This is a genomic window from Allobosea sp. 2RAB26 (assembly GCF_052115465.1).
In the GTDB taxonomy this organism is placed as follows: Bacteria; Pseudomonadota; Alphaproteobacteria; order Rhizobiales; family Beijerinckiaceae; genus Allobosea.
In genome coordinates this window covers 1-113,230 of record NZ_JBFRGS010000004.1, presented here as the reverse complement: position 1 = coordinate 113,230, position 113,230 = coordinate 1, and the positions used below count along the sequence as shown (strand labels likewise).

106 protein-coding genes and 2 other RNA genes (1 of these 108 cut by a window edge) are annotated in these 113,230 nt (G+C 65.4%); 71 read left to right on the top strand and 37 right to left on the bottom strand.

Annotated elements, in window-relative coordinates; all coding sequences use genetic code 11:
* Positions 1-531 carry the 5' portion of a glutathione transferase GstA gene (gstA, locus tag AB4118_RS08545; RefSeq protein ID WP_069879800.1) on the bottom strand. It extends 78 nt beyond the left edge of the window, so 531 of the gene's 609 nt are visible here — the first part of the coding sequence; it begins with the start codon at positions 529-531; the stop codon falls past the left edge of the window.
* Between the two features lie 122 nt (positions 532-653).
* Between gstA and AB4118_RS08540 the strand changes: the two genes are divergently transcribed.
* Positions 654-1,019 (top strand): winged helix-turn-helix transcriptional regulator, encoded by a 366-nt coding sequence (locus AB4118_RS08540; RefSeq protein ID WP_069879801.1) that lies wholly within the window; start codon positions 654-656, stop codon positions 1,017-1,019.
* A 6-nt stretch (positions 1,020-1,025) separates the two neighbouring features.
* Here the strand turns inward: AB4118_RS08540 and AB4118_RS08535 are convergent, their stop codons facing one another.
* The 6 genes from AB4118_RS08535 to AB4118_RS08510 form a co-directional block, all read right to left on the bottom strand.
* Positions 1,026-1,997, bottom strand: coding sequence for a diguanylate cyclase domain-containing protein (locus AB4118_RS08535; RefSeq protein WP_441489331.1), 972 nt, complete (start codon positions 1,995-1,997; stop codon positions 1,026-1,028).
* A gap of 119 nt (positions 1,998-2,116) precedes the next feature.
* Positions 2,117-3,349, bottom strand: coding sequence for an ABC transporter permease (locus AB4118_RS08530; RefSeq protein ID WP_441489330.1), 1,233 nt, complete (start codon positions 3,347-3,349; stop codon positions 2,117-2,119).
* Positions 3,346-4,095: an ABC transporter ATP-binding protein gene (locus tag AB4118_RS08525; RefSeq protein ID WP_441489329.1), complete on the bottom strand. Its 750-nt coding sequence runs from the start codon at positions 4,093-4,095 to the stop codon at positions 3,346-3,348. Before AB4118_RS08525 ends, AB4118_RS08530 begins: the two co-directional genes overlap by 4 nt.
* Positions 4,096-4,105: 10 nt before the next feature.
* The gene (locus AB4118_RS08520) at positions 4,106-5,770 is read right to left on the bottom strand and encodes an efflux RND transporter periplasmic adaptor subunit (protein WP_441489328.1); all 1,665 of its coding nucleotides are present in this window, start codon (positions 5,768-5,770) and stop codon (positions 4,106-4,108) included.
* 126 nt (positions 5,771-5,896) lie between these two features.
* Complete coding sequence (locus tag AB4118_RS08515; protein ID WP_441489327.1) at positions 5,897-6,682, bottom strand: N-acetylmuramoyl-L-alanine amidase; 786 nt, start codon at positions 6,680-6,682, stop codon at positions 5,897-5,899.
* A complete protein-coding gene (locus tag AB4118_RS08510) occupies positions 6,679-7,428 on the bottom strand; it encodes a TerB family tellurite resistance protein (RefSeq protein WP_441489326.1) in 750 nt (249 codons plus the stop codon). Before AB4118_RS08510 ends, AB4118_RS08515 begins: the two co-directional genes overlap by 4 nt.
* Before the next feature lie 464 nt (positions 7,429-7,892).
* Here AB4118_RS08510 and AB4118_RS08505 point away from each other — a divergent pair, with 464 nt between their 5' ends.
* Positions 7,893-8,519, top strand: a complete 627-nt coding sequence (locus tag AB4118_RS08505) for a lytic transglycosylase domain-containing protein (protein ID WP_441489325.1) — start codon at positions 7,893-7,895, stop codon at positions 8,517-8,519.
* A gap of 59 nt (positions 8,520-8,578) precedes the next feature.
* Positions 8,579-8,970: RNase P RNA component class A (rnpB, locus tag AB4118_RS08500), an RNA gene on the top strand.
* Positions 8,971-9,016: 46 nt separating this feature from the next.
* Here rnpB and AB4118_RS08495 read toward each other — a convergent pair.
* Together AB4118_RS08495 and AB4118_RS08490 are read right to left on the bottom strand one after the other, a co-directional pair.
* A complete protein-coding gene (locus AB4118_RS08495) occupies positions 9,017-9,970 on the bottom strand; it encodes an MBL fold metallo-hydrolase (protein ID WP_441489324.1) in 954 nt (317 codons plus the stop codon).
* Between the two features lie 129 nt (positions 9,971-10,099).
* Positions 10,100-10,525: an organic hydroperoxide resistance protein gene (locus AB4118_RS08490; RefSeq protein ID WP_113513797.1), complete on the bottom strand. Its 426-nt coding sequence runs from the start codon at positions 10,523-10,525 to the stop codon at positions 10,100-10,102.
* A gap of 172 nt (positions 10,526-10,697) precedes the next feature.
* Between AB4118_RS08490 and AB4118_RS08485 the strand changes: the two genes are divergently transcribed.
* The 21 genes from AB4118_RS08485 (at position 10,698) to AB4118_RS08385 (ending at position 37,155) form a co-directional block, all read left to right on the top strand.
* Entirely contained in the window at positions 10,698-11,162 is a 465-nt protein-coding gene (locus AB4118_RS08485; protein WP_441489323.1) for a MarR family winged helix-turn-helix transcriptional regulator, read from the top strand.
* 353 nt (positions 11,163-11,515) lie between these two features.
* Positions 11,516-11,995 carry a division/cell wall cluster transcriptional repressor MraZ gene (locus AB4118_RS08480; RefSeq protein ID WP_441489322.1) on the top strand — a complete coding sequence of 160 codons (480 nt, stop codon included), beginning with the start codon at positions 11,516-11,518 and terminating at the stop codon, positions 11,993-11,995.
* The gene (rsmH, locus tag AB4118_RS08475) at positions 11,992-13,032 is read left to right on the top strand and encodes a 16S rRNA (cytosine(1402)-N(4))-methyltransferase RsmH (RefSeq protein ID WP_441489321.1); all 1,041 of its coding nucleotides are present in this window, start codon (positions 11,992-11,994) and stop codon (positions 13,030-13,032) included. Before AB4118_RS08480 ends, rsmH begins: the two co-directional genes overlap by 4 nt.
* 2 nt (positions 13,033-13,034) lie before the next feature.
* Positions 13,035-13,424, top strand: coding sequence for a cell division protein FtsL (gene ftsL, locus AB4118_RS08470; protein WP_441489320.1), 390 nt, complete (start codon positions 13,035-13,037; stop codon positions 13,422-13,424).
* Positions 13,421-15,202 (top strand): peptidoglycan D,D-transpeptidase FtsI family protein, encoded by a 1,782-nt coding sequence (locus AB4118_RS08465; protein WP_441489319.1) that lies wholly within the window; start codon positions 13,421-13,423, stop codon positions 15,200-15,202. Before ftsL ends, AB4118_RS08465 begins: the two co-directional genes overlap by 4 nt.
* A gap of 25 nt (positions 15,203-15,227) precedes the next feature.
* A complete protein-coding gene (locus tag AB4118_RS08460) occupies positions 15,228-16,685 on the top strand; it encodes a UDP-N-acetylmuramoyl-L-alanyl-D-glutamate--2,6-diaminopimelate ligase (protein WP_441489318.1) in 1,458 nt (485 codons plus the stop codon).
* Positions 16,682-18,109, top strand: a complete 1,428-nt coding sequence (locus AB4118_RS08455; protein WP_441489317.1) for a UDP-N-acetylmuramoylalanyl-D-glutamyl-2,6-diaminopimelate--D-alanyl-D-alanine ligase — start codon at positions 16,682-16,684, stop codon at positions 18,107-18,109. The genes AB4118_RS08460 and AB4118_RS08455 overlap by 4 nt, the downstream gene beginning before the upstream one ends.
* 19 nt (positions 18,110-18,128) lie before the next feature.
* A complete protein-coding gene (gene mraY, locus AB4118_RS08450; RefSeq protein WP_069879816.1) occupies positions 18,129-19,211 on the top strand; it encodes a phospho-N-acetylmuramoyl-pentapeptide-transferase in 1,083 nt (360 codons plus the stop codon).
* A gap of 2 nt (positions 19,212-19,213) precedes the next feature.
* Entirely contained in the window at positions 19,214-20,635 is a 1,422-nt protein-coding gene (murD, locus tag AB4118_RS08445) for a UDP-N-acetylmuramoyl-L-alanine--D-glutamate ligase (RefSeq protein ID WP_441489316.1), read from the top strand.
* A 109-nt stretch (positions 20,636-20,744) separates the two neighbouring features.
* Positions 20,745-21,878, top strand: a complete 1,134-nt coding sequence (locus AB4118_RS08440; RefSeq protein WP_441489315.1) for an FtsW/RodA/SpoVE family cell cycle protein — start codon at positions 20,745-20,747, stop codon at positions 21,876-21,878.
* Between the two features lie 5 nt (positions 21,879-21,883).
* Entirely contained in the window at positions 21,884-22,984 is a 1,101-nt protein-coding gene (murG, locus tag AB4118_RS08435; RefSeq protein WP_441489314.1) for an undecaprenyldiphospho-muramoylpentapeptide beta-N-acetylglucosaminyltransferase, read from the top strand.
* A 71-nt stretch (positions 22,985-23,055) separates the two neighbouring features.
* Positions 23,056-24,468, top strand: a complete 1,413-nt coding sequence (gene murC, locus AB4118_RS08430) for a UDP-N-acetylmuramate--L-alanine ligase (protein ID WP_441489313.1) — start codon at positions 23,056-23,058, stop codon at positions 24,466-24,468.
* Positions 24,465-25,391, top strand: a complete 927-nt coding sequence (murB, locus tag AB4118_RS08425) for a UDP-N-acetylmuramate dehydrogenase (RefSeq protein ID WP_441489312.1) — start codon at positions 24,465-24,467, stop codon at positions 25,389-25,391. The genes murC and murB overlap by 4 nt, the downstream gene beginning before the upstream one ends.
* A 452-nt stretch (positions 25,392-25,843) precedes the next feature.
* Complete coding sequence (locus AB4118_RS08420) at positions 25,844-26,758, top strand: D-alanine--D-alanine ligase (RefSeq protein ID WP_069879822.1); 915 nt, start codon at positions 25,844-25,846, stop codon at positions 26,756-26,758.
* Positions 26,725-27,687: a cell division protein FtsQ/DivIB gene (locus AB4118_RS08415; protein ID WP_441489311.1), complete on the top strand. Its 963-nt coding sequence runs from the start codon at positions 26,725-26,727 to the stop codon at positions 27,685-27,687. The genes AB4118_RS08420 and AB4118_RS08415 overlap by 34 nt, the downstream gene beginning before the upstream one ends.
* 29 nt (positions 27,688-27,716) lie before the next feature.
* A complete protein-coding gene (ftsA, locus tag AB4118_RS08410; RefSeq protein ID WP_069879824.1) occupies positions 27,717-29,009 on the top strand; it encodes a cell division protein FtsA in 1,293 nt (430 codons plus the stop codon).
* A gap of 105 nt (positions 29,010-29,114) precedes the next feature.
* The gene (gene ftsZ, locus AB4118_RS08405; RefSeq protein ID WP_441489310.1) at positions 29,115-30,815 is read left to right on the top strand and encodes a cell division protein FtsZ; all 1,701 of its coding nucleotides are present in this window, start codon (positions 29,115-29,117) and stop codon (positions 30,813-30,815) included.
* Between the two features lie 310 nt (positions 30,816-31,125).
* Positions 31,126-32,070, top strand: a complete 945-nt coding sequence (gene lpxC, locus AB4118_RS08400) for a UDP-3-O-acyl-N-acetylglucosamine deacetylase (protein ID WP_441489309.1) — start codon at positions 31,126-31,128, stop codon at positions 32,068-32,070.
* A gap of 214 nt (positions 32,071-32,284) precedes the next feature.
* Positions 32,285-33,148 (top strand): outer membrane protein assembly factor BamD, encoded by an 864-nt coding sequence (locus AB4118_RS08395; protein WP_441489308.1) that lies wholly within the window; start codon positions 32,285-32,287, stop codon positions 33,146-33,148.
* Between the two features lie 66 nt (positions 33,149-33,214).
* Positions 33,215-34,915 (top strand): DNA repair protein RecN, encoded by a 1,701-nt coding sequence (recN, locus tag AB4118_RS08390; RefSeq protein ID WP_441489307.1) that lies wholly within the window; start codon positions 33,215-33,217, stop codon positions 34,913-34,915.
* Positions 34,916-35,070: 155 nt separating this feature from the next.
* On the top strand, positions 35,071-37,155 hold the full coding sequence (locus AB4118_RS08385) for a DEAD/DEAH box helicase (protein ID WP_441489306.1): 2,085 nt from the start codon (positions 35,071-35,073) through the stop codon (positions 37,153-37,155).
* Positions 37,156-37,823: 668 nt separating this feature from the next.
* Here AB4118_RS08385 and AB4118_RS08380 read toward each other — a convergent pair.
* Both AB4118_RS08380 and AB4118_RS08375 read right to left on the bottom strand, forming a co-directional pair.
* Positions 37,824-38,129 carry a hypothetical protein gene (locus AB4118_RS08380; protein WP_441489305.1) on the bottom strand — a complete coding sequence of 102 codons (306 nt, stop codon included), beginning with the start codon at positions 38,127-38,129 and terminating at the stop codon, positions 37,824-37,826.
* A gap of 149 nt (positions 38,130-38,278) precedes the next feature.
* A complete protein-coding gene (locus AB4118_RS08375; protein WP_441489646.1) occupies positions 38,279-39,079 on the bottom strand; it encodes a DUF2189 domain-containing protein in 801 nt (266 codons plus the stop codon).
* Positions 39,080-39,306: 227 nt separating this feature from the next.
* Here AB4118_RS08375 and ligA point away from each other — a divergent pair, with 227 nt between their 5' ends.
* A complete protein-coding gene (ligA, locus tag AB4118_RS08370) occupies positions 39,307-41,454 on the top strand; it encodes an NAD-dependent DNA ligase LigA (RefSeq protein ID WP_441489304.1) in 2,148 nt (715 codons plus the stop codon).
* Positions 41,455-41,533: 79 nt separating this feature from the next.
* Here the strand turns inward: ligA and AB4118_RS08365 are convergent, their stop codons facing one another.
* Positions 41,534-41,797 (bottom strand): hypothetical protein, encoded by a 264-nt coding sequence (locus AB4118_RS08365; RefSeq protein WP_441489303.1) that lies wholly within the window; start codon positions 41,795-41,797, stop codon positions 41,534-41,536.
* Between the two features lie 186 nt (positions 41,798-41,983).
* Complete coding sequence (locus AB4118_RS08360; protein WP_441489302.1) at positions 41,984-42,973, bottom strand: AraC family transcriptional regulator; 990 nt, start codon at positions 42,971-42,973, stop codon at positions 41,984-41,986.
* 97 nt (positions 42,974-43,070) lie between these two features.
* Between AB4118_RS08360 and AB4118_RS08355 the strand changes: the two genes are divergently transcribed.
* The 4 genes from AB4118_RS08355 (at position 43,071) to AB4118_RS08340 (ending at position 46,278) form a co-directional block, all read left to right on the top strand.
* A complete protein-coding gene (locus AB4118_RS08355; protein WP_441489301.1) occupies positions 43,071-44,312 on the top strand; it encodes an MFS transporter in 1,242 nt (413 codons plus the stop codon).
* A gap of 83 nt (positions 44,313-44,395) precedes the next feature.
* Complete coding sequence (locus tag AB4118_RS08350; protein WP_441489300.1) at positions 44,396-45,259, top strand: AraC family ligand binding domain-containing protein; 864 nt, start codon at positions 44,396-44,398, stop codon at positions 45,257-45,259.
* 12 nt (positions 45,260-45,271) lie between these two features.
* On the top strand, positions 45,272-45,982 hold the full coding sequence (locus AB4118_RS08345) for an AzlC family ABC transporter permease (protein ID WP_441489299.1): 711 nt from the start codon (positions 45,272-45,274) through the stop codon (positions 45,980-45,982).
* On the top strand, positions 45,979-46,278 hold the full coding sequence (locus tag AB4118_RS08340) for an AzlD family protein (RefSeq protein WP_441489298.1): 300 nt from the start codon (positions 45,979-45,981) through the stop codon (positions 46,276-46,278). The genes AB4118_RS08345 and AB4118_RS08340 overlap by 4 nt, the downstream gene beginning before the upstream one ends.
* Positions 46,279-46,353: 75 nt before the next feature.
* Here AB4118_RS08340 and AB4118_RS08335 read toward each other — a convergent pair whose 3' ends face one another.
* Positions 46,354-48,198: an aminopeptidase P family protein gene (locus tag AB4118_RS08335; protein WP_441489297.1), complete on the bottom strand. Its 1,845-nt coding sequence runs from the start codon at positions 48,196-48,198 to the stop codon at positions 46,354-46,356.
* A gap of 304 nt (positions 48,199-48,502) precedes the next feature.
* On the opposite strand from AB4118_RS08335, the gene AB4118_RS08330 reads away from it, so the two are divergent.
* Positions 48,503-48,733: a hypothetical protein gene (locus AB4118_RS08330; RefSeq protein WP_441489296.1), complete on the top strand. Its 231-nt coding sequence runs from the start codon at positions 48,503-48,505 to the stop codon at positions 48,731-48,733.
* A gap of 53 nt (positions 48,734-48,786) precedes the next feature.
* Positions 48,787-48,915, top strand: coding sequence for a hypothetical protein (locus AB4118_RS08325; RefSeq protein WP_441476779.1), 129 nt, complete (start codon positions 48,787-48,789; stop codon positions 48,913-48,915).
* A gap of 41 nt (positions 48,916-48,956) precedes the next feature.
* Here AB4118_RS08325 and AB4118_RS08320 read toward each other — a convergent pair whose 3' ends face one another.
* The 3 genes from AB4118_RS08320 to AB4118_RS08310 all read right to left on the bottom strand — a co-directional run bounded on the left by AB4118_RS08320 (position 48,957) and on the right by AB4118_RS08310 (position 52,880).
* The gene (locus AB4118_RS08320; protein WP_441489295.1) at positions 48,957-49,904 is read right to left on the bottom strand and encodes a 50S ribosomal protein L11 methyltransferase; all 948 of its coding nucleotides are present in this window, start codon (positions 49,902-49,904) and stop codon (positions 48,957-48,959) included.
* A 31-nt stretch (positions 49,905-49,935) separates the two neighbouring features.
* Positions 49,936-50,382 carry a GNAT family N-acetyltransferase gene (locus AB4118_RS08315; RefSeq protein WP_441489294.1) on the bottom strand — a complete coding sequence of 149 codons (447 nt, stop codon included), beginning with the start codon at positions 50,380-50,382 and terminating at the stop codon, positions 49,936-49,938.
* A gap of 122 nt (positions 50,383-50,504) precedes the next feature.
* Positions 50,505-52,880, bottom strand: coding sequence for an ATP-dependent helicase (locus AB4118_RS08310; protein WP_441489293.1), 2,376 nt, complete (start codon positions 52,878-52,880; stop codon positions 50,505-50,507).
* Positions 52,881-52,998: 118 nt separating this feature from the next.
* Between AB4118_RS08310 and AB4118_RS08305 the strand changes: the two genes are divergently transcribed.
* The gene (locus tag AB4118_RS08305; RefSeq protein WP_441489292.1) at positions 52,999-54,654 is read left to right on the top strand and encodes an acyl-CoA dehydrogenase family protein; all 1,656 of its coding nucleotides are present in this window, start codon (positions 52,999-53,001) and stop codon (positions 54,652-54,654) included.
* Between the two features lie 56 nt (positions 54,655-54,710).
* On the opposite strand, the gene msrB is transcribed toward AB4118_RS08305, so the two are convergent.
* A complete protein-coding gene (msrB, locus tag AB4118_RS08300; RefSeq protein WP_441489291.1) occupies positions 54,711-55,151 on the bottom strand; it encodes a peptide-methionine (R)-S-oxide reductase MsrB in 441 nt (146 codons plus the stop codon).
* Between the two features lie 161 nt (positions 55,152-55,312).
* On the opposite strand from msrB, the gene AB4118_RS08295 reads away from it, so the two are divergent.
* Genes AB4118_RS08295 through AB4118_RS08285 form a run of 3 tightly spaced genes read left to right on the top strand, consistent with a single transcriptional unit; the run spans position 55,313 to position 58,075 of the window.
* Entirely contained in the window at positions 55,313-56,563 is a 1,251-nt protein-coding gene (locus AB4118_RS08295; protein ID WP_441489290.1) for a BtaA family protein, read from the top strand.
* A complete protein-coding gene (locus tag AB4118_RS08290) occupies positions 56,560-57,228 on the top strand; it encodes a class I SAM-dependent methyltransferase (RefSeq protein ID WP_441489289.1) in 669 nt (222 codons plus the stop codon). The genes AB4118_RS08295 and AB4118_RS08290 overlap by 4 nt, the downstream gene beginning before the upstream one ends.
* A 46-nt stretch (positions 57,229-57,274) precedes the next feature.
* Positions 57,275-58,075, top strand: a complete 801-nt coding sequence (locus AB4118_RS08285) for a potassium channel family protein (protein WP_441489288.1) — start codon at positions 57,275-57,277, stop codon at positions 58,073-58,075.
* Here the strand turns inward: AB4118_RS08285 and AB4118_RS08280 are convergent, their stop codons facing one another.
* Both AB4118_RS08280 and AB4118_RS08275 read right to left on the bottom strand, forming a co-directional pair.
* Positions 58,076-58,357 (bottom strand): DUF427 domain-containing protein, encoded by a 282-nt coding sequence (locus tag AB4118_RS08280; RefSeq protein WP_441489287.1) that lies wholly within the window; start codon positions 58,355-58,357, stop codon positions 58,076-58,078.
* Between the two features lie 92 nt (positions 58,358-58,449).
* Positions 58,450-59,010 (bottom strand): thioesterase family protein, encoded by a 561-nt coding sequence (locus tag AB4118_RS08275; RefSeq protein WP_441489286.1) that lies wholly within the window; start codon positions 59,008-59,010, stop codon positions 58,450-58,452.
* A 249-nt stretch (positions 59,011-59,259) separates the two neighbouring features.
* Here AB4118_RS08275 and AB4118_RS08270 point away from each other — a divergent pair, with 249 nt between their 5' ends.
* On the top strand, positions 59,260-60,693 hold the full coding sequence (locus AB4118_RS08270) for an FAD-binding oxidoreductase (protein WP_441489285.1): 1,434 nt from the start codon (positions 59,260-59,262) through the stop codon (positions 60,691-60,693).
* A gap of 106 nt (positions 60,694-60,799) precedes the next feature.
* The gene (locus AB4118_RS08265) at positions 60,800-64,396 is read left to right on the top strand and encodes an AsmA family protein (RefSeq protein WP_441489284.1); all 3,597 of its coding nucleotides are present in this window, start codon (positions 60,800-60,802) and stop codon (positions 64,394-64,396) included.
* A 117-nt stretch (positions 64,397-64,513) separates the two neighbouring features.
* On the opposite strand, the gene AB4118_RS08260 is transcribed toward AB4118_RS08265, so the two are convergent.
* The 6 genes from AB4118_RS08260 to AB4118_RS08235 form a co-directional block, all read right to left on the bottom strand.
* On the bottom strand, positions 64,514-64,738 hold the full coding sequence (locus tag AB4118_RS08260; RefSeq protein WP_441489283.1) for a ribbon-helix-helix domain-containing protein: 225 nt from the start codon (positions 64,736-64,738) through the stop codon (positions 64,514-64,516).
* Positions 64,735-64,941 (bottom strand): DUF4169 family protein, encoded by a 207-nt coding sequence (locus AB4118_RS08255; protein ID WP_441489282.1) that lies wholly within the window; start codon positions 64,939-64,941, stop codon positions 64,735-64,737. Before AB4118_RS08255 ends, AB4118_RS08260 begins: the two co-directional genes overlap by 4 nt.
* 15 nt (positions 64,942-64,956) lie before the next feature.
* Positions 64,957-66,351, bottom strand: coding sequence for a class II fumarate hydratase (gene fumC / locus AB4118_RS08250; protein ID WP_441489281.1), 1,395 nt, complete (start codon positions 66,349-66,351; stop codon positions 64,957-64,959).
* A gap of 9 nt (positions 66,352-66,360) precedes the next feature.
* Positions 66,361-66,975 carry an SspB family protein gene (locus AB4118_RS08245; protein WP_441489280.1) on the bottom strand — a complete coding sequence of 205 codons (615 nt, stop codon included), beginning with the start codon at positions 66,973-66,975 and terminating at the stop codon, positions 66,361-66,363.
* A gap of 62 nt (positions 66,976-67,037) precedes the next feature.
* Positions 67,038-67,400: a transfer-messenger RNA gene (ssrA, locus tag AB4118_RS08240) on the bottom strand.
* Between the two features lie 36 nt (positions 67,401-67,436).
* Positions 67,437-67,742, bottom strand: coding sequence for a PepSY domain-containing protein (locus AB4118_RS08235; RefSeq protein ID WP_441489279.1), 306 nt, complete (start codon positions 67,740-67,742; stop codon positions 67,437-67,439).
* 411 nt (positions 67,743-68,153) lie between these two features.
* On the opposite strand from AB4118_RS08235, the gene thyA reads away from it, so the two are divergent.
* Positions 68,154-69,053, top strand: a complete 900-nt coding sequence (thyA, locus tag AB4118_RS08230; RefSeq protein WP_441489645.1) for a thymidylate synthase — start codon at positions 68,154-68,156, stop codon at positions 69,051-69,053.
* A gap of 308 nt (positions 69,054-69,361) precedes the next feature.
* On the opposite strand, the gene AB4118_RS08225 is transcribed toward thyA, so the two are convergent.
* From AB4118_RS08225 to AB4118_RS08210, 4 genes are all read right to left on the bottom strand, one after another.
* Positions 69,362-70,819 carry an aldehyde dehydrogenase family protein gene (locus tag AB4118_RS08225; protein WP_441489278.1) on the bottom strand — a complete coding sequence of 486 codons (1,458 nt, stop codon included), beginning with the start codon at positions 70,817-70,819 and terminating at the stop codon, positions 69,362-69,364.
* Positions 70,820-70,867: 48 nt separating this feature from the next.
* Complete coding sequence (mdlC, locus tag AB4118_RS08220; protein WP_441489277.1) at positions 70,868-72,505, bottom strand: benzoylformate decarboxylase; 1,638 nt, start codon at positions 72,503-72,505, stop codon at positions 70,868-70,870.
* A gap of 81 nt (positions 72,506-72,586) precedes the next feature.
* Positions 72,587-73,891: an MFS transporter gene (locus tag AB4118_RS08215; RefSeq protein WP_441489276.1), complete on the bottom strand. Its 1,305-nt coding sequence runs from the start codon at positions 73,889-73,891 to the stop codon at positions 72,587-72,589.
* Positions 73,892-74,144: 253 nt separating this feature from the next.
* The gene (locus AB4118_RS08210) at positions 74,145-75,038 is read right to left on the bottom strand and encodes a LysR family transcriptional regulator (protein WP_441489275.1); all 894 of its coding nucleotides are present in this window, start codon (positions 75,036-75,038) and stop codon (positions 74,145-74,147) included.
* Positions 75,039-75,179: 141 nt separating this feature from the next.
* Here AB4118_RS08210 and AB4118_RS08205 point away from each other — a divergent pair, with 141 nt between their 5' ends.
* Genes AB4118_RS08205 through AB4118_RS08185 form a run of 5 tightly spaced genes read left to right on the top strand, consistent with a single transcriptional unit; the run spans position 75,180 to position 80,550 of the window.
* On the top strand, positions 75,180-76,022 hold the full coding sequence (locus tag AB4118_RS08205) for a VOC family protein (RefSeq protein WP_441489274.1): 843 nt from the start codon (positions 75,180-75,182) through the stop codon (positions 76,020-76,022).
* Between the two features lie 10 nt (positions 76,023-76,032).
* Positions 76,033-76,899 carry a fumarylacetoacetate hydrolase family protein gene (locus tag AB4118_RS08200; RefSeq protein ID WP_441489273.1) on the top strand — a complete coding sequence of 289 codons (867 nt, stop codon included), beginning with the start codon at positions 76,033-76,035 and terminating at the stop codon, positions 76,897-76,899.
* Positions 76,896-77,684, top strand: a complete 789-nt coding sequence (locus tag AB4118_RS08195) for an IclR family transcriptional regulator (protein ID WP_441489272.1) — start codon at positions 76,896-76,898, stop codon at positions 77,682-77,684. Before AB4118_RS08200 ends, AB4118_RS08195 begins: the two co-directional genes overlap by 4 nt.
* The gene (locus tag AB4118_RS08190; RefSeq protein ID WP_441489271.1) at positions 77,681-79,324 is read left to right on the top strand and encodes a bifunctional 3-(3-hydroxy-phenyl)propionate/3-hydroxycinnamic acid hydroxylase; all 1,644 of its coding nucleotides are present in this window, start codon (positions 77,681-77,683) and stop codon (positions 79,322-79,324) included. The genes AB4118_RS08195 and AB4118_RS08190 overlap by 4 nt, the downstream gene beginning before the upstream one ends.
* 29 nt (positions 79,325-79,353) lie before the next feature.
* A complete protein-coding gene (locus AB4118_RS08185; protein ID WP_441489270.1) occupies positions 79,354-80,550 on the top strand; it encodes an aminotransferase-like domain-containing protein in 1,197 nt (398 codons plus the stop codon).
* Between the two features lie 239 nt (positions 80,551-80,789).
* Here AB4118_RS08185 and AB4118_RS08180 read toward each other — a convergent pair whose 3' ends face one another.
* Positions 80,790-81,434 carry a TetR/AcrR family transcriptional regulator gene (locus AB4118_RS08180; protein WP_441489269.1) on the bottom strand — a complete coding sequence of 215 codons (645 nt, stop codon included), beginning with the start codon at positions 81,432-81,434 and terminating at the stop codon, positions 80,790-80,792.
* A 101-nt stretch (positions 81,435-81,535) separates the two neighbouring features.
* Between AB4118_RS08180 and AB4118_RS08175 the strand changes: the two genes are divergently transcribed.
* The 10 genes from AB4118_RS08175 (at position 81,536) to AB4118_RS08130 (ending at position 89,755) form a co-directional block, all read left to right on the top strand.
* A complete protein-coding gene (locus AB4118_RS08175; RefSeq protein WP_441489268.1) occupies positions 81,536-82,987 on the top strand; it encodes an MFS transporter in 1,452 nt (483 codons plus the stop codon).
* A 313-nt stretch (positions 82,988-83,300) separates the two neighbouring features.
* Positions 83,301-83,522 carry a thymidylate synthase gene (locus tag AB4118_RS08170; RefSeq protein ID WP_441489267.1) on the top strand — a complete coding sequence of 74 codons (222 nt, stop codon included), beginning with the start codon at positions 83,301-83,303 and terminating at the stop codon, positions 83,520-83,522.
* Positions 83,519-84,175, top strand: a complete 657-nt coding sequence (locus AB4118_RS08165; RefSeq protein ID WP_441489266.1) for a CPBP family intramembrane glutamic endopeptidase — start codon at positions 83,519-83,521, stop codon at positions 84,173-84,175. The genes AB4118_RS08170 and AB4118_RS08165 overlap by 4 nt, the downstream gene beginning before the upstream one ends.
* Positions 84,172-84,654, top strand: a complete 483-nt coding sequence (locus AB4118_RS08160) for a GNAT family N-acetyltransferase (protein WP_441489265.1) — start codon at positions 84,172-84,174, stop codon at positions 84,652-84,654. Before AB4118_RS08165 ends, AB4118_RS08160 begins: the two co-directional genes overlap by 4 nt.
* Positions 84,651-85,175 (top strand): dihydrofolate reductase, encoded by a 525-nt coding sequence (locus AB4118_RS08155; RefSeq protein ID WP_441489264.1) that lies wholly within the window; start codon positions 84,651-84,653, stop codon positions 85,173-85,175. The genes AB4118_RS08160 and AB4118_RS08155 overlap by 4 nt, the downstream gene beginning before the upstream one ends.
* Positions 85,176-85,325: 150 nt before the next feature.
* Positions 85,326-86,492, top strand: a complete 1,167-nt coding sequence (gene hflK, locus AB4118_RS08150; RefSeq protein WP_441489263.1) for an FtsH protease activity modulator HflK — start codon at positions 85,326-85,328, stop codon at positions 86,490-86,492.
* Positions 86,489-87,406, top strand: a complete 918-nt coding sequence (gene hflC, locus AB4118_RS08145; protein WP_441489262.1) for a protease modulator HflC — start codon at positions 86,489-86,491, stop codon at positions 87,404-87,406. The genes hflK and hflC overlap by 4 nt, the downstream gene beginning before the upstream one ends.
* A gap of 19 nt (positions 87,407-87,425) precedes the next feature.
* On the top strand, positions 87,426-87,617 hold the full coding sequence (locus tag AB4118_RS08140; protein ID WP_043237452.1) for a DUF2065 domain-containing protein: 192 nt from the start codon (positions 87,426-87,428) through the stop codon (positions 87,615-87,617).
* Between the two features lie 125 nt (positions 87,618-87,742).
* Positions 87,743-89,266, top strand: a complete 1,524-nt coding sequence (locus tag AB4118_RS08135; RefSeq protein ID WP_441489261.1) for a Do family serine endopeptidase — start codon at positions 87,743-87,745, stop codon at positions 89,264-89,266.
* A 153-nt stretch (positions 89,267-89,419) separates the two neighbouring features.
* Positions 89,420-89,755 carry a DHCW motif cupin fold protein gene (locus AB4118_RS08130; RefSeq protein WP_441489260.1) on the top strand — a complete coding sequence of 112 codons (336 nt, stop codon included), beginning with the start codon at positions 89,420-89,422 and terminating at the stop codon, positions 89,753-89,755.
* A gap of 141 nt (positions 89,756-89,896) precedes the next feature.
* Here AB4118_RS08130 and serB read toward each other — a convergent pair whose 3' ends face one another.
* Positions 89,897-90,784: a phosphoserine phosphatase SerB gene (serB, locus tag AB4118_RS08125; RefSeq protein WP_441489259.1), complete on the bottom strand. Its 888-nt coding sequence runs from the start codon at positions 90,782-90,784 to the stop codon at positions 89,897-89,899.
* A gap of 18 nt (positions 90,785-90,802) precedes the next feature.
* Between serB and miaA the strand changes: the two genes are divergently transcribed.
* Entirely contained in the window at positions 90,803-91,723 is a 921-nt protein-coding gene (gene miaA, locus AB4118_RS08120; protein WP_441489258.1) for a tRNA (adenosine(37)-N6)-dimethylallyltransferase MiaA, read from the top strand.
* 2 nt (positions 91,724-91,725) lie between these two features.
* Here miaA and AB4118_RS08115 read toward each other — a convergent pair whose 3' ends face one another.
* Positions 91,726-93,186: a GGDEF domain-containing protein gene (locus tag AB4118_RS08115; protein ID WP_441489257.1), complete on the bottom strand. Its 1,461-nt coding sequence runs from the start codon at positions 93,184-93,186 to the stop codon at positions 91,726-91,728.
* Between the two features lie 318 nt (positions 93,187-93,504).
* Here AB4118_RS08115 and AB4118_RS08110 point away from each other — a divergent pair, with 318 nt between their 5' ends.
* From AB4118_RS08110 to AB4118_RS08090, 5 genes are read left to right on the top strand one after another with little or no spacing between them, the layout of a single operon-like run.
* On the top strand, positions 93,505-95,265 hold the full coding sequence (locus tag AB4118_RS08110; RefSeq protein ID WP_441489256.1) for an acetolactate synthase 3 large subunit: 1,761 nt from the start codon (positions 93,505-93,507) through the stop codon (positions 95,263-95,265).
* A 30-nt stretch (positions 95,266-95,295) separates the two neighbouring features.
* On the top strand, positions 95,296-96,003 hold the full coding sequence (locus tag AB4118_RS08105; protein WP_441489255.1) for an aspartate/glutamate racemase family protein: 708 nt from the start codon (positions 95,296-95,298) through the stop codon (positions 96,001-96,003).
* A complete protein-coding gene (locus AB4118_RS08100) occupies positions 96,000-96,689 on the top strand; it encodes a glutathione S-transferase family protein (RefSeq protein WP_441489254.1) in 690 nt (229 codons plus the stop codon). The genes AB4118_RS08105 and AB4118_RS08100 overlap by 4 nt, the downstream gene beginning before the upstream one ends.
* Before the next feature lie 34 nt (positions 96,690-96,723).
* Positions 96,724-97,266, top strand: a complete 543-nt coding sequence (ilvN, locus tag AB4118_RS08095; RefSeq protein WP_069879874.1) for an acetolactate synthase small subunit — start codon at positions 96,724-96,726, stop codon at positions 97,264-97,266.
* Positions 97,267-97,275: 9 nt separating this feature from the next.
* Positions 97,276-97,497 carry a hypothetical protein gene (locus AB4118_RS08090; RefSeq protein WP_441489253.1) on the top strand — a complete coding sequence of 74 codons (222 nt, stop codon included), beginning with the start codon at positions 97,276-97,278 and terminating at the stop codon, positions 97,495-97,497.
* A gap of 15 nt (positions 97,498-97,512) precedes the next feature.
* On the opposite strand, the gene AB4118_RS08085 is transcribed toward AB4118_RS08090, so the two are convergent.
* Complete coding sequence (locus AB4118_RS08085) at positions 97,513-98,058, bottom strand: DUF924 family protein (RefSeq protein WP_441489252.1); 546 nt, start codon at positions 98,056-98,058, stop codon at positions 97,513-97,515.
* Between the two features lie 199 nt (positions 98,059-98,257).
* Between AB4118_RS08085 and AB4118_RS08080 the strand changes: the two genes are divergently transcribed.
* Entirely contained in the window at positions 98,258-98,914 is a 657-nt protein-coding gene (locus AB4118_RS08080) for a TetR/AcrR family transcriptional regulator C-terminal domain-containing protein (RefSeq protein ID WP_441489251.1), read from the top strand.
* 21 nt (positions 98,915-98,935) lie between these two features.
* On the top strand, positions 98,936-99,955 hold the full coding sequence (gene ilvC / locus AB4118_RS08075) for a ketol-acid reductoisomerase (RefSeq protein WP_043237478.1): 1,020 nt from the start codon (positions 98,936-98,938) through the stop codon (positions 99,953-99,955).
* A gap of 416 nt (positions 99,956-100,371) precedes the next feature.
* Here the strand turns inward: ilvC and AB4118_RS08070 are convergent, their stop codons facing one another.
* Both AB4118_RS08070 and AB4118_RS08065 read right to left on the bottom strand, forming a co-directional pair.
* Positions 100,372-100,746 carry a ComEA family DNA-binding protein gene (locus AB4118_RS08070; protein WP_441489250.1) on the bottom strand — a complete coding sequence of 125 codons (375 nt, stop codon included), beginning with the start codon at positions 100,744-100,746 and terminating at the stop codon, positions 100,372-100,374.
* Between the two features lie 211 nt (positions 100,747-100,957).
* The gene (locus AB4118_RS08065) at positions 100,958-101,482 is read right to left on the bottom strand and encodes a DedA family protein (RefSeq protein ID WP_441489249.1); all 525 of its coding nucleotides are present in this window, start codon (positions 101,480-101,482) and stop codon (positions 100,958-100,960) included.
* Between the two features lie 198 nt (positions 101,483-101,680).
* Between AB4118_RS08065 and AB4118_RS08060 the strand changes: the two genes are divergently transcribed.
* Positions 101,681-102,565: an ABC transporter ATP-binding protein gene (locus tag AB4118_RS08060; protein WP_441489248.1), complete on the top strand. Its 885-nt coding sequence runs from the start codon at positions 101,681-101,683 to the stop codon at positions 102,563-102,565.
* The gene (locus AB4118_RS08055; protein WP_441489247.1) at positions 102,562-103,353 is read left to right on the top strand and encodes an ABC transporter permease; all 792 of its coding nucleotides are present in this window, start codon (positions 102,562-102,564) and stop codon (positions 103,351-103,353) included. Before AB4118_RS08060 ends, AB4118_RS08055 begins: the two co-directional genes overlap by 4 nt.
* Before the next feature lie 116 nt (positions 103,354-103,469).
* Here AB4118_RS08055 and AB4118_RS08050 read toward each other — a convergent pair whose 3' ends face one another.
* Positions 103,470-104,387, bottom strand: a complete 918-nt coding sequence (locus AB4118_RS08050) for a LysR family transcriptional regulator (protein ID WP_441489246.1) — start codon at positions 104,385-104,387, stop codon at positions 103,470-103,472.
* A gap of 93 nt (positions 104,388-104,480) precedes the next feature.
* On the opposite strand from AB4118_RS08050, the gene AB4118_RS08045 reads away from it, so the two are divergent.
* The 8 genes from AB4118_RS08045 to AB4118_RS08010 all read left to right on the top strand — a co-directional run bounded on the left by AB4118_RS08045 (position 104,481) and on the right by AB4118_RS08010 (position 112,941).
* A complete protein-coding gene (locus AB4118_RS08045; protein WP_441489245.1) occupies positions 104,481-105,449 on the top strand; it encodes a carbon-nitrogen hydrolase family protein in 969 nt (322 codons plus the stop codon).
* Between the two features lie 166 nt (positions 105,450-105,615).
* Complete coding sequence (locus AB4118_RS08040; RefSeq protein WP_069879884.1) at positions 105,616-106,647, top strand: ABC transporter substrate-binding protein; 1,032 nt, start codon at positions 105,616-105,618, stop codon at positions 106,645-106,647.
* Positions 106,648-106,705: 58 nt separating this feature from the next.
* Positions 106,706-107,113, top strand: coding sequence for a nuclear transport factor 2 family protein (locus AB4118_RS08035; protein WP_441489244.1), 408 nt, complete (start codon positions 106,706-106,708; stop codon positions 107,111-107,113).
* A gap of 101 nt (positions 107,114-107,214) precedes the next feature.
* The gene (gene pdxY, locus AB4118_RS08030; protein ID WP_441489243.1) at positions 107,215-108,063 is read left to right on the top strand and encodes a pyridoxal kinase PdxY; all 849 of its coding nucleotides are present in this window, start codon (positions 107,215-107,217) and stop codon (positions 108,061-108,063) included.
* Positions 108,064-108,080: 17 nt separating this feature from the next.
* Positions 108,081-109,211 (top strand): endonuclease/exonuclease/phosphatase family protein, encoded by a 1,131-nt coding sequence (locus AB4118_RS08025; protein ID WP_441489242.1) that lies wholly within the window; start codon positions 108,081-108,083, stop codon positions 109,209-109,211.
* A complete protein-coding gene (locus AB4118_RS08020; RefSeq protein ID WP_441489241.1) occupies positions 109,208-110,107 on the top strand; it encodes a PhzF family phenazine biosynthesis protein in 900 nt (299 codons plus the stop codon). The genes AB4118_RS08025 and AB4118_RS08020 overlap by 4 nt, the downstream gene beginning before the upstream one ends.
* A 13-nt stretch (positions 110,108-110,120) precedes the next feature.
* Positions 110,121-110,840: an NUDIX hydrolase gene (locus AB4118_RS08015; RefSeq protein WP_441489240.1), complete on the top strand. Its 720-nt coding sequence runs from the start codon at positions 110,121-110,123 to the stop codon at positions 110,838-110,840.
* Between the two features lie 31 nt (positions 110,841-110,871).
* On the top strand, positions 110,872-112,941 hold the full coding sequence (locus AB4118_RS08010) for a M3 family metallopeptidase (protein WP_441489239.1): 2,070 nt from the start codon (positions 110,872-110,874) through the stop codon (positions 112,939-112,941).
* The last annotated feature ends 289 nt before the right edge of the window (positions 112,942-113,230 follow it).

Below are 113,230 nucleotides of genomic sequence, written 5' to 3'. Positions count from 1 at the left end.
CGGCCAGGCATCGAGCGCAACGCCGGTATGGTTCGCCCAGTTCGTGACGACGAAGAGATAGGCGTCGGCGACGCTGAAGGTCTCGCCGAGAAGGTAGGGACGCCCGTCCGAGAGCTTCTGCTCGACGTCGCCGAAGCGGCGGGCGACCTTCTCCTTCGCTTCACGCCTGGCATCGTCGCCAATCGTGGTGCTGAACAGCGGGCCGAAGGCCTTGTGCAACTCGGAAGCGATGAAATTGAGCTCCTCCTGCAGCCGTGCGCGCGCCAGCGTTCCGGCCTTTGGCGCGAGCTCCGCCTCGGGCTTAAGGTCCGCGATATACTGGACGATCGCCGCGCCTTCGGTCAGCACCTCGCCGCTGTCGAGCTGCAACGCCGGTACGTAGCCGCGCGGATTGACCGTTGTGAAATCGGCGCCGGTCTCGGTCGTTCTGGTCTTGGTGTCGACCTTCTCCAGGGTGAATGGCAGGCCGGCTTCGCGCAGCGCGATGTGGGGCGAGAGCGAGCAGGCGCCGGGGGCGTAGTAGAGCTTCATGATGTGCGTCTCCGTGTTGACCGGTGACCACAGGGGTAGGCAGGGCGATAACTTCTGTATACCCAGTAACTTGTCGTTACCGCATTTTCCGGTATCATTCCGGTAACCGGAGACAGCCTCGCATGGCGTTGAAGATACGGAAGAATCGGGCGAAAACTCCGCCGCCGACCTGCGCCGTCGGCACCTGCATGCAGGTTCTGGGCAAAGCCTGGACGCCGAATGTGATCTGGTATCTGAGCGCTGGTCCCCGTCGCTTCGGCGAGCTGCGCCATGACATGCCGCTGATCTCGGCCAAGATGTTGAGCGAGCGCCTGCGCGATCTCGAAAGCCGCGGCATCGTCGAGCGGCGCGTGCTGCCGAGCTCGCCACCATCAGCCGAATATGGGCTGACGGGTCTCGGGTTGGAGCTGATGCCGGCGATCGAGGCGATCGTCGCGGTCGGGCAGCGTCTGAAGGAACGCATGGGGCAGGCGGCTGAAGCCGCCTGAAACGCTTCAGCCGGCGCGAAGCGCTCTCATATCCGCGAGCGCGCCCTGCATCGCATCCGCGCTGGGCTGTCCCTGCAATGGCTCGCCGAAAAGATGCAACCGATTGCGGCCTGAGGCTTTGGCGACATAGAGCGCAGAATCGGCTTCGGCGAAGCTCCGGTCAGGATCATGGTGTCGGCCCGGGAGCAGCATCGTCGCACCGATCGAGGCACTGATCTCGATCAACCGACCGTTCCAGGTGACTGGGCGCGCGAGCGCCGCGAGAGCCTGGTTCAGCCGGTGCAGGATATGGGACGAGCCGGCGGTCGAGCAGATCAGCAGCGCGAATTCGTCCCCGCCGATGCGGGCGATCGTCAACGCGTCGCTCAGCGTGGCCTCCAACCGCAGGGCCACTTGCCGCAAACATTCATCGCCGGCGGCGTGGCCGAGATGGTCATTGATCGGCTTGAACATGTCGAGATCGATGAGGGCGAGTGCGCCCAGGGCGCAGCCATCAGCCGGAATGCGCCGCAGCTCGGCTAGCTGCGCCTCGAACGCCCGGCGGTTGGCGAGGCCGGTGAGCGGGTCGCTATAGGCGAGCTGACGCAAGCCCTGCCACATCTGCTTCTCGCCGGTGATGTCCTGCTTGGCCCCATAGATGCGCCAGGGGCGCCCCTGCTTGTGCGTGATATCGGCACTCAGGCGCATCCAGCGGCTGCTCCCTCCGGCGGTCGTGATCCTGGCATCGAGGACAAAGCCCTTGCCGGTCCGGACCATCGTGGCGCGAAGGCGCTCCATCTCGGTGCGGGAATCGTTCGTGTAGAGTTCGACCGTAGATGGGCGGTGCAGGGTCGAGCCACGCGGCAGGCCGAAGAGATCGTAGACACCGGCTGTCCAGCTGAGTTGTTGGGTGGCGAGTTCGCATTCCCAGGCGCCGATACCGGCCAATAATGTGGCCTGATCGTAGAGGCGTCGGGCTTCGGCGTCTTGCAGCGACATGGGTTTCAGGTCTCGGCTTACGCGCCAAGCAACCAGCTTTGCGCGTTCGGCTGCGATACAATCGACGCTAGGCGATGATGATTAACGGGGTCTTGCAACCGTGGGGATTCGCTTTCGCGCTATTCCCGCCGCAGAGCTTCGATCGGGTCGAGGCGCGCCGCCTGCCGCGCCGGATAGAAACCGAAGAAGACGCCGATCATCCCGGAGACACCGACCGCGATCAGGATCGTCTCGATCGAGATGACCGAGGGCCAATTGGCGATGCGGGCGATGGTGAGAGCCGCACCGACGCCAAGTGCGATGCCGACGGCGCCGCCGATGGTCGCGAGCGTGGTGGCCTCGATCAGGAACTGGGCGAGCACGTCGCGCTGACGCGCACCCACTGCAAGCCGCAAGCCGATCTCGCGGGTCCGCTCGGTCACCGAGACCAGCATGATGTTCATGATGCCGATGCCGCCCACCAGCAGCGAAACGGCGGCGACGGCGGCGAGGAGCCAGGAGAGGGTGGTGGCGGCGGCCGTCGCGGTATTGGCGATCTCGGTCAGGTTGCGGACGATGAAATCGTCGTCCTGATCTTCGGGAAGCCTGTGGCGCTGGCGCAGCAGAGCAGTCGTGTCCGCGATGCCGGGAGCGATTGCGTCTTCGTTGGCAAATTTCACCATGATGGTCTGGACTGAACGATCGCGGGCATAGTTGCGGCCGATGATCCGGCGCCGACCGGTGTCCAGCGGCACAAAGATGACGTCGTCCTGATCCTGTCCGAGGGCCGACTGGCCCTTGGGCGCCATCACGCCGATGACCTTGAACGGCACATTGCGGATGCGGAACATCTGGTCGAGTGGATCCTGCTCGCCGAAGAGGTTCTTGGCGACGGTCTGGCCGATGACGGCGACGATCTCACCGCGCCGCAACTCCTCCGGCTCGAACAGCCGGCCCTCGGCCACGCTCCATTCGCGCGCGGTGAAGAAATCGAGATCGGTCGCCGTGATCTGTGTCGACCAGTTGGTGCCGGCGTAGACGGCCTGGGCCCGCGTGACGATGACGGGCGCTGCAGCAGTAACGTTCTCGACCTCGGCAAGGACGGCGCGGGCATCCTCGTCTGTCAGGGTCGAAGAGGCCCCCGCGCCCAGCCTGACGCCCCCTTGCGTGACATTGCCGGACTGGATGATGGCGAGATTGGCGCCGAGCGACTTGATCTGCCCGGTGACGCGTTCGCGCGCGCCGGAGCCGATCGCGACCATGGCGATGACGGCGGCTACGCCAATGATGATGCCGAGCATCGTCAGGGCCGAGCGCAGCGCGTTGGCGCCGATGGCGGAGAGAGCCGAGCGGATGGCTTCCCAAAGGCTCATGCCGCAACCTCGGCTGTCGGCGGCGCGTGGTCTAGCGCTGCCAGCGCGGCACGTGCGTCGGCGGGCTCCTGTCGCTGATCGGAAAGGATGTGCCCGTCACGGAAGCGAATGACGCGCCGCGCATGGCGCGCGACCTCGGCGTCGTGGGTTACGATGACGACGGTCACGCCTTCGTGGTTCAGGTCCTGGAACAGCGCCAGGATTTCGAGCGCGGTCCGGCTGTCGAGTGCTCCGGTCGGCTCGTCGGCGAGCAGAAGGCGCGGTTCGTTCACCAGGGCGCGAGCGATGGCGACACGCTGCTGCTGGCCGCCGGACAGCTGCATCGGCCGGTGATGAGCACGCTCCGCCAGCCCGACGCGTCCAAGCGCGGCAAGTGCCTTCTCGCGGCGTAGCTTGCGGTCGCGACCGGCATAGACCATGGGGAGTTCGACATTGGCACAGGCGTCGACGCGAGGCAGCAGGTTGAACTGCTGGAAGACGAAGCCGAGCTTGCGATTGCGCAGCTCAGCCAGACCATCGCTCGACAAGGTTTCGACCGCGACACCATCGAGCCGGTAATGGCCGCCGGTCGGTCGATCCAGGCAGCCGATGAGGTTCATGAACGTAGATTTTCCCGAGCCGGAGGGGCCCATCACCGCGACAAGGTCGCCGGCCTCGATCTCAAGCGACACCCGGTCGAGCGCGATCACGCTGCCGGAATCGAGTCTGTAGATCCGGCTGAGTTCATGCACTTCGATCAGGGCCATGAGGCTGCCTTCAGAACAGACGTGGTCCGCGTACCGGTGGGCGGCCGGCGGGTTCAGCTGCGGCAGCGCTCCGCGGGCCGCCGCCGACGAGGACCTGCATGCCTTCCTTGAGGTCGCTGGAGACGATCTCGGTATAGGCGCCGTCGGTCGGGCCGAGCATGAGCTGGATCACTTTGGGCTGGCCTTCGCCATCGAGCACATAGACGCGTCCGGGAACGCCCCTTTGCGAGGACGCGCGGCCTTCCTCCATCATGGCCGCGAACTTGGCGCGGCGTTCCGGATCGAGGGCGGCCGAGATCTTCGTGCGCATTTCGCTGCGAGCGGCGCGGAAGGCGGCGCGACGCTCGTCCTCGGAGAGGCCGGCCATCGCGGCACGACCGGGACCGCGGCGCTCCTCGAGGATGGCGGTGATCGCCTGCTTCTGTTCGGCCGTCGGCTGCAGCTCGGTTTCGAGACGCTCGCGCAGTGCGGTGACGGCGCGGGCACCACCGCGTCCGGCCTGCGGACTTCCCGATGGGGATGCGGCGGCTCCTGCAGGCCCCGCCGCCTGACCGGGCGGGCGGAAGCGCAAGGCTGCGTTGGGAACGCGCAATGCGTTGCTGCGGTCTTCCGTAACCACCTGAATATTGGCCGTCATGCCCGGTAGCAGTGCCATGTCGCGGTTCTCGACGCGCACGACACCGGTATAGGTGACGACGTTCTGGATGGTCTGCGCACCCAGTCGCACCATGTTGACGCGACCTTCGAAAGTGCGGTTCGGATAGGCGTTGACCGTGAAGGAGACGGGCTGGCCAGGCTGGAGGCGGCCCACATCGGCCTCGTCGATATTGGCGTAGATGTCGATCTCACGCAGGTCCTGCGCGATCTGGAACAGGACGGGCGCGGAGAGCGAGGCGGCGACGGTCTGACCGAGATCGACCTGGCGCTGCACCACGACGCCGTCGACCGGCGAGCGGATATCGGTTCGCTCGAGATCGATCAGGATGTCCTTGAGCTTGGCCTCACGACTGGCGATCAGGGCCTCGCCGGACTGAAGCTGTCCCTCCGCCAGCAGGATGTCGGCGTCGAGCCCGTTGAGTTCGGCCTTGGCCGAGGAGATCTGCGCCTCGGTCGAGGCGAGCGTGGCGGTCTGGATCTCGACCTGGGTTCGGGCGTTGTCCAGGTTCTGCTGCGAGCCGGTGTTGCGGTTGAAAAGCTCGTTCTGCCGGTCGAACGTGCGTCTTGCATCGGACAATTGGGCGGCGACGCGATCGCGCTGTGCTTCAAGGTCCTTGACGGTTGAATTGGCCTTGAGACGGCTCGACTTGGCGCGGTCGAGCTGGGCGCGCTTGACGATAAGGTCAGCCTTGCCTTGGGCGAGATCGGCGGCGGCGGCATCGCGCCGCGTCCGGATCTGGTCGCTGTTGAGCCGGGCTACCACCTGGCCGGCCTTCACCTGCGAATTGTAGTCCGCAAGGATCTCGACGATCTGGCCCGACAGCATCGAGCCGACCAGGACGGTGGTCATCGGGGTCAATGTGCCGGTGGCGCGAACGGCTGCGGTGATCTGGCCCCGATCAATCGGCGCCGTACGATAGGCGACGTCACTGGCTGCTCCCCCCGTAGGGCGGATTGCCCAATAGCCTGCTGCTGCGGCGGTCAGACCAAGGCCGGCAGCGATCACCAGTTTGCGCAAGTCGTTGTCCCCGTCATCCGGCGCAGCCGGACACATTTCGCAAGGGCCGGACGATGCCAGAAAGCGAACACGCAGGCGAGTTAACTTACTGCAATGTTGGCGTATGCCCGCGCCCAGCTCCCGGGCTCACGCCATCCGCGCGCCCCGCGTCATCGCCACCAGGTCGCGCAGTGTCGTGATCGTCGATGCATCGGCGACACCGTCGACCTTTTCCTGCCGCCAATGGCGTTGAAAGGCTGCGACGACGGCTTCGAACTTCTCGTCGTAGATGCCGTCGACCGTGACGCCATAGCCGAGCATGGCAAACATCGCCTGCAGCGCCTCGACCGGCTGGCCGCTCTCGCCGCGCGCAAAGAAGCGACCGCTACGGATCGGGGCTGGCTCGGACCAGATGCCGACGCCGCCCTCCGCGAATTGCCGCCATGGGAATTTCTCACCGGGGTCGATCTTCCGGCCCGGTGCGATGTCGGAATGGGCAAGGACGCGCTCGGGTGGAATGCTCCAGCGCTCGCAGATGTCGCGGCTCAGATTGAGTGTGGCAATCACCTGTTCCGACGTGAAATCGGGCATGCCGCCGGGATGGCCGGGATTGGCGATCTCGATGCCGATCGAACAGGAGTTGATATCGGTCTCGCCGGCCCAATGCGAAGCGCCGGCATGCCAGGCGCGGCGGCCTTCGGGGACGAGCTGCAGCACATGGCCGTTCTCGAAGACAAAATAATGCGAGGAAACCTGCGAGACCGGGTTGCAGAGCCATTGCAGCGCTGCGCCTGCGTCGCTCATGCCGGTGTAGTGCAGGATCAGCATGTCGGGGCGTCGGAGGGCACCGAGCGCGTCCTTGCGCTCGCCGTGGTTCGGCGAGGGAAAGATCTTCGCGGCAAAGCGGCTGTCAGGAGTGGCGGCGAGGCTCATGCGGGCTCCGGAAGTCTGGCGGTGCCGAGGCCTCGCTCCGTCTCGATCAGATCCCAGGCAGCATTGATGGCAGCGAGGCGGCGCGTGGCGATTGCGATCGCTTCCTCGGGCAGCCCGCGTGCGATCTCGCGGTCGGGGTGGTTTTCGGCGACGAGGCGGCGGTAATGCTGTTTCAGCTGGGCATCGCTCATCTCCCGGCTGGCGCCGAGCACGAGGTAAGGATCGTCCGGCCGACGCATGTGGCGCGCTTCGATGCGGGCAAAGCCGGCGGCGTTGATCGAGAAGATCTCGGCCACATGGCGCAGATAGGCATGCTCGGCCTCGTGGATCGCGCCATCGGCCGCCGCAATCAGGAAGAGCCCGTCGAGCACGTCTTCCAGCAGCGCCGGCTCATCCTTGAAGCTCTCGGCGATCTGCGTAGCGTAGGCCTCGAAGCCGGCGCTTGTCTGCTTGGCGAGATCGAACAGGCTCTCGATCCGTGCCTCCTGCTCAGGAGGCACGGTCACGATGCGCCGGAAGGCCGCGATCTCGTCGCGGGTGACGACACCGTCGGAGCGGGCCATCTTCGCGGAGAGGGCAACCAGTCCGGTCGTGAAAATCAGCTCGCGCGGCGCGGGGCCGAAGGGCGCTCCCTCGCGATCGACCAGGACGTGGCCGGCAAGCGCACCAACCAGCGCGCCGAGCGGGCCGCCCAGCGCCAGTCCAAGACCGCCGCCACCGAGCGCGCCCCAAAAAGACGAAACCATCGTTCAGGCAACTCCCGATTCAGCCCCGCGCGCAGTTTGCCCGGTCCAGCCGGGGCATCCAAGCCCGGTCCGACGAAAACCACCGCGATGCGCCAGATGAGGCGACCCGGGGCATGGCGGTTGTCGCGCAGACGGGTGCGCCAGCACACGCTCGGGAGCTCTTCCGGCGCCCGCGCGATCCTCCGGGGGGTGAAAAATGAGGATAAATACGGCTTCCGGCCCGGAATACGTCAGCAATGGGGCAATGGTTTGATTCGGCTCGTCCCGGTTGCGAACGCTTTGGCAGCGTGTTCGCGGCATCGGATAATACACGGAGTATACCTCTATCGTAGTAAAGGCATTAATAAAAATCGGCGGCGAGTATAGCTTAGATTCGCGCCGCATGGCGTCAGATTATCAACACATTCTCCGATCAGTTCGGTCTCCCCATCAAACGCCTTTCTGATGGATGGGATCCACAAAAGATGAAATATACCTCCAGCGGTGCAGCTGCCGCGCTCGTGATTTGCCTCGCCTCTTTGCAGTCTGCCAAGGCTGCTACGAATAGCGAGAGCGATGCTCTCGCCTTCATCGTCCGGGACGCGGAAATCAAGCGTGAGGGGTCTGCACAGGAGGCCGGTTCGGCGACGTCGAAGACCACGACCTCCGCCCCGGCGGAACGTGGAAACCGCGCCAAGGCGGGCACCCACCGTCGTGCGGCACTGACCGCTCCGGCTGGAGCCGGTGGGCTCCAAGCGATCGTTGCACGCCATGCCGCCGCCAATGGCGTTCCGTTTGCGCTGGCCGACGCGGTCGTGCGCATCGAGAGCCGCTACAACCCCCGCGCCTCGAATGCCGGCAATCTGGGGCTGATGCAGATCCGCCACCAGACGGCGCGCGGCATGGGCTATACCGGCAGCGCCAGCGGTCTGCTCGATGCCGAGACCAATGCCCGCTACGCGGTGAAATATCTGGCGGAAGCCTACCGCCTGGCTGGCGGCGATACCTGCCGCACGGTGATGAAATACCAGAGCGGCCACATGGCCCAGCGCATGAGCGGGGCCAACCGCACCTATTGCGCCAAGGTCCGCACGATCAGCGCACAGAATTGATGGGCAACGGCCCCCACCTCGCTTGACGCGGGCCGGGGGAGGGCGCACTAGCGCCGCTGCCAGTCGGCCGGACGGCCGCTCCCGTTCGCGGGGGAGGAAAGTCCGGGCTCCACGGAAATACGGTGCCGGATAACGTCCGGCGGGGGCGACCCCAGGGAAAGCGCCACAGAGATCGAACCGCCTCGCGCCTCGGCGCGGGGTAAGGGTGAAAAGGTGCGGTAAGAGCGCACCGCGGACCCGGCAACGGGGACGGCATGGCAAGCCCCACCGGGAGCAAAACCGAATAGGGACGATGCTTCTCCCGCAAGGGGGAGGGGGCCGGTTTCCAGGCCTGGTCGTCCGGGTTGGTTGCTCGAGGCGCGCAGTAATGTGCGTCCCAGAGGAATGGCCGTCACGTCGGTGCAGCAATGCGCCGGCCATCCAGAACCCGGCTTACAGGCCGGCTGGCACCTTCAGCCCCGCGGGGCAAAGAGCGGCTTAAGCCGCTCTTTGCGTCTCTACAGTGCGTAGGTCCACTCGGCCGGCACGAACTTGAAGGCCGCGCCGTCCTTCAGCACCTTGCCGAAGCCGGGGAAGGCGATATGCGAGCCGGTGATCAGGACGCCGTCACTCGCCACCATGTCGAGCACGCGTTTACGCGAGGCCGCTGCCTGCTTGCCATCGAGATCGAACACGAAGGCGATGTCGGGACGTGCCGTCTGAAGCACGGCATTGTGGATGGTATCGCCGACAAGCATGAGTTGCTCGGGACCTGAGCTGATCCGGAGCAGGCTGTGACCAGGCGTATGGCCCGGCACAAGCTCGAGGCTGAGGCCGGGCGCGACCTCGCCGGGCTGCACCTTGCGGGTGCGGCTCGCATAGGGGGCGAGCGCATTGCGGGCCGAGGCGAAGAAGGGCCTGGCTTCGGCCGGCGCCTGGGCGAGCACGCCCTCATCATGCCAGAAGGCATATTCGGTCTCGTTGATGATCACTTCGGCATTGGGGAAGCGTGCGGTCTTCTCTGCCGTCAGCAGGCCCTCGGCATGATCCGGATGGGCATGGGTGAGGATCACCGCATCGACCTGCGCCGGATCGATGCCAGCTGCGCGCAGATTGCCTTCGGCGCGTCCCATCGTCGGGCCGAAGGCCGTGTTGAAGCCGGTTCCGGTGTCGACGAGATAGGTCCGCTCGCGGGTGTTGACGACGAAGGCGTTGACCGAGGTCGGCAGGCTCTCGCCCAGACCCGCATTGGCCAGGATCTGTTTGACCTGGGTGGGATCCGCGCCAAGGAAGGCCTGGGCATTCAACGGAATATAGCCGTCGAGAATGGCAGTGACTTCGATGTCACCGATCTTGCGGCGATAGATGCCTGCGACCTGCGCCGCCGTTTGCGGGGCGCGGGCACGAGCGGGGAGTGCGGGCAGCATGCTGGCTGCAGCCGCGCCGGCGAGGAAGTTACGGCGGTTGAACATGGTCTGTTCCAGAGGCGAGAGGGATCGAGGGCTTCCGGAAACGATGCCTGCGCCCGTCTTGCGCCGGGCTTGATCGTCTCGTGGCCGGGGCGGTGCCCGACCACGGGAGTTCAGATGGGCAGCGCGACCTCAGGCCGCAACCTGGAGATCGACGTCGATATTTCCGCGTGTCGCGTGGGAATACGGGCAGACGATATGGGCCTTCTTGACGAGGTCCTCGACCACGGCCTTGTCGACGCCCGGGACCGAGATGGTCAGTTTCACGGCGATGCCGAAGCCGGTGCCGTCGTCGCGCGGGCCGATGCCGACATCGGCGCTGACGCGCGCCTCCGGTGGGATCTTTACCTGCTCTTTGCCGGCGACGAACTTCAGCGCACCCAGGAAGCAAGCGGAATAGCCCATCGAGAAGAGCTGCTCGGGATTGGTGCCGTCGCCGCCGCCGCCGCCCAGCTCCTTCGGCGTGTTCAGAACCAGCTTGACGTTGCCCGTGTCGGTGGCGGCCTGGCCTTCGCGTCCGCCGGTGGCGGAGCCATGAGCGGTGTAGAGGATCTTCATGGTCGAACTCCTTGGCTTCGGGGAACTTGGGGTTTCGGTGAACTTGCGTGCTGATTTAGATTGTGCACAATTGAATTGTCAACAAGATGATAAGCGCATCACGGATCGGTGATCGGGCTGCGCGAAGCCCGGAGTTTGAAGGGCCCGTTGCTCCATGCCAAACGAAGAGATGATGACGCCGAAGGTTCCCGCCACGCCGCTTCCGAAGGCGGAGGAACAGCTCTGTTTCGCGATCTATTCCGCGGGGCATGCCTTCACCCGCCTCTATCGTGCGGTGCTCGCCGACCTCGGTCTGACCTACCCGCAATATCTCGTCATGCTTGTCCTATGGAATCATGACGGCGTGACGGTGAAGGAGCTCGGGGAGCGATTGATGCTCGATTCCGGCACGCTGACGCCGCTGCTCAAGCGACTGGAGGTCGCTGGTCTGGTCCGTCGCGAGCGCAGCCGCGAGGATGAGCGGCAGGTCCGGCTGAACCTGACCGAAGCAGGGCGGGCGCTCAGCGAGAAGGCTCGGCTCGTGCCTGAGAGGATGGCCTGCGCGATCGGTGGCTCGGCGGAGCGGGTCGCTGCGCTGACCGAAGATCTGCACGCGCTGCGCCAAGCGCTGCTCAAGGCTGCCGGCGGACCCGCGTAAAGCCGGTCCGACATTTTTCATCGAGGTCGCCCGGTGGAGATGCCGCAGGCGGGCGCTTGTGCGTGCCGGATTTCCGAGAAAACGCCCGCGCTTACGGATGCTTAACCTTAACAGGCTGTGATGCGAACCAGGGCCGGCGTCACTGCGTCGGCGAACGCGATTCCATTGACGCCCATATTTGCCCATGCTATCCCAAATCATCCCGTCGAAGCCGGCAGGCAGAACGCAGAACAAGGTCCGTGTGCCGCGCGGATCTTGCGTCTCGATCCTGCTGTGCCTGCTTCGATGGGAGGCCTCGAACCCGCCGCCGAGGCGCTGCTACGCGCCGGTGGGGAGCGAGCCGGGAGGCGGCATTGACGGACCGCTTCGTCTCGAATTTCACCAATCGGCTGGATGCCAAGGGGCGCGTTTCGATCCCCGCGAGCTTTCGCGCCGTCCTGGCGAAGGACGGCTACGAAGGGCTCTACGTCCATCCCTCGCTCGATCTGGAAGCGCTCGATGCCGGCGGACACGCGCTGCGAGCGACGATCGACGACATTCTCTCTCGCTTTTCCCCCTTCTCGGACGAGTGGGAATCTCTCTCGACAGCGCTGAACGGCACCTCGGAGGTGCTGAAGGTCGATCCGGAAGGGCGTATCATGCTCAGCGAGACCCTGAGGGCGCATGCCGGCATCGCCGATGCGGTGACCTTCGTGGGCCACGGCCACAAGTTTCAGCTCTGGGAGCCGGCTCGCTTCCAGGCGCATCTGGAGGCGGCGCGCAGCCGCTTGCGCGACGTCAAGCGCACGCTGGGTTCGCACATGACCATGACACCGGGAGCGACAGGGGTATGACGGGGCACGGCAGCCGGGATCACGGGGCCGCTGGTGGGTCGACCCGACATGTTCCGGTCCTCATGGCGGAAGCCCTCGACGCGCTCGCGATCAGGCCGGGCGGACGCTATCTCGACGGCACCTTCGGCGCCGGCGGTTATTCTCGCGAGCTGCTGGCGCGAGAGCTGAATGTGACCCTGCTCGCGCTTGACCGCGACCCGACGGCAATCACCGGTGGGGCAGGGCTGGTTGCCGAAGCGAACGGGCGGCTGACCTTGTCGCAGGCCTGCTTTGGAGATCTCGCCAAGGAAGCGCGGCTGTTCAAGATGATCCCGCTGGACGGCGTCGTGCTCGATATCGGCGTCTCCTCGATGCAGATCGACGAGGCGGAGCGCGGTTTCTCCTTTCGCTTCGATGGCCCGCTCGACATGCGCATGGGCCGGGATGGGCAGAGCGCCGCCGACCTCGTCAATGAGGCGGAGGAGGGACTGCTCGCCAATATTTTCTATCACTACGGCGAGGAGCGTCGTTCGCGAGGCGTCGCACGCGCGATCGTCGAGGCTCGGCGCAAGGCACCGCTGACGACGACGAAGCAACTGGCTGAACTCGTGGCCAGCATCGTCTGGGCTGAGCCCGGCGGTGCGCATCCGGCGACCCGCGTATTCCAGGCCTTGCGCATCGCGGTCAATGACGAGCTCGGCGAATTGGTGCGGGCCCTGCACGCTGCCGAAGAGGCGCTGGGCGAGGGCGGACGCCTGGCTGTCGTGACCTTTCATTCGCTCGAGGACCGCATCGTCAAGCAGTTCCTGGCGACCCGCTCTGGGCGTGCACCGGCGGCTTCGCGCCATGCGCCGGCCACGACAGCGCCTGTCGCGACCTTCTCGCTGGTGACCAGGGGAGCCGTCGCGCCTTCCGAGGAGGAGATGCGGAGTAATCCGCGGGCTCGTTCCGCCAAGTTGCGTGCAGCGCAGCGCACTGCCGCTCCGGCTCGCGCGCCGGAGCCCGAGCTCACTGCGCTTGCAGGCGTGCCGTCACCGCAGCCTCGCCGGAGATCCTAGGGATGATCAAGCTCCTGCATGTGGTTGCGATCTGCGCTCTGGTCTCCTCGGCGCTCTATGCCTACACGATCAAATACGAGACGACGCTCGAATCCGAGCAGTTGCAAAAGCTCAAGGCCAAGGCGCAGCGCGAGCGCGATGCGATCGCCGTGCTCAAGGCGGAATGGCAGTTCCTGAACCGGCCCGATCGGTTGCAGACACTGAGCGAGCGCCATCTCGACCTCCAGCTATTCTCGGTGACGCAGGTCGTGCGCGCCTCGGATATCCCGAACCGCGGTCCGAAGGTGGATTCCATCGGCCGCAAGCTTGAGGATCTCGGCCTCGGTCTGCCGACCGAAACACCGAGGGATCGCAAGACGAGTGGCGTCACCACGCCGGGAGCCCGCCCATGACCGAGCCGAAGCTCTCTGCTACCGACCACCAGCGTCCGGACGATATCGAGGAGGGGCAGCCGGTGCCGCGCGGGCGGCTGCATTTCCTGCGCGACGTCTTCCGGATGAGCGGCGAGAAGAGCCAGCCGCGCGTCGGTCTCGTGATCCTGGGCTTCTCCGCCCTGTTCCTGGCCATTACCGGCCGTCTGGTGATGCTCGCCACCTTGCCGAACGAGCAGGTCGGACTGCGCCGCGCGACCTCCAACGCGATCTCGGCCGCACGGCCCGATATCGTCGACCGCAACGGAACCGTTCTCGCGACTGACATCAGGACCGTCTCGGTCTTCGCCGAGCCGCGCAAGATCCTCGACAAGGACGAGGCAACCGAGCTGCTGACTGCCGTCCTTCCTGATCTCGATGCAAAGGATCTGCGCGACCGGCTCGGCACCAAGCGCGGCTTCATCTGGGTCAAGCGCGAGATCACGCCGCGCCAGCAAGCCGAGGTTCATCGCCTCGGCATTCCCGGCGTCGGCTTCGTGCCCGAGAACAAGCGCGTCTACCCGAATGGGCCGGCGGCGGCGCATGTGCTCGGCTTTGCCAATGTCGACAATGTCGGCATTGCGGGAATGGAGAAATATATCGACTCGCAGGGGCTGCAGGATCTGAACGGCGCCGGTCTCGCAACCCAGGCGTCGGACCTCAAGCCCGTGGCCCTGTCGATCGACCTGCGCGTGCAGCACCTGCTGCGCGACGAGTTGGTCAAGGGCATGGAGAAGTACCGGGCCATTGCGGCGGCCGGTGCGATCATGGATGTGACGACAGGCGAGATGATCGCCTCGGTGTCCCTGCCCGACTATGACCCGAGCAACCCGGTCGATGCGCAGGAGAAGGACCGTATCAACCGGATCAATGTCGGCGTCTACGAAATGGGCTCGACCTTCAAGGCGCTGACGGTTGCGATGGCGCTGGACTCCGGCAAGGCAAACATCAACTCCACCTATTCGACTGCAGGCGGCATGATGCGCTTCGGCCGCCATGTCATTCGCGAGTACCATGGCACGGGCCGGACACTGACCGTGCCGGAAGTGTTCGTGCATTCGTCGAATATGGGCTCGGTCAAGATGGCGCTGTCCGTCGGCGTGGAAGGCCACAAGGCCTTCCTGCGCAAGATGGCCCAGCTCGATCGCATGCGGACCGAGTTGCCCGAGAGCGCCGAGCCGCTCATCCCGCCGCGCTGGGGCGAGCTCAACACCGCGACCATCGCCTTCGGTCACGGCCTCGCGGTTGCGCCGATCCAGGCCCTGGCTGCTGTCGGGGCGCTGGTCAATGGCGGCAACCTGATCACTCCGACGTTCATCAAGCGCTCGGAGGAGGACGCCAAGCGCCTCGGGGTTCGCGTCATCAAGCTGGAAACCTCGGAGGCGATGCGCTACATCATGCGCATCAATGGCGAGCGTGGCTCAGCCCGCAAGGCGGACGTCCCGGGCTATTTCGTCGGCGGCAAGACCGGCACGGCCGAAAAGGTCATCGGTGGGCGCTACGCCAAGAACCGCAACTTCACGACCTTCATGGCGATCGTGCCGGCAGACAAGCCGCGCTATCTCTTCCTCTCGATCTATGACGAGCCCAAGGGCTATGCCGAGAGCGGGGGCTATTCGACCGCCGCCTGGAATGCCGGTATCACGACCGGCAAGGTCATCGAACGCGCCGCGCCGATCCTCGGCTTGCCGCCGCGTTTCGAACCGCCGGTCGCCCCGTTCCCGCTGATGGCGAAGCTCGGCGCCTGGGGAACGCGCTGAAGCAACGAAACTGACAGGCGAGATCATGGGCAGCAGCGAATTCAGTCTCGGTGAACTTTTCCCCGGGGCATTCGCCGAAGGTGCGTCCCGCCGTGTCGGCGGGGTCGCGATGGACAGTCGCAAGGTCAAGCCGGGGGACGTCTTCGTCGCCTATGCCGGCGCCAGGACAGACGGCGCACGCTTCGTTGCAGATGCCGTTGCGCGCGGTGCTGCCGCCATCGTCACGGATCATGCGCGTCCAGCAGAGCTCGACCCCTCGGTGGCCTTCGCGCGTGTCGTCGACCCGCGCCGGGCTCTGGCGCTTGCGGCTGCGCGGGTGCATCCGCGCCAGCCCGGTACGATCGTGGCGGTAACCGGGACCAGCGGCAAATCCTCGGTTGCCGACTTCACCCGACAGATCTTCTCGGCATTGGGCCATGAAGCAGCCAGCCTCGGCACGATCGGCGTCGTGACGTCGCGGGGCGCTGATTACGGCTCTCTGACTACGCCGGACCCGATTTCGCTGCACGCCTCGCTCGACAAGCTCGCAGGGGAGGGCATCAGTCATCTCGCGATGGAAGCGTCCTCTCACGGGCTCGACCAGCGCCGCCTGGACGGAGTGAGATTGAAGGCTGGCGCCTTCCTCAATCTCGGGCACGACCATCTCGATTATCATCCGAGCGTGGCAGACTATCTCGCAGCCAAGCTCAGGCTCTGGGAGCTTCTGCCCGAGGGAGCGCCGGTCGTGATCAACCGCGACGAGCCTTACGCCGGCGAGGCAGCCCAGGCCGCGCTCGCCAAGGGGCATCCGATCATCGGCATCGGCAAGGCGGGTGAAACGCTGACCCTGCTCGGCGCAGCGCGCGAAGGCTTTTTGCAACGGCTCAGGATTCGGGTGAAGCAGCGCGAGCTCGAGGTCGTGCTGCCCCTGGTCGGCGACTTCATGGCCGGCAATGCGCTGGTCGCCGCAGGCCTGGCCATCGCAACGGGGGAAAACGAAGACGCTTCACTCCAGGCGATCGCGGGGCTGCGTGGCGTGGCCGGACGGCTCGAGCGTGTCGGAGAGATCAATGGTGGTCTCGTCGTCGTCGATTATGCCCATAAGCCGGATGCGCTGGCGGCGGTGCTCGCGACCTTGCGGCCCTATGCGCCCGGCCGGCTGATCTGCGTTTTCGGCTGCGGCGGCGATCGTGATCGCGGCAAGCGTCCGATCATGGGTCGTATCGCGGCCGAGTGCTCCGATATCGCGATCGTCACCGACGACAACCCACGCAGCGAGAGCCCTGCTGCAATCCGCGCCGAGATCCTCGCGGCTGCTCCGGGGCTGCGCGAGATCGGCGACAGGGCCGAGGCCATTCGCACCGCCGTCGGCCTGATCGCTCCCGGGGATCTCCTCGTGGTGGCGGGAAAAGGCCATGAAACCGGCCAGATCATAGGCGATCGGACCCTGCCTTTTTCCGATCACGACGTGGTGCGGACGGCCATCGCGGAGATCGAAGCATGAGCGGCATGCCTTTGTGGTCGGGAGAGCGCCTGATCGGCGCCATGGGAGCCAGGCTGCGCGGCGAGATGCCGGCCGCTGTGACCGGCGCTTCGATCGATACCCGGACGCTGCAGCCCGGCGACGTCTTCTTCGCGATCAAGGGCGGGGAACGCGACGGACATGAGTTCGTCGAGGCCGCCCTGGCAAAGGGGGCGGCGCTTGCCGTCATCGATGAAGCCCATGCCGCGAGCTTTATCGGGGCAGGGCCCTGCGCCGTTGTCTCCGACGTGCTGCACGCGATGGAATTGGCCGGCATGGCTCGCCGGGCCGAACTCACGGCCGCGGTCATCGCGGTGACCGGCTCGGTCGGCAAGACCGGCACCAAGGAGGCGTTGCGACTTGTCCTGTCCCGTCAGGGCGAGACCCATGCTCCGGTCGCCTCCTACAACAATCACTGGGGTGTGCCGCTGACGCTGACCCGCACGCCGGCTTCCGTGCGCTATGGCGTCTATGAGATCGGCATGAGCAATCCGGGCGAGATCCTGCCACTCGCCAGGATGGTTTCGCCGGACGTCGCGATCGTCACGACGGTCCAGCCCGTCCATCTCGCCGCCTTCGAGTCGGTCGAGGGGATTGCGGAGGAGAAGGCTGCGATCTTCACAGGGCTGAAGCCGGGCGGCACTGCTATCGTCAATGCCGACATCGCTCAGGCCGCGCTGCTGAGGCGCCTGGCCGAGGAGAGCCCTGCCGGGCGGATCATCAGCTTCGGCGAGAGTGCCGATGCCGATGTCAGGCTCCTGTCCTGCTCGCTCAAGCCGGATGTCTCGACGGTGGATGCAGTGGTGCTCGGCAAGCCTGTGACCTACCGGCTCGGCAGCCCGGGCAAGCATATCGTGCTGAATTCGCTCGCGGTTCTCGCTGCGGTCGAGGCTGTCGGCGCTGATCTGGCACTGGCGGTGCTCGCACTCGGCGACCTTACGCCGCCTGCCGGTCGTGGCGCACGCCAGATGCTGAGCACGCCATCGGGCCCGTTCACGCTGATCGACGAGAGCTATAACGGCAACCCGGCTTCGGTCCGGGCCGCAATCGAGAACCTGGGTCGCATTCCCGTGACGGGACGAGGCCGCCGCGTCGCGGTGCTGGGCGACATGCGGGAACTCGGCCCGAGCGCTCCGGAGCTGCACGCGGGGCTCGCGGACCCCATCACCGGAAACGCGATCGACCGGGTTTTTGCCTGTGGGCCGCTGATGCGCGGACTTTACGACATATTGCCATCGGGCATGCGCGGTGCTTATGCGGCGCAGTCGAGCGAGCTTGCGCCGCTTGTCCTGGACGCCATCCGGGCCGGGGACGTCGTCACCGTCAAGGGGTCGCTCGGCTCCCATATGGGCTTGGTCGTCAAGGCCATCGCCGCCCGGTTTCCTGCCGTGCCTGCCGACGACTGAGACAAGAGGAACATAGCCGATGCTCGTCTGGCTTGCCGACTTCGCCGGGGCCTTCCCGATTCTGAACGTGTTCCGCTACATCACGTTCCGCGCCGGTGGCGCCACCGCGACGGCGCTGCTTTTCGTCTTTTTCTTCGGGCCTGCTGCGATTTCCTGGTTGCGGATCAAGCAGGGCAAGGGCCAGCCGATCCGCACCGACGGTCCGGAGACGCATCTTGCCAAGCGCGGCACGCCGACCATGGGCGGCCTGATGATCCTGTCGGGACTGTTCGCCGCGGTCCTGCTCTGGGGCAATCTGCGCAACTCCTATGTCTGGATCGTGCTTGCCGTGACCGCTGCCTATGGCGCCATCGGCTTCTATGACGACTATCTCAAGGTCACGAAGCAGTCGCATAAGGGTTTTTCCGGCAAGGCGCGGCTCTCGATCGAGGTCGTGATCGCACTCATCGCCTGCTACTTCATCATGCGGCTCGGTCCGCCGGCGATTTCGTCCGGCTTCGCGATGCCGTTCCTAAAGGAACTGGTCATTCCGCTCGGCCTGCTCTTCCCCTTCGTGACCGCCTTCGTCGTGGTTGGAGCCGGCAATGCGGTGAATCTCACCGACGGCCTCGACGGGCTCGCGATCGTGCCCGTGATGATCGCCGCCGCGACATTCGGCTTCATCTCCTATCTCGCCGGCAACGCGATCTTCGCCAATTACCTGCAGATCCACCATGTGCCGGGCGCCGGCGAACTTGCCGTGATCTGCGGCGCCGTGATCGGCGCCGGCTTGGGCTTCCTCTGGTTCAACGCGCCGCCGGCCCAGATCTTCATGGGTGATACCGGCTCGCTCGGCCTCGGCGGCCTGCTTGGCGTGATCGCGGTTGCGACCAAGCATGAGATCGTGCTGGCGATCGTCGGCGGCCTCTTCGTGGTCGAGGCGCTCTCGGTCATCATCCAGGTCTTCGTCTTCAAGCGCACGGGCAAGCGGGTCTTCCTGATGGCGCCGATCCATCACCACTTCGAGAAACTGGGCTGGACCGAGCCGCAGGTCGTGATCCGCTTCTGGATCATTTCCGTCGTGCTGGCTCTGGTCGGCCTCGCCACGCTGAAGCTGCGCTGATCATGACGCCGGTGACCGTATTTGCTGGCCGCAAGGTCGCGTTGTTCGGCCTTGGCGGCTCGGGGCTGGCGACGGCGCGCGCCTTAATCGCGGGCGGTGCCGAGGTCGCGGCCTGGGACGACAAGACCGAAAGCCGTGACAAGGCGGCGGGCGAGGGCATCGGCATCGTCGATCTCGCAACGGCCGACTGGGCGGATTTCGCGAGCTTCATCCTCTCGCCGGGCGTGCCTCTGACCCATCCGCAGCCGCATTGGACGGTCGGAAAGGCGCAAGGCGCCGGCGTCGAGATCATCGGCGATATCGAACTCTTCTTCCGTGAGCGGGCGACGATCGCCCCCGATGCGCCTGTGATCTGCATCACCGGCACCAACGGCAAGTCGACCACGACCGCACTGATCAGCCATGTGCTGCACCAGGCCGGCCGGGACGTGCAGATGGGCGGCAATATCGGCACTGCGGTTCTCGCCCTCGAGCCGCCCGCCGCGCGGCGTGTCCATGTCATCGAGTGCTCGACCTTCCAGATCGACCTGACTCCGTCGCTGGCGCCAAGCGTCGGAATCCAGATGAACCTGACGCCGGACCATCTCGACCGGCATGGCACGCTGGAGGCCTACGCCGCGATCAAGGAACGCATGGTCGAAGCCGCCGACATTGCCATCGTCGGCGTCGATGACGAGGCCTCCAAGCAGATGGCGCGCCGGCGCSCCGCTTCCGGGGGCCCGCTGGTCAAGATCAGCGGAGAGCAGCCGCTCGACGAGGGCGTCTTCGCCGGCGTCACCGCCAATGCCGGCAAGCTCGATACCCGCATCGTCGAAGTCCGCGACGGCAAGCCGCGCGTGGTCGCCAATCTCGCCGGCATCGGCTCGTTGCGAGGCTCGCACAATGCGCAGAACGCGGCGGCTGCCTTTGCCGCCTGCGTGGCGGTCGGCCTCTCCGCCGAGGAGGTCGCTGCCGGCTTCAAGACCTATCCCGGGCTCGCACACCGCATGGAGGAGATCGGCCGTGTCGGCCGCGTCGTCTTCATCAACGATTCCAAGGCGACCAATGCGGATTCCACCGAGAAGGCGCTGACCTCGTTCCGCGACATCTTCTGGATCCTCGGCGGCAAGGCCAAGGAGGGCGGTATCGAGAGCCTGAGGCGCTACTTCCCGAACATCGCGAGGGCCTATCTGATCGGCGCGGCAACGGATGCCTTCGCCGCGACCTTCGATGACGATGGCCGAGTGGATTATCTCCGCAGCGGCACGCTCGATGATGCGGTCGCCGCGGCCGCCAGCGACGCGGCGACGCATCCGGGGGAGGCCGAGCTTGCCGTTCTGCTCTCGCCGGCCTGCGCGTCCTACGATCAGTACCCGAATTTCGAGGTGCGGGGCGATGCGTTCCGCGCACTCGTGAAGGCACTGCCGGGCTTCAAGGCAGGTTGAAAACGGGCGTTCGCATCAAGTCGGAATCAATCGGTTAACCAATCGTTGCCAATGTGATTCGCTGAAACGGGCGGCTGAATTTCGCCCGTCTGGTTGATGGAGCCAGAGCATGGTCTCACGCGCGGAACCCAGTCTCAGCGGTCGCTGGTGGTGGTCGATCGACCGCATCATCCTGTCGACCCTGGTGACGCTGATGGTCTCCGGTGTCGTGCTGCTGATGGCGGGCGGGCCGCCGGTGGCCGAGCGGCTCGGTCTTTCGACCTTCCACTTCGTCAACCGACAGGTGTTCTACCTGCTGGCTGCCTTTGCCATCTTCCTCGCGGCCTCGTTCCTGACGCCCCGGCAGGTCCGGCGCGCGGCGCTTTTGATTTATGTGGTCGCGCTCGCGATGGTGGTGGCGACGCTGTATTTCGGCGTCGAGGTGAAGGGCGCGCGTCGCTGGCTGACGCTCGGCCCGCTCGGCTCCGTCCAGCCGTCTGAATTCCTGAAGCCTGCATTCGTCGTGCTCGCTGCCTGGGCCTTTTCGGAGGGCATGCGCCGGCCGGACCTGCCGGGTACGCTGATGGCGTTCGCGCTGTTGCCGCTGACGATCACGCCTCTGGTCCTGCAGCCGGATTTCGGCCAGACGGTGCTGGTCAGCCTCGTCTGGGGCGGGCTGTTCTTCGTTGCCGGCCTGCACTGGTTCTGGGTGGCGGGTCTCGGTGGCGCCGGCATGTTCGGCCTGCTCATCGCCTATCAGCTCGTTCCACATGTGCGCGCCCGCATCGAGCGCTTCATGGACAAGGGCTCTGGCGACACCTTCCAGGTCGATACCGCGCTCGAGAGCTTTGCTCAGGGCGGCTGGCTCGGCAAAGGGCCGGGCGAGGGCACCGTGAAGCGCATCCTGCCCGACGCGCATACCGATTTCATCTTCGCCGTGACGGCGGAGGAGTTCGGCATCGTCGTCTGTATCCTGCTGGTGGCACTCTTCGCCTTGATCGTGCTGCGCGCACTCTTCGTGGCCCAGAAGGCAGAGGATCCCTTCATCCGTCTCGCGGTGACGGGGCTGGCGCTGCTGTTCGGCATCCAGGCTGCGATCAACATGATGGTCAACCTGCACATGATGCCGGCCAAGGGCATGACCTTGCCGTTCATTTCCTATGGTGGCTCCTCGCTGCTCTCGCTGGCGCTGGGTACAGGCTTCCTGCTGGCCCTGACCCGCAAACGCCCGCGTGCCGAGGGCTTTGGTGAATTCGGGCGTTGACGGACATGGCACAGCGTCCGCTCGTCGTTCTCGCCGCAGGTGGCACCGGCGGCCACCTCTTTCCCGCCGAGGCGCTGAGCCACGCGCTGCACCGCCATGACGTGCGCGTCGCGCTCGTCACCGACGCGCGCGCGGTCGAGTATGCCGGCGGCTTCCCGGCCGGGTCCGTTCACCCGGTCCCGGCGGCGACGCCGTCCGGTCGCTCGCCGCTCAAGATGGCGGGCGCGGCGCTCGAGCTGATGAAGGGCGTCCTCGTCGCGCGTCGCGTCATCAAGACGCTGCAGCCTGCGGTCGTTGTCGGCTTTGGCGGTTATCCGACAGTTCCGCCGGTGCTCGCCGCCTCATTCGCCGGCGTTAAAACGATGGTGCATGAGCAGAACGCCGTCATCGGCCGCGCCAATCGCTTCCTGTCTGGTCGGGTCGACATCATTGCGACGGGCTTTGCCGAGGTCGGTGGCCTCGATGCCGCTCGCGCCGCAAAATGCAGGCAGGTCGGCAACCCCGTTCGCCCCGCGGTCATTGCCGCCGTCTCTCCCTATGCCGATCCGTCGACAGGGCCGCTGAGGCTGCTCGTTTTCGGGGGCAGCCAGGGTGCCCGGATCATGGCCGATATCGTGCCGCCGGCGATTCAACTGCTGACGCCTGCGGAACGAGGCCGTCTCCACATCGTGCAGCAGGCCCGCGCGGAGGATGGCGAGCGCGTCAGGCGGATCTATTCCGAACTCGGCGTCGCAGCCGAGATCGCGCCCTTCTTCAAGGACCTGCCGACGCGCATGGGTGCAGCGCATCTCGTGATCGGCCGGGCGGGCGCCTCGACCGTCGCCGAGCTCACCGTGATCGGGCGGCCGTCGCTGCTGGTGCCCTTGCCGGGCTCGCTCGATCAGGACCAGGCCGCCAATGCCGCGGTGCTCGAGCGGGCGGGCGGCACCATCCGCATCCTGCAGCCGGAATTCACGCCGCGCCGGCTGGCGGGCGAGCTCTCGGCCCTGATCGCAGACCCGTCGCGCTTGACTGCCATGGCCGACAGCGCCAAGAGCGCGGGAATTCCCGATGCGGCCGACCGGCTTGCCCGCCTGGTTCTGCAGGTCGCAGGGATCACGTTCTGAGGCATGTCTTGACGGAAAGCTGGTTCCCACCTTTTCGCGACATGCCGTAATCCGCAGGAGACACCTGACCCATGAAGCTGCCGCCCAAGCTCGGCTCCATTCATTTCGTCGGCATCGGCGGCATCGGCATGTCCGGTATCGCCGAGGTGCTGCATAATCTCGGCTACAAGGTCCAGGGTTCGGACGCGTCCGACAATGCCAATGTCCGCCGGCTCGCCGACAAGGGCATCAGGACCTTCGTCGGCCATGCCGCCGTGAACATCGAGGGGGCGGAGGTCGTCGTCGTCTCCACGGCGATCAAGCGCGACAATCCCGAACTCACGGCCGCGCGCGAGCAGCGCCTGCCGGTGGTGCGCCGCGCCGAAATGCTGGCCGAACTGATGCGGCTGAAATCCTGCGTCGCCGTCGCCGGCACGCATGGCAAGACGACCACGACCTCGCTGGTTGCGACCCTGCTCGAGAAGGGTGGGCTCGACCCGACGGTGATCAATGGCGGCATCATCAACGCCTATGGCACCAATGCGCGCATGGGCGAGAGCGACTGGATGGTGGTCGAGGCCGACGAGTCGGACGGCACCTTCCTGAAGCTCCCTGCCGACGTGGCGATCGTCACCAATATCGATCCCGAGCATCTCGACCACTTCAAGACCTTCGATGCGATCAAGGAGGCCTTCCGCTCCTTCGTCGAGAACCTGCCCTTCTACGGCTTCGCGGTGATGTGCATCGATCATCCCACGGTGCAGGGCCTCGTCGGGCAGATCGAAGACCGGCGCGTCGTGACCTATGGCGAGAACCCGCAGGCGGATTTCCGGTTGATCGACATCGATCTCTCCGGCGGACAGGCCCGGTTCACGCTGCTGATCCGCGACCGCAAGCGTGGGCGCGACGAGGTCGTGCGCGATCTCGTGATGCCGATGCCCGGTCACCACAATGCGCTCAATGCCACCGCCGCGATCGCGGTCGCCTATGACCTTGGCATTCCGGTCGAGAAGATCCGCGAGGCCCTTGCCGGTTTCGGCGGCGTCAAGCGCCGCTTCACCAAGACCGGCGAGTGGAACGGCGCGCTGATCTTCGACGATTACGGCCACCATCCCGTGGAGATCGCCGCCGTGCTCAAGGCGGCGCGCGCCTCGACCAGGAGCAAGGTCATCGCCGTGGTGCAGCCGCATCGCTATACGCGGCTTTCCAGCCTGTTCGACGATTTTGCGGCCTGCTTCAACGATGCCGATACGGTGATCGTCGCCGACACCTATGCCGCCGGCGAGGCTCCGATTCCCGGTGCCGATCGGGATAGCCTCGTCTCAGGTATCAAGGCGCGCGGCCACCGCCATGCGCTGGCCCTGGAGGCTCCCGAGAAACTCGCGGGCATGGTGGCGGAGTTCGCGGGGCCGGGCGACTATGTCGTGCTGCTGGGCGCCGGCAACATCACGCAATGGGCCTATGCGCTGCCAGGCGAACTCGCCGGGCTGGGTGGCAAGCAGTGAGCTTCCCCGACATCACCCCCGACCTTCGCGCGGCCGCGCCCGAATTGCGCGGCCGTCTCCTGGCCAATCAGGAGATGGCAGGGCTGACCTGGTTCCGTGTCGGTGGCCCGGCGCAGGTGCTGTTCACGCCGGCTGACGAGCAGGACCTGGCCTATCTGTTGTCCAGGCTCCCCGCCGAGATTCCTGTTACGGTCGTCGGGCTCGGCTCGAACCTGATCGTGCGCGACGGTGGCATTCCCGGCGTCGTCGTTCGACCCGGCGGCAAGGCTTTCGGCGAGATCTCGCTCGAAGACGGCAACCGGTTGCGCAGTGGCACGGCGGTGCCCGACGTCAAGGTGGCGCGGGCGGCCGCCGATGCCTCGCTCGAGGGCCTCGCCTTCTATCGCGGCATCCCCGGTTGCATCGGCGGCGCGCTGCGAATGAATGCCGGTGCTCACGGCGGCGAGACCACCGATGTGCTCGTCTCGGCGCGTGGCGTGACCCGCAAGGGCGAGATCGTCACGCTCACCCATGCGGAGATGGGCTTCACTTACCGCAATAGCGCGGCGGCGACGATGGACATCGTCTTCACGTCGGCCCTGTTCCAGGGGCGGCTAGGCGATCAGGCTGCGATCTTTGCGGAGATGGACCGGGTGACGGCGGCTCGCGAGGCCGCTCAGCCGATCAAGGAGCGCACCGGTGGCTCGACGTTCAAGAACCCGCCCGGCGGCAAGGCCTGGCAACTGATCGACGCCGCCGGCTGCCGCGGATTGCGGGTCGGCGGTGCCCAGGTCTCCGAGATGCATTGCAACTTCCTGATCAATGCCGGCGGCGCGACAGCCGCCGATATCGAAGGTCTGGGCGAGGAGGTTCGCCGCCGGGTCAAGCAGACCTCGGGCTTCGACCTGCACTGGGAGATCAAGCGGCTCGGCGTCGCGGCGTAGGCCGGATGCCGAATTGATCAGGCCACCTGGCGCGGTTGCGACACTCGCTCTCAACTGGGCCGGGCTCAGTCCGACGCGTCAGCCGGGAAAGATGCTGTCTACACCGGCGATGACCAACCGCCTGGATCGGCTGGAGCGGCGCGACGGCGTGCGCTCAGGATCCGGCCGACATCTGGGGCGCGCAGGCCGAGGAACTGGTGGCCTCGCTTGTCGCCGCCGAGGCGCGAATGCTGGATGCTCTCACCCCCGAGGAATGCGCATAGCTGCGCCTTCTGCTGAATCGGGTTGCGGTCGGGCGGAGCGCCTGACGCGAGCAGCCTTCGTCCGGGCGGTGCCTCTGCGGGGTATGCCGTTGGAAGCGATACGGCGTTTCGATCGCCTCGTCGTCGCTGCGTTAACGCGTCGTTAACCATGCTCCCCCGAGGGTCTCGGAGAAGCGGAGTAGCGATTCAATGACCAAACACGTCGCAGTCTTGATGGGCGGATGGTCCGTCGAGCGGGAGGTCAGCCTCAATACCGGCGACGGCTGCGCGAGGGCCTTGGAGAGCGTCGGCTACCGCGTGACGCGAATCGATGTGCAGCACGATATTGCCGATGTGCTGGATCGGCTGCGCCCGGACGTCGCCTTCAACGCGCTTCATGGCCGTTTTGGCGAGGACGGCACCATCCAGGGCCTGCTCGAGATTCTGCGCATTCCCTACACCCATTCCGGGGTGCTCGCCTCGGCGCTCGCACTGCGCAAGGACAGGGCGAAGACGGTCGTTGCGGCTGCCGGGGTTCCGGTCGCGCGCGGCGTTACCCTGTCGCGCTTCGAGGCCGCCAAGAAGCACCCCTTGCCGCCGCCCTATGTGCTGAAACCCGTCAATGAGGGGTCCTCGGTCGGGGTCATCATCGTGAAAAAGGGGCGCGAACACCCTCCGCAGGAAGTGGCGCGGGAGGACTGGCCGTGCGGAGACATGTTGCTGGCCGAGAGCTTCGTCGCCGGGCGGGAGCTGACCTGCGCGATCATGGGCGACAAATCCCTCGGTGTGACCGAGATCCGGGCCGCGACAGGTGAGTTCTACGACTACGATGCGAAATACACGAAAGGTGGTTCGATCCACATCTGCCCGGCTCAAATTTTACCAAAAATTTACCAGCAGATCGAAGAGTGTGCGTTAACGGCGCATCAAGCAATCGGGTGCCGGGGCGTCAGCCGTTCTGACTTCCGCTACGACGACGAGACCGACACTCTCGTCTGGCTGGAGGTCAATACGCAGCCCGGGATGACCGAAACCAGCCTGGTGCCCGAGTTGGCTGCCCACGCGGGCCTGAACTTCGGTGAGCTCGTCAAATGGATGGTGGAGGACGCCTCCCTCGATCGATGAAAGCGGCGGCGGTGCCCGCCCGACGTTCATCGATGCCGGCCGCAGGGCCGCAACTTCTGGTCGGCGAGCGTTCGCGTCGCTGGTTCCGGTCGTCGCGGCGCAGTGCGGTGGCCCTCCCGCTGTGGCAGCGCCTGCCGCAGCGGATCGGGACCTGGCTGGCTCTTGGGTTTCTTGGATTGAGTATCGGGACAGGCTTCGTGCAGGGCGGACATGTCGAAACGATGCAGGAGAACTACGGCGAGCCGCGCCATATGCTGGCGCGCCTGGTCGGGCTCGGCGTCGACAGGGTGACGATCTCTGGAATCTCGGAGCTGTCCGAGATCGAGGTCCTGATCGCTGCAGGAATCGATTCGAAGACCTCGGTCGCCTTCTTCGATGCCGACGAGGCGCGCCGTCGCCTCGAGGCGACGCCGCTGATTCGCCAGGCAACGGTTCGCAAGCTCTATCCCAGCGAGATCGCGATCACACTGACGGAGCGTGAACCCTTCGCCCTCTGGCAGGTGAAGGGCGACCTTTTTCTGATCGCAGCCGATGGCACGGTCATCGACAAGATGGATGATGGCCGCTTCGCCCATCTGCCGCTCGTCGTCGGCCCCGACGCCAATACCCGCGCCCGCGAGTATGTCGCGCTGCTCGCCGACGCTGGACCGTTGGCGCCGCGCATCCGTGCGGCCAGCCTGATTGCCGGCCGGCGCTGGAACCTCAAGCTCGACAACGGCATGGATATTCGCCTGCCAGAGATCGCGCCGGGGGAGGCCGTCAAGCGTCTCGCCGGCCTCGAAACGGATTTCAGGCTGCTGGACAAGGACCTGCTCGCCATCGACCTGCGCCAGCCCGACCGGGTGGTGATGCGGTTGACGGAAGAGGGGGCGGCGACCCGCGCCGAGCAGCTCAAGAGCAAGACCAAGAAGAAGGGAGGCGAGGCGTGAACTTCACCTCTCAGGGCCTGACACCACGGATGCGTCCGCTTTCGTCGCGCAAGAGCGCGACCTTGTCGATTCTGGACGTCGGAACGAGCAAGGTGGTCTGCCTGATCGCCGAGCTGAACCCGGCCGAGGCGAACGAGCGGTTGCGCGGGCGCACCCATGTCGCGCGCATCATCGGCATCGGCCATCAGCGTTCGCTCGGCGTGAAGGGCGGCGCCATCATCGATCTCGAAAACGCCGAACGCGCGATCCGGGCCGCTGTCGATGCGGCCGAGCGCATGGCCAAGGTCGAGGTCCAGTCCGTCATCGTCAACCTGACCGGTGGGCGCATCGGCTCGCAGCATTATGCCGCCAGCGTCGACCTGCGTAGCGGCTCGGTCAGCGATTCCGATGTGAAGCGGGTTCTCGCGGTCGCCGCGACGCATGCGATCAAGCCCGGCAAGGCGGTGATGCACGCATTGCCGACCGGATATGCGCTCGACGGCGTGCCGGGCGTGCTTGATCCGCGCGGCCTCGTCGGCGGCAAGCTCTCCGTCGACATGCATGTCGTCGCCAGCGAGGCGGCTGCTGCCCGCAACGTCATGCTGGCGGTCGAGCGTTGCCATCTCGAGGTCGAGGCGGTCGTCGCGTCTCCCTATGCTTCCGGTCTCTCGGTTCTCGTCGACGACGAGGCCGAAATGGGCGTCGTCGTCGTCGACCTGGGCGGCGGCACCACCAGCCTCGGTGTTTTCTCGGGCGGCCATCTGGTCCATGCCGACGCCATTGCGGTCGGTGGCAATCACATCACCATGGACGTGGCGCGTGGGTTGTCGACCCGTGTCTCGGCCGCCGAGCGGCTGAAGACGCTGCACGGATCGGCGATCTCCAGCGCTTCGGACGAACGCGACATGATCTCGGTGCCGCAGGTCGACGATGACGAGCGCGACACCCCGAACCATCTGGCGAAATCGCATCTGATCCGCATCATCAAGCCGCGGGTCGAGGAAATCCTCGAGCTCGTGCGTGACCGGCTCAACGCTGCCGGCTTTTCGGCCCAGGCCGGCCGCCGCGTCGTGCTGACGGGCGGTGCCTGCCAGTTGACCGGTTTGCCGGAGACGGCGCGCCGGCTGCTCGGCGGCCAGGTCCGCACCGGCCGGCCGCTCGGGATCAAGGGCTTGCCGGAGGCTGGCAAGGGACCAGCTTTTGCGACCGCGGTCGGCCTGCTGGTCTACCCGCAGGTCGCTCATGTCGAACATTTCGAGCCTCGCGCGAGCGGCGCTTACTTCGCGACGGGGACGGACGGGTATTTCTCGCGTGTCGGGCGTTGGCTGAAAGACAGTTTCTAAGGGTATCGGGCCGGGCGGCGCGGCGCCGTTCCGACCCAAGAGTAAAATCGTAGCAATCGGGACGGCTCCCGCCAGGCGCCGGACAAGAAATCGAAAGAGGCAACCATGGCGATGAATCTGCAAGCCCCTGACATCCGGGAGCTAAAGCCCCGGATCACCGTGTTCGGTGTCGGCGGAGCCGGCGGCAACGCGGTCAACAACATGATCGAAGCCGGCCTCGATGGGGTCGATTTCGTCGTTGCCAATACCGATGCGCAGGCTCTGGCGCTCTCGCGGGCTTCGCGCATCGTGCAGATGGGCCTGCAGGTCACCGAAGGCCTCGGCGCCGGCTCGCAGCCGGAAGTCGGGCGTGCGGCGGCGGAAGAGGTGATCGACGAGATCCGTGATCACCTTGCCGGCGCGCACATGGTCTTCATCACCGCCGGCATGGGCGGCGGCACCGGCACCGGTGCGGCCCCTGCGATCGCCCGCGTCGCCCGCGACATGGGTATACTGACTGTCGGCGTCGTCACGAAGCCGTTCCAGTTCGAGGGCCATCGCCGCATGCGCATGGCGGAGGCTGGCATCTCGGAGCTGAACGAGGCGGTCGATACGCTGATCGTCATCCCGAACCAGAACCTGTTCCGCGTCGCCAACGAGACCACCGGCTTCGCCGATGCCTTCGGCATGGCCGACCAGGTGCTCTATTCCGGCGTCGCCTGCATCACCGACCTGATGGTCCGCCCCGGCCTGATCAATCTCGACTTCGCCGACGTTCGCGCCGTGATGCGCGGCATGGGCAAGGCGATGATGGGCACCGGCGAGGCGCAGGGCGAGAAGCGTGCGCTGACCGCGGCCCAGGCTGCGATCAACAATCCGCTGCTCGACGATGTCTCGATGAAGGGCGCGCGTGGCCTGCTGATCTCGATCACCGGCGGGCGCGACATGAAGCTCTATGAGGTCGACGAAGCTGCCACCCGCATCCGCGAAGAGGTTGATTCCGAGGCCAATATCATCGTCGGTGCGACATTCGACGAATCGCTCGAGGGCGTCGTGCGCGTCTCCGTCGTGGCCACCGGTATCGACAAGCCGATCAGCACCCAGGCGGAAATGGATGATACCGAAGCCCGTATCGCCCAGGTTGCCGAGCGTCTGAAGGCCGAAGCGCGTCTGCGCAACACCGCAGCCGCACCGCGCGCCGCGGCTCCGGTTCATGCCGAGCCGATGCTGGAGATGCGTGCGCCTGTGAATGTCGAGACCGTGCGCCAGTCGGCTCCGGTGCAGCCGAGCGTTGCGGAAGACATCCGCATCGAACCGGTGCAGCCGCGTCCGGTGATCGCGGCCGCTCCGGTGAGCCAGCCGATGATGCATGAAGAGCCGATGATGCGTCACGAGGACAGCTTCATCGCCCCGGCCCCGGAGCGTGCGGTCGTCCGCCCGACGCGGATGCCGCGGATCGAGGACCTGCCGATGCCGGCGCAGAACCAGATCGCGGCGAGCCGCGGTGCGCAGTCCGTTCCGCAGCCTCCGGCCCAGGCCGACCAGAAGCGCATGTCGCTGATGCAGCGTCTCGCCTCGGTTGGTTTCGGTCGCAAGGATGAGGACGAGGCCCAGCCGCAGGCGCCGGTGCGCCACGCGCCGCCGCCGATGCAGCCTGCCGCTCCGGCGCCGAGCGCTGCCCATGCCGAATACATGCGCCGGCCGGCTGTGCCGGCCTCGCGCCCGGCGCAAGGCCAGCTCGACCAGCTGGGCCGTGCTGCGCCGAATCGCAGCAGCGAAGAGGATCAGCTGGAGATTCCCGCGTTCCTGCGCCGCCAGGCGAACTGAGCGCCACAGCGCCTGCGACAGTTGTAACAGAGCCCGGAGCGAACCCTCGCTCCGGGCTCTGTTTACGTTTGAAAAACCATATACTTCAATGGGATGGTTATTTTTCTCTGATTGAGTTCGCTTGTTACAGAGCGAAAGAAAGCGTGATTTTGTCGGCATCCACCTAAGGCGTATGTTGCGCTTGCCCCAAAGGGGGATGACGGCACCGGCAACCGCCAGGCGCCGCCCAACTGAAGGACCGCAGACGACCGTCAGGCAGCCCGTAGCGTTGTGCAGCCGAGATCGTTAGCGTTCGAGATTGGATACCGGAATGAATTTTGATCGGCAGACCACACTCCGCGCTCCCGTGTCCTTGAAGGGAATCGGTGTTCATTCCGGAGCCCCCGCCGGAATCTGCCTCAAGCCGTCCAACGCGAACTCCGGCATCGTCTTCCTCCGCAAGGAGTCCGAGGGCGGCCCCTCGCACCTGATCCATGCCCGCTACAACAAGGTGAGCGCCGCTGAGCTCTGCACCGTGATCGGCGATCGCGGTGCCGCCTCCGTCGCGACCATCGAGCACCTGATGTCGGCCTGCGCCGGCCTTGGGCTCGACAATGTCCTGATCGAGATCGACGGCCCCGAAATGCCGATCATGGACGGCAGCGCGGCGGAATTCGTCACGGCGATCGAAGATGTCGGCATCGTCACGCTCGGTGCGAACCGCCGTTATCTCAAGGTCCTGCAGCCGGTCCGCGTCGAGAAGGGGCGCGGCTTTGCCGAGCTCGCGCCGTTCGACAGCGGCTTCCGCCTTGATGTCGAGATCGATTTCGACACCCCGGCGATCGGCCGTCAGCGCAAGATCTTCGACCTCGAGCCGGTCGCCTATGCCCGCGAGATTTCGCGTGCCCGCACCTTCGGTTTCATGCGCGAAGTCGAACAGCTCTGGAAGGCGGGTTTCGCGCTTGGCGCCTCGCTCGACAACACTGTCGCGATCGGCGACGACAAGGTGGTCAACCCCGAAGGCCTGCGCTACGCCGACGAGTTCGTGCGCCACAAGGTGCTGGACGCAGTGGGCGATCTTGCGCTGGCCGGCTATCCGATTCTCGGCGAGTTTCGCTCCTATTGCGGCGGTCACCGCATGAATGTGACCGTTCTGGAAGCCTTGTTTGCGGATCGCGCGAATTACGCGATCGTCGAGGCCGAGCCGGTCTATGCGCACCGTGCCGTGCAGATGGCCGTTGCGGCCCCCGCGGCCTTCGCGCCCGATCTGCACTGAGCAGTCGAACAGTTTCGCGCGCGCCTTGCATTCGCCTGCTTTTTATCGAATGCAGCATGGGCCCCGCATGTTCGTAACCTGCCTTTCCCCGGTAGCGTGAGCGCTGCGTCTGAGGTAAAGGCATCCTTCGCCATCTTGCGGTGACGAGCGAAAGAGGACGGACGACGTGAGCGTCATGCGGCTGAATAACCCGACTTCCCAAAGCGCCCGACCGATGCGGATGGGCGTTGCCCTGACGCTCGGCGCCGCCTTGCTGCTCGGCGGCTGCGACACGATGTCGTCGCTCAATCCGTTCGACAAGCCTGAGGTCTACAAGCCGGAAATCATCGCGGATGTGCCGGCCGACAAGCTCTATAACGAGGGGCTGGCTCGCTCTCAGAATGGCGACAGCGAAGGCGCGGTCAAGAAGTTCGAAGAGATCGACAAGCAGGCGCCGTTCTCGCCCTACGCGAAAAAGGGCTTGATCATGGTTGCCTATACGAATTTCCAGGCAGCCAAGTACGAGGACGCGATCACGGCGTCCAAGCGCTTTCTGGCGCAGAACCCCGCCAGCCCTGATGCTGCCTATGCGCAGTACATCATGGCGATGTCGTATTATAACCAGATCCCGGACGCGACGCGTGACCAGGAGCGCACCGAGCGCGCGCTTGCCGCGATGCAGGAGCTGCTCGATCGCTATCCGAAGTCCGAATATGTGATCGACACCCGCGAGAAGATGCTGGTTGCGCGCGATCAGCTCGCGGGCAAGGAGATGAATGTCGGGCGCTACTATCTTGAGAAGCGCAACTATACCGGTGCCGTGAACCGCTTCCGCGACGTCATCACCAAATACCAGACCACGCGCCATGTCGAGGAGGCGCTGATGCGCCTGACCGAGGCCTATATGGCGATGGGCATCACCAATGAGGCGCAGACTGCCGCTGCCGTGCTCGGGCATAACTTCCCCGACAGCCCCTGGTACAAGGACGCCTATACCCTGCTTCAGAGTGGCGGCCTCGAGCCCCGCGAGGATCGCGGCTCCTATATCAGCCGGTTGTTCAACGGCTTCACCCGTTCGGTCGTCGGCCTCGTCCGCTGAGGCCGGGCAGGTGCACGGCCGGGTGACGGACCGCATGCCACTCCCTTCAATCACGCGCTGAGCGTCATGCTGGCGCAGCTTTCGATCCGCGACATCGTCCTGATCGACCGGCTCGATCTGGCGTTTGGCGCCGGGCTGAGCGTGCTGACCGGTGAGACCGGTGCAGGCAAGTCGATCCTGCTCGACGGCTTTGCGCTGGCGCTCGGTGGTCGCGGCGACGGCGGGCTCGTGCGCCATGGCGAGGCGCAAGGCCAGGTCAGTGCCGTCTTCGACCTGCCGCTCGCCCATCCGGCTCGCAAGCTGGCGCAGGCCCAGGAGATCGACACAGACGGCGATCTGATCCTGCGACGCGTGCAATATGCGGATGGCCGGACACGCGCCTTCGTCAATGACCAGCCGGTCAGCGTCCAGATCCTGCGGCTGATCGGCAGCGCCATCGTCGAAATCCACGGTCAGCATGATGACCGGGCCCTGACCGATGCGGCCCAGCACCGCGCCATACTTGATGGTTTTGCCGGCCTCGAAGGACAGGCCGAGATCACGGCGACGGCCAGCGATGTGCTGAAGCGCGCGCGACAGGCGCTGCAGACGCAGCGCATCCGTGTCGAGGCCGCGCGCAAGGAGGCCGACTTCCTGCGCCACGCGGTGGCCGAACTTGGCAAGCTTGCGCCGGAACCGGGCGAGGAAGATGCTCTGGCCAGCCGGCGCCAGGGCATGATGCAGGCGGAAAAGGTGGCGCGGGATCTTTCCGATGCCTATGAGGCCGTCGGTGGCCAGGCTTCCCCTGTCCCCTCTCTTGCGGCGGTGCTCCGCCGGCTGGAGCGGCGGGCTGCGCAGGCACCAGAACTCGTCGATCCCTCGATGGCAGCGCTCAACACCGCGATCGTGGCGCTGGAAGAGGCGGGCGAAGCGCTCGCGGCGGCCATGCGTGCGGCGGAGTACGATCCGCGCGAGCAGGAGCGGGTCGAGGAACGGCTGTTCGCCTTGCGGGCAGCGGGCCGAAAGTTCGACGTTCCCGTCGAGGCGCTTGCCGATCTCGCGGCCAGGATGAGTGCCGACCTTGCCGATCTTGACGAGAGCGAGAGCTCCTTGGCCCGGCTCGAAGCGGAGCTCGCTCGGGCGGAAGCAGATTATCTCGCCAGGGCGCGGGAGCTCTCTGCTGCCCGCGGCGAGGCCGCGCTGCGTCTCGACACTGCGGTCAAGGCAGAACTGCCGCCGCTGAAGCTCGAGCGTGCGCGATTTATCACCCATATCGATCGCGACGAGGATGCGCGTGGTCCGGAAGGGTTCGACCGCGTCGAGTTCTGGGTCGAAACCAATCCCGGCACGCGGCCGGGCCCGATGATGAAGGTTGCGTCCGGGGGCGAGCTATCGCGCTTCATGCTCGCCCTGAAGGTCGTGCTTGCCGAGCGCGGGTCGGCGCCGACCCTTGTCTTCGACGAAATCGATAGCGGAGTCGGGGGCGCGGTCGCGGATGCGATCGGAGAGCGTCTGGCGCGTCTGGCGCGACAGGTGCAGGTCATCTCGGTGACGCATGCGCCGCAGGTCGCGGCCAAGGCCGGGCGTCATTTCCTGATCGCCAAATCGGCGCTGGACGATGACGCGGCCTCTCGTACGGTGACGCGCGTGACGCCGCTCGAGGACCGGACACGGCGCGAGGAGATCGCTCGCATGCTTGCCGGTGCCAGCATCACCGAGGAGGCGAGGGCTGCCGCCGCCCGTCTGCTCGACGCTGCTGGCCTGCATGGCGCGGCGGCGCCCGCCTGACCGCAGCGATCTGCATTCCCTTTCTGCGAATTCTGCTCTAAGAGCGGCACAGACTGGCTTATGGTGTTATGGCTGCGTTTCACGCGCCGCGATGCCTGCCTCACGATCTCCCGCGCCGCATCACGCCGCGCGCATGAACTCAAGGCCGATTAACGATGGCATTCCTTCCCACGAGCCCGCCGCTCGCGCGTGCGCTCGCCGAACGCAACTACAATGATCCGACGCCCGTCCAGAACGCCGTTCTGGAAGAGGCGGCCGCCGGACGCGACCTTCTGGTCTCGTCACAGACGGGCTCCGGCAAGACCGTCGCCTATGGGCTCGCCATCGGCGAGACCCTGCTGGAGGGCGCCGAGGTCCTGGGCCGTGCCGGGCAGCCCCTGGCGCTGATCATCGCGCCGACCCGCGAACTGGCATTGCAGGTCCAGCGCGAACTCGCCTGGCTCTACAAGCATGCCGGCGCCCGGGTGATCTCCTGTGTCGGCGGCATGGATCCGCGTCGCGAGGCCGCCTTGCTGGACGAGGGCGCACATATCGTCGTCGGCACACCCGGCCGCCTGCGTGATCACATCGAGCGACACAGGCTCGATGTCTCGGCGCTCCGAGCCGTCGTCCTCGACGAGGCCGACGAGATGCTCGATCTCGGTTTCCGCGACGATCTCGAATTCATTCTGAAGACGACCCCAGCGGAACGCCGCAGCCTGCTCTTCTCCGCGACCTTGCCCAAGGCGATCATCGCGCTGGCGAGGAGCTATCAACGTGATGCTCTGCGCATCGAGGTGGCCGGCTCGGCAACCGGGCATGCCGACATCGAGTATCGCGCGATCCGTGTTTTCCCGAAGGAAGCCGAGCTCGCTGTCGTCAACCTGCTGCGCTTCCACGATTCGCCCTGCGCGCTGGTCTTCTGCAACACCCGCAATGCAGTCCGCCATCTCGAGGCGATCCTGCTGGAGCGCGGCTTTTCGGCCGTGGCGCTCTCAGGCGAGCTCAGCCAGAGCGAGCGCAACTCGGCGCTGCAGGCCCTGCGCGACGGGCGCGCCCGCGTCTGCGTCGCGACCGACGTGGCTGCGCGCGGCATCGACCTGCCGGGCCTGACACTGGTCATCCACGCCGAGCTGCCGAACGATCCAGAGGTCATGCAGCACCGCAGCGGCCGGACGGGCCGTGCGGGCAAGAAGGGAACCAGCGTCCTGCTGGTGCCGCCCTCTCGGCGCCGCAAGGCCGACATGCTGCTCTCCGAGGCCAAGGTCGAAGCGGTCTGGGCCGGTGCTCCGACGCAGGAGGAAATCCGCGCGCTCGATCAGGAGCGGCTGCTGCAGGATCCGCTGCTAACCGGCGAGGCCAGCGAGGATGATGCCGGCATGGTCGAAGCCCTGCTTGCCGGTCGCTCGGCGCAGGAGATCGCGGCCGCCCTGGTCAGGGTCTATCGTTCGCGCCTGCCGGCGGCGGAGGAGGTCGGAGATCCCGGTTTCGGGCGCGACGAGCGCAGGCCGGTGCGCAGCACCGAGGATTACGCCCGTCCGCGCGAGCGTGACCGCGAGCAGGGGGAGAGGCCGCACAAGGCCGGGCCGCGTGGCGATACGGTCTGGTTCCGGCTGAATATCGGCCGCCGTGACGGCGCCGATCCCAGGCAGTTGCTGCCGATGCTCTGCCGTCGCGGCAAGATCACCCGTGACGAGGTCGGCGCCATCCGCATCTTCGACACGGAAACCAAGGTCGAGATCGATGCCGATGTCGCGGAACGCTTCGCGTCGCTGGCGAGCGCGACCGACCGGGACAAGATCGTGATCGAGCCCGTGACCGGTGAAGCCGAGCGGCGCCCGGCCAAACCCTTCGCGGAGAAGGCATCCCATACGCGTGCGCCACGGGCCGATGATGAACGGGCGAGCGCGCCATTCCCTGGCAAGAAGAAGCCTTACGAAGGCAAGGGCAAGCCCTTCGGCGCCAAGGCGCATGGCGGCAAGCCTTATGATCCCGTTCGGCGCGATCGCGAGCCCGTCTATGACGAGAACGCGGTGTTGCGCCCCAGCGAGCGGCCCTTCGACAAGAAGTCAGGTCCCTCGGACAAGCCCTTCGCCAAGGGCAAGCCCTTTGCCGGCGCCAAGCCCTTTTCCGCCAAGCCCAGCCATGGCGGTAAGAGCTTCGGCCATGGCAAGCCGGACGCCGGATTTGCAGGCGGTGAGCGCGGCAAGCCTGCCGGCAAGCCGTTCAAGAGCAAGAAGCCGCGTCGGGACGATCGCTGATCAGGGACGTCGTTCGCCAGCCCTGGCAACAGGGCTCGAGATCATTCAGAAACGCCCCCTCCCAGGCTGGGAGGGGGCGTTTCGCGTTTCGGTGACCCGTCCATCTTGAGCGGTGGGCAGGGAACTCTGTGTCATTCACGCGGCCGAGACCGTACGGGAGCAGCGCTCGCGAACGGAGATGCGACGCCATGGGATGCGGCTGACGCCAGGACGTGGTCGCGTCCCGGTACAAGGCAAGTCGGGATTGTGGTGAGCCGGCGGCGATCAAGCGCTGAGGGTGCTCCCCGGCGGCGAGCGTCGCTGACGTCCGTAATGTTCGCCAACTTGCCGCGATTGGCGCTCCTCGGGCCTGGGGTCAGCGCAAGCCCAGGAAGGACAGGATAGCGAGGACAACGACCACGAGGCCGACGATGTAAATGATGTTGTTCATGTGAAGCCCCCGGCTTTGATCGGGCTGCTGGCGCCCGCGTGATTCAGCGTCACTATTCTGTTGTGACGAGAACTGAACCGGTGCGGCGCGCAAAGGTTCCCAAACGGTGTTGGCGGCTGCAGGCGCGATGGAACCCCGAGGGGCGTGTGGGCTGGGCTGCAGAGCGATGTCGCCGCCGGGCAGCGTTGGGAGGGAGCCGGATCGCTCCGACACCCTCTTCAGGCGAATTCATCTGCGTTCAGCGGCAGATGGTGACCGGACGGATCACCGAGCCGACGCCCGGAACGAAACCGCGACGGAACACCTTGTAGCAGCCGCCATAATAGGCGCTGGCGTAGACCGGGCGGTATCCCCAGCCTGGGCGGCCCCAGCCCCAGGGGCGGGGATGATGAAAACCGCGGCCGAAATGGCCATGATGGCCAGGGCCGTGCCAGCCAGGCGCGGCTTGCGCGGAGGTGGCGGTGGCCAGCGAGCTGCCGATGAGGGCGCCGGCGCCGAGAATGAAGGCGGTGGCAAGGCCGGTGAGGATCGTGCGGGCGGTCATGAAATCTCTCCCTTGGCTTTGTGCGAGGCCGCGGGATGCAGCCTCATGACCTTTGGTCGCGCGAGACGCGAGACAGGTTCAAAGCTGCGGGAGATTTTCTGAGGAGCCCGGCGCAACCGGGCCGAACCGGCCCGGTTGCGGAAGACGGGCTATTTCTCCACGACCTTGCGGTAGAGATGCCAGGTGGCGTGGCCGAGGATCGGCATGACCAGGACGAGACCGACCAGCACCGGCAGGCAGCCGAGGATAAGCAGGCCGGTGACCATGAGGCCCCAGATCATCATGACGCGTGGGTTGGCTTCGACCGCGGCAACCGAGGTGCGGATCGCCGTTGCCACATCAACATGCTTGTCGAGCACCAGCGGGAAGGAGATCACGGTCATTGAAAAGGCGGCAATCGCGAAGAGCGCGCCGAGCGCGTTACCGACGATGATCATGGTCCAGCCGTTCGGTGTCGTCAGTACGTCGCCGAGGAAGTCGCCGATCGAGGTCACCGGCATGCCGCCAAGAAGCCAGCGATAGATCAGCCAGGCGGAGAGCAGCCAGGTGATGAAGAGCCCGGTCAGCAAGGCTCCGAGTGCAAGGATCGTCCCGATCGAGCGGGATTTCAGGATCGCGAAGGCGTGCGCCCATGAGGAGTTCATGCCGCGTTCCCGGCGTCGGCTGATCTCGTAGAGGCCGATGGCCGCGAAGGGGCCGAGCAGGGCAAAGCCGGACAGCAGCGGGAACAGCAATGGGAAGATGTTGTAGCTCACGGTGAGCTGAGCGATGACGACGCCCGCGATCGGATAGATCAGTGCGATGAAGACGAGATGGCTCGGCTGGGCCATGAAGTCCTCGTAACCGCGCCAGAGCGCGTCGCGCAGATCGGCCGTGGTGATGGTGCGCACGCGCGGCTCAATGACGGGCTTGGCAGGCGCATTCGTCTTGCGGTCAGCATTGGAGATCATGCTGTCGAGATTGGCCATTGGCAGTCCTCCCGGTTCTGGCCCGGTGCGCAATGGCGGTCCTGACGCGATCCTTGGGTCAAGTCGCCGAAGGCGTCGAGCATCCAATTCCAGCACCACCATTATACGCCTAATGACGGAACTTGTCGCAAGCCTGTGCGAACACGATGGTGAGACGCGCGCAGGCGATGGTCTTTCTCGACTCCAGCAACTCGCCTAAGACAACGGTCATGAGCGAAGCCGAACCCGTACCCGTCGAAGACCTGACGCCCCGCCAGGCGCGCGCCGAGCATAAGCTGCTGGCCGCCGAGATCGCCGAGGCCGACCGCGCCTATTTCCAGGAGGATGCTCCCATCCTCGACGATTCCGCCTATGACGCGAAGCGTCGGCGGCTGGTTGCGCTGGAAGAGGTGTTCGCGGAACTGAAGGGCAATGAGGCGCTCAGCGACAAGGTTGGCGCCAGGCCGTCCTCGAAATTCGCCAAGATCCGCCACCGCGTGCCGATGCTCTCGCTCGCCAATGCGTTCTCGGATGAGGACGTCGCGGATTTCGCGATGCGTATCCGCAGCTTCCTCGGGCGCAAGGATGATGCCGGGCTCGCCATCACGGCCGAACCCAAGATCGACGGGCTGTCGCTGTCGCTGCGATACGAGAAGGGCGAACTCGTTTCCGCGGCCACGCGTGGCGACGGAGAGGAGGGTGAGGATGTCACGCTCAATGCCCGCACCATCTCGGAGATCCCGCACAAGCTCGTCGGGGACGATGTGCCGGAGGTCGCGGAAGTCCGCGGCGAGGTCTATCTCGGCCATGCCGATTTTGCGGCCATCAATGATCGCCAGCGCGAGAAGGGCGAGCGCGAATTCGCCAATCCGCGCAATGCTGCAGCCGGATCGCTGCGCCAGCTCGACGTCTCGATAACCGCCGCGCGGCCGCTTCGTTTCTTTGCCTATGCCTGGGGCGAGATGTCGGAACTGCCAGCCGCGACCCAGTTCGGCGTGGTCGAAGCCTTCCGACGCTGGGGCTTCAAGACCAACCCGCTGATGCGCCGCTGCGAGCGTGTCAGCGAGCTCCTGGCGCATTACCGCGCGATCGAGGCCCAGCGCGCGACGCTGGGTTACGATATCGACGGCGTGGTCTACAAGGTCGACGATCTCGCGCTCCAGACCCGGCTCGGCTTCGTCGCGCGTGCGCCGCGTTGGGCGATCGCGCATAAATTCCCGGCGGAACTGGCGACCACCCTTCTCGAGGCGATCGACATCCAGGTCGGGCGCACCGGCGCGCTCAGCCCGGTTGCGCGGCTGCGCCCGGTTACTGTCGGTGGTGTCGTCGTCACCAACGCGACCCTGCATAACGAGGATTACATCCGGGGCTTCGATTCCAAGGGCCAGCCGATCCGCGACGGCGCCGATATCCGAGTCGGCGACACGGTGACGGTGAAGCGGGCCGGCGACGTGATCCCGCGCGTCGAATCCGTTGATCTCGGCAAACGGCCGGGGGATTCGCAGCCCTATGTCTTCCCGACGCTGTGTCCGGTCTGCGGCAGCCATGCGACGCGCGAAATCAACCCGCGCACGGGCAAGGAAGATGCGGTGCGCCGCTGTACCGGGGGGCTCATCTGCTCGGCGCAAGCTGTCGAGCGGCTGAAGCATTTCGTCTCCCGCGACGCGCTCGACATCGACGGGCTCGGCGACAAGCAGATCGAGTTCTTCCATGCCGATCCCGACCTGCCGGTACGGGAACCCGCCGACATCTATACGCTGGCGGCCCGCGACGCTGCCAATCTCAAGAAGCTGAAGGACAAGGAAGGCTTCGGCGCGCAAAGCGTGAAGAAGCTCTTTGATGCGATCGAGGACCGGCGCGCGCCACCGCTCAACCGCTTCGTCTTCGGACTTGGCATCCGCCATGTCGGTGAAACCACGGCACGGTTGCTGGCGCGGCATTACGGATCGTTCGAGGCCCTGCGCGAAGCAGCGACCGCTGCTGACCCGCAATCCCCCGAGCGGCAGGCGCTCGATGCCATCGACGGCATCGGCCCGACCGTCGTCGAGGCACTGGTCGAGTTCTTCGCCGAGGCCCACAATCAGGAAACGCTCGACCGGCTGCTGGCGCAGGTGACGCCGCAGCCGCTGGAGGCGGTCGCTTCGACGAGTCCGGTCGCCGGCAAGATCGTCGTCTTTACCGGCGCGCTGGAGCAGATGACCCGTGACGAGGCCAAGGCCATGGCCGAGCGGCTGGGCGCCAAGGTCGCGGGTTCGGTCTCGTCGAAGACCGACCTGCTGGTCGCCGGACCCGGAGCTGGTTCGAAGCTCAAGGACGCCGCGAAGCACGGGGTCAAGGTGATCGACGAGGCCGGCTGGTTTACCCTCGTGCGCACCTGAAGCTGCTTGCCATCGGCTTGTTTCGTCGCGGCGCTCCCGCCGTGACGAGACTGTCTAAGCGGGACACGAGCTAAGGCGATCAGCGGCGATGTTGGTGGCGATGACTGTTTGGGGTACCGGTGTTCTGCGGAATGCCGACGACGCCCTTTACACCGCCAACCACGCCTCCGGCGACTCCGCCAACGACCGCTCCTGCAACGCCGCCGACCGCTCCGGCCGCTCTGTTGCCGATATCGGCGCCTTGGGCAGCACCACGCGGCACGCCCTGAGCGCTCGCTGTCAGAGGTAAGGCGAAGATCGTGAGAGCCATTGCGCCGGCGAAAGCGAGACATCTGGTTGTCATGATAATGGTGTCCATTCGGATCACAGCGCCGCCCAGCGGGCACTCGGCGGTCGAAGGGAAAACCGCTTCCTCGGCACATAGTTCCGGCCGTCTTGCCGATTCCGTACCCATTTCATCGGGGCGATCTAGAGTGACGGCGAGGCCCGGTGTGCGCCAGGCCCTAACCCAAACTCACAGAGGCTTGCGTTACGTGCCGCCGAACTGCTGCGGCGGCGCCGAGCCCGGCCGCGGACCGCCGTCGAAGGCCGCCAACCCGTCCGTTTCCGCCGCTCGGAAGTGGCTTGGCGGCGCACCGATGACGCGCTTGAAGGCGCGGCTGAAGGCGGCCTCCGATTCATAGCCGAGCCGGCGCGCGACAATGGCGATTTTCATCCGGTCGCGGACGAGCCATTGCCGGGCCTGATGCATCCTGACCTGCACGACATAACGGGCCGGCGTCTCGCCAACGACGCTGGCGAAGCGCTCGGCGAACGCGGAGCGCGACGCGTGCATGACTCCGGCAAGCGCCTCGACGGTCCAGTCCTCGCTGGGATGGAGATGGATCGCGGCCAGGACCCGCCCGATATCGGGATCGCGCGCCGCGGCGACCCAGCCGGTCGAATCACCGCAACCCCGTTCGACCCAGGAGCGGATCAGCGCAGCGGCGACGACGTCGGCCAGGCGGGTGAGGATGCTGCCGGCACCGACCCGGTCCAGCGCGAGCTCGCAGGCCATGGTCGTGAGCAGGGGCGGGATGCCCGGTTCGTTGGCCGCGAGCTCGTGCAGCCGCATCAGTTCCGGCATCATCCGCAACAGCGGGTGCTGGCCATCGACGTTGAAGCTCATGCTGCCGCTGAAGAACATGGTCTGTTCACCGTCGCCACCACCGCGCGCCTCGGCGATGTCGCCGCAGACGGTCTGGAGCTGGCATTGTCCGAGCGGCTTGGTGCAGGCGCCGGGCGCGCTCGCCAAGGCGTGCTCGGCACCGCGCGGCAGCAGTACTGCATCTCCCTGCTCGAGGCGGATCCATTCGTTCTCCGGCGTTCGTAGCCAGCAGCCGCGCTCGGCGGCGAAGTGGAAGCGCGCCGCCTGCTGCGCCGGAAAGAGCAGGCCCCAAGGGGCGCTCATCTGGAAACGAGCATAGTCGACGCCCTCCAGCCGCAGGCCACGGAGCATTTCTGTCAGCGGATCGGTCATGGAATCCTGGACGAATAGTCAAGCATTCCAGATTTCCTAACATGGAAGCTCCAGAGCGTCATCTCTACTTGTCTGGTCCGACGTCCTGGAGACCGCCATGTCCGATTCCCTTTCCGCTACCGCGGACCCGCAATTCATCCCTGCCGAGATCGAGGAACGCACCGAAGCGGCGTGGCCGGCGATCTTCTCGCTCACCATGGGCGTGTTCGGGCTGGTCACGGCCGAGTTCCTGCCGGCAAGCCTGCTGACGCCGATCGCTGCCGACCTGGGCATCAGCGACGGGGCTGCTGGGCAGGCCGTAACGGCGACCGCCGTCATCGGCGCGGTCGCCGGTGTCGCGACTGCGATCATGACGAGAAGTATCGACAGGCGCATCGTGATGTGGGCGCTGACGTCGCTGCTGGTGGTGTCGAGCCTGCTGGCTGCGGTCGCCACGGGGCTGACGACGCTTCTGTTCGCGCGCCTGCTGCTCGGCATCGGCCTCGGCGGCTTCTGGTCGATGGCGGCGGCGACCGCGATGCGGCTCGTCCCGGCAAGGCTGCTGCCGCGGGCGATGTCGATCATCTTCACCGGCGTCTCGGTCGCGACGGTCAGCGCCGCGCCGATCGGCGCCTATCTCGGCGAGGCGATCGGCTGGCGCGCCGTCTTTGTCATTTCGGCCGGCATCGGGGCGGTGACGCTGCTCGCCCAGGTGTTGACGTTGCCGAAGCTGCCGCCGCTGGCGGCGCCAAGCATCGGCACTCTCTTCGAGCTGCTGGGGCGGCCGAGCATCCGGCTCGTCCTGTTCGCGGTGCTGGTGATCATCTCCGGGCACTTCGCCGGTTTCACCTATGTCCGTCCCTTCCTGGAGCAGGTACCGCTTCTGAAGGTCGAGGCGATCTCGCTGGTTCTGCTGGCCTATGGCGTCGGCGGTTTCTTCGGCAATTTCGCTGGCGGTGCCGTGGTCGCACGCAGCGTCAAGGCCGCCGTCGTGCTGGGCTCGCTCGCGATTGGCCTGGCGGCGCTCACGCTGCTCCTCTTCGGGGCTTCGACCCTCGTGTCGGGGTTCGCAATTGCGCTCTGGGGCTTCGCCTTCGGCTTCCTGCCGGTCGGCATCCAGACCTGGACGGTGCGCGTCGCTGCCGATCAGGCTGAAGCCGCGGGCGGCCTTCTCGTCGCTGCCTTCCAGGTCGCTATTGCGGGCGGGGCGATCTTCGGCGGATTGCTGGTCGACCATCTCGGCGCGTTGGGCGCCGTCGGCTATCTCGCCACCGCGACGCTGCTCGGTGCTGCCCTCGTCCTCGGTCTGGGCCGCGAGCCACCGGCTGCCAGCGGCGCGGCGTCGGCCATGGCCGGCTGAGATCGGATGGCGACGGTCCGCGTGATCGTCGCCATCACTTTTCTTCAAGACATCAGGGCCGGTATTCGCTGTATCCTGGCGGCATGGAATTGATCAGCCAAGGCGAAGCGCTGCTGGACACTCCGCTGCTGGCGGGGGAGCATGCCCGCATCTTCACGGCCTCACGTTTCGCGGGGCTGGAATGCCTGTCGGCGAAGTTCCAGACGCATTCCTATGCCCCGCACGCGCACGAGACCTATGCGATCGGCACGATCGAAGCGGGCTGCGAGATCTGGCATGCACGGGGCCAGCGGCTTTATGCCCATGCCGGCGACATGGTTTTCAACCATCCGCTCGATGTCCATGACGGCCTGCCGCATGCCGGCGGCTATCGCTACCGGATGACCTATCCGACCGTCGAACTGATGCAGGAGGTTGCGGCCTCGCTGACCGGATTCGAGGTGCTTGGCACGCCGTTCTTCGCCGAACCCTGCGTTCACGACCCGGAGGCTGCGGCGCTGTTTTCTGCCGCGCACCGTCTGCTGGAGGAAAGCGGCGATGCCCTGGCGGGTGAAGAAGGGCTCTTGCGCGCCTACGCCTTTTGCCTGGCGCGCCATGCCGATCTTTCGGTGCGTCCGCTCGGGCGCGAGCGCGGGCCGATCGCCGAGGCCCGTGCGCTGCTCGAGCAGCGCTATGACGAAGACCTTTCACTGGCTGAAATGGCGCGGCGTTGCGGGTTGCCACGACATCATCTGATCCGTGCCTTCCGCCGCGAGACCGGCCTGACGCCGCATGCCTATCTCGTCGACATCCGTGTCCGCCGCGCGCGGGATCGCCTGCGTCGCGGCGAGATGCCTGGCGACGTTGCGGCGGCGACCGGCTTTTGCGACCAGGCGCATCTGACCCGCGCCTTCAAGGCGCGGCTCGGCGTCACTCCGGGCGCCTTCCGCGCTGCCCATCTGGCCTGAAGGGCTGTTTGCATGTCCATCCTCGACGATGCCCGTCTGGGCTTCAGCGATATCTGGCCGGCCGCCCTGGCTGCGGTCCCGATCGGCCTGCTCTTTGGCGCGCTCGCGGCCGGCAAGGGCCTCTCGCCGCTGGAGGTCTTCGTCATGGGGGCGCTGGTCTTTGCCGGCGGGGCCCAGTTCGCTGCGGTCGAACTCTGGGCGAGCCCGGCGCCTGTCTTCGCCATCATTTTCTCGACCCTGCTGATCAATGCCCGCCACGTGCTGATGAGCGCGTCGATTGCACCAAAGCTTGGGCGTTTCAGCACGGCCCAGAAGCTGACGGGCCTGTACTACATGGCTGACGAGAACTGGGCGCTGGCGGAGAAGCGAGCCCGGGTGCGGCAGCTCACGCCGGCCTACTGGTTCGGCATGATCGTGCCCTTCGTCTCATGCTGGCTGACGACGACGACTGTGGGCGCAACGGTCGGCGCGGCAATGGGCGACCCGCGCAGGCTCGGAGCCGACTTTGCCTTCACCGCGCTGTTCATCGCGCTGGTCGCTTCGTTCTGGAAGGGCAGGGTGACGTTCTGGACGGTGGCGGCTGCCGGTATTGCATCGGCGCTGACCTACAAGTTCGTCGGGCCACCCTGGCATGTCGCGGCGGGGGCGCTGAGCGGTCTGCTGGCCGCCTGGCTGGCTGCGGGGACGGAGCCAGACGTGGTTGCGGAGGGCGTGAAGTCGTGACACTCGACACGCTGAATCTCATCGCCATCCTGGGCATGGCGGCCGTCACCTATCTGACGCGGATCGCCGGACTGGCGCTGGCGGGGCGGCTCGATCTGTCGCCACGCGCGCAGGCAGCCTTCGACGCCATTCCGCCGGCCGTGCTGGTGGCGGTCATCGCGCCGAGTGCGCTGGCGACCGGCTGGCCGGAGACCGGAGCCGCACTCCTCGCCGCACTCGCTGCAACGCGGCTGCCGCTGCTGGCTGTCGTTGCCGTTGGGGTGCTGGCCGTGGTCGGGCTGAGGATGGTGATCTAAGGACATGACCTGAAGCCGCCGTCATGGTCGGGACGAGCCCAGCGATGGCGGCGGCGTCACTGCAGTGGTCGGCGTCTATAGCGGCCTGCAGGCGGCTTCCAGCCAGGCCCTCGCTTCGCCCTCCAATTGCGGACTGAGCTTGGCCCAGACTTGCGCGTGATAGGCGTCGATCCAGGCGATCTCACCGGCATCGAGCAGCGAGCGCTCGATCAGCGCCCGCTCATAGGGGCACCAGGTGATGGTCTCGAAACCATAGATCGTGCGGTCGCCGCCGGCGATCTTCCGCTCCTCGACTACGATCAGGTTCTCGATGCGGATGCCGTACTCGCCCTGCTTGTAGTAGCCGGGTTCGTTGGAGAGGATCATGCCCGGCTCCAACGGCGTCGTGCCGAGCTTGGAGAGCCGCTGCGGCCCTTCATGCACCGAGAGATAGCTGCCGACGCCGTGGCCGGTGCCGTGATCGAAATCGAGACCGGCCTGCCAGAGCGGCAGGCGGGCCAGTGCGTCGAGCTGCGCGCCCGACGTTCCCTTGACGAAGACCACGCGCGAGATCGCCAGATGGCCCTTGAGCACGCGTGTATAGCGATCGCGCATCTCGGCGGTCGGGGTACCGACGGCAATGGTGCGGGTGATATCGGTGGTGCCGTCCTCGTACTGCGCTCCGGAATCGACCAGGAAGATGCCGGGTTCGAGCCGGCGATTGCTGGATTCCGTGACGCGATAATGGGGCAGGGCGGCGTTGGGGCCGGCGCCGGCGATGGTGGTGAAGGAGACGTCCTTGAGCAGGCCGGTTTTCAGGCGTTCGGATTCCAGTGCGGCGACCGCGTCGATCTCGGTGAGTTTGCCCTTCGGCGCCTCGCGCGCGAGCCATGACAGATAGCGCACCACGGCGGCGCCATCGCGCAGATGCGCGGCGCGGGTCCCGTTGAGCTCGGCTTCGTTCTTCCTTGCCTTCATCAATGCGATCGGGTCGGCGCCGGCATCGGGCGTGCCACCGGCATCGCGGATCAGGGTGGCGAGTGCGGAGGCGGCCGTCGCCTGATCGAGCCGGACCTTGGCCCTGGCCTTGCCTAGCGCCTCGAGTTGCCTTTCGAGTGCCGCCGGCGGGGCGATCTCACCGACCGCACCGATGGCGTCGCCCGCCTCGTTCGTGATCTTCTCGGGTGCAAGGAAGACGGTCGGGCGCCCCTCGCGCGGGACGATGCCATAGCCCAGCGGCAGGGGCGTGTGCTCGACGTCACCGCCGCGGATATTGAAGGTCCAGGCGAGGGCATGCGGGTCGGAAATGACCAATGCGTCCACCTTGCCCTTGGTCAGCGCTTCCTGGATGCGTGCAAGTTTGCTGGCGGTGGTCTCACCGGCATAGTCACCGCGATGGGCCTTGACCGCCGCGGCTGGAGGGGCCGGGCGATCGCTCCAGAGGGCGTCGACCGGGTTCCGCGAAACGGCGGTCAGTGTGCCGCCGGCAGCCGCGACCGCCTTCTCGAGCTTCGCGACGCCATCGACGGTGTGCAGCCAGGGATCGTAGCCCAGCCTCGCCCCTGCAGGCAGGTTCGTTTCGATCCAGCGTTCGAGCGGGGTCTCTTCCATCTTCACTGGCGCAACGACCTGCGTGTCGGTCTGCTCGGCCGATTGGATGGTGTAACGGCCGTCGACGATCAGGACTGCCTTGTCGGTCAGCACGACGGCATTGCCGGCCGAGCCGGTGAAGCCGGTGAGCCAGGCGAGCCGCGCCATATGGGCCGGAACATATTCACCCTGATGCTCGTCCGCGCGCGGCACGATGAACCCGTCCAGGCCTTGTGCAGCGAGCGCCTTGCGCAGGGCCGCGACGCGGGGCGCGACTTCGGCCGGATTGCTCGGTTCGGAAAAGGACTGGAAGCGGCAGGTCGGCAAATTGTGCGCGGGCGATTCGGTCATGGCGGGTCCAAACATGGCGATACCCGCCATCGTCGCGTCAGAACCGGCGGAAGGCCAGCGCAAATGCGACATCCTTGCCTGCTTTGTCGGCAGGCCCTCATAGCCGACGTTTTGGGCGTATTGCCTCTTCGCTATGCGGTGGGCGTCAAATGTTAATGAAAATTTGGGGCACGCATGCGTCATGCGCATATCTCGCATCTGCGAAATCATCTTCTCGCAAGTGCGAAGAAGTACCACTTTGGTTGCATAAGAGAACGAGGAAGCGACCGGGACTGTCCTTCGTTTGGAATGAGGAGATGGACCTGTGACCTATGTATTGAATGCGACCGAAGCCCTGCCTGCCGCCAAAGCCATGAACACGGCGGGTCTGAGCTTCTGGCAGCGCCTCTATGTCGCAATGATCGAAAGCCGTCGCCGCTCCGCCATCCGTGAGCTGCGCGCGCGCTCCTACCTCGTCAACGAGGCGGAGATCGTGCTCGGCGGCTTTCCGCAAACGGCGCTGAAGAACGACGCCGCGCTTCCGTTCAACCGCTGATCTTTAGCGCCGCGCCCGAAGAGGCCGCCCGCGCTCCAAAAAGGACCAAGACCATGATCGCCATCGTCAAGCACGTCTTCGAATGGGTCGTCGATACGGCCAAGTTCACCGCCGCCGTCTGGCATGACGCTCGCGCCCTGCAGGCCGAGGCGGAACAGAAGTACGGCCACATCGCCTTCTGAGCCTGAGCTCGAAGCGACAACACCCTCTTTGGGTGGCTGGCCTAGTAGGGGCGGCGCGGTCTTGGGGCCGCGCCGCCCTTTTTCATGACGAGGGTGGCCCAACCCTCGCGCAGGGACTGGCGCGCCAGGTACAGGCCCTGGTGCCGGTAGGTCGAGACGATCCCGGCGACATCCATCGCCAGAAGCCCGGAGAGGATCAGGGTTCCGTCCCGCGCCAGCACGCGCGCGAGCGACGGGGCGAGACGCTTCAGCGGGCCAGCCAGAATATTGGCGAACACCAGATCGAAATGGCCGGGCCGGTTTGCCTTGGCGTGGAGCAGGCCGGGCGCGACATAGAGATCGAGCGCCCCTGGCGCGTGGTTGACGCGGGCATTGCGCGCTGCGACCTCGACTGCGACGGCATCGATATCGCCGGCGACGACGCGGCGCTTCGTCTGCATCGCGAGCGCGAGCCCCAGAATCCCGGTGCCGGTGCCGACATCCAGGCCGCGCAGCGGGTGGCGCTTCTTGAGTTCGGCATCAAGCGCCAGCAGGCAGCCGGCGGTGGTGCCGTGATGGCCCGTGCCGAAGGCGAGCGCCGCCTCGATCTCGATCGCGACATCATTCACCCGCACCGTGCCGCGGTCATGCGCGCCATGGACGAGCACGCGCCCGGCCCGCACGGGCTTGAGCCCGTCGAGGCTGGTGGCGACCCAATCCTTCTGGTTGACGGTGGTGAAGGGGGTTGAATCGATGCTGTCCCCGACGATCGGGCGCAGCATGTCACGCACCGCGTCTTCATCGGGATGGGTCGCGAAATAAATCTCGACCTTCCACGGCGCGCTGAGCGAGAGCGTGGTGACGCCGTCCTCTATCTCAAAGGAGGAAATGGCTGTCTCGGTCGGATCGAAGATCTCGCCGAGTAGTTCCGTCAGCGCGCGCGCCTTGTCGCCGCTGGTTGAGAGTTCGAGCACGGTCGCGACCGTGGCTGGGAGAAGACCTTCACGCATGCGGGCGGGATAGCAGGGGCGGGGGCGGATGTCATGCGCCGTCGGCAGGGGCGGCGAGGTCCTTGGTCATGAAATAGCGGGTCGCTCCGGGCGGTTCGAGCGCGATCTCACCGAAGACGCTCCAGCCAAAGCGCTTGTAGAACTCCGGCGCCTGGAAGCTGAGCGTGTAGAGCACCGCCTTGCGGCAACCTCGGCGAAAACCCTCGGCCTCTGCCATCTGCAGAATGCGGGTGCCGAGGCCCGACCCGCGCTGGGTCTTGGGCACATAGAACAGGTCGATGAACAGCAGGCCGAGCGAGGTGCGACCGAGTAGTCCGCCAATCAGTTCATCACTCCTGCTGTCCTTGATGGTGATCGTCAGTGGCCTGTGGTCGCTGACGCCGCCCATCTCGACATTGTAGTCCCGCAGGCCCTGCGAGATCACCGCGTGGAGATCGGGATTGGCGGTGTCGGTCAGATTGACCGCGACGTCGGGCATCGTGCTGATCCTGCTGGCTTGGAGCCGGCATTCCTGCGGAACCGGCCTGGGGCAATCCGGGCCTGCATAACCGCTTCGGCGATGCTCCGCATCGGCGCGCCGGACATGACGGCTGCGCTTGCTCAGCCCGCCTTCTGCACGAACGAGTCCAGCACCATCTTCCGGCCGGCCTTGTCGAAATCGACGGTCAGCTTGTTACCGTCGACGCTCGCGACGGAGCCCGGGCCGAACTTGATATGGAAAACACGGGCGCCGGCATCGAATGCGGAGCTGCCGGTCGATTTCGCCGTCAACTCGCCCTCGATCAGCAGCGGGCCGCGCTGGCGGCCCGAGCCCGAGCCACCCTGGCCGAAACCACGGCCGCCGTTGTCCGAGAAGCCTGAGCCGCCGCCGTTCCGCGCACGATTCTCCTGAGCGCGCTGCCAGCCTGGTGTCTGGTATGAGGAGCCGAAGCTTTCCATGCGGTCGAAGCGCGAGGCGCCGTAGCCGCCCTGGCTATAGGTAGACGGCGCCTGCACGACCTCGACATGCTCCTCCGGCAACTCGTCGATGAAGCGGCTCGGCAGGCTCGATTGCCAGAGGCCGTGAATCCGGCGGTTCGAGGCGAAGAGGAGCTTCAGGCGCTTGCGGGCCCGGGTCAGGCCGACATGGGCGAGGCGGCGCTCTTCTTCCAGCCCGGCGCGGCCGCTTTCGTCGAGCGCGCGCTGGTTCGGGAACAGGCCTTCCTCCCAGCCGGGCAGGAAGACAGTATCGAATTCGAGCCCCTTGGCCGCGTGCAGTGTCATGATGCTGACGCGCGCCCCGGCCTCGCCACCATCGGCATCCATCACCAGCGAGACGTGCTCAAGGAAGGCCGGCAGGTCTGGGAACTCGTCCAGAGAGCGCACCAGTTCCTTGAGGTTCTCGAGGCGGCCGGCGGCATCGGCCGAGCGATCCTTCTGCCACATCTCGGTATAGCCGGATTCCTCCAGCACCTGCTCGGCAAGCTCGCCCTGCTTCATGTGTTCGGCCTTGGTCGACCAGCGGGCAAAGGCCTCGACCAGTTCGCGCAGCGCGGTGCGGGCCTTCGGCTTCAGTTCCTCGGTCTCGACCACGGCACGGGCCGATTGCAGCAGCGACAGGCCGGTTGCCCGGGCGTGGTTGTGCAGAAGCTGGACCGTCGCGTCGCCCAGCCCGCGCTTCGGCACATTGACGATGCGCTCGAAGGCGAGATCATCGGTCTGGCTCACCACGCAGCGCAGATAGGCCATGGCGTCGCGGATTTCGGCCCGCTCATAGAAGCGTGGGCCGCCGATGACGCGATAGGGCACGCCGACATGGACGAAGCGCTCCTCGATCTCGCGCATCTGGGCGGAGATGCGGACGAGGATGGCGACCTCGGCAAGGTTTTCGCCCTTGCTCTGCATCGCCTCGATCTCGTCGCTGATCAGGCGGGCTTCCTCCTGGCTGTCCCAGGCGCCGGTGATCGTGACCTTCTCCCCGGCTTCGTCCTCAGTGCGCAATGTCTTGCCGAGCCGGCCTTCGTTGCGGGCAATCAGTTTTGAGGCGGTGGCGAGGATATGCCCGGTCGAGCGGTAGTTCCGTTCCAGCCTGACCACGACCGCGCCGGGAAAATCGTGCTCGAAGCGCAGGATGTTGTCGACCTCGGCGCCGCGCCAGCCATAGATCGACTGGTCGTCGTCGCCGACGCAGGCGATGTTGCGCCGGCCCTGCGCCAGCAGGCGCAGCCAGAGATACTGGGCGGTGTTGGTGTCCTGATATTCGTCGACCAGGATGTAGCGGAAGCGCTCATGATAGGTCGCGAGCACATCGGCATGCTCCCGGAACAGCGTCAGGCAGTGCAGCAGCAGATCGCCGAAATCGACTGCGTTCAGCGTCTTCAGCCGCTCCTGATAGGCGGCATAAAGGGCGCCGCCCTTGCCTCCGGCGAAGACGCCGGCTTCACCCGGCGGCACGTCCTTGGGGGCAAGCCCGCGGTTCTTCCAGCTGTCGATGAAGCCCGCCAGCATGCGGCCGGGCCAGCGCTTCTCGTCAATCCCGGCGGCCGTGATGACCTGCTTCATAAGGCGAATCTGGTCGTCGGTATCGAGAATGGTGAAGTCCGAGCGCAGATCGAGGAGCTCGGCATGGCGGCGCAGGATCTTGGCCGAGATCGAGTGGAAGGTGCCGAGCCAGGGCATGCCTTCGGCCACGGGGCCGACGAGGCTTGCGATGCGCTCCTTCATCTCGCGCGCTGCCTTGTTGGTGAAGGTCACCGAGAGGATCTGGGACGGATAGGCGCGGTTGGTGGCGATCAGATGGGCGATGCGCGTGGTCAGCACACGGGTCTTGCCGGTGCCGGCGCCTGCCAGGACCAGAACAGGGCCATCCGTGGCCTCGACCGCTTGCCGCTGCTCCGGGTTGAGGCCTGCCAGATAGCCTGCCGCCGGCTGTGCGGCGGCGCGGGCGGCGAGGCCGCCGGGGCGGGGCAGAGGGGCGGACGTGGTGTGATCGGACAAGGCTTCAGGTCGCTTTGATCGTGATTCGTTCCAGAGGCAATATAGGCTGTCGCGCCGCAGATTGCTGGATAAGGCTGTTGGGCGTTGAATGCTCGCCCGATCGTCAGGACGCGCCGCGATGAATGTGGATATCGCCTCCCGCCATTCCACCCATGAAGTGACGAACCAGGTTCCCATACTGTGCGATTACGACGCCTTCGCGGCTGATCCCGTGTTGCAGGCGGCGGCCACCGCCTTCGATGCAGGCTGGGCCTCGGAGCGCCTGCACGCGGCAGGGCGCATTGTCGGCTCGGCGCAGGTGCAGGACCTGGCGCGACTGGCGAACAGGTTCCCGCCCGAACTCAGGACGCATGACCGGTTCGGCAACCGCATCGACCAGATCGAGTTCCATCCGGCCTGGCACGAATTGATGGGGCTTGCGATCGAGCAGGAGACCCATTCGCTCGCATGGAACAGGCCGGGCCCGGGCGCACAGGTGGCGCGTGCTGCGCTCTCCTATCTCTGGAGTCAGGGCGAAAGCGGCATCTGCTGCCCGATCAGCATGACCTATGCCGTGATCCCGGTCCTGAGGCAGGAACCCGACCTCTGGAGCAAGTGGGGCGCCCTGGTCAGCTCCAACCGCTATGACCGCCGCCAGACGACCGCCTTCGCCAAGACAGGGGCGACCGTCGGCACGGCAATGACCGAGAAGCAGGGAGGCTCTGACCTGCGCCAGACCCAGACCATCGCCGAGGACAATGGCGACGGGACATGGTCCCTGACCGGGCACAAGTGGTTCTTCTCGGTGCCGCATTCCGACCTGTTCCTGACCTTGGCCCGAACCGCCGAGGGCATTTCCTGCTTCGTCGTGCCGGGCTGGCTGCCGGACGGCTCGCGCAACGGCGTGGCGATCCAGCGGCTCAAGGACAAATGCGGCAATCGCTCGAATGCCTCGTCCGAGGTCGAATTCCGCGGTGCGATCGGCCAGATGATCGGCGAGCCAGGCCGGGGCCTGCGCACCGGCCTGGCCATGAACCAGGGCTCCCGGCTGGACATTGCGGCGGCGTCGGCCGGGCAGATGCGGCTCGCCGTTTCGCTGGCGGCGCATCACGCGGCCCATCGGCGCGCCTTCCAGCGCGGGCTGATCGATCAGCCGATCATGCAGAACGTGCTGGCCGATCTTGCGATCGAGGCCGAGGCTGCAGCCTGGCTCGCCTTTCGGCTGTTTGCGGCGCTCGACCGTCAGGAAACGAGCGAGAGCGACCGGTTGCTGGCGCGGATCGGCGCGCCGATTGCGAAATACTGGGTCTCGAAGCGCGCGCCGGCGGTGGTGGTCGAGGCACTGGAATGCCATGGCGGCAACGGCTTCATCGAGGAAAACCCCATGGCCCGGCTCTATCGGGAGGCGCCGCTCAACAGCGTCTGGGAGGGCTCGGGCAACGTCATTTGTCTCGATGTGTTGCGCTCGCTGGAGCGAGAGCCGGGCTCTCTCGTGGCGCTGATCGAGGAGATGCGACGCGCGGCCGGCGCCGACAATCGCTTCGATGCGCATTTGAGCGCGCTGGAGTCGGAGATACCCACTCTGGTGCGAAGCGAAGGACAGGCGCGGCGGCTGGTCGAGCGGCTGGCGCTGGCGCTGCAGGCCTCGTTGCTGCTGCGCCACGCACCTCACATGGTCGCAGACGCCTTCATCGCGACGCGGCTCGAGGGGCGCTGGTCGGGCCATTTCGGCGATCTGCCGGCGTCCGTGGATGCTGCCGCGCTGGCGCATCGGGCCGTCCCGGCGGTGGAATAGCACTCACGCGTTTGCGCGGCCGCCCTCCCGAAGGGGAGCGCGGCCGGCCGACTGGCTCAGGCCTCGGCCGGAGCGAAATCCATCGCCACGCCATTGATGCAGTAGCGCAGTCCGGTCGGTGGCGGGCCGTCAGGGAAGACATGGCCGAGATGGCCGCCGCAGCGGGCGCAATGCACCTCGGTGCGCTGCATCATGTAGCTATTGTCCTCGCTGATACCGACCGCACCCTCCAGTGGCTGGTCGAAGCTCGGCCAGCCCGTGCCGCTCTCGAATTTCTTGCCGGACTGGAACAAGGGGTTGCCGCAACCGGCGCAGGTGAACCGCCCGGCGCGCTTCTCGAAATTCAAGGCGCAGGAGCCGGCGCGCTCGGTGCCATGCCCGCGCAGCACGTGGTACTGCTCCGGGGTCAGGCGGCGGCGCCACTCCTCGTCGGTCAACTGGAATTCGAACTCACCGGCTTCCCTGACCTTGCCGCCGAACAGTCCGGACAGTCCCATCGTCATTCTCCCGTTCAAAGGTTTCGGGCGGAATATGGGGATGATTGCGCTCCACGTCAGCCCGCCCTCACGGATAGCTGATCCGCAAGGCGCGTCACCCAACCGTCACGCGACTCCTCTAGTCGGCTCGCCATCACAACGGACCGCGCGAGGAACGAAGAATGCAGACGGCGCGTACGGTTCGGCGGGAAACCACAATGGGCCTGACCACGGCGGTGCATCGCAGCAAGCCGCTGTCGCGGGCGGGGATGTTGGAGCGCCTGTTCACCTTGGCCTTTTCCGGGCTCGTCTATCCGCAGATCTGGGAAGACCCGGTCGTCGACATGGAGGCGCTGGACCTGCGCCCCGATGATCATGTCGTGGCAATCGCGTCCGGCTCCTGCAACATCCTGTCCTATCTCACCGCCAACCCGGCGAAGATCAGCGCTGTCGATCTGAATGGCGCCCATATCGCGCTCGGCAAGCTCAAGCTCGCCGCACTCGACAGCCTGGCAGGCCATGAGCAGTTCCTGCGCTTCTTCGGCGAGGCGCAATCGCAGGCGAATATCGCGCTCTATGACGCCGAGATCGCGCCACGCCTCGATGCCGTCTCTCGCAGCTACTGGGAAGGCCGCAGCCTGAGCGGGCGCCGGCGCATCCAGGTCTTTGCCCGCAATTTCTACCGGTACGGCCTGCTCGGCCGTTTCATCGGGGCTGGACATCTCCTTGGCCGTACGCTCGGCTGCGATCCGCGCGTGATGCTGCAGGCTCGCGACATGGCCGAGCAGCGCGCCCTGTTCGACAGGCATATCGCTCCCGTCTTCGACAAGCCCCTGGTGCGTTGGCTGGTGCGCCAGCCGGCCTCGCTCTATGGGCTGGGCATCCCGCCGGCCCAGTACAAGGCCCTCGCGGCTGACGGCGACGCCGGGATACGCGGCGTGCTCCGGCGCCGGCTTGAAAGGCTGGCCTGCGGCTTCGACCTGAAGTCGAACTATTTTGCCCGGCAGGCCTTTGGACGGGGCTATGCGACGGACGAGAACGCATCCTTGCCGCCCTATCTTGAAAGCCGGAATTTCGCGGCCGTTCGAGAGCGGGCGGGCCACGTCGCCTATCACCAGAGCGCGATCACGGCCTTTCTCGAGAGCCAGCCTGCGAAGAGCTGCGATGCCTATGTGCTGCTCGATGCTCAGGACTGGATGAATGATGCGGATCTCACGGCGCTCTGGACGCAGATCACGCGCACGGCGCGACCCGGCGCCCGCGTAATCTTCCGGACGGCTGCCGATGAGCGGCTGCTGCCGGGCCGGGTGCCGGCCTCGATTCTCGCGCAATGGCGCTATGAGGAGGCACGCAGCCGCGAGCTTGGAGCGCGCGATCGCTCGTCGATCTATGGCGCCTTCCATCTCCATGTGCTGCAGGGGGCGGTGGCATGAGCGCTGGCCGCGCCACGACCGAGGCCGCCGGCCTGATGGACCGGATGTATCGCCACCAGCGCCATATCTATGACGCCAGCCGCAAATTCTATCTGCTTGGCCGGGACCGGCTCATCGCCGAGCTCGATCCTGCGCCGGGCAGCGCGATCCTGGAAATCGGCTGCGGCACAGGGCGCAACCTGATCAAGCTCGCCCGGACCTATCCGGGCACGCAGTGCTACGGTCTCGACGTCTCGGCCGAGATGCTCGCGACGGCGGAGAGAAGCGTGGCACGATCGGGGCTCTCGGAGCGCATCCATCTGGCACAGGCAGACGCGACCTGCTTCGACGCGGCGGCCCTGTTCGGGCGCGACGGATTTGATCGCATCGTCATCTCCTATGCGCTCTCGATGATTCCCCCCTGGCGGGGCGTGATCGCTCAGGCGCTGCGGACGCTGACGGCCACCGGTTCACTGCATATCGTCGATTTCGGCGACCAGACCGGCTTGCCTGCGTCGTTCAGGGCCATGCTGAATCGCTGGCTGACATTGTTTCACGTCACGCCAAGGCTTGATCTGCCCGAGGCAATCGCCGAATTGTCGCGGATCGAGGGCGTCGAGAGCCGCACGACCCGACTCCTTCGCGGCTACGCCATCCATGCCGTGGCAACGCGGCGGGCCGCCTGAGCAGCGGGTGCTGGACGCGCCATCCTTTGGCCTGTAACGCCATGGAATGGCCGAGGATACGACTTCTGTTCGCAGGGAAGGGCAGGTCGAAAGACTGCGGGACGGCCTGCGCCAGCTCTACCATGGCCGCTCCCCCGGGGCGATGCGCTTTCAGCTTGCGACAGCGGTTGTCGACCTGCTGATCATCGCCTTCTTCATCGCGACACCGCTGATCCGCGAACGGCCGCTCTTCTACTGGCTCGATTACTCCGTCGCCGTGATCATGGTCATCGAGATCGGCGCGCGAATGCTGGCCTCCTCGAAGATTCCGCGCTTGCTGCGCCGGCCGAGCATGCTGCTCGATCTCTTCATCCTGGCAACGCTGCTCGCGCCGCAATGGCTGGAGAATTTCGGCTTCCTGCGCATCCTGCGGCTCTGGTCGCTGTCACAGCGTGGGCTGATCTGGGAACGGCTGCGCGCTGCGGGCTACCCCGAGTGGGAAAGTGCAGCGCGGGCGGTGGTCAACATCGTGACCTTCCTGTTCGTGGTGACGGGCTTCATCTACACCTTCTTCTTTCGCGAGACGGCGGGCTTCGCGGGTTATGTCGACGCTTTCTATTTCACGGTCGCGACCGTGACGACGACTGGCTTCGGCGACATCACCTTGCCCGGCACCGCCGGCAAGCTGACCTCGATCGTGGTGATGATCGTCGGGATCTCGCTGTTCGTGCGCCTGGCGCAAGCGATCTTCCGGCCCAACAAGGTCACCTTTCCCTGCCCGCAATGTGCGCTGCAGCGGCACGAGCCGGACGCCGTGCATTGCAAGGCCTGCGGGCATGTCCTGAAGATCCCCGATCACAACGACTGATCAGGAAATCTCCACACCCTTCCAGAAGGCGACGCGGTCCTTGATCTCGGCGGCAGCGGCCTTGGGCTCGGCATAATACCAGGCGGCGTCCCTGTTTTCAGCGCCAGCGACGACGATCGAATGGTAGTTGGCCGTGCCCTTCCACGGACAGATCGACGTCGTCTCGCTTGGTTTGAAGAATTCAGAGCGGATCGCGCTGCGTGGAAAATAGTGGTTGCCTTCGACCACGACGGTGTTGTCGGATTCAGCCAGAACGGCGCCGTTCCAGGTTGCCTTGACCATCTCCGCTCCTTTCGACCGCCGCTGATCGCCGAAGATGGGGCTGCGTCGGGCCCCGTGACAGGGGCAGGCAGCCTGTGCCGGCTCTGCCGCTCTCAGTGGCGCGTTTCGAGCTCGCGCTCGTCGTGCTGATCCTCGACCGTGATCGTCGTCTTCTTCGGCATGCCGATGATGCGCCCGATCGTGGCCGGCAGCGGCATGCGACAATGCGCCGCTTTCATCAAGGCGAGATTGGCCAGGATATCGGGCGGAAATGGCGAAACCTTGCGGGTCGCCATGTCGACATGCAGCGAGAGGTTTTCACTCGTCGCCGCGAGCCAGCCTTCGCTCGCATGCCGCATTTCGAGATAGTAGTGCAGGCGCTTTTCGTCGAAGGCGATCAGTTGTGCGGTGACCCGCACGAGATCGTCCTCGGTCAATTCGCGCTTGTAGAGGATATGGCATTCGGCCGCGAAATAGGACGCGTTGCGTGTGTCGACATAGTCCTGGTTCAGGCCGACGAGCGAGAAGACCTCGTCGACGGCCCGATCGAACAGCACGTGATAATAGGCCATGTTGAGATGGCCGTTATAGTCGATCCAGGGCGTTTCGACCCGCATTGCGGACGATACGAAGGGGGAGAAGAACAGCGCCGGAGCGCGGATCTCGTCTTTCATGGCCGCCTCCCGCAGAGTTGTTGCGTGCGGCGGAACGGAACTCCACTGACACGCTACCATCGTCTTGAAGACGCCGCCGGACGAGCTATGCCCTGCCTGATGCACCGCCTCCCATGCGCCCGGCGATCTTGCCGCCGGCGGCGACACGCAGGACAAACGCGCCTGCTATCGCTACGGTCTGCCTCGTCAGATTCAACCGCTTCAGAAGCCGACCAGTTCCAAGTTAAGCGCCAAGCCCGGAAAAAGACAATGAGCCTTTTTGCAACTGCTTCTCATGCCGCCTCTGCCGCAACCCTGCCGCCGTCGCCGGCTGCGATCGAGGCAGTGAGGCGGGCGCTCGCCGCCCGATTCGGCAACAGGCTGGTGACGAGCCTGGCGGTACGGGAACAGCACGGCCACACGCTGACCTGGATTCCGAACCAGCCGCCGGATGCGGTCGTCTATCCGCAGAGCACCGAAGAGGTGTCGGAGATCGTCAAGCTCTGCGCGAGCCACGGCGTCCCCGTGATCGCGTTCGGCACGGGCACCTCGCTCGAAGGCCATGTCAACGCGCCGTTCGGTGGCGTCTGCGTCGATCTCAGCCAGATGAAGCGCATCATTGCCRTTCATGCCGAGGATCTCGATTGCGTTGTCGAAGCCGGCGTGACCCGCAAGGAACTCAACGAGCATCTGCGCGACCAGGGGCTGTTTTTCCCGATCGACCCCGGCGCGGATGCGTCCATCGGCGGCATGGCGGCGACACGCGCCTCGGGCACGAATGCGGTGCGCTACGGCACGATGAAGGACAATGTCCTGTCTCTCACTGCGGTGATGGCCGATGGCTCGGTCGTGAAGACGTCCAGCCGGGCGCGGAAGACCTCCGCCGGCTATGATCTGACCCGCCTGCTCGTCGGCTCGGAGGGCACGCTCGGGATCATCACCGAGGTCACGCTCAAGCTGCACGGCATCCCGGAGGCGATTTCGGCCGGCGTCTGCCCGTTCCCTTCGGTGAAGGCAGCCTGCGACGCGACCATCGTGACGATCCAGTCCGGTCTGCCGGTCGCGCGCATCGAACTGCTCGATGATGTGATGATCCGTGGCGTGAACCTGCATTCCAAGCTCGGCTTGCCGGAGACGACGATGCTCTTCGTCGAGTTCCACGGCACGGAAGCCGGCGTGAAAGAGCAGGCGGAGCGCTTCGGCGAGATTGCCGCCGATTTCGGCGGTGGACCGTTCGACTGGGCGACCAAGGCCGAGGACCGGTCGAAGCTTTGGCAGGCTCGCCACGACGCCTATTGGGCTGCTCGCGCCTTGCGGCCGGGCGTTGAATCGGTCGCGACCGATGTCTGCGTGCCGATCTCCCAGCTTGCCGAATGCGTCGAGGAAACCAAGCGTGACATCGAGGCCAGCGGTCTGATCGCCCCGATCGCCGGCCATGTCGGAGACGGCAATTTCCATACCCAGCCACTCGTCGACCTCGCCGATGAGGACGAGATGGAGCGCTGCCGCGGTTTCATCGACCGGCTGGTGAAGCGCGCCCTCGCCATGGGCGGCACCTGCACAGGCGAGCACGGCGTTGGTCAGAAGAAGATCAAGTATCTCGAGATCGAGCACGGCCCGGCGACACTGGATGTGATGCGCCTGCTCAAGCGCTCGCTCGACCCGCAGAACATCCTCAATCCAGGCAAAATCCTGGTCTTGTGACATCCAGACAGCTTGCGCGGCGGTATCGGGAACTGGAATGTCGTGATCTCGCCGCGAGTTGGCGGCAAGATCGCATAACCGCCGACAAGAGGGATGATGCTAAAAGGTGCGTGAGACCCTGACCGTTCTGGCCGGTCTCCTGGTGCTGGCATTGCTGGCCGCCTTGATCGGACCGGGCTTTGTCGATTGGCGACTGTACCGACCGCAGATCGAGGAGCGCCTCAGCGCTACGCTCGGCGCAGAGACGCGCGTTGCCGGCGGCATCGGCCTGAGATTGCTGCCATCGCCGCGGCTGACCCTGGCCGATGTCCGTATCGGCGATCAGGGCGGACAGGCGAGCCACGCGACGATCGAGCATCTCACCGTCGAACTTGCACTGACCGCGCTTGCACGTGGCGAGTTCCGTTTCTCCGACGCTGATGTCGAAGGCGCGACGCTCTCGCTTGTCGCCAATGATGCAGGCGCGGTGCTGCTGCCGCATCCGATTGGTGCGGGCCTGCCTGTGCAGACCAGCCTCGACCATTTCAGCATCCGCCGCTCGGCACTGATCTGGCGGGAGGCCGGCAAGGATCCCGTCACAGTGTCGCCGATCGCTGCGGAACTCACCGCGGTGAGCCTTGCCGGCCCATGGCGCATGGAGGGCGAGGTCGGCGGCTCCTCGTTGCGCCTCGCGACAGGAACGATCGAGCCGGATGGTCGCCTGCGCGCCAAGGCCACCGTGACGGGCGAGGAGGGCCAGCTCAGCTTTGACGGCGCCCTTCTGCTGCCGACAGAGAAGGGCGGCGTCACACCAGGACTGGACGGTCTGTTCACGGCCGCGCCGGGTGGAGCAGTCAGCCTTTCGGGGCGGGTGAGGGGTGGCAGTCACCTGCTCGAGTTGAGCGGGCTTACGGTCGATCTTGCTGGCGGCGTTGCCCGGCTGGAGGGCGAGGGGCAGTTCCTCCCCATGCAAGGCACAGGCTCGGTTGCCTTGCGGGCGCGGCGCGTGGATGGCGACGCGCTGGCAACGGCTCTCGGCGAACGCGTTGGCTTTGCGCGGGCCCTGCGCGGGCTTCCAGGCGCGCTCGATCTCAGCCTCGATCTCGATCAATTCGCGTGGCGAGGCGAGGACTTCTCGGCTGTCGCGCTGCGTGGGCGGCTGAACGAGGTCGGTTTGGCCAATGCATCGGCCTCGGTGCGCGTCGCAGGCGCCCTGGTCGGTGCAACGGGCGCAGTCGACGGCACAGGATTCCGTGGCAAGCTCAACCTCAAGGCGGATGACGCGCGCCGCGTCGGGCTGGCGCTGGCGCGGGCCGGGCTCGATCCAGCCCTCTCCGACCTTATTGCAGATCTGAGGCAGATCGATGCGGAAGCGGTTGGCGATTGGAGCTCGGAACAGCTGCGCTTCGAGCGCCTGACCATCGCCGGGGCTTCCGGCGTCAGGCTGGACGGATCCGGAGAGATTGCCGCGGACCGGCTGGCGGCAAGGCTCGCGGTGCAGGGGCTCGATCTCAATACCCTGCCAGCGGGCGGCAGTTTCGCCGGGTTGATCGGGCCGCGCGACCTGGCGCTCGACCTGTCGCTGAGCGGAGCCCGTTTTCGCAATGCGCCGCCCGGTTCCGCCCAGCTTGCTCTCGCACGCGAGGGCAGCAACTGGCGGCTTAGCCGGCTTGCCGTCGACGGGTTCGGCGGAGTTTCAGTCAACGGCGCCGGTGCGCTGCTGCCGGAAGGGGGCGAAATCTCCGGTCGCATTCGTGCGCCACGCTTCGAGGCGCTTGCCGCCCTTGCCGGGCCACTTCTGCCGGAGGCGCTCCGTCAAGCGCTCGGGCGCGCCGGGGACGGGCTCTCACGGCTGGATTCAAGCTACCGCCTGACGCGCACGGTGGCCGGCGACACGGCCCTGCTGCTGGAAGGCGGCGCGCAAGCCGGAACGCTGACCCTGAATGCGCGGTTGGACCGGAGCGGGACATGGACCGGAGCCAATCTGCGCTTTGATCTTGCCGATCGTCGACAGCTCTTCGCCGCTCTCGGCCTGCCGGCACCGATGCAGGGTGGACCTGGCAGGCTCGTTCTCGACCGTCAGCAAGGGCGCCTCAGTGGCTCGCTGGCGGGGCCTGGATTGTCGATCGTGGTCGACGGCGAGGCGGGCGCCGATGTGCCGCGACTGACCGTGCAAGCGGATCGTCCCGGCCAGATCCTGCCGGAGGGGCTCGCGCGCGCCCTGCCCGATGCGGTGCTGGACGCGCATGGCATGGTTCGCTTCGCCAGCGACCAGATCGCGCTTGATGGTCTTGTCGCCAATCTTGGCGGAAGCAGTGCACGGGGGACGCTGGCCTTGCCGAGAGAGGGGCCAATCTCCGGCAAGCTCGCGCTGCCATATGTTGATCTGAGGAGCGTGATCGGCTCGTCCCTGGGAACCGCGGCGGCATCTCCGGGCAGCAACTGGTCGGCGGTCCGTTTCGGCATGGCCTCGGGCCTTGGCGAAATCAGCCTGTCGGTCGAAGCCAAATCCTTGCTCTTCAGTGATGATATCGCCCTGAACGATGCGGCTTTCGCCCTCCATGCCAGCCCCGGCGAAATCCAGATCGAGGCGCTCTCGGGAAGCTATGCCGGTGGCAAGGTCTCCGGGCGGCTTACGGCACGGCGCGAAGGCGGGCTTGCGCAGCTTTCCGGCCGGATCGCGCTGGCGCAGCTCGATCTCGCGATGCTCACCGGCAACGCACTTGCCGGGAAGCTGTCGGGTCAAGTGGAGGGTGGTGGTTCCGGAGAGAGTCCCGCGCGGCTGGTTGCGGGGTTGGGGGGAGCCGGTAGTTTCACCATCGCAGGCGCGAGTCTCACCCGGTTCGATCCCGGTGGCTATGCCCGCGTCATTGCCGGGACCGGAGAGGATGCATCCGAGAGCGAGACCGGCCGTTTGCAGACCCGGCTGGCGGATGCGCTCGACCGCGGCTCATGGCTTTTGGGTGATATCACGCTGCCCTTCACGCTCGCCGGTGGCCTCGTGCGGCTCGCCCCGTTGACGATCGAGCGCGGGGATCTCCAGGCCGAGGCAAGTGGAGTGATCGACCTCAGGGCGCTGACCGCCGATCTGAGGCTGGGGCTGCGCCCACTCGGCCCGTTGCCCAAGGGCTGGCCGATGGCGGCGCCGGCACTTGGCGTGGCGTGGCGCGGGCCGCTATCGGGACTGCGGCGCGAGACCGATGTCGCAGCTTTCGCGAATGCCGTGGCGGCGCGAGCGCTGGCCCGCGAGATGGAGCGGGTCGAAGCCTTCGAGGCGGATGCACGCGAGCGCGCAATGCATGCGCGCCGCCTGCGCGCCGAGCGTGAGATGCGTGAGAACGAACGCAAGCTTGCAGACTTCCTGAAAGCGGAGGAAGAACGCCGCCTTGCCGAGGAGAAGCGCGCCGAAGACGAGCGCCGTGCCGCGGAAGCGCGCGCCCTGGAAGAAGCCAGGCGCGCCCAGGAGGCGCAACGTCTCGAGGAGCAGCGCCGGGTGGAAGAGGCCAGGCGAGCAGACGAGGCGCGGCGCAGAGCGGAGATCGAGGCGCGCGCTGCGGCAACGCGTGCAGCTCAACCTCAGCATCCTGGCGGCCCGCTGATCCTGCCCGGCGCCCCCCGCGAGAATTTTCCCGAGCAGATTTTGCGACCGGTGACACCGGCTCCATCGCTGGGACCGCCCCTACAGATAGAGCCCGTGCCGCGTCCGCTCTCGCGGACTCCGTAGCCGGACTGACCGACGAGCTTCACGCCGTGATTCAGGTGCTTTCCGGCTTGGAGCAGCGGGGCCTCTACAGAGCCTTGAAACTGAACGGATCAGGCTCCGACGGTGAGGCGATGCCCGTCAGCTTCGTCCGGCCAGGCGCTGATAATGCGCCAGCACGTGCAGGCGCAGCGCGGAGGAAAGATTGGCCTCGCCGCGGCGGGAATCCACATCGGCGACGAGCGCAGCAAGTGTGCGGCGCTCCTGTCCTGCGATCTCCTTAAGTGCCGCCCAGAACGGCTCCTCAAGCGATACGCTGGTGCGGTGCCCGGCAATGGCGAGAGAGTGCTTGCGCTCGCGGCTCACCGCGGAATCTCGCCCTTGTCACCGGGCGGAAGCGCAAGCTTGTGGCCGTCGAGTTCGCGGATGGCCTTCTCGCGCCGCGCTTCAGTCAGGCTGCGCTCGGCTTTGCTCCGTCCGAAGTCGATACGGTTCTGGTCGGCCTTGGCTTCGGCCGCTACGCGCTGGCGCTGTTTGCGGGCGCGCCGGAAATTGATGATCTCTGCCATTCCGCCCGGCCTTGTTCAGGACGGGCCGAGCATGCGCTCGGGCCGCACCGTGCTGTCGAACAACTCGGCGTCGACACCGGCCCTCAAGGCTTCCTCGCGCAGGGTCGTGCCATTGTGATGGGCGGCCTTGGCGATGTTGGCAGCCTTGTCGTAGCCGATGGCCGGCGCCAGTGCCGTGACCAGCATCAGCGAGCGGGACAGTAACTCGGCGAGACGGTCCTCGTTGGCGACGATCCCTTCGACGCAGTGCACGCGGAAGCTGTCTGCGGCATCGGCGAGCAGCCTGACCGATTGCAGGAAGGCGGCAGCGATCACCGGCTTGAAGACGTTCAGTTCGAAATGGCCCTGGCTCGCGGCGAAGCCGATTGTCGCCTGGTTGCCGTGAACCTGCGTGGCCACCATGGTCAAGGCCTCGGCCTGGGTCGGATTGACCTTGCCGGGCATGATCGAGGAACCGGGCTCGTTCTCGGGCAGGCTGATCTCGCCGAGACCCGAGCGTGGGCCCGAACCCATCAGGCGTATGTCATTGGCGATCTTGAACAGATCCATGGCAAGCGCGGCGAGCGCGCCATGGGCGGCGGTCAGCGCGCCATGGCTCGCCAACGCCTCGAACGCATTGGCGGCGGGGCGGAAGGGCAGGCCGGTGAGCCCCGCCATTTCCTTGGCGAAGAAGGCGGCGAAGTCGCGATGGGTGTTCAGGCCGGTGCCGACCGCCGTGCCGCCCTGGGCCAGCGCATGCAGCCCGCCGAGCGAGGCCTCGATCCGCCCGATGCCGAGATGGATCTGCGTGGCGTAGCCCGAGAATTCCTGGCCGAGCGTGACGGGCGTCGCGTCCTGGAGATGCGTCCGGCCGATCTTGATCAGCGAAGCGAAGCGCTGTGCCTTGTCCTGCAGCGCCTGTTCGAGCTTGCGCAGGGACGGAAGCAGCAGGCGTGAAATCTCGAGCGCCGCGGCAATATGCATCGCGGTCGGGAAGCTGTCATTCGACGACTGGCCGCGGTTGACCTGATCGTTGGGATGAACCGGGCTCTTCGCGCCGAGGCCGGCGCCGAGGATCTCGTTGGCGCGGTTGGAGAGGACCTCGTTGACATTCATGTTGGTCTGGGTGCCGGAGCCGGTCTGCCAGACGACAAGCGGGAAGTGGTCGTCGAAGCGACCGCCCAATGCTTCATCAGCCGCCTGGCCGATGGCGCCGGCGACACGCTGGTCGATCAATCCCAGCCGGGCATTGACGTGCGCGGCAGCCTTCTTGACCAGCACGAGAGCATGGATCAGCGGGAGCGGCATGCGTTCGCTCGGTCCGCCAATGCGGAAATTCTCGAGCGAGCGCTGGGTCTGAGCACCCCAGTAGCGATCTGTAGGAACGGCGATGGGGCCGAAGGAGTCAGTCTCTGTGCGGGTGTCCGGCATAGGCTCTGATCAGGTCTTCTTGCGGAAGGAATCGAGACTGACGACCTGCGCGCCGCCGCCCTCGTCACCATCCGCGCCCGCGCCGGCCTTCGCCGGGTCCGCTTCGTCGTCGGTGGCTGCCTTGTTCTTCGCAGTGGCACTTGCGGATTGTGGCTTTACCGGGAGCGCAAGCGGTGTCGGGGCGGCTACGCTGGGCTCGGACCCGGCTCCGCGTGGTGCCTTTGCGGCTCCCACGGTCTGATCACTCGCCGAGGCTTCTTCAGGAGCCTCCTGGGTTTCGAACTTCAGGCCGAACTGGACCGAGGGATCGAAGAAGGTGGTGATCGAATCGAAGGGCACCAGCAGCCTTTCGGGCACGCCGGAGAACGAGAGACCGACCTCGAAGGCGTGGTCGCTGACGTTGAGGTCCCAGAACTGATGCTGGAGCACGACCGTCATCTCGTCCGGGTGCTTTTCGCGCAGTCGCTGCGAGAGGCGCACGCCAGGGGCCGTCGTGCGGAACGTGATGTAGAAATGGTGCTCGCCCGGCAGGCCATCGCGGCTCGCCTCGGCCAGGATCTTCCGTACGACACCCTTCAGCGCGTCCTGCACCATGAGATCGTAGCGAAGAATATCCTGTACCATCGTATCGACTATCCGTGTCCGCTTCCGAGCAAGGCCGAAAGTCGCCGGCCCTCGCATAAAAAAGTGGAGGCTTCTGTTGCCAGGCGCCTCCGAGCCCCGCCTTACGCGGCTAAGCGCAAGGGCTTTGGTTTGGGAACCAGCACCGCTTACGCGGCGACAGCAACCCGAGCATTGTTGTCGTTGGCAACTATGCAATGGCCCGATAACGGCGGAACCATGCCGAGCAAAAGAACGACCTTTACACCCTCGTCGATCCTATTTCGCCCCCGCCGGAGCCCGTCTCGCGAATCGCGGACGGGCTCTGGTGGAGGCGCCGGGTACCGCCCCCGGGTCCGAAAGGCTTATTTCGACGTTCGTTTATCGCCATAGCCGCTCTTGCGAGTGGCAAACTGAATATAGGGACTCGGAGCGCGCGGGGAAAGAGAGCATCGTCACTCCATCCGAAGCAATTTCGCCGGCTCTCACCGGGACGGAATATCGAGATTTGGCTCATCCCGGATGATCCTGAGGACCTTGCCGTCACTGACGCTGACATCGATCGCGATCTCGGCGCCGTTACTGTCGACCCCGCCGAGCTCCCAGCGACCGCCATGGCGCTCGATATCCTCGATCCAGACCATGCCGTGATCAATAGCGATCTCGCGGGCTTCCGTAATCGAGATTTCACGGGTGCTCGGAGCGGGGGACGGCATGGTGTTGGCGGCCACGGCAGGGAAGGAGAGCAGGACGGCGACCGGCAGGAACCACATTGCGCTGCGAATCGACATTTTGGTTCTCCCTAGCCTGAACAGAGGCAGGGAGCGGCTCAATCATGGCTTTGTTTCGGCTGGTCTGAGGCGCTTCCTTGCGGCTTATCGCATTGCCGTGAGCGCATGTGTGCAGTGCAATGCGATGGCTCCAGACGATGCGATACCGCCTCCAGGACGTGCGTTGCCGGAGAAGGCCCAGTGGGAGGTTCGCAACACCGTTTGGACGCGGCGATGCATTCGAACGGAGCCGGCGAGTGAGGCCGCTGCCTATGCATGCTGCACGGGCGGCAAACCTGCCGATGCCTGGTGACCTCGAAGCCTGTCAGTATATATGTTGCACGCACGGATCGTGCCGCTAACACACATGTTCAGGGCCAACGAGCCTGGGAGTGGCAAGAGCTCCCGGACTCTTCGCGGAGGCGGCTAGTGATCAGAAGGCATCCAGAATTCCAGTATCTCGACCTGCTTTCCGACGTCCTGGAGCGCGGAGACGAGCGGTTGGACCGTACTGGTGTAGGCACTCGCTCGCTGTTTGGCGCCATGGTGCGATTCGATTTGTCGGATGGCACTGCGCCTATCCTCACGACGAAACGCGTCTATTGGAAAACCGCGGTCAAGGAGATGCTCTGGTTCTTGACCGGGGGCACCAATATCCAACCCCTGCTTCGCGAGAACGTCCGAATCTGGACCGACTGGCCGCTTGCGCATTATCGCCGCGAGACAGGCGAGACCATCTCGCAGGACGAGTTCGAGCAGCGTGTTGTCGAGGACGACGCCTTTGCTGCTCGCTGGGGCGAACTTGGCCCTGTCTATGGCAAGCAATGGCGCCGCTGGCTGGGCGCCGACGGCCGCGAGCATGATCAGATCGCGGCACTGGTCGAGGCGCTCCGGACGAATCCAACGAGCCGCCGAATGCTCTTCCATGGATGGAACGTGCCGGAACTCGGTGCGATGGCGCTTCCGCCTTGCCACATGGTGTATCAGTACCACGTGACCTCGGATGGGCGGCTGAACTGCCTCTTGTTCCAGAGATCGGTTGATCTGCTCCTCGGAGCTCCGTTCAACTTTGTCGGCGCCGCTGCACTGCAACTCATGCTGGCCCAGCAGGCGGACCTCCGTCCTGGCGAACTGATCTGGGTGGGCGGGGACGTCCATCTCTACCTTAATCACCTGGGGCAGGCCCGGGAGCAGGTTTCGCGTGAGCCTCGGCCATTTCCCACGATGCGGCTCACCCGACGGGCGGCGACGATAGACGAGTACCGCATCAACGATTTTGACGTCGAAGGCTACGCGCCTCACGCGGCGATCAAGGCCGACGTGGCGGTCTGAGCGCAGCCGTTGCGACTGTGGTCGCCCCTCACGAAATGGGGCTCCACGGCAAGGAAGGAGAGGCGCATTTGCGCCCCTTGCCCGCCGCTGACCGCGATGGCATCGGCCTCGCGCAGGGGCAATGACCAGCCGCGCCCGCGCTGATCGCTTCCCCATCGACTGGCTCAATCGGGGGGACTGCGCCGCTGACCGCAGCAAGTGGCACGGTGGAATGAGGCATCAGGGAGCGCCATCCTGCCTGCGCAGGGTGAACTGCGGGTGCCGATCTTGGGATGGCTGCTATCGGAGTTCGAGATCGGCGATCCGGCCTATTGCAGACCTCCGGCTCTGAGCGCGATGTGCTTCGTCTCCTGGAAATCGTGAAGAGAGGCGAGGCCATTCAGTCGGCCGATGCCGCTTTGCTTGAAGCCGCCTTCCTCGAACTCGTCGTGGATGGCGGCCCAATCATTGATCCAAACCGTGCCGACCTGCAGTTCGCGCGCGACACGGAGAGGCCGATCGACATCGCGGCTCCAGACGCTGGCGGCCAAGCCGAAATCGCTGTTGTTGGCGAGGGCGATGGCCTCCGCTTCGCCTTCGAAAACCTGGAAGGTCGCGACCGGTCCGAACACCTCTTCCTGGACGATCGCCAGATTCGCATCGGAGACCTCGAGCAGTGTCGGTCGATAGAATGCCCCCGCCGCGAGCGCAGGCTCGCGCGGGATGCCGCCGCGGACGATGGCCTGAGCGCCCTCCGCCAGAGCTTTCTCCACCATCGCATCGACGCGGGCCACGCTTCGCCTGTCGATCAACGGGCCCATTTCGCTCCTCGGATCGGATGCCGGGCCGACTCTGACCTGATCCAGCCGCGCGCCAAGGGCCTGCCGCAGACGGTCGGCGATGCCGCGCTCCGCCAGGATCCGGCTTCCGGCCATGCAGAACTGGCCAGCGAAGACTGTGATGGCCTTCTCGAGTTGCGGGAGCGCTGCCGCGAGATCGGCATCGTTGAACACGATCATCGGCGTCTTGCCGCCGAGCTCGAGGCCGAAGCGCTTCAAGCGCGATGCGCCGGCTGCCGCGATCGCCCGGCCCGTGCGGGTGCTGCCCGTGAAACTGATCACCGGCACGTCGGGCGACTCGACCAGGAATGCCGAGCCGGAAATGCCGCTCTCGGAAAAGATGTTCACGACGCCAGGTGGCAACTCCGCAATCTCCGAAAGGATCTGCGCGACGAGAGCATTCACCTGCGCGGTCTGACCAGGCATTTTGGCGACGACCGTCGTGCCGGCGGCGAGGGCCGGGCCCAGGGAGCGCATCAGCAGGACGACCGGGCTGTTCCACGGCACGATGAGTCCGGCGACGCCGATCGGTTCGCGCAAGGCCATGGAATAAGCGCCCGGTCGAACCTCCAGAGCCCGGCCATGCTGGGAGAGCGCCAAGGCTGAGCAGTAGCGCAACTTGGGCGCGACCGTGGAGACTTCGAACCGGGCCTCGGGCAGGATCTTGCCATTCTCTGTTGCGAGCATCTGCGCCAGTTCTTCGGCGCGTGCTTCAAAGCGATCGGCGATCACATTGAGGGCGCGGGCGCGCAAGCTCCGGTCATCGCGCCAGGGGCTGTGCAGGAAGGCGTTTCGAGCGGCAGCCACGGCGCGCTTCGCATCGGCTTGCGTCGCGTCCGCGAAAGACCCGATGAGCTCGCCGGTGGCAGGATTGATGCTGGGGACGCGGTTCGCGCTGTCGCACCAGGTCCCGTTGATCCAGTTCATCGCATTCGGCAAATGTTTCACGACGATATCCTCCTGGCTCAACGGCGCGGGGCCGTGGCCGCAAACGCCTCAATCCAGTCCGTAGAGGCCAGGCACGGCCCGATCGACCAACACTTCGACGAGCCGCGGCTTCGCGCTGGCGAAGGCTTCCGAAAGAGCCGGCGCGAGGTCATCGGCGCGCTCGACGCGCACGCCCGCGCAGCCATGCCCGGCGGCGAGTGCCGGGAAGTCCAGGCCGGGCAGGTCGATGCCCGGTGGTGCGGCCTTTTTCATGAGTTGGCTGAAGGCGCGCATCGCGCCGTAGCCACCGTTGTTCAGAACCACCACCGTGATCGGGAGGCGGTGCTGTGCGGCGGTCCACAAGGCCTGGATGGAATACATCGCCGATCCATCACCAATCACGCAGATGACGGCTTGGGTTGGTCTGGCGAGGGCGATCCCAACCGATGCCGGCAGCGCGAAGCCCAAGCCGCCGCTCGCCATGCAGTAGAAGCCGTTATCCCGAACCGGCAGATGCCGCTGGAGCGCTTCCTTGTGCGAGGGCGCCTCCTCCACGATCACGCTGCCGGGGTGACGCAGATCTGCGATCGTCTGCATGACGAAGCTCGCCAGGATCGGTTCGGTCGGGACGATCCGCGGTGCCGGGGCGCGAACGGTGGCGGGTGGGCGATCGCGGAGCGGCACGGTCGCGAGCAGACTGGAGATCGCGGGACGCATCGTCGAGAGCAAGCTCACTCCACCAATGGCGGCCGCTGCGGCATCTGCATCGTCTGTGATGTGGAAGATGGGTGGCCCTGACCTGAGGCCTGCGAGATCGCCGGGAACGTGAAAGGTGAAGGCCGGGGCGCCAAGGACCAGCACCAGGTCGTGCCGTCCCAGTATCTTGGCAAGCGGTTCGGGGGCGGCGGGCAGAAAGCCGTTGAAGAGCCGGTGATCCTCCGGAAACGAGGCTCTGCTTGCCACCGGTGCGGCCCAGACTGCGGCGCCCAGACGTTCTGCGAGTGCAACGGCAAGTGCCGACGCTTCGTCCCGTGCGACCGCAGCACCGACGACGATGGCCGGGCGTTCGCTGGCATCGATCGCGTTGGCGAATGCCCGAAGACCTTCAGGATCGGGCCCGAAATCCCCGCTGGTTGGCCGTGCCTCGACGGGCTCGCAGGGAACTTGCCAGTCATCGGCAGGAATCGAGACGAAGGTAGGGCCGCAGGGCTTCTGCATGGCGATGGCGTAAGCTTGGGCGATCGCCAGCGGCACATCCTGCGGGCGCGCCGGTTCGCAGCTCCATTTCACATAGGGTTTGGGAAACTCCGCAGCCGAGGCGGCGCCGAGAAATGGGCGCAGCGGCAGCAGCGAACGTGCTTGTTGCCCGGCTGTGATGACCAGCGGCGTTTGATTTCGGTAGGCTGTGTAGATGCTCCCAAGCGCATGGCCGACGCCGGCCGCGGAATGGAGATTGACGAAGGCCGCCGAGCCGGTTGCCTGGGCATGGCCGTCGGCCATCCCGACGGCACTGCTTTCCTGCAGGGCGAGCACATAGCGGAAATCGCTTGGCCAGTCGTGCAGGAAGGCAAGCTCGGTCGAGCCGGGATTGCCGAACACCGTCGTCATCCCGAGCGACCGGAGAAGGGCGATCGTTGCATCGCGCACAGTGCCGGCCGGTTTTGTGAGAGCTGGGGGCAGGGCCGCGGGCTTTTCTGCTGTCTGCATGCCAATTCCATTGGTTTGCTGCGGCCGCGTCACGCGCCGATGCGAGCAAGCGTTGATGAACGCAGCGGCTTCGGCTCTTGCTCAGATCGCGCGAAGCCTGGTCTCTTCGGCAGCCATCACGGCGCCGATGGCGATGACCGAGACCAGGCTGAAGTACATCAGGATGGGAAGAAGGCTGCCGCCGCTCCATGCGAGCAGGCTCGCTGCGATGACGGGCATGGCGCCGCCGCCGAAGATCGTGCCGAACTGCCGCCCAAGTGATACCCCGCTGAAGCGAACGCGCGTGTCCGGGAACAGCTCCGGATAGAAGCTCGAGGTGACGCCGATATGCATCGGCTGGATGAGCGCCCCGGGAATGGCCATGGCCAGTACGACCAGCAGGGTGTCGCGGGTCTGCAGCAGCGGAAAGAAGAGGAAGGCCACATAGAGCCCGGCCAGGACGAAGCCGGTGCCCAGCACCAACCGCCGCCCGATACGGTCCGACAGCGCGCCGAACAGCGGCACCATCGCGATGGCAATGACATTGCCGAGCAGAACGCCGCGCAGCAGCGTGGCCTGATCGATGCCGAGCGTTTTCACCCCGTATGAAAGGCCGAAGATGGATGTGAGATAGAACACACCGGACTCCGCCAGGGCGCAGCAGAACACGATCAGTGCCGGCCGCTTGTAATTGTCGAGCACCTGCAACAGCGGTACCCGCGCAGGAGGCGTCCGCGTCGCTTCGAAAACGGGCGACTCTTCGACCTTGAGCCGAACGTAGAAGCCGAGGCCCACGAGCACGATGCTCAACAGGAAGGGCACGCGCCAGCCCCATGTCAGCAGGACGTCGCTCGGCAGCGCGGCGGCAAAGGATACGACCAGTGTCGCAATCACGACGCCGGCGAAATTGCCGGATTGCGCGATCGAGGCGAAGACGCCGCGTTTGCCTTCAGGCGCGCTCTCCAGCATCAGCACCGGCGCTCCGGTCGACTCACCGCCAAGGGCGAAGCCCTGCAGGAAACGCAGGGCCAGCAGGAAGCCCGCCGCCCAGATTCCAATGGAATCATAGGTCGGCAATAGGCCGATGGCCGTCGTCGATAGACCCATCAAGATCAGCGTCGCCGCCATGACTGGCTTTCGGCCGAGACGATCGCCGAAGTGACCGAAGAACAGGCCGCCGAGAGGTCGTGCGACAAAGCCGACGGCAAAGATGCCGAGCACGGCAATCATGCCTGCGACCGGGTCCGCGTGCGGGAAGAACAGTTTATCGAAGACGAGAGGCGCCAGGAACCCGTACAGCATGAAATCATACCATTCGATCGCTGACCCAAGGAAACAGGAGAGCGCGACCTTCGTGCGATCCTTGTTGCGAAGCGCAGATTGACCGTTCAGTGCTGCGACCGACATGGCGTTCCTCTCTTGCATAGATTTTATTCTTCGCAATGCTGTCTGCCTGCGAAGGATCTATCGTTGCAATGAGAATGGGTGCGGGCCTCGCTCCGGGTCGAGCGGTATTTCGTCAAGCCTCGTTCGCATTCGGGAAACTGCCGCCGGGGTGGAGCGGAGCGGGCTTCGCCGACAATGGAACGCCCGGAGAGCGGGCGCCGGGGAGGGGCGTCTCAGGATTTCGGGAGGCGGCTGGAGGTCGCGCCGGTCTGTCTCACTCGATCGCGAGCATATCGACGAGAGCAGTCAATGCCGGAGTAAGAACGGCGTTGCGCTGGGTCGCCAGATGCAGGTTGCAAGGCGCCCAGTCTTCGGCAAGCGGGATGTCGACAAGGCCCCGGCTTGCAATCTCGCGCGCCGCGCTGCGCATCGGCAGCACCGTAATGCCGAGACCGCCCTGGACCACCCGGCAGATCGACGCGATGCCATGGACGCGGACGCGCGTAGACAATTCCGCGCCATGGCTTGCGGCCTCGCGGGCCAGCAAATGCCCGATTGCCGAGTCCGGTGGCAGAACCCAATCCTGGTCGAGCAGATCGGCAAGGCGAACAGCAGCCGCGCCCGCAAGAGGATGCTCGGGGCTGACGACGATCCCGAGTGCGTCGCGACGATAGGGTCTCAGACGCAGGCCTGGGCTGGATTCCGCACCCAGCAGGATACCGAGCTCGGCCCGCCCATTGAGGACGCTCTCGGCAACTGCATTGCTGGTGAGTTCCTCGACTGAGAGCCGGACATGGGGGAAGGCGCCGAGAAACCTCCGCAACTGCTCCGGGAGGTCATGGAATAGCGCGGGCCCCGAGACGGACAGTCTGATCTGCTCCAGGACGCCGTCCGTGATGTCACGCAACTCGTCTTCAAGCTCGTCGACATCGGCAAGGATCCTGTGCGCATGCGCCGCGATCGCCCGGCCGGGCGCCGTCAGCCCGATCCCGCGGCCTGTCCGCTCGATCAGGCGGAAGCCGAGCGAGTCCTCGAGGAAGCGAATCCGACGGCTTGCGGCCGAAACCACAATGTGAAGTTCCTCGGCGGCCAGCGACAGGTTGCCATGGCGCTCCACGCCCATGATCAGTTTCAGGGTCTTGAGGCTAAGCCGGTCATTGAGTTTCACCGAAGCGACGTCCCTCGAAGCTGGCAACGAGCCGACGGCCGTTGCCATTAGGTGGAGATATCTTGTCAAAATCTCAAAATATGGGAAATTGACTCATATATTATCTTAATAATATCGCTATTCCAAGAATGGAGTAGCAAAATGATGCTCACCGCCTTGCAAGCCAGCGCCTATCTGCACCACCTCAATCTGAGAACGCCGGATGTGAAGCGGCTCGCCACCTTTTATGCGGAGGTCATGGACATGGAGTTGATCCGGCTGGATGGGGAAGAGGCGCTGCTGGTGGGTCCACAGCGTCGCGTGCTGCTGACACAGGGGCCGGCCAAGACACTCCAGCATGCAGGCTTTGCTGTACGCGACAGCGAAGGGCTGGAAGGGCTGCGTGCCCGGGCGGTCGAGCAAGGGCTCGAGCCTGCCGACGCTTCCGTGTCGCTGTTCGAGAGCGACGCCTTCTCCGTACGTGACCCCGATGGCAACGAGGTGATCTTCGGCCGCGCCATCGCCGATACGGCCCGGCCGCGCGGACGTATCCGCGGACCGATCCAGCATCTGACGCTGGCAACCCGGGACGTTGAAGCGATCGAAGGGTTCTATGCCGGCAAGCTCGGCTTCGGCGTCTCCGACAGGGTGGTCGATGACGCCGGTCGCGTCATGACGTGCTTCATGCGCGGCAATCACGAGCATCACAACCTGGCCTGCTTCCGGCAGGACCGGCAGGGCATCGATCATCATTCCTACGAAGCCGGCGAATGGAACACGATCCGCGACTGGTCGGATCATTTCGCCGCGCGCGGCGTGTCGCTGATGTGGGGCCCCGGGCGGCATGGGCCCGGGAACAACCTGTTCATTTTCATCGAGGATCCGGACGGGAACTGGATCGAGGTCTCAGCCGAGCTGGAGGTCGTCCACGATCGCCCGGTCATGCAGTGGCCCCATGCCGAGCGGACGCTCAACCTATGGGGGCGCGCGATCCTGCGCGCTTGAGGAGCACACCATGAGATTCGTTTCGTTCAGAGCCGAGAACCGCGCCAGCTACGGCGTTGCGGGCGCCAACGGCATTTTCGATCTTGGAGCGCGCTTCGGCGCGGTGCTTCCCGACCTGCGGACCTATCTGGAGGCCGCCGCGCTAGGGCTCGTCGAGCCGCTGCGCGAGCCGATCCAGGCCGATTATGCCGAGGGCCAGTTTCGCTACGACCCGATTCTGCCCAATCCCGGCAAGATCCTGTGTGTCGGCCTCAACTACGAAGAGCACCGTCGCGAGACGGGGCGGCCGGAGGCCGCGCATCCCGCGATCTTCACGCGGTTTGCCGATACGCTCATCGGGCATGGGGCGCCGATCCTGCTGCCGCGGCTATCCAAGGCGCTCGATTACGAGGGGGAGCTGGCCGTGGTGATCGGCCGACCCGGTTTCCGGGTGCCAAAGGCTTCGGCTCTCGACCTGATAGCGGGCTACGCGCCATTCAACGACGCCACGTTGCGGGATTGGCAGCGCCATACCCACCAGTTCACGCCGGGCAAGAACTTCCCCGGCACGGGGGCGTTCGGCCCAGAACTGGTGACGCCGGACGAGATCGCGGAGTTCGCGCGGGCCCGGATCGAGACTCGCCTCAACGGATCGATCGTTCAGTCTGCCACGCTGGGAGAGATGATCTTCCCCGTCGCCGACATCATCGCCTATGTCTCGGACTTCACGCCGCTGGCCCCCGGGGACGTCATCATCACCGGCACGCCTGGCGGGGTCGGCTTCAAGCGCGAGCCCCAACTGTTCATGCAAGCGGGCGACATCGTCGAGGTCTCGATCGAAGGGATCGGTCGGCTGACGAATCCGATCGTCTCCGAAACCGATCCGGACCGGACATGAACGCGCTCGGCCGCTTCGTCAGTCTGCTTCGGCTGTTCCGGGAAACAAAGGGAAGCTGGACGGTTCAGGATATGTCGGAGGCGCTCGGCGTGCCGGCGAGCACCGTCTATCGCACCGTGCGGGAGCTGGTCGGCGAGGGGTTTCTCGAACCGGCCTACGAGGCGCATTATCGTCTCGGCCCCGCCTTCGTCGAATTCGATCGGCTGGTGCGCCTGACCGATCCGCTGGTGCGCGCCGGGCAGTCCCGCCTGCATGATCTGATCGCGCAGGCGGGTGTTCCCTGTGTGGCGTTGCTGGCGCGTCTCTATGGCGACACCGTGCTGTGCGTCGCCGACGAAGCCGTCGGAAATCTACCGGCGCGGCCATCCTATGAACGCGGTCGGCCCATGCCGCTGACGCGAGGCGCCACGTCCAAGACGATCCTGTCATTGGTCCCGCCCCGACGGCTGGCCCGGCTTGTGGCGGGGAGTTTCGGCGGGCAGCCCGGCACCGACCAGGCCGATGTGCCCATGAAGATCGCCCAACTGCGCGATCTGCTGGCCGGCATCCGCAAGCGCGGCTACTGCATCACGCGCGGCGAGATCGACGAGGGACTCGTCGGCATTGCCGTCCCGGTCGCGGTGCCGGAGCTCGGCATCGCCGCCAGCATCAGCCTCGTTCTCGATGCTGCCAGCCTGGACGAAAAGCTCGAGCATCGACTCGTGCTCCTGCTCGTCTCTTCAGCCAGCCTGCTGGGCGATCGGTTGTCCGGATCTCGGCTCGACGCAGCGGATGTGTCGCAATGATTCAGGAATGCGATGTCGCGATCGTTGGAGCCGGTCCCACCGGACTGACGCTGGCCAATCTGCTGGGACAGGCCGGCCTCGACGTCATCCTGGTCGAGCGCAATTCCAGCACGGTGCAGGAGCCACGGGCGGTCTCCATCGACGACGAGTCGCTGCGTACCATGCAGGCAACCGGCCTGCTCGATTCGGTCCTGCAGGATGTGGCCCTGGACTACGGTTCACATTATTTCACCCGGGACGGACGTTGCTTTGCCAAGGTCGAGCCGGCCACCCGGGAATATGGCTTTCCGCGGCGCAACGCCTTCACCCAGCCGAAGCTGGAAGCCGCGCTACGCCGGGGGCTCGACCGTTTCCCCAATGTGGTGACGCTGTTCGGCCATTTCTGCGAGACGGTGGCGGAAGATGGTTCCGGCGTGTCGCTGTCCCTTCGTTCTGGAAGCGGCGGCGGCATCGCCATTCGCGGCCGCTATCTGGCGGCCTGCGACGGTGCCAGCAGCACCTTGCGCAAGGTCGTTGGTGCAACGCTCAGCGGCTCGACCTATCGCCAGCGCTGGCTCATCGTCGATCTGGCCTCGACCCGGGAGCAGCTGCGCCAGACGCGGGTCGTGTGCGATCCCGACCGCCCCCTGATCACATTGCCCGGCCCGGACGGAATCCGCCGCTACGAATTCATGCTGCGCGACGGCGAAGACGAGGAGCGCGCGGCTCACCCCGACCATGTGCGTGCGCTGCTCGAAGCCCACGGGCCCGATGCCGACGCACGAATCGTCCGTCGCCAAGTCTACGCCTTCCATGCCCGCGTCGCCGATCGCTGGAACACGCAACGCATCTTCCTGGCCGGCGATGCGGCGCATCTGTCGCCGCCATTTGCCGGCCAGGGTATGAACAGCGGTGTCCGCGATGCGCATAATCTTGCCTGGAAGTTCGCCGAGGTGATTTCGGGACGCCTCGGGCCGGAGCTTCTGGCAACCTATCAGCGCGAGCGGGCACCGCATGCATGGGCCCTGATCCAGCTCGCCATCAAGATGGGGCGGGTGATGATGCCGACCTCCCGGCGGCAGGCGGCCATGATCCAACTCGGCTTTCGGCTTGCCCAACTGGCGCCCGGGATCCACGCGCATTTCACGCAGATGAAATACAAGCCCAAACCCTTCTATGAGAAAGGCTTTGTCGTTCCCGACGATGGTGGAATGCGTCTTGCCGGACGGATGCTCCCGCAACCGCTGCTCCAGATGACGGACCGCCGCTATCAGCGGCTGGACGATGTCATGGGCGGCCAGTTCGCGCTCGTCGCCTATGGTCCGGATGCACAGCGCATGGCGGCGACGGCCGAAGGCTTCGGGCTTCGCTCGCTCCGTCGCGTCGCGGTGCTGCCGACCACCTTCAATCCCTCTCAAGACCGCCCTGACGTTTCCGCCGGACGCGACACTGACGGGCATATGAGCTCGCTGTCGCCGGCTGGGCGCAACATCCTGATGCTGGTCCGGCCGGATCGTTATGTCGCCGCGGCCAGCGTCGCGGAAAGCGCATCGATCGCCCGGATGGCGCGATCGATGCGCGATCTTGCTGGCCAAACCTGGAATGCGACCACGTCCGCCACTGGTCCGGCTCCTGCAGAACCCGAGGTTTCCACCCGATGAGCACCGCCGACACGCACGCAGGACCACGGATGACCGCCTTCGAGCGGCGCTTTTCGCGCTATGCCAACCGCATCGTACCATCTGCCATTCGTGGCCTTGCGACCATGCCGAAGGCGGCCGATTGCGTGTCGTTCGGACCTGGTGAACCCGATTCCACGCTCTTTCCCGTTGCCGAGATCCGCGACAGCCTGGCCAGGATCCTGTCGAAACCGGAAACGGCGCGGGCTGCGCTGCAATATGGCGCTAGCGAGGGCGATCCTGGCTTGCGCGACCGGATCAGCGCCTACATGCGCGCCAAGGGCGTGCAATGCGACAGGCATAACATTCTCCTCACCAATGGCGCGCAACAGGCGCTCGATCTCGTCGCCGAGCTGCTGGTCGAGCCCGGGGCGACCGTGCTCGTCCAGACGCCGACCTATCCCGGGGCGCTGCAGGTCTTTGCCGCGCACGGCGCGCGGATGCGCGAGCTGGAAGCGGCACGGGCCGGGACTCACGATCGGCCGGCGCTGATCTACGCGATGTCGAATTTCCACAACCCGACAGGAGCGACCTTGTCGCTCGCCCAACGGCGCGAACTGGTCGCCTTGGCCGGTGAGCTCGATACGATCCTCGTCGAGGACGACCCTTACGAGATGCTGCGTTATGAGGGCGAGGCGTTGCCGCCGCTGCTGGCGGTCGACACGGAGGCCCGCTCGATCGAGGACGCGCGGACGATCTATCTCGGCACATTCTCCAAGGCGGTCGTGCCGGGCTTTCGTGTCGGTTGGCTGGTCGCGCCCCGTGCGGTGGTCGCGAAACTTGCTCTCATGAAACAAAGCGAGGATCTGCAGGCGGGTACCCTTGCCCAGGCCTGTCTCCTCGATCTTTTCGACAGCATCCTCGACACACATGCTGGCCGGCTTCGCGACGCCTATCGCATTCGGCGCGACACGATGCTGGCGGCGCTCAAGTCGGAGCTCGGCAACCGCGCCAGCTGGATCGTTCCCCAGGGAGGCCTGTTCATCTGGCTGAACCTGGAAGCGCATATCGACACGCATGCCTTGCTGAGCCGTGCAGCTGAAGTCGGAGTGACCTATGTCCCCGGCTCTGCGTTCCAGCCCGATGGGCCGGGTGCGGCAGCGTTACGCCTCAGCTTTTCAGCTGCACCTCTCGATCGGATGCAGGACGGCGTGCGGCGCTTGGCGCAGGTGCTGGGGGACAGCGCGCCGGGGGCCGATCGGGGCTGACGCGATGAGGTCCGGCCTGGCGTTTCGGGACGTGTTCGCGGCGTGCTCGATCCTCGACGGCACTTGAATCACGCAGCTGCTCTCCGCCTGCGCGTGCCGCGCCCTATCGCGGGCGGCACGCTTGACCAACAGGTTCAGGGAAGGGGGAGAGGGCGTGTTTCCCTCTGTCTCAAACGAAGGTCGCATTTTGTGGCCAGCGCCCCTGGCCGCCAGGGTATCCTGGCTGGCTGACGGGGGCGCTAGATGCTCTCCGCCCCAGACTGGTTGGGCACGATGACAGCCTCATGGGTGGGATCAACCAGGTCGCGCATCCTCTGCATGGCCAGGTCGCACATGGTCAGGAGGCGTTGCTCTGGCACGCCATCCCGCGCTTGCACGGAAAGGCCGTGCATCAGCGCAGTGACATAGTCGCCCATCGCGTCGGTGTCGGTATCCTGTCTCAGCTCGCCGGCGCGTACGGCTTGCACCAACCTGTCGACGATGGTCGCCGTTTGCTTCAGGCGGCGTTCGGCTAGCCATTCCCGCACGCGGTCATTCTCGACGGCGCAGTTGGTCGCGGCCGATACGACCATGCAACCCCATGGGCGTCCGGGCTTCGTGTAGGTCTCGACGGCGTCGCGTAGCATCCTTTCGACGGCTTTCACTGCGCTGGGCTCCTGGGCCAGCGCTCGTGCGACGAAGCTGCCGTCGCCTTCCTCGTAGAGCCCAACCGCCTCCCGGAACAAATCCTCCTTCGAGCCGAAGGCTGCGTAGATGCGTGCCGAGGCAAGACCCAGCGCCGCCACCAGATCAGCAATCGACGTTCCCTCGTAGCCGCGTGCCCAGAATGCGTCGCGAGCCCTTTCAAGCGCCAGATCTCGATCGAACTCCCGTGGTCGCGCCATCGATGCCTCTATTCTTTGATGATCGATAAATAATTCGCTTGACTCCGGTTGGCAAGCCTTCATTCTTTGTCGATCAACAAAGAATGAAGGTGGAGACACGCATGAGCGCATCGGAACTGGCATCGCTGCCCGACGGATCATCGGTCAGGGGAGGTCTTGGGGGAAAACGCGGCGCGACATTGGCGCTGCTCGCCTTCGCGCAACTGATCATCGCACTCGACCTCAACATCGTCTTCGTCGCGTTGCCGGAGATCGGCGCGGGCCTGGGCTTTTCGGGCCAGACCCTGCAATGGGTGGTCAGTGTCTACACGGTGTTCACCGGCGGCTTCCTGCTGTTCGGCGGCCGGGCAGCCGACCTGATCGGCCAGCGGCGAATGTTCGTCTTTGCCCTTTGGCTTTATGCGCTGTCGTCATTGATCGGTGGCTTGGCCTGGAGCCCCGAAGTCATCATCCTGGCGCGCGCGGTTCAGGGCATCGGAGGCGCATTCCTGTTTCCGGCGACATTGTCCCTGGTCAACCGCCTGTTCGCCGAGGGGCCGGAGCGCAACAGGGCACTCGCCGTCTGGGGTGGCGCCGGAGCAAGCGGCCTCACGATCGGTTCGATCGCCGGTGGCCTCCTCACCAGTGCCTTTGGCTGGCCCTCTGTGTTCTATGTCAATGTCGCGCTCGCCGGCATTGCCATCGTCGCGGCATTCCTCGTCATCCCGCGGGACCCGAAGCGGCATGAACGCCGCAGCTTCGACCTGCCGGGCGCGCTGACCGTCACGGCCGGGGCGACACTGCTCGTCTTCGCGCTTGTGCAGGGGCCGGAATATGGCTGGGGTTCGGGCAGCATCATCTGGAGTTTTGTCCTGGCGGCCGCCCTCATCACTGCTTTCGTGGTGATCGAAGCACGGAGTGCCGATCCGCTCATGCCCTTGCGCTTGTTCCGCAATCGCAGCCTCCTGACCGGAATGACAATCACATTCCTGTACATGGCGACATTCGGCACACTGCCCTATTTTCTGACGGTGTTGTTCCAGAACGTGCAGGGTTTCACAGCTCTTCAGACCGGGCTTGCGTTTCTGGTCCCCTCGATAGCGATTGCTGTGGGGACGCAGGTCGGCGAGCGGTTGGCTACGCGGCTTTCGATCCGCGCCACGCTGATTGGCGGCATGGCCGTGGGGGCTGTCGGAACGGCACTGATGGTCCCCGGCGCTACTGCGGAAAGCAGCTACCTCATCATCCTCCCAGGGCTGATCATTTCCGGCATAGGTCAGGGTGTTGTCTGGACCGGCATGTGGATTGCGGCCGCGTCCGGCGTTCATCATGACGAGCAGGGCGTCGCCTCGGGAATGGCGTCGACAACGCTGAATGTCGGCAACGCCATTGGCCTTGCGGTTCTCATCGCCGTTGCCAATTCCCAGATCGGCGGATTGGCAGGCGGTGCGTTGCGGATCGCCGTGGCCGAGGGCATCCAACGGGCGTTCTGGCTGGCGGCCGCAGGCATCGTCCTCAGCATTATCGTCGCCCTCGTTGCGCAACAGAAGCAGCCGAAGGCTGACAGCGTGTGAACCTCGGCCGTCGCGGTGCGAAGCGGAGATGGCCGTCGTGCGCCATCTCGAGCCTTCGGCACGATGCTGCATGGCGCCATCTTCGGTCCATCGCTTCGGTCATGAGGCGGTGGCCTCTTGGCTTCAGATGGGGGCGCCAGCCGTGCCTGCGGCGAACGGCGAAGCTAGCGCTCTCGTCTTCGGGGCTGCGGCATGCTGCTGACCGTGAGGGCGTGCTTGCGGACTGATCCGGGGAGCTGCCGGTTCGACTGATGGCGCGTTGTCTCGGTTCATCCTAAGGAGTAACGAAGCGATCGTAGCGATTCTGCGGATAATGCGCGTGCTCGGAAAGCCGTTTAACACCGTAAGCCACGCGTTGCCGACCCAGATCGCCGCCCGGGTGACGGAGTTCGGCTTCGGCGAAGCTGCGCACTTCTTCGGTGATCCACATCGCTATCTGGGCCGTCTCGACCAGTCCCGGCTGCAGCTCAATTCGGACGTGGCGCTCGAAGCCTCCGACGCGCACGCGGCGATCAAGGCACCGATCGCGGGATGATGGACCGCGCAGTTGTTCCGGCGTTCGGGCAGGTTCTGTTTGCGGTCGCGCTCGGGTATGCGGGGGTGGTTGGTGCCGCGGTTCTGGCCACAGCGCTCGTTGGCCGTCCCCTTGGTTTCGATGCTCGCGAGACTGCGTTCTTTCTGAGCGTTGGGCTTGGCACGGCGTTCGCAGTCGGGGCGATGAGCGATCTACCATGGCGGCGTGCATTGGCCCTTTCCTGGCCGGCGGATAGGCGCATCGTCATCCGGTTCGTGGCCGTGTTGCTGCTCGTACTGGCTATCGAGGCGACCGTCGCCGCATCGGGGCTGCTAGGGTCGCTCGAAGACATCAAGGCGATGTCCAGCTCGGAGCGCAGTTGGCTCGGTTTTCTGAATGCGGTGCTGCTCGCTCCCGTGGTCGAGGAAGCGTTGTTCCGTGGCCTGCTGTTCACGCGGTTGCGCCGGCGCTTCTCCGCATGGCCGGCCCTGGCGATCGTGACGCTGGCCTTCGGACTGCTGCATATCGAGAACGGACTGCTGCACGTCGTATCGGTTCTGCCGGCTGGCGCGTTCCTGAGCTATGCACGCGAGGTTTCCGGCGGAATCGGCCTACCCATTCTGCTGCATGCCTGCATGAATCTGGCGATCGTAGTCGCGGGGACCTTCCTATGACCCTTTCCATCCGTCCAGCCCGGCCCGACGAGGCTGGGCTCGTCCTGACCTTCATCAGGGAGCTCGCCGAATACGAAGAGCTTCTGCACGAGGTCGCGGCCAGCGAAGAGCAACTCGCGCAGGCCCTGTTCGGGCCAGATCCCAAGGTCGCCTGCGATATCGCCGAATGGGAAGGTGCGCCTGCGGGATTCGCCGTCTGGTTCTATACCTATTCGACCTTCTCGGGCCGCCATGGCATCTGGCTCGAGGATCTCTATGTCCGGCCTGAATTCCGCGGCAAAGGCATCGGCAAGGCCCTGATCGCAGGGCTGGCGAAGCGCTGCGTCGACGAGGGGCTGCCGCGCCTGGCCTGGTGGGTGCTGAACTGGAACGAGCCCTCACGCGTGTTCTACCGCTCTCTCGGCGCGAACGCGCAATCGGAATGGACGGTCAAACGCCTCGACGGCGACGCGCTGCGGCGGTTGGGAGAGAGCGTGTGAGCGGACCTCAAGCCCTTCCCATCGTGATCATCGCCGCCGTCGCCGATAATGGCGTGATTGGTGACGATAATCGCCTGATCTGGCGGCTGAAGACGGACCTCAGGCATTTTCGTGGCCTGACGCTCGGCCGGCCGGTGCTGATGGGGCGAAAGACCTTTCTCTCGATCGGAAAGCCGTTGCCGGGGCGCGAGACCATCGTCCTGACACGCGATCCCGGTTTTAATGCCGACGGCGTTCATGTCGCGCATGGCCTCGACGAGGCGATCGAGGCCGGTCAGCGGCTGGGCCTCGCGATGGGCGCGGATTCCGTCACTGTTGCGGGGGGCGCCGAGATCTACGCCCAGGCCTTGCCGTTGGCCGATCGGGTTGAACTGACCCAGGTTCACGCTGAGCCCGAAGGCGATGCCCTTTTTCCGGTCTGGGACAGGGCGGCGTTCGAGCGCGTGAAGCAGGAGAACCACCCTCGCAGTGCCGATGACGAGCATGCTTTCACCTTCGCGACCTTTCGCCGCCGGGCCTGAACGCTGTTTCCGTTGACGATGAAGGGCTTGCGTCGTTGACGAATCCGTGTCCGATGACCAAGTCACGGACACGCGTTCCCTAAGGGCGCTGACAAACAGCCGCCGTTCGCCTATGGCACGTGTGGTACAGATGTGAGGAACGGCACGAGTATGCCTTGGAGCAACCAGAGCGGCGGTAGCGGTGGCGGCGGGGGAGGACCCTGGGGCCAGCGCGGAAGTGGTGGCGGCGGCGGCGGCCCGTGGGGGCAGGGCCCCGGAGGCAGTGGCGGTGGTTCGCCACCGGATCTGGAAGAAATTTTGCGCCGTAGTCAGGATCGGTTGAAGGATTTACTGCCGGGCGGCAATCTCGGCGGACGTGGCCTGGTTCTCGGCATCCTGGCCCTGATCGTGATCTGGCTGATGACGGGCTGGTATATCGTCCGGCCGAACGAGGTTGGTCTCAACCTCCGCTTCGGCAAATATATCGGCAAGACCGGCGAAGGCCTGAACTACAACTGGCCCTACCCGATTGGTAGCGTGATCAAGCCCCAGGTCACCAATGTGATCACGACGGAAGTCGGCTTCCGCACCATCGAATCGGTCCGCACCTCACGCCAGACGGATGTCGGCGAAGAGAGCCTGATGCTGACCGGCGACGAGAACATCGTCGATATCGACGTGATCGTGCAGTGGCAGATCGATCCGGCCGCGCCGGAGAATTATGTCTTCAATATCCAGGATCCGCCGGGCACGGTGAAGGCTGTGGCCGAGAGCGCGATGCGCGAGGTGATCGGCCAGCGCAACATCCAGCCCGTGCTGACGACGGATCGTGCCGCAATCGAGACCGAAGTGCGCCAGTTGATGCAGGAGACGCTCGACAGCTACAAGGCTGGCGTGCAGATCCGCCTCGTCCAGCTGCAGAAGGTCGATCCGCCGCAGCAGGTCATCGACGCGTTCCGTGACGTTCAGGCGGCGCGCTCCGACCAGGAACGCCTGCGCAACGAAGCGCAGACCTATGCCAATCGGGTCGTGCCGGAATCGCGCGGTCGTGCGGCGCAACTGGTCCAGTCGGCGGAAGCCTTCAAGGAGCAGACCGTCGCGGAAGCCCGCGGCCAGGCCAGCCGCTTCAATGCTGTCTATCTGCAGTACAAGGCGGCGCCGGCCGTGACCCGCGAGCGTCTCTTCCTCGAGACGATGGAGCGTGTGCTCGGTGGCACCGACAAGATCATCCTCGACCAGAGGGGTAACGGGCAAAGTGTCGTGCCTTACCTGCCGCTGAACGAACTCCAGCAACGGCGCGCTGCGCCGGGTGCGCCGCAGGCGGGAGCGACCCGATGAACGGTTCCATCCTGCGCATTGGTGCGCTTGTCCTCCTCGCCGTCGCCGCGATCGTCTTCTATGCCGCGACCTTCGTGGTCCAGCAGACCCAGTCGGCCATCGTGTTGCGCTTCGGCGCGGTCCGCAGCGTCGTCACCGCTCCGGGCATCTACCTGAAGCTGCCGGCCCCCTTCGAGCAGGTGACTCTGCTCGACAACCGCATCCTCGATCTCGACCTTCCCGCCCAGGAAATCATCGCGTCGGATCAGAAGCGGCTCGTCGTCGACGCCTTCACGCGCTACCGGATCTCCGATCCGCTGCGCTTCTACCAGGCGGTGAACAACATCCCGCGGGCCAACTCGCAGCTTGCCTCGATCGTCAATGGTCAGGTTCGCGCGGTCCTCGCCGATGCCAGCTTCATCTCGGTGGTCCGGACCGACCGGTCGCGGCTGATGAGCCGTATCCGCGACGACGTGAACCGCGAGGCGGCCCGCTTCGGCATGACGGTCGTCGATGTCCGCCTGCGTCGGGTCGATCTGCCGCAAGCGAACTCGCAGGCGGTGTTCCAGCGCATGCAGACCGAGCGTCAGCGCGAGGCTGCCGAGGCGCGTGCGCTTGGCGCCCAGCAGGCGCAGGAGATCAGGGCCCGAGCCGAGCGTGACGCGACCGTGATCGTCGCCGAAGCCCAGCGTCGTTCCGACGAGATCCGAGGCGAGGGCGAGGGCGAGCGGAACAAGGTCTTCGCCGAGGCTTTCGGCAAGGATCCCGAGTTCTTCACCTTCTATCGCTCGATGCAGGCCTATGAGGCGAGCATCAAGCCGGGGGACACGCGGATGCTGCTTTCGCCGGATTCGCCGTTCTTCCGCTACTTCAACGACCCTACGGGACGTCCCCAGAGCTCGGCTGCAACGCCGGCCCCGGCGGCCAATCCCTGATCGATAGCGAGCGTCGCGTATGCTGGATTTCATCGCGGCGCTCGGCCTCGTCTTCGCCATCGAAGGCATCTTGTTCGCAGCGATTCCAAATCTGGCGAAGGATGCCTTGCGCAGCGCAGCGGAGACGCCAGCAGACCGAATGCGGCTGATCGGTATCGGTTCAGCCGTGTTCGGGGTACTCCTCGTCTGGCTCGTACGCATCGGGGTGTAGAAGCGGCGGTCGGAATGCCTGGTGACGTGATTGTGTGTCGCCCTTCCGCCGCAATTTGAGGTTCAATCTCTAGGCCAACATCCTGGCCGCACGATCGGCCTGCTTCTTCACGAGGACCCTGATTGATGGCACTGAAAATCGTTTCCGCTTCCGGGCTTGCGCGGGCCGCGCTCGTGGCCGGCGTCGCGGCGCTGCCGATGCTGGCGACGCCTGTGATCGCCCAGCCGCCGACGGGAGTGTCGCCGCTGGTCCAGGGGCAGATTTCGCTCGCCGACCTGGCCGAGCGGGTGATGCCGGCGGTGGTCAATATCTCGGCTGTCACGACGAGCGACACGCGCAGCCGCAACCTGCCGCAACTGCCGCAGCTCGGCCCCGATACGCCCTTCGGCGATCTGTTCGAGGAGTTCTTCAACCGCCGCGGTCAGGGCCAGCAGGGCCAGGGCCAGGGCCAGCCGCCGCAGCAGCGACGGTCGCAATCGGCCGGCTCGGGCTTCGTGATCGATTCCTCCGGCATCGTCGTCACCAACAACCACGTCATCGGTGACGCCAACGAAATCACGGTGATCTTCAACAGTGGCCTGCGCCTGAAGGCGGAGATCATCGGCAAGGACACCAAGGTCGATCTCGCGGTGCTGCGCGTGAAGCACGACAAGCCGCTCGATGCCGTCAAGTTCGGGGATTCCGACAAGATGCGGATCGGCGACCCTGTCATGGCGATCGGCAATCCGTTCGGCCTCGGCAGCTCCGTGTCGTCGGGCATCGTCTCGGCCCGCAACCGCGATATCCAGCAGGGCCCCTACGACACCTATATCCAGACCGATGCGGCCATCAACAAGGGCAATTCCGGCGGCCCGCTGTTCAACATGGCCGGTGAAGTCATTGGCATCAACACCGCGATCCTGTCGCCGACCGGCGGCTCCGTCGGCATCGGCTTTGCCGTTCCCTCGTCGCTGGCGGTCAATGTCGTCGATCAGCTCCGTGAGTTCGGCGAGACCCGCCGCGGCTGGCTCGGCGTCCGTATCCAGAGCGTCGACGACGCCACGGCCGAGGCGCTCGGTCTCGGCACGGCGCGCGGCGCGCTCGTTGCCGGCATCGATGACAAGGGCCCGGCCAAGCCGGCGGGGCTTGAAGTGGGCGATGTCATCGTCAAGTTCGACGGTAAGGAAGTGAAGGATTCGCGCGATCTGCCGCGGATTGTCGCCGGTACGGCGGTCGGCAAGGATGCGCCGATCACGGTGGTCCGCAAGGGCAAGGAAGTCGTCAAGACGGTCAAGCTCGGCCGGCTCGAGGATGGCGAGAAGGTCCAGCAGGCCTCTGCCAAGCCGAATGCCGAACCGGCCAAGCCCGCCGTGACCACGGCCTTGGGTCTGGAACTCTCGCAGCAGACGGACGAGCTCAGGAAGCGCTACTCCATCAAGGACGGCACCAAGGGCGTTGTGATCACCAAGGTCGATCCCAACTCCAATGCCGCGGACAAGCGCATCTCGATCGGTGAACTGATCGTCGAGGTTGGCCAGGAGGCGGTGAACTCGCCCGAGGACGTGACCAAGCGCCTGGATGCGCTGAAGAAGGAGGGCAAGAAGTCGGCTCTGCTTCTGGTCGCGAACGGGCAGGGTGAGGTTCGTTTCGTCGCGGTCACGATGAACTGACCAAGCTGGTCTTGGACAGGATCAAGGGCGGCCCTCGTGGCCGCCCTTTTCATTTCTCCGGATTGCGATCGGGCCGATGAGCAATTTGCATTGGTTGCGCTCCGTTCGGTGTGCGATCAGGGCGACGAGCAGCGGAGTGGATATGCGATGCGGATGAGCGAGATTCCTTTCGGAACGGTCGACTGGAGTTCAGTGGAGCCGGTGCGTCACCCAGGCGAGAAGGGCGAGGCGATCTGGCGCACGCGTTTCTTCGGACCGGCGGAAAATGCGATCAGGGTTCGCATGGTCGAGTACTCCGCGGGCTACGTCTCGGATCACTGGTGCTCGAAGGGGCACGTCCTGCTCTGCCTCGAGGGCGAACTGGAGACCGTGCTGGAAGACGGTCGCGCTTTCACGCTCCGGCCTGGCATGAGCTATCAGGTCGCCGATCAGGCCGAGGCGCATCGCTCACAGGCGCCCAGGGGCGCAAAGCTGTTCATCGTCGACTAAGGCATCGGCCCGAAAAGTGGATTGCGGTTTTCGGGAAAGCCGATGCAAACACAAAGATCATCGGCCGAAAGGCGGATTGCTGGGCGATGCAGACACCGAAGCCTGGATTATCGGGCGGGATTCGCGATCCGGTGCGATAATTCAGGCTTGGATGATCTCGTCGCCGCGATAGCCCTGAGCGTAGAGCAGCGCCGTCAGATCCGCGTGGTCGAGCCGGGCATCTGCCGCAGCCGCTACCGCCGGCTTTGCTCTGAAGGCGACGCCAAGCCCGGCCTCGCCGAGCATCGCGAGATCGTTGGCGCCGTCGCCGACCGCCAATGTCGCTGCCCTTGAAAGGCTGCGCTGCTCGCGCAGTTCGACAAGCGAGTCCAGCTTGGCCTGTTTGCCGAGGATCGGGGCTTCGACTTCGCCGGTCAGGACGCCGTTTGCGACAAGGAGCGTGTTGGAACGATCTTCGTCGAAGCCGATGGTCGCGCCGAGCGGGCCCGTGAACACGGTGAAGCCACCCGAGACCAGCGCCGTATAGGCGCCGTTGGCGCGCATGGTGCGCACCAGTTGCCGGCCTCCGGGCGTCAGCGTGATGTGCTCGCGGATGATCTCGTCCACGACCGATGCCGGGACGCCCTTCAGCAGCGCCACGCGCTCGCGCAGCGCCGGTTCAAAGGCAATCTCGCCGCGCATGGCGCGTTCGGTGATGCTTGCGACCTTGTCCTTGAGCCCGACATAGGCCGCGAGTTCGTCGATGCATTCCTGACCGATCATGGTCGAATCCATGTCGGCGAGGAACAGCGCCTTACGGCGTGTCGCTGCCGGCTGGACAATGATATCGACCGCGGTTCCGTCGAGCGCTGCACGAATGTCGGCTTCGAGCTTGCGTGCGTCCGCCCCATCCGCGAAGAGGTCTGCTGCGACCTCGTCATCCAGGCGGGCTTGCCGGGTTACGCCGGATACGGCATTGGCGAGACGCGTCAGCAGGGCGTCGCTCAGCAGCGCCTGGCCGTGAGCGGAAACAAGTGTCGCGACGAGCATGAGAAGGACCGATTGAGCGTGGCGTACAGGGCGGTGCTCATCGCAGGTCCTACGGCGAGCGGCAAGTCCGCGCTGGCGATCGAGATCGCGCGCCGCTTTGGCGGAACCGTCGTCAATGCGGATTCGATGCAGGTCTATGCCGATCTGCGGATCATCACCGCGCGGCCGACGATCGACGACGAGGCGATGGTTCCTCACCGTCTCTATGGCCATGTCGACGGCGCCATGAACCATTCGGCGATGCGCTATGTCGCTGATGTCAGCGCGCTCCTCGACGAGCTGGCGGGCAACGGGTCGCTTCCCGTGTTGGTCGGCGGGACGGGGCTCTACTTCAAGGCGCTGACCGAGGGCCTTTCGGAAATCCCGCCGGTGCCCGAGGCGGTTCGCTCGGCCTTTCGTGCCCATGCCGAGGCGCGCGAGACGGCGGCGCTCCATATCGAACTTCAACGCTGCGATCCGGTCATGGCCGAGCGGCTGCGTCCGAGTGACCGCATGCGGATCATGAGAGCGCTGGAAGTCTTTGCCGCGACCGGGCGGTCGCTGGCGAGTTTTCAGGGCGCACGCAAGCCGGGCCCGCTGGACGGGGGAGCGCTGCTCCAGCTTTTCGTCTCGCCCGAACGCGATCTGGTGCGTGCCCGCATCGATCGGCGCTTCGAGCAGATGATGGGGGAGGGCGCCCTGGAAGAAGTTGCGGCGCTGCGGGCGCGCGGGCTGGATCCCCTGCTGCCGGTCATGCGCGCGCATGGCGTGCCCGGCCTGATCGCCCATCTCGACGGGGCGCTCAGCCTCGACGAAGCCATTGCGAGGGGGCAGGCCGACACGCGTGCCTATGCGAAGCGCCAGGTCACGTGGTTTCGTCACCAGATGGCGGGCTGGCATGCTGTCGCACCCGAGGCCGCTCTCGGCCTTGCGCTCCGCGAGCTGGAGACAGGGGCCTGAGATCAGGCGGCTTCGGCGACGTCCGCCCCCGCGAAGCGGATGCAGTCGCGGCCTTCATGCTTGGCGCGGTACAAGGCGCTGTCGGCGCGCGCAAAGAACTCCGCGAAGCTCTCCGCACTCTCGCGGGTCGCGACCCCGAGGCTCGCAGTAACACGCAGGGACATCGTCTCGGAGGTCGGCAGTTCGCGCATCGTCAGCGCATCCTGGATACGATGGGCAATGCGCATCGCGGCTGCGGAGCCCGTGCGTGGCAGGAAGACGGCGAACTCCTCACCGCCGAAACGCCCTACCAGATCGCGCTCGGGCCTGACCAGGCCAAGCAGGAGATCGGCGAAGGCCCTGATCACGGCATCGCCGGCGACATGGCCATGCGTGTCGTTGACGCTCTTGAAGTGGTCGATGTCGACGATGATCAGGGACGCATCGTCACCGTCCGTTTCGCACGCGAGGATCTCGCGATTGGCCTTCTCGATGAAGGAGCGCCGGTTCAGGAGTGCGGTCAGCGGATCTGTCTCGGCAAGGCGGCGCAGTTCCTGCTCGCGTTCCTCGCGCTGGCCGATCTCATGTGACAGCGCCCGTCGGGTCGCGCGCTCCCGGCCGATCTCGAGCGCCAGCGTTGCGGCCCGGCTCTGCAGCGTCAGGTTCGCGATCATCAGCTCGGAGATGTCGGTGAGTGTGATCACCAGCCCGTCGCCGAGCGGCGCCAGTGCGAGCTGGAGCCAGATCTCACGGCCATTCACCGTAAAGCTGGATTCGAAGATGTCGTTGCGGCGCAGCTCGATGGCATAGAGGCAGCGGCGCCAGATCATGGCGTCAGAAAGGAAGGGCAGGCTCGTACGGGCGTCCGTGTCGAGCAGGTTCTCGTCGGGATGGCCCGCCATCAGTGCTGCGCGGCGATTGGCGGTGATGATGATCGTGCGCTCGATATTGCCGTCATCGTCGCGCACGGCCCGCAATGCGACAATGCCGCTGGGCGAGGTCTCCAGAACCGTGGTCAGCAGTTCCTCGCGGAATTGCAGCGGCCGGCTGAACACGACAAGGAAGCGATCGCCATTTGCGCCGGTGGTCGGCAGGACCAGTCTCTCCCACAGGCAGACCCGGACGGTCTTGAGGGAGCGATGTACCGTATACATCGGCTTGCCGTGCGTCAGGGCCTGATCATAGCATTGGATCGTGAACCGGGCGACCTGTGGGGTCATCTGCGAGATGCGTTCGCCCTGCCGGCTGCCGCCGACATAGCGTGTGATTTCGCGGCCGTAATGCTCATAGCGATAGTCGCCGTCTCCGGTCGGGACACACACCATGAGGTCGTCGCCGAAGCGGGGCATGAGGTCCTCGAGCAGCGCCTCGTAGGAGACGCCGCCTGCGCCAGGGGCATGCAGGGCAAAGCGCTGCAGAAGTTCGGCCACTTCCGGTGCATGGGCGCGTTCGACGATATTTTCGGTGTGCACTTCCTGATACATGGCGGCCCCGTTTCGCGCGCAAGGACCTTAGCAAGGCCGTTCTTGAAAAAGTGTTCCCTTTCGTCATGGGATTTTCGGAACTGAGGGCCATGAGTTTTTGCAGCTTGACCATGCCAAACCGGTCGTCTAGCGTGCCGCAATTATCGCAAAGGATGTCGGGCGCGATGCGCAAGCTTATTCTCGTACGGGTGCGCTGGTAGGGGGCGGTTGAACAAACCGCTTGGCCCCTGACGCCAGCGCACGCCCAGGCCCCTCCGAGGGCCTTTTTTATTGCCCGATTTTCCCTGAACTGACCCGAAGACCCCCGAGGAGAGCGACATGAGCGAGATGATGACCGGCGCGGAAATGGTCGTCCGTGCGCTTCAGGATCAAGGCGTCGAACATCTGTTCGGCTACCCCGGCGGCGCCGTGCTGCCGATCTATGACGCACTCTTCCTCCAGGACAAGGTGAAGCACATTCTGGTCCGGCACGAGCAGGGGGCCGTCCATTCAGCGGAGGGCTATGCGCGCTCCTCGGGCAAGGTTGGCTGCGTCCTAGTGACCTCCGGCCCCGGCGCGACCAACGCGGTCACCGGATTGACCGACGCGCTGCTCGACTCGATCCCGGTTGTCGTCATCACCGGGCAGGTCCCGACGCATCTGATCGGCTCCGACGCTTTCCAGGAATGCGATACGGTCGGCATCACGCGTTCCTGCACCAAGCATAATTATCTCGTGAAGAGCATCGCGGATCTGCCGCGCATCCTGCACGAGGCTTTCTATGTCGCCGCCAACGGCCGTCCCGGGCCGGTCGTCGTCGACATTCCGAAGGACATCCAGTTCGCCAAGGGCGAGTATACCCGCCCGCGGGACAACCAGCACAAGACCTACCGTCCGACGGTCAAGGGGGACCTGAACAAGATCAGGGCCGCAGTCGAACTGATGGCCAAGGCGAAGCGCCCGATCTTCTACACTGGCGGCGGTGTCATCAATTCCGGCACGCACGCCTCGGCGCTCCTGCGCGAACTGGCGCGGCTGACCGGCTATCCCGTCACCTCGACACTGATGGGGCTGGGCGCTTTCCCGGCGGCCGACAAGCAGTGGCTCGGCATGCTGGGCATGCACGGCACCTACGAAGCCAATCTTGCGATGCATGACTGCGACGTCATGATCAATATCGGCGCACGCTTCGACGACCGCATCACCGGTCGGCTCGACGCCTTCTCGCCGCACTCGAAGAAGATCCATGTCGATATCGACCCGTCCTCGATCAACAAGAACGTCAAGATCGACATCGGCATCGTCGGTGATTGCGCCCATGTCCTGGAGGACATGGTCCGGATCTGGCGCGAGACGAGCCCGCAGGTCGACAAGGAGGCCTTGAAGGGCTGGTGGGAGCAGATCAGCGGCTGGCGCGCGCGCAACAGCCTCGGCTACAAGCAGTCGGGTGCGGTCATCAAGCCGCAATACGCGATCGAGCGGCTCTATGAGCTGACCAAGGACCGCGACACCTACATCACCACCGAAGTCGGCCAGCACCAGATGTGGGCGGCGCAGTACTTCCACTTCCAGGAGCCGAACCGCTGGATGACCTCCGGCGGACTCGGCACCATGGGCTACGGCCTGCCGGCGGCAATCGGCGTGCAGATGGCCCATCCGAAGGCGCTTGTCGTCGACATCGCCGGCGAAGCCTCGATCCTGATGAACATGCAGGAGATGTCGACGGCGGTGCAGCACCGGCTGCCGGTCAAGATCTTCATCCTGAACAACGAATATATGGGCATGGTTCGTCAATGGCAGGAACTGCTGCATGGCGGGCGCTATTCGGAAAGCTATTCGGCTTCGTTGCCCGATTTCGTGAAGCTCGCGGAAGCCTATGGCGGCCACGGCATCCGCTGCTCGGATCCGGACCAACTCGATGACGCTATCCGCGAGATGATCGATACGCCAAAGCCGGTGATCTTCGACTGCCTTGTTGCGAAGGAAGAGAACTGCTTCCCGATGATCCCGTCGGGCAAGGCCCATAACGAGATGATCCTGCCCGATTTCGAGGGAAATACGGGCGATATCATCGATGCCAGGGGCAAGCAGCTTGTCTGACGATCGGCAAGCGGGCGAGGAGGCGCGGGCATGAGCACGATCGGCCTGATCGGCGGCATGAGCTGGGAATCGACAGCGGTTTATTACCGGCTGCTCAATGAGCGGGTGCGCGCCCTTCGGGGCGGGCTGCACTCGGCGGATGTGCTGCTGCATTCGCTCGATTTCGCGCCGATCGCCGAGATGCAGGCGAGCGGGGACTGGGCTGCGGCCGGCCATCTCCTGGCCGACAGCGCCATCCGGCTCGAGCGGGCGGGCGTGAACTGTATCCTGCTGTGCACCAATACCATGCACAAGCTGGCGGACCGGATCACGGCTGCGACTCGCGTGCCGTTCCTGCATCTGGCCGACGTGACCGCGACGGCGATCCGCAAAAGCCCGTCGCGGCGGCCGCTCTTGCTGGCGACGCGCTTCACGATGGAAGAGGCTTTCTATCGCGAGCGCCTCGCCGCGTTCGGCGTCGAGGCCATGGTTCCCGACGCCGAACAGCGCGACGATGTCCATCGCATCATCTACGAGGAACTCTGCCGTGGCCGGATCGATCCTGCCTCGAAGGCACGCTATCTCGACATCGTCGCAGCGGCCGTAAAGCAGGGCGCGGACGGGGTGATCCTTGGTTGCACCGAGATCACCCTCCTGGTCTCGCAAGCGGATTTCGACATCCCGGTCTTCGACACGACGGCGCTGCACGTCGAAGCGGCGCTCGATTTCGGCCTGGAAACGGCGAGCCGGGCGGCATGAAGCTCCTGATCGGAAACAAGTGCTACTCGTCCTGGTCGCTGCGGGCCTGGCTCGTGCTGCGCGCCAAGGGCATTGCCTTCGATGAGAAGCTCGTCCTGCTCGACGAGCCTGGCTTCAAGGAGGCGATCTTCGCCGAGGCTCCGGGCAGCGGCGGCACCGTGCCAACGCTGGTCGACGGGGACATTGCGGCGTGGGAGACGCTCGCGATCATGGAATACCTGCACGACAGCTGTCCCGATCTCGGGATCTGGCCAAGGGACCGGGCGGCGCGCGCCCATGCCCGTGCCATGTCGAGCGAGATGCATGCCGGCTTCTTTGCGTTGCGCCGGGCCTGTCCGATGAATCTCGGCAAGCGCTTTGCGGCACGCGATCGCGGGGGCGACGTCGCCAGGGATGTCGCCCGTATAACTGCACTCTGGCGCGAGGCTCGCTCCCGCTTCGGCGAGGCGGAGGGAGGGCCCTTCCTCTTCGGCGGCTTCTCGGCAGCCGACGCCATGTATGCGCCTGTCGTCACAAGGCTCGATACCTATTCGATCCCGGTCGACCCGGTCAGTGCGGCCTATATGGCCGCGGTGCTCGACCATCCCTCCTATCGGGATTGGCTGAAGGCCGCCCTGGCCGAGCCCTGGATCGTAACCCAGGACGAGGTCGACGAGCCCGCCATCGCCAATCTCCGTCACATCTAGTCCCGAATTCCGCTTCAGCTCCTGCAGGTGTCCGATGCCGACGTCAGCCACGCATTATCCGAACGCTCCCAAGATCCAGCCGGTCGCCCGCCACACGCTGGCGGTGATCGTCGACAATGAACCGGGCGTTCTTGCCCGCATCGCCGGGCTGTTCTCGGGCCGCGGCTACAATATTGAGAGCCTCACCGTCTCGGAAACCGAGCACGAGAAGCACATCTCGCGCATCACCGTGGTCACTTCGGGCACCGCTAACGTCATCGAGCAGATCAAGGCACATCTCGACCGGCTGGTGCCCGTGCACCGGGTCGTCGACCTGACGCTGCAGGGCGAGGCGCTGGAGCGCGAGCTTGCCTTGGTCAAGGTCGTCGGCAAGGGCGACCATCGGGTCGAGGCAATGCGGCTTGCGGCGGCTTTCGGCGCGCGCACACTCGATGCCTCCCTGACCTCCTTCGTCTTCGAGCTCACGGGCTCGACCGAGGAGATCGAGCGGTTCATCAAGCTGATGACCGTGGTCGGGCTCACCGAAGTCTCGCGCACCGGTATCGCGGCGATGAGCCGTGGCCCTGAGGCGATGTGATCTAGGGCGATGGATGCGGCTTCGCTTAATATGGTGGCGCTTGCGCTCGGGGGGGCCGGGTTCGGCTGCTTCGCCTGGCCGATCATCCAGCGGCTCAATGGCAAGGCGCCGGCGGAAGCTCCCGGCAGCGGCAAGAGCCTGCGTTCGCCGCTGTGGTGGGCGGGCTTCCTGCTGACGATTGCGGCGATCTTCCTGCAGCGCATCGCGAGCCAGCAGGCGGGAGGAGGCTAGCCTCCCGCGGCAGCCTCAGCCGCTGAAGCCGCCCGCGTCGAGAAATGCGCGCTCTTCGGTCGTAGTGTCGCGGCCGAGAATGGCGTTGCGATGCGGGAAGCGGCCGAAGTCGCGGATGATGTCGCGATGGATGATCGCGTATTTGGTGCTGTCCTCATCGCCGGAGGCACGGCTCAATTCGATGCAACGCTCCTGGTGTTCCAGCTCTTCGGAATGCATGAAGGGCATGTAGAAGAAGCGCCGCTCCGGATTGGTGAAGTGCTGGTCGAAGCCGCGGGCGATGGCGCGCTCGGCGACCTCGACAGCGAGATCGTCGCTGGCAAAAGCCTCGGGCGAGCCGCGATACAGGTTGCGTGGAAACTGGTCCAGCAAGATGAGCAGCCCATAGGCGCCTTCGGGGGTCTCTTCCCAGGCACTGAGCCCGCCTGCGGCTGCGGCGCGCTGGACCTCGAGAAAGCGATTGCGGATGTCGTGGTCGAAGGCGTCGTCCTTGGCGAACCACTTATCCGGTCCGGCTTGTCGCCAGAAGGCGACGGTCTCGGCAGCCGTAGGCAAGTTCATACGGTATCTCCAGATCTGGTAACGTGTTGGCGGTGAAGCGCAATTGCGCCAACCGGCGGGACGGATGGCGGCGCAGATTGACGCATTCCGGGCGGAAGCGAAACCCGGCCGGGCCCGTGCCGAGGATCTTCGCAGGCTGGCCCTTGCGCTCAGAAAAACCTTCCTGTAGAGACCGAACCGTAACGTACGGTACTGATCCTTGAGCGCCACTTCAGACACATCGAGCGAAGGACTGACAGCCCGGCAACAGGCCGTGCTGGATGCTGTCCTTAGCCTGATGGTCGAGAGGGGCGAGCACCTGACGATGACGGCTGTCGCCCGGCGTGCGAGCTGCTCGAAGGAAACCCTCTACAAGTGGTTCGGCGATCGTGACGGCCTGCTGACCGCGACCGTGCAGTGGCAGGCCTCGAAGGTGCGCGCCGGCAATTATGATCGCCAGAAACTCGATGCCCTGACGCTGCGCGATAGCCTGATACGTTTTGCCGCGAACTGGCTTAATGTGATCACCAGCGACACCTCGATTGCACTGAACCGGATTGCCATCAGCCAGGCGGGATCGAAGGCAGGCAATCTCGGCGGGATCGTGCTGGCGAATGGACGTGTCGCCATTGGCGAACGCCTGAAGCCGGTTCTCGACGCAGGCCGCGAGGCGGGGCTCCTGGCTTTCGATGATACGGAGACCGCCTTTCGCACATTCCTCGGCCTTGTCGGGCGCGATGTGCAGATCAGGCTGCTGCTGGGTGATGCGCTCGTGCTGAGCCCGGCGGAGAACGAGCGCGATGCAGCGCGCGCGACCGATCAATTCCTCACTCTGTACGGCGCGGTTGAAGCCGCTCCGGGCAAAGAAAAACCCTAACGCGAGACCAAGGAGCAACCTATGCGCGTTTATTACGACCGCGATGCGGACATCAATCTGATCAAGGGCAAGAAAGTCTGCATCGTCGGCTATGGCTCGCAGGGCCATGCCCACGCGCTCAACCTGCGCGATTCCGGCGTGAAGGACGTGATCATCGCCCTGAAGGCCGGCTCGGCCACCCGCAAGAAGGCCGAGGAAGCAGGCTTCAAGGTCATGACCCCGGCCGAGGCCGCCAAGACCGCCGACATCATGATGATGCTGACCCCTGACGAGCTGCAGGGCGACATCTATCGCGACGAACTGCATGGCAACATGAAGGAAGGCGCGGCGCTGCTCTTCGCGCACGGCCTCAACGTGCATTTCAACCTGATCGAGCCGCGCAAGGACCTCGACGTGCTGATGGTCGCGCCGAAGGGCCCCGGCCACACCGTGCGCTCGGAGTATCAGCGCGGCGGCGGCGTGCCGACCCTGATCGCGATCCACCAGGACGCCACCGGCAACGCCCATGATCTCGGCCTGTCCTACGCTTCGGCCAATGGCGGCGGTCGCGCCGGCATCATCGAGACCACCTTCAAGGAAGAGTGCGAGACCGACCTCTTCGGCGAGCAGGTCGTGCTCTGCGGCGGCCTGGTCGAGCTGATCAAGGCTGGCTACGAGACCCTCACCGAGGCCGGCTATGCACCCGAGATGGCCTATTTCGAGTGCCTGCATGAAGTGAAGCTGATCGTCGACCTCATCTATGAGGGCGGCATTGCCAACATGAACTATTCGATCTCGAACACCGCCGAGTTCGGCGAGTATGTCACCGGCCCGCGCATCATCACCGCCGAGACCAAGGCCGAGATGAAGCGCGTGCTGACCGACATCCAGTCGGGCAAGTTCACCCGCGACTGGATGCTCGAGAACAAGGTCAACCAGACCTCGTTCAAGGCGACCCGCGCCCGTATGGCCGCGCACCCGATCGAGGAAGTCGGCGCCAAGCTGCGCGACATGATGCCCTGGATCAAGGCCAAGGCGCTGGTCGACAAGACCAAGAACTGATCGGGCTCAGGCTCTGACTCACGGACTTGGCGAGCCGCTGCAATACCGCTCGCCAAGCGCCTGAGAGGGTTAACAAATCATTGATTCCGAGAGGGCGGATGCAGTAATGTGTCCGCCCTCTCGCCTTTCCGGGCGTGGAACCGGTTCCAGTCCGATGCGTTCGTCGAGGCAGTCGTACGTGGAGGCGGCCATGAGGACGATGAATCTGAACAGTGTCATTGACAGCCCTATCTGTGCGCGGGCCTTGCTTGCAGTGTCGCTCGTGATCGTATTCGCCGCGGTGTTCGGACTTTTCGGATACTGAAGGGCGTTTGCGTCAGGCGGCAGGATTTGGCGAAGAACGCGGTACCATCGAAAACGGAAAAGGCCTCCGGCGTTTTGCGCCGGAGGCCTTTCTCCTCGCAGGGATAGCGGGGTCAGAAGGTGATCTTGTCCTTGATGTCGGACTCGACGTTCGAGGGCAGGACGCTGCGCTTCACGAGATCATTGAAGTCTTTGAACTTCGCCTTGGAGCGCTCCTCGATGATTTTCTTGGAGCGCGCTTCGCCGATGCCCTTGAGACTGTCGAGTTCGGCGGCGGTCGCGGTGTTGATGTTGATCTTCTTGACCTGAGCGGCGGCTGCGGGCTGTGCAGGCTTGGCGGCTGTGCCAGCGGCGGGCACTGCGGGCGTCGTGACTGGGGCCGGGGCACGTGCGGGGGCGCTCGGCTGCGTGGCGGGCTGTTGTGCGAAGGCGAAGCCGGCGGTCAGCGCGAGGGCGACGATCGGCGAGATGATCCGCGAAAGGCTCATGGTTGGACTCCATAGTCCTGCCCCGGGAGGGTAGCATCGGACAGGCGCCGGGTCGCCCGCCTCGACAACGCCGGCAGCCTGGAGCCGTTCGGCGTGCCGCGTCAGATCCGCACTGGTGAGTGGCGATATCGCGACGCAACGCCGTCAATTCGCGCCTTCTGGCCTGAACCCGCCCTGAATGCGCCGTTCAGTGTTCGGACGGTTTTCGGGATCAGCGCGTGACGAACTCGGCCAGCCGTCCGGCACCATAGAGCAGGCCAAAGCCCCATGCGAAAGACGCGGCCCAGTTGGCGAGCTGGAACGGCAGGAACGGCATCTTCACGATGCCGGCGACGATGGCCATGACCGCCCGCAGCGGCCCGAAGAAGTGGCCAATGAGAATGCTGAAGATGCCCCATTTCTCGAAGAAGGCATGTCCCTTCTCGAGCAGTTCAGGGTTCTTCTTGAGCGGCCAGGTTTCTCCGATGCGCGGGCCGAGCACGATGCCGGCCCAATAGGAGATCCAGAAGCCGCAACCCGCGCCGAGCGAGGCCGCGAAAGCCAGCGGAACCAGGTCGAGACCGGAGGCTCCCGCCGCCGCGCCGAAGGCGGTGAAGAACACCGTGGCGGGTACGAGCCAGGACAGCACCGCCACACATTCGGCGAAGGCCACCAGAAAGACGATCGGGATCGCCCATTGCTGGTTGGTGCGCATGAACTCGACGAGTCCCTGCATCAGGCTTTCGAGTTGCTGCATGAGGGTCGAGATCTTTCAGGCCAAGGCGCTGGCTTATCGCTGCCTCGGGCCGTGGATGCAACAGCTGCGCGCTGCGGCGAATCTGCCGGACAAGACCAAGGTTGGGTTGCCTTCCGGAGGCGATCACCTAGAGTTTCGCCAAACGAACGCGATATTCGGCCAGGGCGCTTGGCGCAGCAGGCCGTTGGGGAACGCTTTATGGAGCTTCAAGACCGCCTGCACGCTGGTGCGGGCCCTGCTGGCGTGCCCGGGGCGGATACCGCGCCAGCTGTCAATCTCAGCGGCATCGACATCACCTTCCAGCTTGCAGGCGGGCATCGCTACAAGGCGGTGACCGGCATCGATCTCACCGTCTCGGCCGGGGAGTTCGTTTCGGTCGTGGGGCCGACCGGCTGTGGAAAGTCGACCTTGCTCAATGCTGCGGCTGGGCTGCTGACCCCGTCTGCCGGCAAGGTCGGGATATTCGGCAAGCCGCTCGCGGGGCTGAATGTGCGCGCGGGCTACCTGTTCCAGCAGGACGCGCTGATGCCGTGGAAGACGGCGCTGCAGAATGTCGCCGTGGCGCTGGAGCCGATGGGCGTGCCGGCTGCGGAGGCCGATGCCCGTGCGCGAGACTGGCTCGGCCGTGTCGGCCTGCGTGCCTTCGTCGATCGGTATCCGCATATGCTCTCGGGTGGCCAGCGCAAGCGCGTCAGCCTCGCGCAGATGCTGATCCGCAATCCCGAGATTTTGCTGATGGACGAGCCGTTCGGACCGCTCGATGCGCAGACCCGGCAGATCATGGGCAACTTGCTGCTGGATCTCTGGTCGAAGGATCGAAAGGCGTTGATCTTCGTCACCCATGATCTCGAGGAGGCGATCGCGCTCTCCGACCGCGTCGTGGTGATGTCGGCGGGGCCGGCCGCCGGAATCGTCGCCGATTACAGAGTCACCCTGCCGCGCCCGCGCGATATCGCCGAGATCCGGCTGGAAAAGGCCTTCCACGAGATCCATCGCGACATCTGGTCGTCGCTGCGCATCGAGGTGCAGAAGGCTTACGCCATGGGCGAAGGCAAGGAACTGGTGCAGGGAGACGCCTCGTGAACCGCCTGACGCTCCTTGCACTGCAGATTCTCGTCGCGGTCGTGTTCCTGCTGATCTGGCACGTCTTCACCGTCTATCCGCTGCTCGGCGACACCAAGACGATCCAGTTCTTCTTCTCGACGCCGCTGCAGGTCCTTGGTCGGACCTGGACTCAGCTCACTGGCGGCGACATCTATTTCCATCTCGGCATCACGCTGACCGAGACCGTGCTCGCCTTCGTCATCGGCTCGGCGGCGGGCGTCTTCTTCGGCTTCACCTTCGCGCGCCGGCAGCTGATGGCGGCGGTGTTCGACCCCTATATCAAGGCGGCCAATGCGCTGCCGCGCGTGGTGCTGGCGCCGATCTTCGCGCTCTGGTTCGGCCTCGGCATCTGGTCGAAGGTGGCGCTCGGCTTCACGCTGGTCTTCTTCATCGTCTTCTTCAACGTCTACCAGGGCGTCCGCGAGGTCTCGCCGACGGTGCTCGCCAATGCCCGCATGCTCGGCATGAACGAGCGCCAGCTCTTCCGCCATGTCTACTGGCCGTCGGCCCTGACCTGGATGTTCTCCTCGCTGCACACCTCTGTCGGCTTTGCGCTGGTCGGTGCGGTCGTCGGCGAATATCTCGGCTCGTCGGCCGGTCTCGGCTACAAGATCCACGAGGCCGAGAGCGTCTTCGATGTCACCGGCGTTTTCTCCGGCATGCTGATCCTGGCGCTCTTCGTCATCGTGATCGATTCGCTTGTCACCTTCGTCGAGAAGCGCCTGCTGGTCTGGCGGCCCGGACAGAGCGCGACCACGACGACTTAGATCATCAGACCGGATATCGTATCCAGTCTGRTGATCTATTCATCTGTATTTGCATCGGCCTTCCCGAAAACCGCAATCCACTTTTCGGGCCGATGCTTTAGGCTGGCGCTGCCGGTTCACCCCGCGCTTGCTGTCTTGGGGCGCTGCTGACGAGCCTTGAGCCCGACAGCGGCGCCGTTTTCGATCAGGGTCAGGAAGGCTGTCGCGACCGGGCGAAGCGTCTCCGCGGGCGGCGATACGGCGTGCAAGGTGCGACGGAGGTTCGGGCGGAGGGGGATCCCAACCACGCCGCGGCTGTCGTCGAGGGCCAGCTCGGGCATGATCGTCAGGCCGAGCCCTTCACGCACCATGCTGAGCAAGGTCGCGTTGTCGCGCACGAGGCAGGCGATCTCGGGATGGCTGGCTGCTGCTGTCAGGAGTTCCTGGATGAGCGTTTCGCAGCCGCCTCCCGAGAGCAGCATGCGTTGCCCGTCCAGGGCAGCGAGCGGGAGCGAGGCCCGGGATGCAAGCTCGTGGTCGGCGGGAACAACGACGAGGTAGTCGTCGGAATAGACCGGGCGGGCTGCCAGTTCGGGATGGGTGCGGCTGGTGATGCCGATCTCGACCACGCCGGCCTGGATCCAGGCGGTGACCTCCGGATCCGTCCCTTCATACAAGCTCACCGTGATGCCGGGATGCTCGGTGCGCAGGCGCCGCAGCCATGCGGGCAGCAGCCGGATGGCTGCGCTCTGTACGACGCCGATCCGCAAGGTGCCGCTCAACTTGCCGGCAAGTCCGCTGCAAGTGCCGAGCCGTTCGACGGCCGCGAGTACCGCACGCGTCTCGACAAGGGCCGCTTCGCCGGCTGCCGTCAGCACCAATCCATCGCGGCCGCGCAGCAGCAAGGCGGCGTCCAACGTCCGTTCCAGCCCCGCGACCGCCTGGCTCACGGCTGACTGCGACAGGCAGAGGCGGTCGGCCGCCACCGTGAAGCCGCCATGTTCGACGACGCCGGCGAAACAACGCAGCTGCACCAGAGTGACATTAGGTGGCATGATCGAGGGGTATTCCAAGGATTAATTGGACTGATCTTGTCCGCGTCCTTAACCCGGCCACCGCAACACACTCAAGGCCAGGGATGGGGCTCGATGACCGCCGTATCAGACAGATTGACCGTGGGCCTCGCCCAGATCGCTCCGGTATGGCTCGATCGCGATGCCACACTGCGGAAGGTGGCCGACTGGATAGCGCGCGCCGCCGCGGCAGGGTGCGGCTTCGTCGCGTTCGGGGAGGCGCTGGTGCCGGGTTATCCCTTCTGGATCGAACATACCGACGGGGCGCGCTTTGAATCGTCGCTGCAGAAGGAGATTCACGCGCATTATCTGGATCAGGCCGTTCAGATCGAGGCCGGCCATCTGGCGGCGGTCTGCGCTGCGGCGCAGCGCGGCGGCATCGCCGTCATGCTCGGCATCATCGAGCGGCCGGCAGATCGCGGCGGGCACAGCGTCTATTGCTCGCGCGTGCATATCGGTGCGGATGGCATGATCGCGTCGGTGCATCGCAAGCTGATGCCGACCTATGAAGAGAGGCTGAGCTGGGCGCCGGGCGACGGACATGGTCTTCAGGTGCACCGTGTCGGGGCCTTCACGGTTGGCGGGCTGAACTGCTTCGAGAACTGGATGCCGCTGTCGCGAGCAGCGCTGTACGCGCAGGGTGAGAATCTGCATGTGGCGCTTTGGCCGGGGAACCTCCGCAACACGGTGGATACGACCTGCTTCCTGGCGCGCGAGGGACGCAGCTACGTGCTGGCGGTCTCGGGACTGATGCGCAAGCAGGATGTGCCGGCCGGCAGTCCTGCTGCTGCCATGCTGGAAACCTGCCCCGAGATCCTCGCTGATGGCGGCTCCGGCATTGCCGGCCCTGACGGCAAATGGGTGATCGAGCCCGTGACGGGGCGCGAGGAGCTTCTCGTTGCGACGCTTGATCATCGCGAGGTCAGGCGCGAGCGCCAGAATTTCGATCAGGCCGGACACTATGCCCGCCCGGATGTGACACGCCTCGTCGTCAACCGGACCCGGCAGGGCGTTGCGTCCTTTCGGGATGAGGGGACGCTATAGCGACGCGGGCTCACCGGCGTTCGCCTGGGGGACTCAGACGAAAGTTGCGCTCCGGGCCTCGGGCTGATCGGGAGGCGAGGTTGCCCGTGCCGGGCAATCTCGCCTATCGTCGGGGCCGACTGCGCCAGTTCAGAAGCGCAAACCGATCCCATCAGGAGGAAACTCGATGAGCTTCACCCGTCGCGGCGCGCTGGCCGCGCTCGCCTTGTCCACCTCTCTCGGCTTCGTGCCGTTTGGCGCACAGGCCCAGACGGCCGAGAAGCCGAATGTCACGCTCGGCGTCGGCGGCAAGCAACTGCTCTATTATCTTCCGCTGACGGTCGCGGAGAAGAAGGGCTTCTTCAAGGAGCAGGGGCTCGACGTCACGATCAACGATTTCGGCGGTGGCGCGAAGTCTTTGCAGGCCCTCGTCGGCGGCTCGGTCGATGTCGTGACCGGCGCCTATGAGCATACCATCCGGATGCAGGCCAAGGGCCAGGACATCCGCGCCGTGGTTGAGCTCGGGCGTTTCCCGGCGATCACCATCGCCGTGCGCAAGGAGCTTGCCGACAAGGTCAAATCCGCGGCCGATTTCAAAGGCTTGAAGATCGGCGTCACCGCGCCCGGCTCCTCGACCTCGCTGACCGCGCAATATGCCATGGTCAAGGCTGGCCTGAAGGCGACCGACGCGCCGATCATCGGTGTCGGTGCCGGCGCCAGCGCCGTTGCCGCGATCAAGCAAGGCCAGGTCGACATCATCTCGCATCTCGATCCCGTGACCTCGAAGCTCGAAGCGGATGGCGATGTCGTGGCGCTGATCGACACCCGCACCGAGGCCGGCACCAAGGCGCTGTTCGGCGGTTCAAACCCTGCTGCCGTGCTCTATCTCAAGAATGATTTCGCCGAGAAGAACCCGGTCACGACGCAGAAACTCGTCAACGCGCTGGTCAAGTCCCTGAAATGGCTGGAGACGGCCAAGCCCGAGGATGTCGCCGATCTCGTCCCCGCCGAATACCATCTCGGCGACAAGCCGCTCTATCTGCGCGCCGTCAAGAATTCGCAGGAAAGTTATTCGCGCACCGGCATTTCCACGCCAGATGCGATGAAGAGCATGTATGACTCGCTGAAACTGCTCGATCCTGAGCTTGCGACCTCGAATGTCGACCTGAACAAGACCTTCATCGACAGCTTCGCGAAGAAGGCCGCCGCCGGATCGTAGTCTCTCGACTCCTTTCTGCAGGCCGGTCAAACTCGGCTCTTCCATTGGGAGAGCCGAGATGACCGAGCGCGCTGCGATCGAGACCTTGCTCCTGAGCGCCTATGAGGCGCGTGTGCAGGGGGATCTCGATGGAGTGATGGCCTTCTTCCATCCCGATTGCCGGTTCCATTTCATGGGAGCGGAGGATCTCGGGCCCATGTGCAACCCCCAGACGGGCTGTGCCGCGGTTCGGGAGCAGATGGCCGGGCTGATCGGCACGTTCGCCTTCTCGAAGTTCAGGACGCTGGGGCTGCTCGTCGAAGGCGCTCGCGCCTCGTTTCACTGGAGCGCCGATGTCACCCATGTGCCGACCGGTCGTACCCAGAGCTTCGAGGCGGTCGATCTGGTCACTGTGGAAGACGGCAAGGTGCGAAGCCTGACGCAGTTCACCGACACGGCCAGCGTGATGCGTCTCGGCTCTGCCTGATCGCCGTTTGTCATCGCCTGCATCAACGCTTTCGATTTGCTCCCGGCGCGGCAACCGCTAGGTTCGCCGCGTCGTTTCGTTGAAGGCCTGTGCTGCGCGCCATGAACATCCTCTCGATCCAGTCCCATGTCGCTTTTGGCCATGTCGGCAACGCCTCCGCCGTTTTCCCGATGCAGCGACTTGGGGTCGAGGTCTGGCCGATCCATACCGTGCAATTCTCGAATCACACGGGCTACGGGGACTGGAAGGGCCGGGTCTTCGAGGGCGGCATGATCGACGAGGTGATGGAAGGCATTGCCGAACGTGGCGTGCTGCTGGGCTGCGACGGCGTGCTCTCCGGCTATATGGGATCGGCCGATATCGGCCACGCCATCCTGTCTGCCGTCGAACGTGTCCGCGCGGCCAATCCCGATGCGCTCTATTGCTGCGATCCGGTGATCGGCGATGTCGGACGCGGCATTTTCGTGCGGCCGGGCATTCCCGAATTCATGCGCGAACAGGCGGTGCCGGCTGCCGATATCGTCACGCCGAACCAGTTCGAGCTCGAACTCCTGACCGATATCGAGGTGAAGACCATCGCCGACGCGCACCGCGCCGTCGGAACGCTGCGCGATGCCGGCCCGAAAGTCGTGCTGGTGACATCGCTGGTCACGGAAGAAACGCCGGCGGACGCGATCGACCTGATGGCGGCCGACGCCAAGGGCGCCTTCCGGGTGCGCACGCCGAAGATCGATATCAGCGTCAACGGTGCGGGCGATGCGATCGCCGCCCTCTTCTTTGTCCACTACATGCGCGAGGGATCGGCTGCCGCTGCCCTCAGCAAGGCCTCGTCCTCGATCTACGGCCTGCTGAAGCGGACGAAGGAGGCCGGCTCGCGCGAGATCCTGACGGTCGCCGCGCAGGACGAGTTCGTGACGCCTTCGCAGCTCTTCACGCCCGAAGCGATCTGAGCCGCAGGCTGAATTCGATGAAACTGCGCGTCGGCACCTTCAATGTCGAAAACCTGCTGACGCGCCACCGCTTCGAGAATGGCGGACGCATCGACACCTCTGCGGCGATGTCGCTGTTTCATTTTCCGCGCGCCGACCAGCGCGATGCCGTCGAGCGCTCGCTCGCGGTGGCGCTTGAGGACGACAAGCGCCAGATGACGGCGCTCGCCATCGCCGAGGCGCAAGCCGATATCTGGATGCTGCAGGAAGTGGATTCGCTCGCGAGCCTGCAGGCGTTCTTTGCCAATTACGTCCATCGCATCGCCGATTACCGCTACGGCCATTTCGCCCTGATCGACGGCAATGACAGGCGCGACATCGATATCGGCTTTGGCGCCCGGCGCGATCTGCTGGCGCCCCAGGCGGTCCGTGTCGTCTCGCACAAGGACCTCAGCTTCGGCCAGGCCGGCGCTTATGATCCTTCGCTCGCGCGGTTCGGCATCAGGCCTGGCGACAGGGTCTTTGCCCGCGATTGCCTCGCTGTCGAGCTGAGCTTCGGTGACCGTTCGCTGACGCTCTTCGGTTGCCATTTCAAGTCGATGAACAACGGCCGCGACGATGGCCGGCAGGAGACCCTGCCGATCCGGCGGGCGGAGGCCCTGGCCGTCAGGCACATCGTCAAGACCTGGTTCGGGGCGTCTTGGCGCGAAGCCAACTGGATCGTGCTGGGTGATCTCAACGGTTATCGCCATGGCCTTGGCCCACTTGGCGAGCTGGTCGACGAAGGGGATAGCGGCATCGAGCCGTTGCTCGAGGATTTCGCTGTCGACCCGATCATGCATCTGCCCCAGCATGAGCGCTGGACGCATTTCCGGCGCTACTGGTCGGAGGCCGAACAGCGGCTCATCGACAGCCATATGCCGCTGGACCATATCCTGCTGTCGCCGGCGCTGGCGGCTGCGAACCCCAATCCGGCCATGCAGATGATCCGGCGCGGTTTGCCCTATCGCGTGCCGCTCGATCCGCGCGAGCCCGATCGTTCGATGGCGCGGCTGGCGACCTGCAGCGACCGCTATCCGCGCGTCGGCTGGGACAGGCCAAAGGCGTCGGATCATTGCCCGCTGACCATCGATCTGGTCGTGCCTGCCACCAAGGGAGGGTTGCCGTGAAACGCCGCTTCGTCACGCTCGATGTCTTCACCGGGGCTCGTCACGCCGGCAACCCTTTGGCGGTGGTGCTGGACGCAGAGGGCCTCGACACCGAGGCGATGCAGGCGATCACGCGCGAATTCAACCTGTCCGAGACGGTCTTCGTCGCGCCGCCCGCCCACCCGGCCAACCGTGCCGCCATTCGGATTTTCACGCCGGGCCGGGAGCTGCCATTCGCCGGCCATCCAACCGTCGGCACAGCCATCCTGCTCGCTCTCCACGATGCCCAGGCGGGCAGGGAAAACGACAAGCTCGTCCTGGAGGAGCGGATCGGTGCCGTCTCCTGCGACGTCTCGGTCGGGAATGATCAGGGCAGGGCGACCTTCACCTTGCCGCGCTTGCCGGAGCGGATCGGAGAAGCGGCATCGCCAGTGGAGCTTGCAACTGCGCTCGGGCTCGATCCTGCCGAGATCGGCTTCGATGCCCATGAGCCAGGCGTATTCTCCGGTGGAGTCGGCTTTACGCTGGTTCCGGTGGCGAGCCTTGAGGCGATGGGCCGCATCACGCTCGACATGATGCGGTGGAATACGGTGATGAAGCCGGCCGAGCATCCCAACGCCTTCGTCTATTGCCGGCAGACCCGCGATGCGGGCCATCACTTCCATGCCCGCATGTTCGCGCCAGGGATGGGCATCGGCGAAGACCCCGCGACCGGTGGCGCAGCCGCCGCCTTCGCCGCCGCCGTGATGGCCTTCGATCGTCCCGGCGACGGCGAGCACCGCCTCGTCATCGAGCAAGGGTACGAGATGGGACGGCCGTCGCAAATCGAGCTCACTCTGCGGGTCGAGCGCGGTGGACTCGTTTCGGCCAGCATTGGCGGCGAAGCAGTGCTGGTGAGCGAGGGCGTGCTGCTGTGAGTGGGACCGAATGATGAATGGTGTTGTCGACGGGACGATCGTTCCGCTTGCGCGGGTCGAGGCCGTGGTCGAACCGCATGACTGGGTCTTCGCGCGGGAGAACCACACTGCCATTGCCGCGCATTGGGCCAGGATCAGCGCCGGCAAGCCAGCGATGTTCAATGGCCGGATCATGCTGCAGCATCGCGGCGCGATCGCGGATGGCGTGTTCAGCGCACGCTATTTCGAGACGGATTACGCCGCCTTCATGACCTGGCGCGATCTTGGCCATCCCGGCCCGGTGGTCCGCAACGGCTATGCGATGGCGGCCCTGAGGGCGGCGGATGGCGCCTTTCTCTGCGGCGTGATGGGCGACCACACCGCCAATGCGGGCAAAGTCTATTTCGCCGCCGGTACGCCGGATCGCGAAGATCTCAGGGACGACGGCATGCTCGACCTTGCCGGCAGCGTCACCCGCGAACTCTGCGAGGAGACCGGACTGACCTTGGGCGAAATCGACGTCGATGAAAGCTGGACGGCGGTGATCCTGACGGGGCGCGTCGCCTTCATGCGGCCGGTGGCGCTGTCCTGGTCGGCCGAGGAGGCGCGCGAGATCATGCTGTCACGCATCAAGCAGCAGGCGGAGCCGGAACTCTCCGACATCGTGATCGTGCGCAATCTTGCCGAGAGCGACCATCTCGACATGCCGCCCTTCATGCGGCGCTATCTCGCCCATATCTACGCTCAAGACTGACCTTCCCCTGTTTTTTCCGGAACGGAACGAGATGACCGCGCCAGAAGCCTTGCCGCTACCCGTCGACAATCCCTTCGCCGCCGTCTGGGAGACACCCTTCGGCCTGCCACCCTTCGCGGTGATCAAGCCTGAACACATCACGCCGGCTTTCGAGGCGGCTCTGGCCAAGCACAAGTCGGAGATCGCGGCGATCTCCGACGATCCGGCAGTGCCTGAATTCGCCAACGTGATCGAAGCGCTGGAACGGTCGGGCCGCGCGCTCAGCCGCGTCGGCGGTGTCTTCTACAATCTCGCCGGGGCTGACACTAACGAGGCGCTGCAGGCGATCGAACGCGAGATGTCACCGGTCACCTCGCGGCACTGGTCGGCAATCATGATGGACCCGGCCCTGTTCGCCCGCGTCGATGCGGTCTTCGCGAAGCGCGAGAATCTGGGACTGGACGCCGAACAGAAGCGCCTGCTGGAGCGGACCTATCGCGGCTTCGTTCGCTCGGGTGCGCAGCTTGGTCCCGAGGAAAAGAAACGCCTTGCCGCGATCAACGAGCGGCTGGCGGGGCTCGGCACGCAGTTCAGCCAGAACGTGCTCAAGGATGAGGCCTCTTATGCGCTTGTCCTCGATGACGAGGCCAAGCTCGCGGGCGTGCCGCCCTTCCTGCGGGCGGCGATGGCCCATGCCGCTGGCGACCGGGGCCATGACGGCAAGCATGCGGTTACACTTTCACGTTCGATCATCGAGCCCTTCCTGACTTTCTCCACCCGCCGCGAGCTCCGCGAGGAGGCCTTCGTGGCCTGGAGCAAGCGCGGCGAGAATGGCGGCGAGACGGATAACCGCGCCATCGTCTCGGAGATGGTGGCTTTGCGTGCCGAGAAGGCGAAGCTGCTCGGCTTCGAGACCTTCGCGCATTTCAAGCTCGACGATTCCATGGCCAAGACGCCAGAGAATGTCCGGGGGCTGCTCGAACTGGTCTGGAAGCCGGCCAAGGCGCGGGCTGCGAAGGAAGCGGCTGACCTTGCCCTGCTCGCGCAGGAGGAGGGCGAGAACGGCCCGATCCGGCCGTGGGACTGGCGCCACTATGCCGAGAAGGTGCGCCAGAAGACCTATGCGCTCGATGAGGCGGTGCTGAAGCCCTATCTCCAGCTCGACCGCATCATCGCTGCAGCCTTCGACACCGCGGGCAAGCTCTTCGGCCTGACCTTCGAGGAGAAGCGCGATCTCGCTGGCTATCATCCCGATGTCCGCGTCTTCGAGGTCCGCGACGCGGGCGGCCGGCATATCGGGCTCTTCCTCGGTGATTATTTCGCCCGCGCATCGAAACGTTCGGGCGCCTGGATGAGCGCCTATCGCGGCCAGCGGAAGCTCGGCGGCGAGGTTCGCCCGATCATCGTCAATGTCTGCAATTTCGCGAAACCCGCAGCCGGAAAGCCGGCGCTGCTTTCGATCGACGATGCGCGCACCCTGTTCCATGAATTCGGCCACGCCCTGCATGGGCTGTTGTCCGACGTGACCTATGGCTCGCTCGCCGGCACCTCGGTCTCGCGCGATTTCGTCGAGTTGCCCTCCCAGCTTTACGAGCACTGGTTCCTGACGCGCGAGGTGATGCAGGCCTATTGCTTGCATGCCGAGACCGGCGAGCCGATCCCCGAGGGGCTGATCGACAAGATCAAGAAGGCGCAGACCTTCAATCAGGGCTTTGCGACGGTGGAATACACCTCCTCGGCGCTGGTCGACCTCGCCTTCCATTCGCTGAAGGATCCAGCAACGGTCGATCCGCTTGCCTTCGAGGCGGCAGAGCTGGAGCGTATCGGCATGCCGGCCGAGATCATCATGCGTCACCGCACGCCGCATTTCACCCATGTCTTCTCGGGCGACGGCTATTCGGCCGGCTATTACAGCTATCTCTGGTCCGAGGTGATGGATGCCGACGCCTTCAATGCCTTCATCGAGGCTGGAGACGTCTTCGCTGCCGATGTCGCCGCCAAGCTGCAGCGTTTCATCTATTCGGCGGGCGATACGCGTGATCCGGCAGAGGCCTACACGCTCTTCAGGGGCAGGCTGCCCACGCCTGATGCGCTGCTGGAGAAGCGAGGCCTGGCGGCGTAGGCGAAGCGCAGGCTATCCCTGTCACGCGGTCCATCCGCGTCTTGAACCGCCGGGGGCGAAGCGTGGAGCTTGGAGGGAAGTACAGGTGGTCGGGGGGACAAGCCCGACCACGACGCGTGCTGCAGACTAGACTAGATGCCGTAATGGGCCGGCGCTTCGAATAGCCATTTTGGGTGGCTGTCCCTCAGAATGATGGTGTTGAAAACGAGGTCCGAGCGATCGGCCTCAAGCATCATGAGAGGAACAGCCGTGGAGCATTATGCTGGAATCGATGTCTCTCATGTCTCTC

Bases quoted from the DNA above. Each gene is read 5' to 3' on its own strand.
- AB4118_RS08010 (WP_441489239.1), top strand. From the start codon at position 110,872: ATGACCGCGCCAGAAGCCTTGCCGCTACCCGTCGACAATCCCTTCGCC.
- AB4118_RS08295 (WP_441489290.1), top strand. From the start codon at position 55,313: ATGCAGACGGCGCGTACGGTTCGGCGGGAAACCACAATGGGCCTGACC.
- AB4118_RS08460 (WP_441489318.1), top strand. From the start codon at position 15,228: ATGGGCAGCAGCGAATTCAGTCTCGGTGAACTTTTCCCCGGGGCATTC.
- AB4118_RS08175 (WP_441489268.1), top strand. From the start codon at position 81,536: ATGAGCGCATCGGAACTGGCATCGCTGCCCGACGGATCATCGGTCAGG.
- AB4118_RS08365 (WP_441489303.1), bottom strand. From the start codon at position 41,797: ATGACAACCAGATGTCTCGCTTTCGCCGGCGCAATGGCTCTCACGATC.
- AB4118_RS08485 (WP_441489323.1), top strand. From the start codon at position 10,698: ATGACGCCGAAGGTTCCCGCCACGCCGCTTCCGAAGGCGGAGGAACAG.
- AB4118_RS08315 (WP_441489294.1), bottom strand. From the start codon at position 50,382: ATGCCCGACGTCGCGGTCAATCTGACCGACACCGCCAATCCCGATCTC.
- AB4118_RS08395 (WP_441489308.1), top strand. From the start codon at position 32,285: ATGCGGATGGGCGTTGCCCTGACGCTCGGCGCCGCCTTGCTGCTCGGC.
- AB4118_RS08190 (WP_441489271.1), top strand. From the start codon at position 77,681: ATGATTCAGGAATGCGATGTCGCGATCGTTGGAGCCGGTCCCACCGGA.
- AB4118_RS08355 (WP_441489301.1), top strand. From the start codon at position 43,071: ATGTCCGATTCCCTTTCCGCTACCGCGGACCCGCAATTCATCCCTGCC.
- AB4118_RS08040 (WP_069879884.1), top strand. From the start codon at position 105,616: ATGAGCTTCACCCGTCGCGGCGCGCTGGCCGCGCTCGCCTTGTCCACC.
- fumC (WP_441489281.1), bottom strand. From the start codon at position 66,351: ATGCCGGACACCCGCACAGAGACTGACTCCTTCGGCCCCATCGCCGTT.
- AB4118_RS08505 (WP_441489325.1), top strand. From the start codon at position 7,893: ATGAAATATACCTCCAGCGGTGCAGCTGCCGCGCTCGTGATTTGCCTC.
- AB4118_RS08540 (WP_069879801.1), top strand. From the start codon at position 654: ATGGCGTTGAAGATACGGAAGAATCGGGCGAAAACTCCGCCGCCGACC.
- AB4118_RS08360 (WP_441489302.1), bottom strand. From the start codon at position 42,973: ATGACCGATCCGCTGACAGAAATGCTCCGTGGCCTGCGGCTGGAGGGC.
- hflK (WP_441489263.1), top strand. From the start codon at position 85,326: ATGCCTTGGAGCAACCAGAGCGGCGGTAGCGGTGGCGGCGGGGGAGGA.
- AB4118_RS08305 (WP_441489292.1), top strand. From the start codon at position 52,999: ATGAATGTGGATATCGCCTCCCGCCATTCCACCCATGAAGTGACGAAC.
- AB4118_RS08050 (WP_441489246.1), bottom strand. From the start codon at position 104,387: ATGCCACCTAATGTCACTCTGGTGCAGCTGCGTTGTTTCGCCGGCGTC.
- recN (WP_441489307.1), top strand. From the start codon at position 33,215: ATGCTGGCGCAGCTTTCGATCCGCGACATCGTCCTGATCGACCGGCTC.
- murC (WP_441489313.1), top strand. From the start codon at position 23,056: ATGAAGCTGCCGCCCAAGCTCGGCTCCATTCATTTCGTCGGCATCGGC.
- AB4118_RS08215 (WP_441489276.1), bottom strand. From the start codon at position 73,891: ATGTCGGTCGCAGCACTGAACGGTCAATCTGCGCTTCGCAACAAGGAT.
- AB4118_RS08345 (WP_441489299.1), top strand. From the start codon at position 45,272: ATGTCCATCCTCGACGATGCCCGTCTGGGCTTCAGCGATATCTGGCCG.
- AB4118_RS08140 (WP_043237452.1), top strand. From the start codon at position 87,426: ATGCTGGATTTCATCGCGGCGCTCGGCCTCGTCTTCGCCATCGAAGGC.
- ilvN (WP_069879874.1), top strand. From the start codon at position 96,724: ATGCCGACGTCAGCCACGCATTATCCGAACGCTCCCAAGATCCAGCCG.
- AB4118_RS08255 (WP_441489282.1), bottom strand. From the start codon at position 64,941: ATGGCAGAGATCATCAATTTCCGGCGCGCCCGCAAACAGCGCCAGCGC.
- AB4118_RS08455 (WP_441489317.1), top strand. From the start codon at position 16,682: ATGAGCGGCATGCCTTTGTGGTCGGGAGAGCGCCTGATCGGCGCCATG.
- AB4118_RS08495 (WP_441489324.1), bottom strand. From the start codon at position 9,970: ATGTTCAACCGCCGTAACTTCCTCGCCGGCGCGGCTGCAGCCAGCATG.
- pdxY (WP_441489243.1), top strand. From the start codon at position 107,215: ATGAACATCCTCTCGATCCAGTCCCATGTCGCTTTTGGCCATGTCGGC.
- AB4118_RS08135 (WP_441489261.1), top strand. From the start codon at position 87,743: ATGGCACTGAAAATCGTTTCCGCTTCCGGGCTTGCGCGGGCCGCGCTC.
- AB4118_RS08535 (WP_441489331.1), bottom strand. From the start codon at position 1,997: ATGTCGCTGCAAGACGCCGAAGCCCGACGCCTCTACGATCAGGCCACA.
- mraY (WP_069879816.1), top strand. From the start codon at position 18,129: ATGCTCGTCTGGCTTGCCGACTTCGCCGGGGCCTTCCCGATTCTGAAC.
- rsmH (WP_441489321.1), top strand. From the start codon at position 11,992: ATGACGGGGCACGGCAGCCGGGATCACGGGGCCGCTGGTGGGTCGACC.
- ligA (WP_441489304.1), top strand. From the start codon at position 39,307: ATGAGCGAAGCCGAACCCGTACCCGTCGAAGACCTGACGCCCCGCCAG.
- AB4118_RS08085 (WP_441489252.1), bottom strand. From the start codon at position 98,058: ATGAACTTGCCTACGGCTGCCGAGACCGTCGCCTTCTGGCGACAAGCC.
- AB4118_RS08530 (WP_441489330.1), bottom strand. From the start codon at position 3,349: ATGAGCCTTTGGGAAGCCATCCGCTCGGCTCTCTCCGCCATCGGCGCC.
- AB4118_RS08275 (WP_441489286.1), bottom strand. From the start codon at position 59,010: ATGAAAGACGAGATCCGCGCTCCGGCGCTGTTCTTCTCCCCCTTCGTA.
- hflC (WP_441489262.1), top strand. From the start codon at position 86,489: ATGAACGGTTCCATCCTGCGCATTGGTGCGCTTGTCCTCCTCGCCGTC.
- AB4118_RS08025 (WP_441489242.1), top strand. From the start codon at position 108,081: ATGAAACTGCGCGTCGGCACCTTCAATGTCGAAAACCTGCTGACGCGC.
- AB4118_RS08515 (WP_441489327.1), bottom strand. From the start codon at position 6,682: ATGAGCCTCGCCGCCACTCCTGACAGCCGCTTTGCCGCGAAGATCTTT.
- AB4118_RS08090 (WP_441489253.1), top strand. From the start codon at position 97,276: ATGGATGCGGCTTCGCTTAATATGGTGGCGCTTGCGCTCGGGGGGGCC.
- ftsZ (WP_441489310.1), top strand. From the start codon at position 29,115: ATGGCGATGAATCTGCAAGCCCCTGACATCCGGGAGCTAAAGCCCCGG.
- mdlC (WP_441489277.1), bottom strand. From the start codon at position 72,505: ATGCAGACAGCAGAAAAGCCCGCGGCCCTGCCCCCAGCTCTCACAAAA.
- AB4118_RS08465 (WP_441489319.1), top strand. From the start codon at position 13,421: ATGACCGAGCCGAAGCTCTCTGCTACCGACCACCAGCGTCCGGACGAT.
- AB4118_RS08185 (WP_441489270.1), top strand. From the start codon at position 79,354: ATGACCGCCTTCGAGCGGCGCTTTTCGCGCTATGCCAACCGCATCGTA.
- AB4118_RS08235 (WP_441489279.1), bottom strand. From the start codon at position 67,742: ATGTCGATTCGCAGCGCAATGTGGTTCCTGCCGGTCGCCGTCCTGCTC.
- AB4118_RS08280 (WP_441489287.1), bottom strand. From the start codon at position 58,357: ATGGTCAAGGCAACCTGGAACGGCGCCGTTCTGGCTGAATCCGACAAC.
- AB4118_RS08510 (WP_441489326.1), bottom strand. From the start codon at position 7,428: ATGGTTTCGTCTTTTTGGGGCGCGCTCGGTGGCGGCGGTCTTGGACTG.
- msrB (WP_441489291.1), bottom strand. From the start codon at position 55,151: ATGGGACTGTCCGGACTGTTCGGCGGCAAGGTCAGGGAAGCCGGTGAG.
- AB4118_RS08245 (WP_441489280.1), bottom strand. From the start codon at position 66,975: ATGGTACAGGATATTCTTCGCTACGATCTCATGGTGCAGGACGCGCTG.
- AB4118_RS08070 (WP_441489250.1), bottom strand. From the start codon at position 100,746: ATGAGCCTTTCGCGGATCATCTCGCCGATCGTCGCCCTCGCGCTGACC.
- lpxC (WP_441489309.1), top strand. From the start codon at position 31,126: ATGAATTTTGATCGGCAGACCACACTCCGCGCTCCCGTGTCCTTGAAG.
- AB4118_RS08285 (WP_441489288.1), top strand. From the start codon at position 57,275: ATGGCCGAGGATACGACTTCTGTTCGCAGGGAAGGGCAGGTCGAAAGA.
- ftsA (WP_069879824.1), top strand. From the start codon at position 27,717: ATGCGTCCGCTTTCGTCGCGCAAGAGCGCGACCTTGTCGATTCTGGAC.
- AB4118_RS08200 (WP_441489273.1), top strand. From the start codon at position 76,033: ATGAGATTCGTTTCGTTCAGAGCCGAGAACCGCGCCAGCTACGGCGTT.
- AB4118_RS08180 (WP_441489269.1), bottom strand. From the start codon at position 81,434: ATGGCGCGACCACGGGAGTTCGATCGAGATCTGGCGCTTGAAAGGGCT.
- AB4118_RS08110 (WP_441489256.1), top strand. From the start codon at position 93,505: ATGAGCGAGATGATGACCGGCGCGGAAATGGTCGTCCGTGCGCTTCAG.
- AB4118_RS08170 (WP_441489267.1), top strand. From the start codon at position 83,301: ATGCGCGTGCTCGGAAAGCCGTTTAACACCGTAAGCCACGCGTTGCCG.
- ftsL (WP_441489320.1), top strand. From the start codon at position 13,035: ATGATCAAGCTCCTGCATGTGGTTGCGATCTGCGCTCTGGTCTCCTCG.
- AB4118_RS08490 (WP_113513797.1), bottom strand. From the start codon at position 10,525: ATGAAGATCCTCTACACCGCTCATGGCTCCGCCACCGGCGGACGCGAA.
- AB4118_RS08290 (WP_441489289.1), top strand. From the start codon at position 56,560: ATGAGCGCTGGCCGCGCCACGACCGAGGCCGCCGGCCTGATGGACCGG.
- AB4118_RS08045 (WP_441489245.1), top strand. From the start codon at position 104,481: ATGACCGCCGTATCAGACAGATTGACCGTGGGCCTCGCCCAGATCGCT.
- AB4118_RS08160 (WP_441489265.1), top strand. From the start codon at position 84,172: ATGACCCTTTCCATCCGTCCAGCCCGGCCCGACGAGGCTGGGCTCGTC.
- AB4118_RS08060 (WP_441489248.1), top strand. From the start codon at position 101,681: ATGGAGCTTCAAGACCGCCTGCACGCTGGTGCGGGCCCTGCTGGCGTG.
- AB4118_RS08335 (WP_441489297.1), bottom strand. From the start codon at position 48,198: ATGACCGAATCGCCCGCGCACAATTTGCCGACCTGCCGCTTCCAGTCC.
- AB4118_RS08105 (WP_441489255.1), top strand. From the start codon at position 95,296: ATGAGCACGATCGGCCTGATCGGCGGCATGAGCTGGGAATCGACAGCG.
- AB4118_RS08385 (WP_441489306.1), top strand. From the start codon at position 35,071: ATGGCATTCCTTCCCACGAGCCCGCCGCTCGCGCGTGCGCTCGCCGAA.
- ilvC (WP_043237478.1), top strand. From the start codon at position 98,936: ATGCGCGTTTATTACGACCGCGATGCGGACATCAATCTGATCAAGGGC.
- murG (WP_441489314.1), top strand. From the start codon at position 21,884: ATGGCACAGCGTCCGCTCGTCGTTCTCGCCGCAGGTGGCACCGGCGGC.
- AB4118_RS08325 (WP_441476779.1), top strand. From the start codon at position 48,787: ATGATCGCCATCGTCAAGCACGTCTTCGAATGGGTCGTCGATACGGCC.
- AB4118_RS08195 (WP_441489272.1), top strand. From the start codon at position 76,896: ATGAACGCGCTCGGCCGCTTCGTCAGTCTGCTTCGGCTGTTCCGGGAA.
- AB4118_RS08350 (WP_441489300.1), top strand. From the start codon at position 44,396: ATGGAATTGATCAGCCAAGGCGAAGCGCTGCTGGACACTCCGCTGCTG.
- AB4118_RS08115 (WP_441489257.1), bottom strand. From the start codon at position 93,186: ATGTATCAGGAAGTGCACACCGAAAATATCGTCGAACGCGCCCATGCA.
- AB4118_RS08205 (WP_441489274.1), top strand. From the start codon at position 75,180: ATGATGCTCACCGCCTTGCAAGCCAGCGCCTATCTGCACCACCTCAAT.
- AB4118_RS08035 (WP_441489244.1), top strand. From the start codon at position 106,706: ATGACCGAGCGCGCTGCGATCGAGACCTTGCTCCTGAGCGCCTATGAG.
- AB4118_RS08130 (WP_441489260.1), top strand. From the start codon at position 89,420: ATGAGCGAGATTCCTTTCGGAACGGTCGACTGGAGTTCAGTGGAGCCG.
- AB4118_RS08440 (WP_441489315.1), top strand. From the start codon at position 20,745: ATGGTCTCACGCGCGGAACCCAGTCTCAGCGGTCGCTGGTGGTGGTCG.
- AB4118_RS08065 (WP_441489249.1), bottom strand. From the start codon at position 101,482: ATGCAGCAACTCGAAAGCCTGATGCAGGGACTCGTCGAGTTCATGCGC.
- AB4118_RS08375 (WP_441489646.1), bottom strand. From the start codon at position 39,079: ATGATCTCCAATGCTGACCGCAAGACGAATGCGCCTGCCAAGCCCGTC.
- serB (WP_441489259.1), bottom strand. From the start codon at position 90,784: ATGCTCGTCGCGACACTTGTTTCCGCTCACGGCCAGGCGCTGCTGAGC.
- AB4118_RS08165 (WP_441489266.1), top strand. From the start codon at position 83,519: ATGATGGACCGCGCAGTTGTTCCGGCGTTCGGGCAGGTTCTGTTTGCG.
- AB4118_RS08525 (WP_441489329.1), bottom strand. From the start codon at position 4,095: ATGGCCCTGATCGAAGTGCATGAACTCAGCCGGATCTACAGACTCGAT.
- AB4118_RS08380 (WP_441489305.1), bottom strand. From the start codon at position 38,129: ATGACCGCCCGCACGATCCTCACCGGCCTTGCCACCGCCTTCATTCTC.
- AB4118_RS08415 (WP_441489311.1), top strand. From the start codon at position 26,725: ATGGATGGTGGAGGACGCCTCCCTCGATCGATGAAAGCGGCGGCGGTG.
- AB4118_RS08100 (WP_441489254.1), top strand. From the start codon at position 96,000: ATGAAGCTCCTGATCGGAAACAAGTGCTACTCGTCCTGGTCGCTGCGG.
- AB4118_RS08320 (WP_441489295.1), bottom strand. From the start codon at position 49,904: ATGCGTGAAGGTCTTCTCCCAGCCACGGTCGCGACCGTGCTCGAACTC.
- AB4118_RS08420 (WP_069879822.1), top strand. From the start codon at position 25,844: ATGACCAAACACGTCGCAGTCTTGATGGGCGGATGGTCCGTCGAGCGG.
- AB4118_RS08015 (WP_441489240.1), top strand. From the start codon at position 110,121: ATGAATGGTGTTGTCGACGGGACGATCGTTCCGCTTGCGCGGGTCGAG.